The 115,343-nt window shown below is 73.4% G+C and carries 78 protein-coding genes, 4 pseudogenes and 2 CRISPR repeat arrays (1 of these 84 running past the window's edge); of the genes and pseudogenes, 40 read left to right on the top strand and 42 right to left on the bottom strand.

Features of this window, described 5'->3' with window-relative positions; translation table 11 throughout:
• The 3 genes from ACFV8H_RS16245 to ACFV8H_RS16235 all read right to left on the bottom strand — a co-directional run.
• A protein-coding gene (locus ACFV8H_RS16245; protein ID WP_380400198.1) for a hypothetical protein crosses the window boundary here: on the bottom strand, nt 1-401 show its 5' portion. Its footprint begins 112 nt before the window's first position; the window shows 401 of its 513 coding nt (coding positions 1-401); its start codon is at nt 399-401; the stop codon falls past the left edge of the window.
• Nucleotides 402-475: 74 nt separating this feature from the next.
• On the bottom strand, nt 476-1,462 hold the full coding sequence (locus tag ACFV8H_RS16240) for a pentalenene synthase (protein WP_380400196.1): 987 nt from the start codon (nt 1,460-1,462) through the stop codon (nt 476-478).
• 270 nt (nt 1,463-1,732) lie between these two features.
• Nucleotides 1,733-1,990, bottom strand: a complete 258-nt coding sequence (locus tag ACFV8H_RS16235; protein ID WP_380400194.1) for a hypothetical protein — start codon at nt 1,988-1,990, stop codon at nt 1,733-1,735.
• 54 nt (nt 1,991-2,044) lie between these two features.
• Between ACFV8H_RS16235 and ACFV8H_RS16230 the strand changes: the two genes are divergently transcribed.
• A complete protein-coding gene (locus tag ACFV8H_RS16230; protein WP_380400192.1) occupies nt 2,045-2,254 on the top strand; it encodes a hypothetical protein in 210 nt (69 codons plus the stop codon).
• A 133-nt stretch (nt 2,255-2,387) separates the two neighbouring features.
• The gene (locus ACFV8H_RS16225) at nt 2,388-2,906 is read left to right on the top strand and encodes a GNAT family N-acetyltransferase (protein ID WP_380400190.1); all 519 of its coding nucleotides are present in this window, start codon (nt 2,388-2,390) and stop codon (nt 2,904-2,906) included.
• Between the two features lie 80 nt (nt 2,907-2,986).
• Here ACFV8H_RS16225 and ACFV8H_RS16220 read toward each other — a convergent pair whose 3' ends face one another.
• Both ACFV8H_RS16220 and ACFV8H_RS16215 read right to left on the bottom strand, forming a co-directional pair.
• Nucleotides 2,987-3,568, bottom strand: a complete 582-nt coding sequence (locus ACFV8H_RS16220; protein WP_380400188.1) for a hypothetical protein — start codon at nt 3,566-3,568, stop codon at nt 2,987-2,989.
• Nucleotides 3,569-3,616: 48 nt separating this feature from the next.
• Nucleotides 3,617-4,477: a LysR family transcriptional regulator gene (locus ACFV8H_RS16215; RefSeq protein ID WP_380400186.1), complete on the bottom strand. Its 861-nt coding sequence runs from the start codon at nt 4,475-4,477 to the stop codon at nt 3,617-3,619.
• An 81-nt stretch (nt 4,478-4,558) separates the two neighbouring features.
• On the opposite strand from ACFV8H_RS16215, the gene ACFV8H_RS16210 reads away from it, so the two are divergent.
• The 3 genes from ACFV8H_RS16210 (at nt 4,559) to ACFV8H_RS16200 (ending at nt 6,866) form a co-directional block, all read left to right on the top strand.
• Nucleotides 4,559-5,113: a cupin domain-containing protein gene (locus tag ACFV8H_RS16210; protein WP_380400183.1), complete on the top strand. Its 555-nt coding sequence runs from the start codon at nt 4,559-4,561 to the stop codon at nt 5,111-5,113.
• 9 nt (nt 5,114-5,122) lie between these two features.
• Entirely contained in the window at nt 5,123-5,482 is a 360-nt protein-coding gene (locus ACFV8H_RS16205; protein WP_380400181.1) for a DoxX family protein, read from the top strand.
• A 127-nt stretch (nt 5,483-5,609) separates the two neighbouring features.
• Nucleotides 5,610-6,866, top strand: coding sequence for a cytochrome P450 (locus ACFV8H_RS16200; protein ID WP_380400179.1), 1,257 nt, complete (start codon nt 5,610-5,612; stop codon nt 6,864-6,866).
• 74 nt (nt 6,867-6,940) lie between these two features.
• On the opposite strand, the gene ACFV8H_RS16195 is transcribed toward ACFV8H_RS16200, so the two are convergent.
• The gene (locus ACFV8H_RS16195) at nt 6,941-7,468 is read right to left on the bottom strand and encodes a MarR family winged helix-turn-helix transcriptional regulator (RefSeq protein ID WP_380400178.1); all 528 of its coding nucleotides are present in this window, start codon (nt 7,466-7,468) and stop codon (nt 6,941-6,943) included.
• 52 nt (nt 7,469-7,520) lie between these two features.
• On the opposite strand from ACFV8H_RS16195, the gene ACFV8H_RS16190 reads away from it, so the two are divergent.
• The 4 genes from ACFV8H_RS16190 to ACFV8H_RS16175 all read left to right on the top strand — a co-directional run bounded on the left by ACFV8H_RS16190 (nt 7,521) and on the right by ACFV8H_RS16175 (nt 10,841).
• Entirely contained in the window at nt 7,521-8,012 is a 492-nt protein-coding gene (locus ACFV8H_RS16190; protein ID WP_380400176.1) for a hypothetical protein, read from the top strand.
• 76 nt (nt 8,013-8,088) lie between these two features.
• Nucleotides 8,089-8,766, top strand: coding sequence for an HAD family hydrolase (locus ACFV8H_RS16185; RefSeq protein ID WP_380400174.1), 678 nt, complete (start codon nt 8,089-8,091; stop codon nt 8,764-8,766).
• A 168-nt stretch (nt 8,767-8,934) separates the two neighbouring features.
• Nucleotides 8,935-10,146 (top strand): MinD/ParA family protein, encoded by a 1,212-nt coding sequence (locus tag ACFV8H_RS16180; protein ID WP_380400172.1) that lies wholly within the window; start codon nt 8,935-8,937, stop codon nt 10,144-10,146.
• 50 nt (nt 10,147-10,196) lie between these two features.
• Nucleotides 10,197-10,841, top strand: a complete 645-nt coding sequence (locus ACFV8H_RS16175; RefSeq protein WP_380400170.1) for a hypothetical protein — start codon at nt 10,197-10,199, stop codon at nt 10,839-10,841.
• Nucleotides 10,842-10,864: 23 nt separating this feature from the next.
• Here the strand turns inward: ACFV8H_RS16175 and ACFV8H_RS16170 are convergent, their stop codons facing one another.
• The 13 genes from ACFV8H_RS16170 to eccD all read right to left on the bottom strand — a co-directional run bounded on the left by ACFV8H_RS16170 (nt 10,865) and on the right by eccD (nt 39,513).
• Nucleotides 10,865-12,202 (bottom strand): S8 family serine peptidase, encoded by a 1,338-nt coding sequence (locus ACFV8H_RS16170; protein WP_380400169.1) that lies wholly within the window; start codon nt 12,200-12,202, stop codon nt 10,865-10,867.
• Nucleotides 12,199-15,624, bottom strand: a complete 3,426-nt coding sequence (locus ACFV8H_RS16165) for a right-handed parallel beta-helix repeat-containing protein (protein WP_380400167.1) — start codon at nt 15,622-15,624, stop codon at nt 12,199-12,201. Before ACFV8H_RS16165 ends, ACFV8H_RS16170 begins: the two co-directional genes overlap by 4 nt.
• A gap of 88 nt (nt 15,625-15,712) precedes the next feature.
• Nucleotides 15,713-17,080 (bottom strand): hypothetical protein, encoded by a 1,368-nt coding sequence (locus ACFV8H_RS16160; protein ID WP_380400165.1) that lies wholly within the window; start codon nt 17,078-17,080, stop codon nt 15,713-15,715.
• A 113-nt stretch (nt 17,081-17,193) separates the two neighbouring features.
• Nucleotides 17,194-17,649, bottom strand: coding sequence for a hypothetical protein (locus tag ACFV8H_RS16155; RefSeq protein ID WP_380400163.1), 456 nt, complete (start codon nt 17,647-17,649; stop codon nt 17,194-17,196).
• Nucleotides 17,650-17,753: 104 nt separating this feature from the next.
• Nucleotides 17,754-31,961, bottom strand: coding sequence for a hypothetical protein (locus ACFV8H_RS16150; RefSeq protein WP_380400161.1), 14,208 nt, complete (start codon nt 31,959-31,961; stop codon nt 17,754-17,756).
• Between the two features lie 142 nt (nt 31,962-32,103).
• Nucleotides 32,104-32,403, bottom strand: a complete 300-nt coding sequence (locus ACFV8H_RS16145) for a hypothetical protein (protein WP_380400159.1) — start codon at nt 32,401-32,403, stop codon at nt 32,104-32,106.
• Complete coding sequence (locus tag ACFV8H_RS16140) at nt 32,396-32,866, bottom strand: YbaB/EbfC family nucleoid-associated protein (protein WP_380400157.1); 471 nt, start codon at nt 32,864-32,866, stop codon at nt 32,396-32,398. Before ACFV8H_RS16140 ends, ACFV8H_RS16145 begins: the two co-directional genes overlap by 8 nt.
• Nucleotides 32,867-32,979: 113 nt before the next feature.
• On the bottom strand, nt 32,980-35,289 hold the full coding sequence (locus ACFV8H_RS16135; RefSeq protein WP_380400155.1) for a hypothetical protein: 2,310 nt from the start codon (nt 35,287-35,289) through the stop codon (nt 32,980-32,982).
• Between the two features lie 74 nt (nt 35,290-35,363).
• On the bottom strand, nt 35,364-35,795 hold the full coding sequence (locus tag ACFV8H_RS16130; protein WP_380400153.1) for a hypothetical protein: 432 nt from the start codon (nt 35,793-35,795) through the stop codon (nt 35,364-35,366).
• On the bottom strand, nt 35,795-36,082 hold the full coding sequence (locus tag ACFV8H_RS16125; RefSeq protein WP_380400151.1) for a hypothetical protein: 288 nt from the start codon (nt 36,080-36,082) through the stop codon (nt 35,795-35,797). The genes ACFV8H_RS16130 and ACFV8H_RS16125 overlap by 1 nt, the downstream gene beginning before the upstream one ends.
• A gap of 79 nt (nt 36,083-36,161) precedes the next feature.
• Nucleotides 36,162-36,494, bottom strand: coding sequence for a hypothetical protein (locus ACFV8H_RS16120; protein WP_380400149.1), 333 nt, complete (start codon nt 36,492-36,494; stop codon nt 36,162-36,164).
• A 75-nt stretch (nt 36,495-36,569) separates the two neighbouring features.
• Nucleotides 36,570-38,039, bottom strand: coding sequence for a type VII secretion protein EccB (gene eccB / locus ACFV8H_RS16115; RefSeq protein ID WP_380400147.1), 1,470 nt, complete (start codon nt 38,037-38,039; stop codon nt 36,570-36,572).
• Between the two features lie 82 nt (nt 38,040-38,121).
• Nucleotides 38,122-39,513, bottom strand: coding sequence for a type VII secretion integral membrane protein EccD (gene eccD / locus ACFV8H_RS16110; protein WP_380400146.1), 1,392 nt, complete (start codon nt 39,511-39,513; stop codon nt 38,122-38,124).
• 343 nt (nt 39,514-39,856) lie between these two features.
• On the opposite strand from eccD, the gene eccCa reads away from it, so the two are divergent.
• From eccCa to ACFV8H_RS16090, 4 genes are all read left to right on the top strand, one after another.
• Nucleotides 39,857-43,894, top strand: a complete 4,038-nt coding sequence (eccCa, locus tag ACFV8H_RS16105) for a type VII secretion protein EccCa (RefSeq protein WP_380400238.1) — start codon at nt 39,857-39,859, stop codon at nt 43,892-43,894.
• Nucleotides 43,891-47,268 carry a hypothetical protein gene (locus ACFV8H_RS16100; RefSeq protein ID WP_380400144.1) on the top strand — a complete coding sequence of 1,126 codons (3,378 nt, stop codon included), beginning with the start codon at nt 43,891-43,893 and terminating at the stop codon, nt 47,266-47,268. Before eccCa ends, ACFV8H_RS16100 begins: the two co-directional genes overlap by 4 nt.
• Complete coding sequence (locus ACFV8H_RS16095) at nt 47,265-47,660, top strand: hypothetical protein (RefSeq protein ID WP_380400142.1); 396 nt, start codon at nt 47,265-47,267, stop codon at nt 47,658-47,660. The genes ACFV8H_RS16100 and ACFV8H_RS16095 overlap by 4 nt, the downstream gene beginning before the upstream one ends.
• 161 nt (nt 47,661-47,821) lie before the next feature.
• On the top strand, nt 47,822-48,190 hold the full coding sequence (locus ACFV8H_RS16090; protein WP_380400140.1) for a hypothetical protein: 369 nt from the start codon (nt 47,822-47,824) through the stop codon (nt 48,188-48,190).
• Between the two features lie 766 nt (nt 48,191-48,956).
• On the opposite strand, the pseudogene ACFV8H_RS16085 reads toward ACFV8H_RS16090, so the two are convergent.
• A pseudogene (locus tag ACFV8H_RS16085) lies at nt 48,957-49,798 on the bottom strand (IS5 family transposase).
• 2,566 nt (nt 49,799-52,364) lie between these two features.
• Between ACFV8H_RS16085 and ACFV8H_RS16080 the strand changes: the two are divergent.
• The 3 genes from ACFV8H_RS16080 (at nt 52,365) to ACFV8H_RS16070 (ending at nt 56,021) form a co-directional block, all read left to right on the top strand.
• Entirely contained in the window at nt 52,365-53,462 is a 1,098-nt protein-coding gene (locus tag ACFV8H_RS16080; RefSeq protein ID WP_380400137.1) for a sugar ABC transporter substrate-binding protein, read from the top strand.
• Nucleotides 53,463-53,724: 262 nt separating this feature from the next.
• Entirely contained in the window at nt 53,725-54,519 is a 795-nt protein-coding gene (locus ACFV8H_RS16075; protein ID WP_380400135.1) for an ATP-binding cassette domain-containing protein, read from the top strand.
• Entirely contained in the window at nt 54,516-56,021 is a 1,506-nt protein-coding gene (locus tag ACFV8H_RS16070) for a sugar ABC transporter permease (protein ID WP_380400133.1), read from the top strand. The genes ACFV8H_RS16075 and ACFV8H_RS16070 overlap by 4 nt, the downstream gene beginning before the upstream one ends.
• A gap of 575 nt (nt 56,022-56,596) precedes the next feature.
• Here ACFV8H_RS16070 and ACFV8H_RS16065 read toward each other — a convergent pair.
• Nucleotides 56,597-57,997 carry a hypothetical protein gene (locus ACFV8H_RS16065; RefSeq protein ID WP_380400131.1) on the bottom strand — a complete coding sequence of 467 codons (1,401 nt, stop codon included), beginning with the start codon at nt 57,995-57,997 and terminating at the stop codon, nt 56,597-56,599.
• A gap of 138 nt (nt 57,998-58,135) precedes the next feature.
• Between ACFV8H_RS16065 and ACFV8H_RS16060 the strand changes: the two genes are divergently transcribed.
• The 3 genes and pseudogenes from ACFV8H_RS16060 (at nt 58,136) to ACFV8H_RS16050 (ending at nt 62,323) form a co-directional block, all read left to right on the top strand.
• Nucleotides 58,136-58,912 (top strand): hypothetical protein, encoded by a 777-nt coding sequence (locus tag ACFV8H_RS16060; RefSeq protein ID WP_380400129.1) that lies wholly within the window; start codon nt 58,136-58,138, stop codon nt 58,910-58,912.
• 409 nt (nt 58,913-59,321) lie between these two features.
• On the top strand, nt 59,322-59,741 hold the full coding sequence (locus ACFV8H_RS16055) for a hypothetical protein (protein ID WP_380400127.1): 420 nt from the start codon (nt 59,322-59,324) through the stop codon (nt 59,739-59,741).
• A 1,803-nt stretch (nt 59,742-61,544) separates the two neighbouring features.
• Nucleotides 61,545-62,323: pseudogene (locus tag ACFV8H_RS16050) on the top strand (IS5 family transposase).
• A gap of 68 nt (nt 62,324-62,391) precedes the next feature.
• Here the strand turns inward: ACFV8H_RS16050 and ACFV8H_RS16045 are convergent.
• From ACFV8H_RS16045 to cas3, 9 genes are all read right to left on the bottom strand, one after another.
• Entirely contained in the window at nt 62,392-62,805 is a 414-nt protein-coding gene (locus tag ACFV8H_RS16045) for a barstar family protein (RefSeq protein ID WP_380400125.1), read from the bottom strand.
• Nucleotides 62,806-62,964: 159 nt separating this feature from the next.
• Complete coding sequence (gene cas2e, locus ACFV8H_RS16040) at nt 62,965-63,282, bottom strand: type I-E CRISPR-associated endoribonuclease Cas2e (protein WP_380400123.1); 318 nt, start codon at nt 63,280-63,282, stop codon at nt 62,965-62,967.
• A gap of 43 nt (nt 63,283-63,325) precedes the next feature.
• Entirely contained in the window at nt 63,326-64,249 is a 924-nt protein-coding gene (cas1e, locus tag ACFV8H_RS16035; protein WP_380400236.1) for a type I-E CRISPR-associated endonuclease Cas1e, read from the bottom strand.
• Between the two features lie 62 nt (nt 64,250-64,311).
• Nucleotides 64,312-64,968, bottom strand: coding sequence for a type I-E CRISPR-associated protein Cas6/Cse3/CasE (gene cas6e / locus ACFV8H_RS16030; RefSeq protein ID WP_380400122.1), 657 nt, complete (start codon nt 64,966-64,968; stop codon nt 64,312-64,314).
• Nucleotides 64,965-65,795, bottom strand: coding sequence for a type I-E CRISPR-associated protein Cas5/CasD (cas5e, locus tag ACFV8H_RS16025; RefSeq protein ID WP_380400120.1), 831 nt, complete (start codon nt 65,793-65,795; stop codon nt 64,965-64,967). Before cas5e ends, cas6e begins: the two co-directional genes overlap by 4 nt.
• On the bottom strand, nt 65,792-66,964 hold the full coding sequence (gene cas7e, locus ACFV8H_RS16020; protein ID WP_380400118.1) for a type I-E CRISPR-associated protein Cas7/Cse4/CasC: 1,173 nt from the start codon (nt 66,962-66,964) through the stop codon (nt 65,792-65,794). Before cas7e ends, cas5e begins: the two co-directional genes overlap by 4 nt.
• 61 nt (nt 66,965-67,025) lie before the next feature.
• A complete protein-coding gene (casB, locus tag ACFV8H_RS16015; RefSeq protein WP_380400116.1) occupies nt 67,026-67,877 on the bottom strand; it encodes a type I-E CRISPR-associated protein Cse2/CasB in 852 nt (283 codons plus the stop codon).
• Nucleotides 67,874-69,481 (bottom strand): type I-E CRISPR-associated protein Cse1/CasA, encoded by a 1,608-nt coding sequence (casA, locus tag ACFV8H_RS16010; protein WP_380400114.1) that lies wholly within the window; start codon nt 69,479-69,481, stop codon nt 67,874-67,876. Before casA ends, casB begins: the two co-directional genes overlap by 4 nt.
• Nucleotides 69,482-69,694: 213 nt before the next feature.
• Nucleotides 69,695-72,526, bottom strand: a complete 2,832-nt coding sequence (gene cas3, locus ACFV8H_RS16005) for a CRISPR-associated helicase Cas3' (RefSeq protein ID WP_380400112.1) — start codon at nt 72,524-72,526, stop codon at nt 69,695-69,697.
• A gap of 469 nt (nt 72,527-72,995) precedes the next feature.
• A CRISPR array of direct repeats spans nt 72,996-76,010; the repeat unit is 29 nt; unit sequence CTCCTCCCCGCACCCGCGGGGGTCAGCCG.
• A 405-nt stretch (nt 76,011-76,415) separates the two neighbouring features.
• Between cas3 and ACFV8H_RS16000 the strand changes: the two genes are divergently transcribed.
• From ACFV8H_RS16000 to ACFV8H_RS15970, 7 genes are all read left to right on the top strand, one after another.
• On the top strand, nt 76,416-76,685 hold the full coding sequence (locus ACFV8H_RS16000) for a hypothetical protein (RefSeq protein WP_380400111.1): 270 nt from the start codon (nt 76,416-76,418) through the stop codon (nt 76,683-76,685).
• A complete protein-coding gene (locus ACFV8H_RS15995; protein WP_380400109.1) occupies nt 76,666-77,184 on the top strand; it encodes a DUF6879 family protein in 519 nt (172 codons plus the stop codon). The genes ACFV8H_RS16000 and ACFV8H_RS15995 overlap by 20 nt, the downstream gene beginning before the upstream one ends.
• Before the next feature lie 14 nt (nt 77,185-77,198).
• On the top strand, nt 77,199-78,056 hold the full coding sequence (locus ACFV8H_RS15990) for a helix-turn-helix domain-containing protein (RefSeq protein WP_380400107.1): 858 nt from the start codon (nt 77,199-77,201) through the stop codon (nt 78,054-78,056).
• Nucleotides 78,057-78,388: 332 nt separating this feature from the next.
• Complete coding sequence (locus ACFV8H_RS15985) at nt 78,389-78,646, top strand: hypothetical protein (protein ID WP_380400105.1); 258 nt, start codon at nt 78,389-78,391, stop codon at nt 78,644-78,646.
• Nucleotides 78,636-78,767, top strand: a complete 132-nt coding sequence (locus tag ACFV8H_RS15980; protein WP_380400103.1) for a hypothetical protein — start codon at nt 78,636-78,638, stop codon at nt 78,765-78,767. The genes ACFV8H_RS15985 and ACFV8H_RS15980 overlap by 11 nt, the downstream gene beginning before the upstream one ends.
• Before the next feature lie 75 nt (nt 78,768-78,842).
• The gene (locus ACFV8H_RS15975) at nt 78,843-79,403 is read left to right on the top strand and encodes a hypothetical protein (protein ID WP_380400101.1); all 561 of its coding nucleotides are present in this window, start codon (nt 78,843-78,845) and stop codon (nt 79,401-79,403) included.
• Nucleotides 79,404-79,647: 244 nt separating this feature from the next.
• Entirely contained in the window at nt 79,648-80,202 is a 555-nt protein-coding gene (locus tag ACFV8H_RS15970; RefSeq protein ID WP_380400099.1) for a hypothetical protein, read from the top strand.
• Between the two features lie 473 nt (nt 80,203-80,675).
• On the opposite strand, the gene ACFV8H_RS15965 is transcribed toward ACFV8H_RS15970, so the two are convergent.
• Nucleotides 80,676-84,455: a DEAD/DEAH box helicase gene (locus tag ACFV8H_RS15965; RefSeq protein WP_380400097.1), complete on the bottom strand. Its 3,780-nt coding sequence runs from the start codon at nt 84,453-84,455 to the stop codon at nt 80,676-80,678.
• A 709-nt stretch (nt 84,456-85,164) separates the two neighbouring features.
• On the opposite strand from ACFV8H_RS15965, the gene ACFV8H_RS15960 reads away from it, so the two are divergent.
• The 5 genes and pseudogenes from ACFV8H_RS15960 to ACFV8H_RS15940 form a co-directional block, all read left to right on the top strand.
• Nucleotides 85,165-87,246, top strand: a complete 2,082-nt coding sequence (locus tag ACFV8H_RS15960; RefSeq protein ID WP_380400095.1) for a hypothetical protein — start codon at nt 85,165-85,167, stop codon at nt 87,244-87,246.
• A gap of 401 nt (nt 87,247-87,647) precedes the next feature.
• Entirely contained in the window at nt 87,648-89,147 is a 1,500-nt protein-coding gene (locus ACFV8H_RS15955) for an arabinofuranosidase catalytic domain-containing protein (protein WP_380400093.1), read from the top strand.
• A 20-nt stretch (nt 89,148-89,167) separates the two neighbouring features.
• Nucleotides 89,168-91,594: a ricin-type beta-trefoil lectin domain protein gene (locus tag ACFV8H_RS15950; protein ID WP_380400091.1), complete on the top strand. Its 2,427-nt coding sequence runs from the start codon at nt 89,168-89,170 to the stop codon at nt 91,592-91,594.
• A 222-nt stretch (nt 91,595-91,816) separates the two neighbouring features.
• Nucleotides 91,817-93,361, top strand: a complete 1,545-nt coding sequence (locus tag ACFV8H_RS15945) for an NCS1 family nucleobase:cation symporter-1 (RefSeq protein ID WP_380400089.1) — start codon at nt 91,817-91,819, stop codon at nt 93,359-93,361.
• Nucleotides 93,362-93,379: 18 nt separating this feature from the next.
• Nucleotides 93,380-93,785, top strand: a pseudogene (locus ACFV8H_RS15940) (IS200/IS605 family accessory protein TnpB-related protein); the annotation flags it as partial.
• Between the two features lie 485 nt (nt 93,786-94,270).
• Nucleotides 94,271-95,521: a CRISPR direct-repeat array (repeat unit 29 nt; unit sequence CTCCTCCCCACGCTCGTGGGGGTCAGCCG).
• Between the two features lie 81 nt (nt 95,522-95,602).
• Here the strand turns inward: ACFV8H_RS15940 and ACFV8H_RS15935 are convergent.
• Both ACFV8H_RS15935 and ACFV8H_RS15930 read right to left on the bottom strand, forming a co-directional pair.
• Nucleotides 95,603-96,974, bottom strand: a pseudogene (locus tag ACFV8H_RS15935) (transposase); the annotation flags it as partial.
• Entirely contained in the window at nt 96,974-97,759 is a 786-nt protein-coding gene (locus ACFV8H_RS15930; protein ID WP_380400087.1) for a dienelactone hydrolase family protein, read from the bottom strand. The pseudogene ACFV8H_RS15935 and the gene ACFV8H_RS15930, both read right to left, overlap by 1 nt.
• A 386-nt stretch (nt 97,760-98,145) precedes the next feature.
• Between ACFV8H_RS15930 and ACFV8H_RS15925 the strand changes: the two genes are divergently transcribed.
• Complete coding sequence (locus ACFV8H_RS15925; protein WP_380400085.1) at nt 98,146-99,003, top strand: hypothetical protein; 858 nt, start codon at nt 98,146-98,148, stop codon at nt 99,001-99,003.
• Nucleotides 99,004-99,209: 206 nt separating this feature from the next.
• Here the strand turns inward: ACFV8H_RS15925 and ACFV8H_RS15920 are convergent, their stop codons facing one another.
• The 4 genes from ACFV8H_RS15920 to ACFV8H_RS15905 form a co-directional block, all read right to left on the bottom strand.
• Nucleotides 99,210-99,812, bottom strand: a complete 603-nt coding sequence (locus ACFV8H_RS15920; protein ID WP_380400083.1) for a CatB-related O-acetyltransferase — start codon at nt 99,810-99,812, stop codon at nt 99,210-99,212.
• A gap of 445 nt (nt 99,813-100,257) precedes the next feature.
• On the bottom strand, nt 100,258-101,160 hold the full coding sequence (locus ACFV8H_RS15915) for a neutral zinc metallopeptidase (RefSeq protein ID WP_380400081.1): 903 nt from the start codon (nt 101,158-101,160) through the stop codon (nt 100,258-100,260).
• 271 nt (nt 101,161-101,431) lie between these two features.
• On the bottom strand, nt 101,432-102,259 hold the full coding sequence (locus tag ACFV8H_RS15910) for a helix-turn-helix transcriptional regulator (protein WP_380400079.1): 828 nt from the start codon (nt 102,257-102,259) through the stop codon (nt 101,432-101,434).
• On the bottom strand, nt 102,252-102,437 hold the full coding sequence (locus ACFV8H_RS15905; RefSeq protein ID WP_380400077.1) for an alpha/beta hydrolase: 186 nt from the start codon (nt 102,435-102,437) through the stop codon (nt 102,252-102,254). The genes ACFV8H_RS15910 and ACFV8H_RS15905 overlap by 8 nt, the downstream gene beginning before the upstream one ends.
• A 271-nt stretch (nt 102,438-102,708) precedes the next feature.
• On the opposite strand from ACFV8H_RS15905, the gene ACFV8H_RS15900 reads away from it, so the two are divergent.
• On the top strand, nt 102,709-103,410 hold the full coding sequence (locus ACFV8H_RS15900; RefSeq protein WP_380400075.1) for a class I SAM-dependent methyltransferase: 702 nt from the start codon (nt 102,709-102,711) through the stop codon (nt 103,408-103,410).
• Nucleotides 103,411-103,452: 42 nt separating this feature from the next.
• Here the strand turns inward: ACFV8H_RS15900 and ACFV8H_RS15895 are convergent, their stop codons facing one another.
• A complete protein-coding gene (locus tag ACFV8H_RS15895) occupies nt 103,453-104,034 on the bottom strand; it encodes a TetR/AcrR family transcriptional regulator (RefSeq protein ID WP_380400073.1) in 582 nt (193 codons plus the stop codon).
• A 126-nt stretch (nt 104,035-104,160) separates the two neighbouring features.
• Here ACFV8H_RS15895 and ACFV8H_RS15890 point away from each other — a divergent pair, with 126 nt between their 5' ends.
• The 5 genes from ACFV8H_RS15890 (at nt 104,161) to ACFV8H_RS15870 (ending at nt 109,125) form a co-directional block, all read left to right on the top strand.
• The gene (locus ACFV8H_RS15890; RefSeq protein WP_380400234.1) at nt 104,161-105,132 is read left to right on the top strand and encodes an NADP-dependent oxidoreductase; all 972 of its coding nucleotides are present in this window, start codon (nt 104,161-104,163) and stop codon (nt 105,130-105,132) included.
• A gap of 161 nt (nt 105,133-105,293) precedes the next feature.
• Nucleotides 105,294-106,271 carry a GlxA family transcriptional regulator gene (locus ACFV8H_RS15885; RefSeq protein ID WP_380400071.1) on the top strand — a complete coding sequence of 326 codons (978 nt, stop codon included), beginning with the start codon at nt 105,294-105,296 and terminating at the stop codon, nt 106,269-106,271.
• 1 nt (nt 106,272) lies between these two features.
• The gene (locus ACFV8H_RS15880) at nt 106,273-107,004 is read left to right on the top strand and encodes an SDR family NAD(P)-dependent oxidoreductase (protein WP_380400069.1); all 732 of its coding nucleotides are present in this window, start codon (nt 106,273-106,275) and stop codon (nt 107,002-107,004) included.
• Between the two features lie 486 nt (nt 107,005-107,490).
• Nucleotides 107,491-108,120, top strand: coding sequence for a hypothetical protein (locus tag ACFV8H_RS15875; protein WP_380400068.1), 630 nt, complete (start codon nt 107,491-107,493; stop codon nt 108,118-108,120).
• Nucleotides 108,121-108,258: 138 nt separating this feature from the next.
• Nucleotides 108,259-109,125, top strand: a complete 867-nt coding sequence (locus ACFV8H_RS15870; protein WP_380400066.1) for an NAD-dependent epimerase/dehydratase family protein — start codon at nt 108,259-108,261, stop codon at nt 109,123-109,125.
• Nucleotides 109,126-109,153: 28 nt separating this feature from the next.
• Here the strand turns inward: ACFV8H_RS15870 and ACFV8H_RS15865 are convergent, their stop codons facing one another.
• The 4 genes from ACFV8H_RS15865 to ACFV8H_RS15850 form a co-directional block, all read right to left on the bottom strand.
• Entirely contained in the window at nt 109,154-109,945 is a 792-nt protein-coding gene (locus ACFV8H_RS15865) for a maleylpyruvate isomerase family mycothiol-dependent enzyme (protein WP_380400064.1), read from the bottom strand.
• A 97-nt stretch (nt 109,946-110,042) separates the two neighbouring features.
• A complete protein-coding gene (gene fusA, locus ACFV8H_RS15860) occupies nt 110,043-112,160 on the bottom strand; it encodes an elongation factor G (protein ID WP_380400062.1) in 2,118 nt (705 codons plus the stop codon).
• Between the two features lie 351 nt (nt 112,161-112,511).
• Nucleotides 112,512-113,060, bottom strand: coding sequence for a hemerythrin domain-containing protein (locus tag ACFV8H_RS15855; RefSeq protein WP_380400060.1), 549 nt, complete (start codon nt 113,058-113,060; stop codon nt 112,512-112,514).
• 46 nt (nt 113,061-113,106) lie between these two features.
• Complete coding sequence (locus ACFV8H_RS15850; RefSeq protein WP_380400058.1) at nt 113,107-114,069, bottom strand: DMT family transporter; 963 nt, start codon at nt 114,067-114,069, stop codon at nt 113,107-113,109.
• Nucleotides 114,070-114,117: 48 nt separating this feature from the next.
• Here ACFV8H_RS15850 and ACFV8H_RS15845 point away from each other — a divergent pair, with 48 nt between their 5' ends.
• On the top strand, nt 114,118-114,714 hold the full coding sequence (locus tag ACFV8H_RS15845) for a MarR family winged helix-turn-helix transcriptional regulator (RefSeq protein ID WP_380400056.1): 597 nt from the start codon (nt 114,118-114,120) through the stop codon (nt 114,712-114,714).
• A gap of 3 nt (nt 114,715-114,717) precedes the next feature.
• The gene (locus tag ACFV8H_RS15840) at nt 114,718-115,254 is read left to right on the top strand and encodes a DUF6328 family protein (RefSeq protein WP_380400054.1); all 537 of its coding nucleotides are present in this window, start codon (nt 114,718-114,720) and stop codon (nt 115,252-115,254) included.
• Nucleotides 115,255-115,343: the final 89 nt, after the last annotated feature.

The following is a 115,343-nucleotide window of genomic DNA, read 5'->3' as shown; positions in this document are numbered from 1 at the left end:
ACGGCCGGGAGGTAGGAGTCACCCACGGCCCGCACCCGGAACAGCAGTCCGGGGACGGTCCACAGCGTCACACCCATCAGCAGGATGACCGCGACTACGTAGGGCCAGGGGACCATCGCGAACGGGGCCAGCGCCGGCACCAGGACGGCGAATCCGAGGCCGGTGCCGCGGCCCGCGACCAGGAACTCCCGGTCCTCGCCGACCTCCACGGTCACCGTGTTGGAGCGACTGAGGTCCCGGGTGGCGAGCCGCACGGCGCGGGCTCCGGCCTGCACCGGGAAGCGGGCGGTGTCGCCCTGCCTGACCGCGCCGACCCGCACCCCGTCAACCACCACGCCGAAGGTGTGCCTCGTCAGGCCGAACACCGGCGATTCGGCGTGCACGACGACGGTACCGGTCATCAACAGTCCCCCAGGAGCGGTGATCATCAAGCGAAGCGCGCCCATGATAGGGGCCGCCCGCGGCCCACGGCACCTCAGCCCGGACGCCGTACGTCCTCGTAGCAGGGGGCCGTGCGCCCCCAGTCGTGGTAGCCGCGGATCCAGGCGGCGTGGGCGTCGGCGTAGCGGGCCAGTTCGGGTACGCAGCCGCCCAGGTCGCGTTCCAACTGCGCGAGGCCGGAGCGCAGTTGGAGGAAGGTCTCGACGGAGCGGCGGGCCGTGCCGCCGACCTCGCGCAGGGCCTCGGGGCGGGCCCGGCCCTGGTGGCGCATCAGGCTCAGCACGAGGTTGGGGCGCCCGCCCGCCTCGTCCCGCTCCAGGGCGTGGACCTCGTTCATGGCGATGATCGCGTCGCAGGCGGCGATCCGCATGCCCTCCAGGTGGCTGGAGCACCAGGCCGGCAGCGGGACCTCGTAGTGGCCGGCCCGCTCGGCGAGGGCGAGCAGCGGGCGCAGGCCGATCGTGCGGCGGCGGGCGCGCAGGTGGGCGGCGGGGTCGGGCAGGACGCCCAGGACGCGGTCGGCGATCTTGGTGGGCCAGCCGGCCAGGTAGTCGACCCAGTCGTGGGCGGTGCGCCGGCGCCACTCCTCGGACATGCCCTGGCCCATCCGCTGCCAGCAGTCGGCGAAGGCGGCCACGGCGGGGGCGGCCCCCGCGCCGGGGCGGGTCCCGTAGCGCAGGTGGTCCACCAGGTCCTGGCACAGGGCGACGGCGTCCTCGGTGCGGGCGGCGGCGGTGGGCCGTGCGCCCGACCTGTCGTCGAGGCGGTCGTCGAAGTGGTTGTCGAGGAGGTAGAGCCAGCCGAGCAGGTCGAAGCAGAGGTCGAGGTCGGCGCCGGCGGCGTACGGGAAGCCGTACGCGGCGCTGTCGGCCACCCGGGAGGAGGCGTAGCGGCGCAGCGCGTCCTCGTCGCGGAGCAGGCCCGAGTCCCGTACCCAGGCCAGGTGGTGGCGGCGGGCGCGGGGCAGGTCGGGGCTGACCCTGCTTTCGAGGGGCACCGTGAACTCGACGTCCTGGGGCATACGCCTTCCGCACTCCCGACCGGTTCGGGGCCTGACGGCCCGTACGAGAACCGCCGGTGCCCCCGTGGACGGTCCGCGCCCAGAGTGGTGGACCCGGCGGCACCTGCGGAAGAGCGCAAGGGGGGCACCCCCGGCGCACGCCGCGGCGGTCACCACCGGTGCCCCGCCCCGCCGGTGCGCGGCGCAGCCTCCCGCGCGAGGGGCGTGGGAGGCTGCGGGTCCGTTGTCCGCCCCTGCGGGCGGGGCGGGGGGTGGGTCCGGTGGCGGGTGTCAGCTGTCGGCGGGGGTGGCGTGGCCCCAGTGGCTGTCGGCGGGGGCGTCACCCCAGTAGCTGTCGGCGGGGGCGAGGCCCCAGTAGCTGTCGGCCAGGACGTCGGAGCCCCGGGAGGTGTCGGCCGGGGCGGTCGCGCCGGCGGGGGCGACGCCGCCCCACGAGGTGTCGGCAAAGGCCGGGGTGCTGCCGAGGGCGAGCAGGGCGGCAGCGGCGGTACCGACGACGATGCGCTTGAGCACGGGATCCTCCGACATTCGTTCGTTCATTCGTTCACCCGTTTGGTCGGGTCCGACACTAGAACACCGGACGTGCGCTTGTTCGACCATTGTCGGAATTCGTTCCCCTCCGAAGCGTCGCCCTCCCTCCGGGGGTCACTCGGGGAGGTCGCCGTCGCCGCCCTGGACAACGCCTACGACAAGCCGATCCAGTTCGCCGAGACCTTCCTCCTCCAGCCGATCCCCGGCCAGGCCGGCGGCTTCTTCATCCACAACCAGGTCCTGCGCCTCGTCCTCGGCTGACCCGCGTCGGCGGCCCGAACACCGGTTGCCCGCGGGCCCGTCGCCGGGTGAGGCCCCTGCCGAGCGGGCCGGTGCCGGTGGGCGGGCGCGGGCGGGGCGGGCGGTGTCGGACCCTCGCGCTAGCGTGCGGGGCATGACCGACGACACCGCCCCCGACGAGGCCCTCGGCTGCCTCACGCTCGCACCCTGGTCCGAACGCGGCCTGGAGGTGCTGCGACGCCAGAACACGCCCGAACTGACCGAGCACCTGGGCGGGGTGGAGAGCGAGGAGCAGGTCCGGCAGCGGCACGCGCGGTACCTGGCGCTGGGCGAGGGGCAGATGTTCCTGCTGCTGCTCGACGGCCAGGTGGCCGGGTCGGTGGGGTACTGGCCGCACGCCTTCGAGGGCGGGGAGGTGTACGAGACGGGGTACGCGGTGCTGCCGCAGTTCCAGGGCCGGGGGCTGGCGGTGCGGGCGCTGCTGCTGTGCGCGCGGCGGGCCGCCCACGCGGGCGGGCCGCGGTGGCTGCACGCGTTCCCGTCGGTGCGGCACGCCGCCTCCAACGCGGTGTGCCGGCGGGCGGGGTTCGAGCTGGTCGGCGAGGTGGCCTTCGAGTACCCGCCGGGCCACCCCATCCGCTCCAACAACTGGCGCCTGGCACTGGCTGGTTGACGCCGGCCCGGGCAGGGGGCGTTCGGGCCGCGGGCAGGGGCCCGGGCCCGGCGGCCTCCCCGCGCCGCCCGACGGCCCCGCTACGCGAGGGGGCCCGGGGCGGGTGCGGCGGGCAAGGGGGCGGGGCCGTCGGCGAGGGCGGCGTACAGGACCACCGGCAGTTCCTTGTCCTGCTGCCCCAGGCCCAGCCCGAGCCAGCGCCCGCCGCCGGGCAGCGGCCACACGTGCAGCACGACCACCGACTGGCAGAGCAGGTCGACCACCGGTGCGGGGCGGTGGCCGCCGAGGTCCTCCCCCTCCAGACTCGCCCGCAGGTGGGGCCACAGGTCGATCTCGTACGATCCTCCCCAGCGGGCCGTGAACACCCCGGCCAGGGCGCCGAGTCGGGCCTCGGCCAGCTCGTACTCCCGCTCACGGGCCCGGTCGTCGCCGTCCCAGAAGTCGCGGCTGACGCTCAGTTCCTCGACCCACCAGCCCGGGCCGCAGTACCCGGCGCAGTGGTCGCTCTCCTCGGACGGGAAGGGCCGCGGGTCGGCGAGGAGTTCGTCGACGCGGGCGAGGTACGCGGGGGCGGATCCGGCGTCGGCGTCGGCGTCGGCATCGGCGTCGGCATCGGCGTCGGTCTGGGTCACTGTCTCGGTCACGGTCACGGTCTCGGTCACGGCCGCAAGGCTAGGCCCCGGTGCCGACGACCGGCGGCGGGGAGCCGCTCAGCGGCGGTAGGAGGCCGTCGCGGCCTGGACGAAGGAGCGGATCAGCGGGTTGGGGTCGCCCTCGTTCCACACCGCCACCACCCGGCTCGGCGCCATGTCGACCAGCGGCACCACGGCCAGCCCCGGGGGCAGGTCGTGTCCGAGCGGGGTGAGCGGGGTCAGGCCGACCGTGCCGTTCCACAGCACGGTCTGCAGGCATTCCTGGACGGCGCGCACCACCGGGCCCTGGCGCGGGCGGCCGCCGTTCCAGTACGACTGCCAGAGGGGGTCGGTGCCCTGCGGGAACTGGAACCAGCGGCGGCTGTCCAGTTCGGCCAGGCGCAGCCCGTCGCGGCGGGCCAGCGGGTCGTCGGCGCGCAGGACCACGCCGACCGGGTCGGTGCGCAGGGCCCGTGCGGTCAGGGCGGTCCCGTCGAAGGGTGCCCTGGTCAGTGCGACGTCGACCAGGCCGGCGCGCAGTCCGCAGGTGGGGTCGGTGAGGTCGGTGTCGCGGATGCGGATGTCGATGCCGGGGTGGTCGCGGCGGTAGGCGGCGGCGAGTCTGCCCACGGCCGGGTCGGTGCTGTCGCCCAGGATGCCGATGGTGAGGGTCGCGGTGCCGGCGGCCGAGCCCACGCGGGCCCGGGCGCGGTCGGCACGCTCCAGCAGGGCCCGCGCCTCGTCGAGCAGGACGGCGCCGGCCGGGGTGAGGGCGACGCCGGTGGGCGAGCGGGTGAGCAGCAGGGCGCCGAGGTCGGCCTCCAGCTGCTTGATCGCCCGGCTCAGCGGCGGCTGGCTCATGTGCAGTCGGGTGGCGGCCCGGCCGAAGTGGAGTTCCTCGGCGACGGCCACGAAGTAGCGCAGGGTGCGTAGCTCCACGCTGCGACGATACCCGCCGGGTATCGGGGTGGCGGGACGGGTCTTGGACGCGGTGCGTCCGGCGGCAGTGCACTGGTGGACATGACCGAAGAAGTGAAGTCCCGCGCGCCGCAGACCGCTCCCGCCGTGTCGGTGGTGGGCCCCGGTGACGGCGAGACGATCGTCCTGGGCACCACGCGCATGCGCGTCCTGGAGGACGGCAGCCGCACCGGGCACCGCCTCGCGATCGCCGAGTCCGTCCTCGCCCCGCACACCCAGGGGCCGCCGCAGCACCGCCACGGGCTGCACGACGAGGGCTTCTACGTCCTGTCCGGCGCCTTGCGGTTCACCGTCGGGGAGCGGGAGCACGACGTCGTGGCGGGCACGTTCGTCCTGGTCCCGCCCGGTGTGCCGCACACCTTCGCCAACGTGGGCGACGAACCCGCCGTCATGCTCAGCACCTTCACCCCCGACCTGTACGTGCAGTACTTCCGCGACCTCCAGGAGGCGCTCACCGGCGGCCGGGCGCTGACACCGGCGGTCAACGCGGAGGCGATGAGCCGCTACGCGACCGAGCCCGCCACCGAGGCGGCCGCCGGGCCCACCGCCGCACCTGCCACCGCACCTGCCACCGCATCCGCCGCCGACGCCTCCTGAACGGGAACCATGAACGCCGCCTACTGGATCGTCGCGGGACCGCTCGCGCTCTTCTACTCCTACGCGGGCACGCTGAAAGTGGTCCGCGGCCGTGACCGGCTGCGGCCGATGATGGCCTGGGTCGACCGCGTCCCGCTGCCCGCCCTCAGGGCGCTGGGGGCGGTCGAGGTCCTCGGCGCGGCCGGCCTGGTCCTGCCGCCGCTGACCGGTGTCGCCGTCGTGCTGGCGGCGGCCGCGGCCGCCGGGTTCCTCCTCCTCCAGGCCGGCGCGATCCCCGTGCACCTGACGGGCGGGGACCGCCGGATCGCCCTCAACGCCGCCCTCGCCCTCGCCGCGGCCGCGACCCTCTGGCTGGCCACCGGACTGTGACCGGGCGCGGGCGGGGCGGGCGGCGGCGGGACGGGTGGCGGGGGCGGTCTCGACGGCGGCGCCCGGGAGGGCCATCCTCGTGGCGGACACACCGCATGAACCCTCGAACCCGCGTGAAGGAGCCGTCGTGGACGACGAGTTGAACCGGCCGGCCGCTTGCCCGGTGGAGCACCGCCTCGTCCTGGACCCCACCGGCCGGGCCCGTGACGCCGAGAGCGCGGAGCTGTTCGCGCGCGGGCCCGCCACCCCGGTGGACATCCTCGGCGTGCCGGCCTGGGCGGTCGCCGACCCGGCGCTGCTGGAGGAGCTGCTCAAGGACCCGCGGGTGTCCAAGGACCCTCTCCTGCACTGGCCGGACTTCGAGCGCCTGGTGCCCGACTGGCCGCTGGCCCTGTGGGTGAGCGCCCGCAACATGTTCACCGCGCACGGCGCCGACCACCGCCGGCTGCGCCGGCTGACCGGCGCCGCGTTCAGCACCCGCCAGGTCGCCGAACTGGCCGACCGCATCGAGGAGTTGACCGGCGAACTGCTGAACGCCATCGCCCTCACCCCGCCGGGCACCGCGGTGGACCTGCGCGAGCGCCTGGCCCACCCGCTGCCGATCCGGGTCATCGCCCACCTGCTCGGCCTGCCCGACACCCTGCGCGAGCGCTTCCGCCACCACGTCGACCGGGTCTTCGCCACCACCCTCACCCCGCAGGAGGCCGCGGCCAACGCCGCCGCGTTCTACGGCATGCTCGACCAGCTGATCGCCGCCAAACGGGCGCGCCCGGGCGAGGACCTGACCTCGGCCCTGATCGCCGTGCGCGACACCGAGGGCGACGGCGGCGCGCTGAGCGAGGAGGAACTGCGCGACACCCTGCTGCTGATCGTCTCGGCCGGTTACGAGACCACGGTCAACCTCGTCGACAACGCGATCACGCTGCTGCTCACCCACCCCGAACAGCTGGACCTGGTGCGCGCGGGCAAGGCCGGCTGGGAGGACGTGGTCGAGGAGTCGCTGCGCCACGACGCCCCGGTGGCGCACCTGCCGCTGCGCTACGCCGTCGAGGACATCGCCCTGCCCGGCGGGGTGACGATCCGCCGGGGCGAGGCGATCCTGGCCGCCTACGCGGCCGCCGGACGCCACCCCGCGCGCTACGGCGCGGACGGGGCGGTGTTCGACGTGACGCGGCCGGTGAAGGACCACCTGGCCTTCGGGCACGGCCCGCACTTCTGCCTGGGCGCGCCACTGGCCCGGCTGGAGGCCCGCACCGCGCTGCGGGCGCTGTTCGAGCGCTTCCCGCGGCTGGCGCTGCTGCCGGGGGCGGAGCTGGAGCCGGTGGACTCGCTGATCTCCAACGGACACCGGTCACTGCCGGTGCTGCTGACCCAGGACCACTGAGGACCACCACTGAGGACCACCACCGGGGCCGGTGAACCGGGGCCCCCGCTTCACCGGTTCACCGGTTCACCGGTTCACGCCCGGTCGGCGACGGTGCGGGCGAAGTCGGCGACGAAGGCGGTGATCAGGCGGGCGAACGCGGTGCGGTCGCTCTCGCTCCAGCCGGCCATGGCCTGGGCGAAGACCACGCGGCGCAGCCGGTGGGCGGCCTCCACCTGCGCGCGTCCGGCGGGGGTGAGGGCGAGCAGGGTGCGGCGGGCGTCGCGCGGGTCGCTGCCGCGTTCCAGCCAGCCCTGCTCGACAGTGCGCAGCACCAGGCGGCTGGCCCGGGGCTGGTCGACGCCCAGGGCGGCGGCGACGTCGGTGACGGCGCACGGGCCGGGGTGGGCCTCGACGGCGTCCAGGACGCCGAACAGGGTGGGGTCGATCGCGCCGGCGCCCTCGGGCCGGGCGATGCGGCCCAGCGAACGGCGGGTCTGGCTGTGGCGGATGGCGACCATGGCGCGTTCGACGGCGGCGGCGGACGCGTCCTCGGCGGCATTCGCGTCCTCAACGGCGGTGTCCGGCCCGGTTTCCTGGTACTTCCTCTCCCGCTCAGACATGCATGCTAGGTTACAACTTTTGTCAAAGGACATGCATCAGGGGGGACCTGTTATGCCCGAAACCACCACACCCGCCGCCACACCCGCGGACGCGCCCGCCGCCGGCCTGCCCGAGGTGCCCGGGCAGCGCCCGCTCGGGTACTGGCTGCGCCACATCGACGGCGCCATCGAGCAGTCCATGGCGCGCCTGTTCGCCGCCGACGCGCTGAGCCGGCGCGACTGGCAGGTGCTCAACACCCTCTCCCACGGGCCGACGGACACCGCCGCCCTCGACGCGGCGCTGGCCGCCTTCCTCTGCCCCGAGGAGCCGACCGTGCGCCCGTACGTGGAGGGGCTCGCCGCCCGCGGCTGGGTCGCCCTGGACGCGGACGGGCGCGCCGCCCTCACCGGGCAGGGCCGTACCGCGCACCGGCGCGTCGCCGCGCAGGTCGCCGGGTTGCGGGAGCGGCTGGCGGCCTGTCTGACGCCGCAGGAGTTCACCACCCTGACGAGCCTGCTGGTGCGCTGGGCCGGGCACCTGGACGCCCTCGCCGAGGCGCGGTGAGCCCACCGGCCCGCCCCGCACCGGGCGGCGCTCGCCGGTGAACCCCGACGAGCTCCGGTGCCCTAGGGTGACGGCCATGCCCACAGCCATCGAACTGGTGATCTTCGACTGCGACGGCGTCCTGCTGGACAGCGAGCGCCTGGCGGTGCGGATCGACGCGCAGGTGTGCGCGGCGGTCGGCTGGCCGCTGTCCGAGACGGAGATCGTGGAGCGCTTCGTCGGCCGCAGCCACGCCTACATGAGCGCCGAGCTGCAGGCGCACGCGAGCGTGCCGCTGGAGCCCGGCTGGGAGGAGGCCTTCCAGCACCTGTACGACGAGGCGTTCGCCGCCGAACTCGCCCCCGTGGACGGGGTGGTGGAGGCACTGGCGCAGCTGGCGCGGGCCGGGGTGCGGGACTGCGTGGCCTCCTCCTCCGGTCACGGCCGGCTGCGCCGCACCCTGGGGCGGACCGGGCTGCTGGCGCGCTTCGAGGGGCGGGTGTTCAGCGCCGAGGACGTCGCGCACGGCAAGCCCGCCCCCGACCTGTTCCTGCACGCCGCCGCCACCATGGGCGTCGCGCCCGGGGCCTGCCTCGTGGTGGAGGACAGCAAGTACGGGGTCGCCGCCGCCCGCGCGGCCGGGATGCGCTCGCTGGGCTTCCACGGCGGCCTCACCCCCGCCCACTGGCTGACCGGCCCCGGCACCCGCACCTTCGACGACATGCGCGAGCTGCCCGCCCTGGTGGCGGCCGCCGGAGAACTCCCGCTGCCCTGACCGCCCCGCCGCACCCGCCGCCCCCGCCGCCCCCGCCGTGCCCGGCGGTGCCCGGCGGTGCCCGGCGTGCCCGGCGGTGAACGGTCACGGCAGCCCGGACCGTTGTGCCAGGTGGGGGGATCACGTACGGCACCGGCGGGGTGGCGACGTGGCGACAGGAGGCGGAACGTGGCGGCGGACCACATGGTCATCGAGCAGGTGCGGCGGCTGGGGCGGGGCCCGGAACGGGACCTCTCCCCCGACTACGGGCTCCTCCCCCCGGCCCGGCCGGCCGAGCCCGACTGGCGACGGCCGCTGGACTCCCTGGGCACGGTGCTCATCCCCCCGCAGGCCCGGCCCGCACCCACCGCGCCCGCGACGCCCGCCGCACCCGCCGCACCCGCCCTCCTGGCACCGCCTCCCCCGCCGTACGCCCCGCCCCTGCCGGCCCCCGTACCGGTACCGGTGCCGGTGCCGGTGTCGGTGCCCGCGCCCGTCGTCGCCGCGCCGCCGCCCGTCGCCACCCCGCCGGCCCCGGCCCGGCGCCCCCGGCTGCTGGGCGCCGGGCTGGGTGCCGGGCTGGGCCTGGGCCGGGGCGAGCAGCGCGAGCGGGAACGGCTGGCGGCCGTCATCCGCACCCCGCTGCACCGCTCCTTCCGGATCGCGGTCATCGGCCTCAAGGGCGGCGTCGGCAAGACCTCCGCGACGCTCGGGCTCGGCTCCGTCCTCGCCGAGACCCGGTCCGACAAGGTCGTCGCCGTCGACGCCAACCCGGACACCGGCACCCTGAGCCGGCGCATCCGCCGCGAGAGCCCGGCCACCGTCCAGGACCTGCTCGCGGCCGCGCCCTCGATCACCGGCTACATGGACATCCGCCGCTTCACCTCGCTGACCCCCAGCGGGCTGGAGGTCCTGGCCAACGACGCCGACCCCACCGTCGCCGACACCTTCGGCGGCGAGGACTACCGGCGGCTGGTCGACCTGCTCGCCCGCCAGTACCCGATCGTCCTCGCCGACTGCGGCACCGGCCTGCTGCACGGCTCGATGGGCGCCGTGCTCGACCTCGCCGACCAGCTCGTCATCACCGCCACCACCAGCGTCGACGGCGCCAGCGGCGCCGACACCACCCTGGACTGGCTGTGCGCCAACGGCTACGAGGAACTGGCACGGCGCAGCGTCACCCTGATCTCCGGCGTACGCGCCAAGAGCCGGGCGATCAACGCGGACGACCTGGTCACCCACTTCGGACAGCGCTGCCGCGCCGCCCTCGTGCTGCCCTTCGACGAACACCTCGCCCTCGGCGGCACGTTCGACCCCGCCAGGCTCCACCAGCGCACCCGCCGCGCCTACCTCGAACTCGCCGCGCTCGTCGCCGAGGGCATCCGCCCCACCGGCGCCTGATCGCGAACAGCGCCGGGCCCGGGCCACCGGGGCGAACGTATGCTCGGACGATGGAGCCGTTCAGCCACCCCGACAGCCCGTTGGCCGCCGCGTTCCCGGCCGAGTTCGCCGGTGACGCCCGCAGGGTCCTGGAGGTCATGCCGAACGTGCGGCTGCGACCCTCCGAGCCCTTCGCGGTGGTGGTGCGCGGGGAGACGCTCTCGATCCCGAGCCGGATCCACCACGACGAGGTGCCCCAGGACCGGGTCGCCCACCTGTCACCGCGTCAGCGGCAGCTCCTGCACTGCTTGTACTCGAGGCACCACGACGGCCGGGTCCGCCAGCTCCACCTGGCGCGGATCGTCGGCTCCGGCGACGACTGGGTCGTCCCGTTCGTCGTCCAGCTGGCCGGTGAGTACGTCGTGGAGATCCTGACCGACATCCGCGACGCACTCCGCGGCCTCGACGACCCCGGGAGCCGGCTCCGGCGCGCCTACGGGGAGTTCATCGTGGCCAACCCGGCCTACTTCGACCGGACCCAGCGGCGCGTCGTGAGCTACTGGAGCTGCTACTACCGCGGCGCCTACGCGAGCTTCCGGGGCTACCCGGGAAGCACCCTCCTCGATGCGTTGCGCTGCGCCGCCGCGGACAGCGCCGGACGCCCCTGGCCCGGCCTCGCTCCGAAGGGCGCGACCCGGTTGGACGGCTACTGCTGAGGGCGGGCCGGGGTGGTGCCGGGTCAGGCCTGCCAGCGGCCCGGGCGCCAGGCGCGGCGGCGGGCGGCGGTGCACAGCAGGGCCAGGCCCACGGTGAGGGTGACGGCGGTCAGGACGGCGACGGCCACCGCGGCGGCCCGGCCGGGGGCGGGGTCCGGGGGCGGGGGTGCCAGGAGGGTGGCCCGCGGGGCGGGGAGGGCCACGGCGGTGGGGGGCACGGTGGCGGTGAGGGCGGCCAGGGGGTCCACGGTGCCGTAGCCCAGGCGGGGGTCGGGCAGGGCGGTGCCGGGGTGGTAGGCGGTGGCTTCGAGGCGCTCGCGCAGGTGGGCCGGGTCGAGGTCGGGGTGCTGGCCGAGGAGCAGGGCGGCGGTGCCGGCGACGACGGCGGTGGCGAAGCTGGGGCCGCTGCCGGTGAAGTAGCCCTTTCCGGCCGGTCCGGTGCTCATCATGGCCTCGCCCGGGGCGCTCAGGTCGACCCGGGCACCGGCGGCGCCCGTACCCGCCCCCGTACCGGCGGCGGTGCCGGCGGGGGCCATGCCGACGCTCGTCCCCGTCCCCGTCCCCGTCGTCCCGGTCCCCGTCCGCGCGCTCCCGTCCGCGCCCGTCGCCGCCGCGCCGCCGCCCGGGGCCAGGGCGGCGACGGTGAGGACCTGGGGCGGGGCGGAGGGCACGTTGGCGTTGGCGCCGCCCTGGTCGGGGGTGGCGGGGGCGACGACCAGGACGCCCTTGGTGTCGGCGTGGCGCAGCGCGTCGTCGAGGGCGGTGTCGCCGGCGGGCAGGGGCAGTGCGGAGGCGATGATGCGGGCGCCGGCGTCGGCGGCGTCCCGGATGCCCTTGGCGAGCAGGGCGGGGGTGGTGTTGCCGGTGTCGTCGGTGACGGCGACGGCGAGGATGCGGGCTTCGGGGGCGATGCCGGCGAAGCCGGTGCCGTCCTGGTGGCGGGCGGCGATCAGTCCGGCGAGGAAGGTGCCGTGGCCGACGCAGTCGCGGGTGGAGTCGCCGGTGCCGTACTCGCGCGGGCCGGGCAGCAGGCGTTCGCCCAGGACCCCGGAGGCGGGGTCGACGCCGGAGCCGACGACGGCGACGCTCACCCCGGCGCCGCGGCTGAGCGGCCAGGCGGCTTCGGGGCGCAGGAAGGTCTGGGCCCAGGGGGTGCGGTCGGTTCCCTTGTCGGAGGGTTTGAGGCAGTCGCCGGGGCGGGTGGCCTGGCGGCTCTGGCCGATGACGGGCAGCGCGGACGGGTCGCTGCCGGCCGGGCCGGCTGCCGCGGCCGGCGGGGCCCCGGTGCCGAGGCCGCCCAGGGCGCCCAGGGCGGCGAGGGTGCACAGGGCGGCGGCGCGGGCGGCGCGGCGGGTGCTCACGCCGTGCCCGCCTGGAGCAGGGCGGGGACGTCCTGGGGCAGCAGCAGGCTCAGTTCGGACACGTCGCCGATCTCCAGGCGGGCCAGTCGCCCGGCCTGACGGGTCATCATCGCCTCCAGGGTCTGCCGGGCGAAGCGGCCGTTGCCGAAGTTGCGGTCGCGGGGCACGGCCTCGCACAGTGCGGCGAGCGCGGTGAGGGTCTCGGGGGCGCAGAGGTAGCCGGCGTCCTCGGCCTGGCGGGCGACGATGGTGACGAGTTCGTCGGAGCTGTAGTGGTCGAAGGCGATCTGCTGGGGGAAGCGGGAGGCCAGGCCGGGGTTGGAGGCGAGGAAGGAGCGCATCTCGTCCTGGTAGCCGGCCACGATGACCACGACCTCGTCGCGGTGGTCCTCCATCAGCTTCATCAGGGTGTCGACGGCTTCCTGGCCGAAGTCGCCGGAGGCGGCGCCGCCGCGCGGGGTGAGGGTGTAGGCCTCGTCGACGAACAGGACGCCGCCGCGGGCGCGTTCGAAGGCCTCCTTGGTGAGCTGGGCGGTGTGGCCGATGTAGCGGCCGACCAGGTCGGCGCGGGCGGTCTCGACGAGCTGGCCGGTGGGCAGGACGCCGAGTTCGGCGAGCAGGGCGCCGTAGAGGCGGGCGACGGTGGTCTTGCCGGTGCCGGGCGGGCCGGCGAAGACGAGGTGGTGGCTGATCCTGGCGGCGGGCAGGCCGGCCTCCTCGCGGCGGCGGGCCTGGGTGATCAGGTTGACCAGGTTCTCGACCTGTTCCTTGGCGGCGCTCAGGCCCACCATCGCGCGCAGCCGCTCCAGGAGTTCGCCGCGGCCGTCCGTGCCCGGGCCGGGGCCGGTGGCGCGGGCGGCGTCGGCGCCGAGGTCCTCGGGCAGCAGCAGCGGCAGGTCGGCGTCGGTGACCTCGGCCAGGGCCGCGAGCCGGGAGGCCTGGCGGTCGACCATCTCCTCGAAGACCTTGCGGGCCGCGCGGCCGTTGCCGAAGTCCGCGCCCTTGGGCATGCGGGTGAAGTGCGTGGCGAGCGCCTCCACGGTGGCCTCGGCGAGCTCGAAGCCGTGGGCGGCGGCGGCCCGTTCGACGATGGTGACCAGTTCCTGGGCGGAGTAGTTGCGGAACTCCACGGTGCGGCTGAACCGGGAGGCCAGGCCGGGGTTGGAGGAGAGGAACTCGCGCATCTCGTCCGAGTAGCCGGCGACGATCACCACGACGTCGTCGCGGTGGTCCTCCATCAGCTTGACCAGGGTGTCGATCGCCTCGCGGCCGAAGTCCGGTCCGGTGCCGCCGCCTCCGGCGGACAGGGTGTACGCCTCGTCGATGAACAGCACGCCGCCGAGGGCCTCGGTGAACACCTCGGTGGTCTTGATGGCGGTGCCGCCGATGATCGAGGCGACCAGGTCGGCGCGGGCGACCTCGGTGAGGTGGCCGCTGCGCAGGACGCCGAGTTCGGCCAGGATGCTGCCGTAGAGGCGGGCGACGGTGGTCTTCCCGGTGCCGGGCGGCCCGGCGAAGATCAGGTGCCGGCCCATGGGGAGGGCGGGCATGCCGGCGAGTTCGCGGCGCCGGGCCAGCTTGTTGAGGTTGACCAGGGTGGCGACCTGCTCCTTGACGCCTTCCAGGCCCACCAGGGCCTGGAGGGCCGCCTGCGGGCCCTCGGGCGACGGTGACGACGGCGCCTGGGCGGCGGCGCTGGCCGGGCCGTCCTGGTCCGGGTCCCCGGGGGCGGGCGGGGTGGCGGCGGGGCGGGTGCCGGCGGCGGCGCCGGCGCCGGGGTGGGCGGCGGCGCTGCCGTGGCTGTCGGCGTGGGCGTTGTCACGGCTGGTCAGGTCCTGGACGGCCAGGCGGGTGCTCGGCCTGCTCTGGCGCAGTCCGGAGCCGCGGTTGCCGGTGACGGTGCAGCCGGTGACGCGCACCGGCTCCTCGGAGTCCACGCGCAGTCCGTCGTGGGCGTTGTCGGTGAGTTCGCAGCCGGTCAGCGCGGCCCGGGCCCCGGCGGCGAGCAGGACGCCGTGGCGGCGGTTGCCGTGGACGCGGGTGCGGGCGGCGGTGAGTTCGCCGCCGTCCTCGACCAGCAGGCCGTCGCCGCCGCAGTCGGCGATGTCGCAGTCGCGCAGCGAGGCGAGGCCGCCGGGGCCGATCTCGACGCCGTTGACCGCCGCCGAGGCGCCGGCGCCGGCGGCGGTGGCGGTGCCGCGCACGGTGGTGTTGCCGACCTGGGTGTTGCCGCCGTCGGCGACCCGCAGGGCGGCGCGCCCGCCCGTGCCCAGCAGGCAGGACTCCAGGCGGCCGCGGCCCTCGCGCAGCACCTCGACGCCGTGGCCGCCGACCTCGGCGACGTCCACGCGGCGCAGCAGCGGGTTGGCGCCGTCGCGTACCAGGACGCCGGTGCCGGCGGCGCCGCGCACCTCCAGGCGGTCGAACTCGGCGGCGCTCTCGCCGGTGAGTTCGACGGCGTCGCCGGCGCCGTCGGTGACGGTGGTGCGGGTCAGGACCGGGCTGGCGGACTCGTCGACGAGGATGCCGGTGCCCTGGGCGTCGGCGACCGCGCACTCCTCGAAGCGGCCGCGGGAGCGGGTGGTGACGTGGATGCCGTGGCCCTTGGTGCGGGTGGTGCGGCAGCGGCGTACCAGGGGGTCGGTGCCGCCGGCCAGGACCAGTCCGTGGCCGCGGGTGCTGTCCAGGGTGCAGTCCTCCAGCAGGACCTGGGCGGCGGAGCTGAGGTAGACGCCGATGGCGGCGTCGCGCACGGTGGTGCGCAGCACCCGGGTGGTGCTGTGCTCCTCCAGGGCGATGCCGGGTTTGTCGGTGGCGGAGATCTCGCAGTCCTCGATGGAGCCGCGGCCTTCGCCGTTGGCGCACACGCCGTTGCCGCGGGCGTCGCGCAGCACGCAGTTGCGCACGACGGGGTTGGCGTTCTCGCCGATCACCACGGCGGAGCTGCCGAGGTGTTCGATGACGGTGTCCTCGATGACGCTGGTGCCGGTGGAGGTCTCGACGATGCCGGCGCCGGCGGGGTTGACGACGCGGCAGCCGCGCATGGCCAGGGAGCCCTGGCCGCGGGTGAGGACGGCGGTCCAGGAGTTGCCGGCGACCTCGCAGTCCTGGAGGGCGGCCTGGCCGCGCGGGACGTCGACGGTGGGCAGTTCCTCGTCCTGGCCCTGGAGGACCAGGCCGGTGAGCTGGACGGCCTCGGCGACGACCTGGACGACGGCCCCGCGGCGCGGGGACAGGCGCACGCTGCCGCGGGCCTCCTCGGCGGTGATGGTCACCATCTTGGTGATCACGAGGTTCTCGTCGTAGCGGCCCGGGCGGACGCTGATCACCGCTCCGCTGCGGGCCGCCTCCAGGGCGGCGCCGATCGTGCGGTAGCCGCCCTCGCCCGGCTGCGCGCCGACCGTCAGCACATGGCGGGTCATGGGCCGTTCTCCTCCGTCGTTCGTGGCTGTGGTGCCGGTGGTGCGGATGGTGCGGGTGGTGTGCGGTGGTGGGGTGGTGCGGGCCGGGTCAGCCGGTGCAGTCGGCGCGGACGGCGGAGGCGGCGTGGTGGGCGAAGGTCTTGACGCTGTCGCCCACCCAGTCCTGGCCGCGGCTGTGCATCACCACGGCGATGCGGCCGCCGCTGAGCGGGAAGGTGCCCGCCGCGACCCACTGGCCCCGGGAGGAGGCCTGGTTGACGGTGAAGGACTGGTTCTGGACGGTGTAGTAGGTGGGGGCGCCGCCGACGGCCTTGAGGTCGCCGTTGGGCACGTACACCGACAGGCGGCAGCTGCCGGTGGTGAGCGAGCCGGTGTTGAAGGTCCACACCACCGAGTTGCTGTTGTCGTCCTTGTTGGGGGCGCCCGACATCGGCATCGAGGAGAAGCCGCCGGAGCAGCCGTCGCCGGTGTAGCCGCCGGAGTTCTTGCGCCAGCCCTTCTGCCCGTCGTCGTACCAGCCGTTCTGCTGCACGGAGGTGGATCCGCCGCAGCCGGGGCCGGCGACGCCGTGGTAGGTGGGCGCGGGCGGCGGGGCGGGTTGGGTGGGCTTGGCCGGGGGCGGGGCCGGCTGCTGGGGCTGGGCGGGCTGCTGGGGCTGGGTCTGCGGTGCGCCGCCGCCCTGCCCGTTGCCCTGGCCGCTGCCCTGCCCCGCGCCCTGGCCGCTGTTCTGAGCGGTGTTCTGGCCGCCGCCCTGGGGTGCGGCGGGCGCTCCGGCGGCGGTGCGGTTGGTGCCCGGGGTGCCCTGGTCGGCGCCGATGCCGGGCAGCGCGGCCCCGGCGGCCGCCGCGGCGGGCACCACGGCGCCCTCGCCGGGCTGGGCGCCGGCCGGCTGGCCGGGCTGGCCCGGCTCAGCGGGCTGGCCGGGCTGCAGCGGCTGGTCACCGGGCGGGTTGCCGGGCGCGTCGGCGCCGGGGACGTAGCCGTTGCCGCCGCCGTCGGGCTGGGAGAAGCCGGCGGGCGGCGGCCCGTCCGCGCCGGGGGTGCCGGGGCCGTCCCCGCCGAAGCCCGCGATGCCCAGCGGCACTCCGACCAGCACCAGGCCGGCGATCACCGCGGCGGCCACCATCGGCTTGGGGATGCGCCGCCCGGCGCCCTCCTCCTGGGCCGCGGCGGCCGGCGCCGGGGCGGCGCTGACCCCGGGCCGGGCCTGCCCGGCCGCGGCCGCGCCCTGCGCGGGGGCGCCCTGCGCGAGCGCGGGCACCGCACCGGCGGCTCCCACCGCCGTGGCTCCCACCCCCGCGGGAGCGCCGGGAGCGCCGGGAGCGGCGGAAGCGGCCGGTGCCGCGCCCGCCTCCCCGGCCTCGGCGGCCGGCTCCGGCACCTCCCAGGCCACCGCGGGCAGCTGGATGCCACCGCCCGAGGATCCGTTGCCCCGCGCACTACGTTCCCTGCCCACCCACGCTCCCTGGCCCTCAACGACGCCGACCGGGGCCCTCGCGCGCCGCCGTGCGGCCGCGCGGCGAAATACCGCCCCTCCCCCAGACCGACGGACGGCGGGCGGCGCCGGGTTCAGCCGCTCTGCGGGCGCCAGGCCGGTTCGGCCGGGCGCGGCGGGTTCAGCACGAAGTCCACCGCCCTGCGCACGGTCCGCGCCGACGGCCGCGGCAGCGGCAGCGGGAGCGCCCCGGTGCGTTCGCGCAGGTGGGCGAGCAGCCCGGGCTCGGGCGCGAGGTCGTACTCCTCCAGGTAGTAGGCGACGGTGTCGGTCCAGATCCACTCGCCGTCGGTGCGGTAGTTCATCGGGACGGCGCCCCGGCGGGAGGTGTCGAAGATGTCGTCCATCAGCATCGGCGTCACCAGCACCTCCGCCCCGGCGTTCAAGTACCCGGCCAGCGCCGCCCGTTCGGCCGGGTCCCGCACCAGCGTGCGGTCCGGCGCGAACCCCGGCCCGGCCACCGGGTCGACCGCGTCGAACACCGCCGCCAACCGGAACTGCGGCTCCGCCGTCGGCCCCTGCTGCTCCACGTCCCGCTCCCGCTGCCGCTCTCGTGCGGGCGCCCCGGCCGGGCGCCGCCTCCCCCCGGTCAACGGCCCCCGCCCGGGGAGGCGTTCACCGGGCGGGCGGACGGTCAGGCGGTGCTGCCGGCGAGGTCGGGCCTCGGGTCCCGCTCGAACCAGTACCGCAGGGCCTTCTCCACATCAGCGGGGATCTGCTTCTTGTACCAGGCCAGGTTCCTCCCCTTGACGTGCGCGCTCAGCCCGGCGAGGAACTTCTCCACCTCGTCGTTGCGGAAGTTCCTGGCGAACGCCGTGACCGCGCGGGCCGACATCAGCCGGATCTCCCGGTTGAGCAGGTTCTCGGCGTCGGCCTTGGCCGCCGCTACCGCTTCCTCGGCCCGGCGCAGCTGTGCGGCGGCCTCCTCGGCCCTCCTGGCCTCCTCCTCGGCCGCCTTCGCGGCCGCCCGGTCCGTGAGCCGCTGGTTCCAGGCGGCCTCGCCGTCCTTGGAGGGGAAGTACTTGAAGACCATCCTCTTGTCCGTCGGAACGTGCGCGCCGGTGGAGCCGAGGCCGGTCATCGCCCCCCAGCCGTAGTTGATGGTGAGCTCCGGCCCGTCCTTGTTCCACCCGGTCTTTCGGGACGACGTCGTCATCGGCAGCTTCGACGTGGTCGGGACCGCGTAGCCCACGTAGGCGCTGATCCCCGGGAACGCTTCCTGGAAGTCCTTGACCAGGGACTTGCAGCTGTCGCAGGTGCCTCGGGTGGAGAGCACGGTGAGCACGCCCTCGGGCTGGCGGGGCGGTTCGCCGCCCCGGTGCAGGGACGCCGGCTTCTCCGGCGGCTTGCCGTGCGAGGCCTGCCGGGCGTAGGGCACCTGGGTGAAGCCCCAGCTCTTCATCCTCTCGTAGGCCTCGTGCAGCCCCCTCACCTCGGCGTCACCGTGCTGGGTCCACACGTCGTTGTCCTTCGCCCACCGCTGAGCGGCCTGGCGCGAGCGGCTCTCCTTCGGGACGTCACGGTCCCCGCTGGAAACGGCCTCGGGCGTGTGCCAGCTCTTGTCGCCCTTGAGTTCGAGGCCGACGACGGAGTAGGTCACCGTCTCGTCGATCGTGGCGAAGAGCGAGCGCAGGAGGGAGTCGTTCAGCAGCAGCCTCGCCGCCTGCGCGGAGTCGGGCTCCGGGTCGTCGGCCCGCTCCTTGCCCTTCGCCGCCGGCTCCTTCGCCGGCCCCTCCTGCGGCTTCGCCACGACGTCGGAGTCGGGCTCCGGGTCGTCGGCCCGCTGCTTGCCCTTGCCTTCCGCCGCCTCCTGCGGCCTCGCCACGTCCTGTGCGCCGGCCGACGGCTGCCTGCCCGACAGCGCGTTCTCGACCCCCTCGGAGGAGTTGGTGTCGAGGGTCCTGACGACGGGGTCGGGGGCCCTGGCCACGGGGGGAGCGGGGTCGGCCGTCTTCTTGTTGTTCTTCCTCCCGAACTCCAGCGCGCCCTCCATCCTGCGGTTCGGATCGAGGGTGCCCGGCTCGGCGATCTCGAAGCCCTCGGGGCGGTCCCGGTCCTGCTCCGCGTGGACGGCGGCGGGCAGGTGGGCCCCGCGCTCCACGATCACGGGCGGCCCGTCGTCCCCCTCGGGCCGGTGGATCTCCCGGAAGTGCCCGCCGGCGACGAGGGCCGGATGGCCGTCGGCCGTGAAGCCGACGGCGGAGGCGACCACCAGGTGCCCGGGGCCGTCCGTGCCGTCCACGCGCGGGGTGAAGTACACCGGGCCCGTGGCGACCAGCGCGCTGCTGCCCAGGTCGGCCCGGCCGAGCTGGCGCATCACCTCGGTGACGAACTCGACGCCGGGCTCCTTGCCGAGGTTGCAGGAGACGAACTGCAGCCGGTCGGTGCCGTTCCAGACACCGCCCTGGTGCAGCCCGGCCAGGATGCCGGCGACCCGGTCCTCGGTCAGTTCCTTCGGCTCGCCGGTCTCGGGGTCGGTGCCCAGCGGCAGCAGCCTGCCGCTCTCGTCGGTGTGCACCGGCAGGGTGAACACGCCCTCCTGCGCGGGGAAGCGCTCCAGGGCGTGGCGTTCCGCCGCCGACGGCTCGCCGCCGAGCCACCAGCCGTGCCCGGGGCCGCCGAACGCGCTCAGGGGCGTGCCGACTTCGCCCGCGCGCGGCACCGGGTCGGTCCAGTACCAGTCCGTGGGAAGGTTGATCGTGTCGAAGGGGGCCGTGCTCGCCAGCGTGCCCTCTTCCAGGAACGCGCTCACCTCGTGGACGTTGCCGGACGTGAAGTCGTACACCAGCGGTTCGTCGCCGTAGGCGAGGTCGACGCTGTTGCGCACCTCGACCCTCAGGGCCCCGTCCTGCGCCAGCCGCAGGTGCACCGTCACGTTCTGGCCGGTCAGCTTCGGATGGTCGCCCGGGGTGATCGCGACGGTCAGTTCCCGCCCGTCCTCGGAGCGGTGCTCGGTGATGCGGTGCTCGGGCCGCAGGTCCTTCGGGAAGGCGGCGCGCAGCGCGTTCTCGCTGTAGAAAGCGGCGAACAGGTCGAAGACGTGCTCCATCGGGGTGTCGTTGGTCCAGCCCGCGATCGTCTGCGTGACCTGGTCGAGCGTCATCGGTTCGGCGTCCGCCCGGATGACGTGGAAGGGGCCGTCCTCCTCCCGGCCGGTCACCGTCAGCTGGCTCGGGCCGAGCGTCACCTCGTACTGGGTCTTGTTCACCTCCGGCAGGTGGTCGTGCGCTTCGGCGTGCCCCGGTGGGAAGGACAGCGCCAGCATGGGGTGGGACAGCGGCACCCGGATCTCGAACAGCGCGTAGCGGTCGGGGTTCGACATCCAGCCCTGGGCGAACGCCCGGTCGTAGGTGGTGGAGGAGGGCAGGACCTCGGTGAAGCTCTCCTGCTGCCGGGTCTGCGGGTCCATCCGCACCGCGCGGTACAGGAGCACGGTTCCCTCCGCGTTCGGGTCTCCCTCCGGGGGGCGCAGACGCTCCGCGTGGTTGTAGAACGTCCGCAGATTGCCCATCATCTTGTCGAAGGTCGCCGTGCCCTCCCGCTGGATGAGCCTGCCCTCCGGGTTGCGCAGATTGGTGAAGGCCCCGGACTGGATCTGTCCCATGAATGTGCGCAGCGCACTGTCGGGTGGGGCGGCGGTCAGGTGGCCCAGTGACAGCGCCACTGCGGCTGCCGCCTGCGCGGGGGTCGGCTCGGCGTACTTCACCGCCTGGGGGTTGCGGTGCTCCGGTGCTATCGACTCCACCAGCGTGTGGTCGTCGGGGTGGTCGTGGAAGGAGCCGTCCGGTGCCCGGTAGGCCTGGCGGTCCTGGACCTGGACCTGGACGTCGCCGGAGTCGTCGCGCACCGCCCGGAACTCGCGCCAGTGGCCGCCGGCGGCCATGACCGGGTGGCCGTCCGCGGTGAAGCCGACGTCGGAGGCGACCACCAGGTGGCCGGGGCCGTCCGCGCCGCCCGCGCGGGGGGCGAAGTACACCGGCCCGGTCCCGGCCAGCACCTTGGGTCCCAGGCCCAACGTGTCGAGCCACTTCGTCACGTCGACGACGAGGTCGTGGCCCGGGCCGCGGCCCAGGTTGCACGCGACGAACTGCACCGTGTCGGTGCCGTTCCAGACCCCGGAGTGGCGCAGGCCGGCCAGGACGCCCGCCGTCTGGTAGGCGGACAGGGTGTCGCCGTCGGGCCCGATCGGCAGGCCGGTGGCCTCGTCCGTGTGCACGGGCACGACGAACACCCCGGGCTGCTGCGGGAAGCGGCTCAGCGCGTCGCGCTCGGCCTGCGGCAGGTCGGCCGGGCCGATCCGCCAGCCGGCGGCGGCGGCGCCGAAGTCCGACAGCGACTGTCCGACGTCCTGCGGCCTGGGCACGTTGTAGTCGAACCAGTCCCAGGGCAGGTCGAGGTTCTCGAAGGCGGGGTTCTCGGTCAGGGTCTGCGAGCGCAGCTCCGTGCTGACGTCGCCGATGTTCTCGGTGGTGTAGCGCATCGGCTCGCGCGGGTCCGTGTCGTCGCTGGAGCGCCACTGGATCTCCACGGCCCCGTCCTGGTGGCGGATCGTCGCTTCCAGGAACTGTCCGTCCAGTTCCTCCCGGCGGTGTTCGATCCGGACGGTGTGGGTGAGGCCGTCCGGCGAGGACGTCCGCGTGATGCGGTGGAAGGGCCCGAGGTCGCGGGGGTAGGCGGCGCGCAGCGAGTCCTCGCCCAGGAAGCGGGTGAAGCCCTGGAAGGCGTCCGGGATCGACATGCTGCTGGACCAGTCGGCGACCTCGGTGCGGATGTCGTCGACGGTCATGGGCTGGGCGTCGACGTGGATGACGTGGAAGCCGCCGTCGTCGTCGCGGCCGGTCACCGTCAGGCGGCTGGGGCCGAGCGTGACTTCGGACTGTGCCTCGTTGACCGGCTGCGGGTCGCCTTCCGCCCGGGTGTGGCCGGGCGGGAAGGACAGGGCCAGCATCGGGTGGTCCAGCGGGACCTTGATCTCGAACAGGGCGTAGTTGTCCGCTCCGCCGCCGTTGGACATCCACTCCTGGACGAACTCCCGGTCGAAGGACGTGGAGGCGGGCAGCAGCTCGGTGAAGGAATCCCGGCCCCGGGAGTGGGCGTCCAGTCGCACCGCCCGGTACAGGTTCAGGGACTGCCCGGCCTGCCCCGCCTGCTCCCCTTGCGGGCGCAGCGGCTGGGCGTGGTCGAGGAACCGCTGCACGTCGCCGAGCAGGGACTCGTAGCGTTCCCCTTCCCGGACTTTGAGCATGCCTTCGCCGTCGCGCTTGCTGGTGAACCCGCCGCCCTTGATCCAGCCCATGAACTGGTGCAGGCCCGGGCTCTGTTCCGCGGCCAGGAGGTGGCGCTGCGCCACGTCCACGGCGACCGGGTCGACGGGCAGCGGCGGCGCGGCGGCGGGCTGGTGGAGGTCGTCGCCGTCGTGGCCCGGCAGGTGGACGGCGTCCTCCTGCGCGGGTGCCGCTTCGGGTTCGTGCCAGTCGTAGTCGGGGCTGTACCAGTCGAAGGGGAGGGTGAGGGACTCGAAGCTGGGGTTCTCGGTCAGGGTCTGCGAGCGCAGGCTCCCGCTGACGTCGCCGATGTTGTCGGCGGTGTAGCGCATCGGCTCCTGCGGGCCCTCGTCGTCGCTGGTGCGCCACTGGATCTCCACGGACCCGTTCTCGTGACGGATCGTCACTTCGGCGAACTGCCCGTTCAGGTCCGGGTGGGAGTGCTCGATCCGGACGGTCCTGGTGAGGCCGTCGTGCGAGGACGTCTGGGTGATGCGGTGCTGGGGGTTGAAGTCGTAGGGGTAGGCGGCGCGCAGCGAGGCCTCGCTGTAGAAGTCGGTGAAGCCCCGGTAGGCGTCCGCCATCGAGGTGCCGCTGGACCAGTTGGCGACCTCGGTACGGATGTCCTCGACGGTCATGGGCTGGGCGTCGACGCGGATGACGTGGAAGCCGCCCTCGTCGTCGCGGCCGGTCACCGTCAGACGCGACGGGCCGAGCGTGACCTCCGACTGCGCCTCGTTCACCGGCCGCGGATCACCGTCAGCCCGGGTGTGGCCGGGCGGGAAGGACAGCGCCAGCATCGGATGCTCCGACGGCACCCTGATCTCGAACAGGGCGTAGTTGTCCGCTCCGCCGCCGTTGGACATCCACTCCTGGACGAACTCCCGGTCGAAGGACGTGGAGGCGGGCAGCAGTTCGGTGAAGGAATCCCGGCCCCGGGACTGCGGATCCATCCGCACCGCCCGGTACAGGTTCAGGCTCCGCTGCGCCTGCTCCCCCTGCGGGCGCAGCGCCTGCGTGTGGTCGAGGAACCGCTGCACGTCGGCCAGCAGCGACTCGTAGCGCTCCCCCTCCCTCACCCTGAGCATGCCCTCGTCGTCACGCCGGCTCGTGAACGCACCCGCCTTGATCCGCCCCATGAACTCGTACAGGCCCGGGCTCTGTGCCGCGGCGTCCAGATGGCGGCGGGCCAGGTCCACCGCCACCGGATCCACGGGAGGCGCCGGTGCGGCGGAGGAGTCGTGCGGGCCCCCGTCGCCGGTGGTGTCGGTGGTGTCGGTGGTGTCGGTGTCGTGGGGGGCCGGCCGGCTCGGGTCGTCGGGGGTGAGGCCGGTGACCTGCGGGTCGTCGACGGACCAGGGGCCGACCAGGTGCTCGTCCGGGAAGAGTCCGCCCGGTGCCACCTCCTCGCGCAGTTCCCGCTCGGTCAGCGGGGAGAGGAAGCGGTAGCGGTGGTGGGTGTCGAGGTAGGTGAGGTCCGTCCCGGTGAGGTTGGGGTCCGCGTGTTCCTCGGGGGTGAGGCTCTCGGAGAACAGGCGGGAGCCGGCCATGATCTCGTGGAAGGTGTGGTCGCCGGACTCCAGCATCCAGCCGAGCAGCCCCAGCCTCAGCAGTTCGAAGTCGACCGGCTCGCCCCCCGTCCTGGCGAGTTCGGTGCGCCCCGCCGGTGTCCTGGCGAGTTCCTTGACGGCCTGGAGCATCCCGAAGGCCGTGCCGGAGGTGCCGGTGGCGACCAGTCCCCCGGTGTCGTGGGCGTCCCGCTGGAACGCGGAACCGAGCTTGTAGTGGAAGGACTTGGCGCCGGGCTGCCAGCCCAGCCGGCCGTCCTTGTCCACGGCGCTGTACCACTCGCCGCGGCCCAGCGGCGGGTTGACGTCGAGGGGGTTGCGGTCGGTTTCGAGGATGGTCTTGGCCTGGCGCTCGGCGGCCTTGCGCGCGGCCTCGACCTCCCGCTCGCGCTCGTAGGCCGCGAGCTGGCGGTTCCGGAACTGGGCGTAGTCCTCGCGGATCCGGTTGACGAGGGGCCCGTGCGGCTCGTCGGTGCGGAACGACCCGAAGGGCGCCGGTTGTTGTCCCTGCGGCTGTCCCTGTGGCGGTGCCTGCTGCTCGGCGGGCGGCGCCAGCAGCTGCCCGTAGACCTTCTTGATCTCCGCGATCAAGGGGTTGACGACCTCGGCGCCGAGGTCGTGGCGGTCCGCGCGTTCGCGCGTCAGCTGCTCCGGTCGCGGCAGCTGGCGCTGGCGTACGAGCTTGGCGAAGTGGTTGGAGGTGTAGCCGTTGTAGAGCAGGGCCATGCGCTCGCGCAGGTTGCCGCGGTCGACGACCTCCTGCAGCATGTGCCGCTCGGTGCCGACCATGCCGGTGGTGCCCGGGGTGCGGGAGCCGAACTTGGCCTTGTCCTTGTCACCGGTGGTCATCGCCCAGGCCAGGTCCACGGCCTTCTTGACCTCGCGCTGGACGTCCTCGCGCTGGAGCAGGTGGGTGGCCAGGCGCCGCTCGTAGGCCTCGGCCTCCTCCAGGTAGCGGATGCTCCGCAGGTCCTCGGGGGCGGCGGGCGGGGCGGATTCCAGGGCCTCGTTCATCGGGACCGGGTCCGGTGTGCGCCCGGGGCCGGGTCCGTCCTGGGCGCGCGGGTGCTGGGCCGCCTTGTCCTGGTGCGCCTTGATCAGGTAGCCGTCGTACTCGGGGACGAAGTCCTCGGTCCGGTAGTGGTTCCAGAGCGAGTCGCCCTCCTTCACCTTCACGCCGCCCAGCCGCAGACCGCTCGACCTGTCCGAGGGGTTGGGCCCGGCCTGGAGCGCGCCGTCGAAGAAGCGGGGGTGGAACTTGAACTGCGTCCCGTCGGTGAGGAAGTCGTACTTCTCCAGCGTCTTGGGGACCTCCTTGTCCGTCCAGTTCTCGGTGATGTTATCCACCCGCAGGCCCGTCGCCTTGCGGGAGAGGACGAACTCCATGACCACCGGCAGGTTGGACAGGGTGTCGCTGTAGGCGGCCGCGTGCCCGAAGTCGTGACCGGTGTAGAGGCCCGGCCCCAGTTGGGACCAGCCCTCCTTGTTCTTGACCGTCCCGATCCTGCCCTGGAGCAGGTATCCGCGCAGCGTCACGGCATCGGTCACCCGGAAGACCGGCTGCCCGGGTTCCAGGCTGACGACGGCCATGTCCGGCTTGACGCGCCCGGTCAGCTCCGTGACCACCTCGGGGTGGACGGTGCCGCCGGTGTCCACCACCGGATGCCGCGTGTCGGGGCGCAGCTCCGAGTAGTGCGCGGCCAGGCCTTCTCCGGGGTCGCGGTAGACGTGGACCTCGCGGCCGTGGGCGCCCTCGTTGAACGCGGTGCGGCCGTTGCCCTCGTGGATGACGAGGTGGAGGTCGAGGGCGTGGGCGATGATGGCCGGCGCCTGGTCGTAGAAGGAGGTGTTCCACAGGGAGCGGTTGCGCAGCGCCATGTCGTACAGGTCGCTCATCCGCAGGCCGTCGAGGTTGTCGGCGGACAGGACCGTCTCCTCGTCCCCCGGGTTGCGGCGGACCGTCCAGGTCCGGTTCCGCTCGCTGCCCTCCAGCCGGTCCACGGGCCGCTGGCCGGTGCTGTCGGCGTTGCGGCGCAGCTGGGCGCCGGCTTCGCTGCGGAACCACTGCGACGCCAGTTCGCGCAGCCCGTCGGTGGTGAGTTCGCCGTGCTGCCACCCGTCGATCGCGTGGGCGCCGGCCAGGACGGCGTGCAGCAGGCAGTCGCCGTCGCCCGGCACGTCGACGACGTGGTAGAGCCGGCCTTCGTCGAGGACGTTCACCCGTGCGTCGTGCACCGGGGCCGGGGTGGTCGGCGGGGTGCTCGGCGGGGTCGCGTCGGGGCTGCGGGAGGCGTGGGTCGTGGTGGCGGGCGCCGGCGGCGGGCCGGCGGCGGTGCTCTGCTGCTGGTGCTCCGTCACCGTCTGCGGGGCTTCGGCCGTGCTCTCGCGGTGGGTGAGGTACTGGCCGTGGGTCACCTCGCGCAGGACGGGGCCCGAGTGCAGGACGTCCTCGATGCGCTGGAGGTGGCGGGGCAGGACGGTGAAGTCGTCGCGGTGGGCGGAGGTGCCCATGACGCCGTTCTCGCCGGCCCAGCGGTCGCGGCGGCGCAGGGCGAAGGCGTCGCCGGGTTCGGCGGCGGGTTCGACGTACTCGTCGGGCAGGCCGAGGAAGTGCAGCAGTTCGTGCAGCAGCACGCCGGGGGCGCTGTCGGCGTGCCAGTGGAGCTGGTCGCTGCGGCCGGTGCCGGGCAGGACGGTGACGCTCCGGTGCGCGCCGTCCGGGTTGGGGGCGCTCTCCAGGCGCAGGTGGACCTGGTCGCCGCCGGGCAGGTGGTGGCGTTCGTTGAAGCGGTCGGCGACGACGGCGCGGGCGCGTTCCAGCACGCGGGTGGCGGCGGCCTGGGGCAGGGGGCGGCCGTCCGGTCCCGTCAGGTGCAGGTTCAGGCTGAACTCGGTGACCCAGTGGCCGGGTCGGGCTTCGAAGCGCCTCACGTCGTAGGTGATCGTGGTGTCGGCGCCGTGCAGGTCGCCGAGGCTGCGCTGGGAGCGGGGCAGGCCGCCGGGGCGCTGTTCGCGGTTCTCGTACTGCTCGCGCACCCGGGGGCCGGCGATGGCGCCCGGGTTGTCCTGGCCGCGCACGCGGGCGTCGAAGCGGACGGTGTCCATGCGGGCGGACGGTGCGAGGGTGCGGATGTCGGCCCAGGCGGAGGCGGGCAGCAGCGGGCGCGGCTGCGTGGGAGGGACGACGGGGGGTGCGGCGGGCGGCTGGACGGGGGGTGTCGCGGCCGGGGGTGCGGCGGCGGGCGTCCTGGGGTCGGTGTCCGGGGCGGGGGCGGTGTCCGGGGCCGTGTCCGGGCCGGTGTCGGTGGGGCGGGTGAGCGGGCCCGACGGGGCGTCGGGGGCGGGCTTGTCCCCGGGTGCGGGGGTCGGCTCGTGGGCAGGCTCGGTCACCGGCTCGTGGGCGGGCTCGTGGGCGGGCTCGGTCGAGGGCTCGTTCACGGCGGGCTCGGGGCGGCGGCCGAAGACGTTCTCGTGGGTGGCCTCGTGGCCGCGCCAGTGCGCGCCGTCGAGGTCCTCGGGCGCCCAGTGGTCCCGGTAGGCGTCGAAGAAGTCGTCGCCGTACTCGGTCCTGAGCTTGCGGATCTCCGCCTCCGGGACCCGGCGGTCCTCGGCGAGGCGGTCGTAGCCGGCGGCGGCGCGCTCGCGGGCGGGCAGGACGGCGCGTTCGAAGGCGACGTGCTCGGCCAGGCCCCGGGTCAGGCGCTCGCGTTCGCCGCGCCAGTGCGCCAGCTGTTCGGGCAGGTCGGCGCGGTGGTCGGCGCCCGGGTCGCGCAGCAGGGAGCGGAAGGTCTCCTCGAAGGCGGCGCCCACGCGCTCGGTGTAGCCCTCGCGCACCCGGCGGGCGGCGTCGGTGGCGGGCGCTTCGGTGCGCTCGGTGCGGGTGCCGCGCACCGGGCCCAGGGCCATCTCCACGGAGGCGGCGGCGTCGCCGTCATGGCCGGCGGCGTCCCCGTCGTGGCCGGTGGCGCGCTCGGGGCCGCCCAGGTCGTGCGGGACGTGGGTGCGGGCGCTGTCCTCGGCGGCGCGCAGCGCCTCCTCGCGGGCGCCGTGCAGGGCCAGCAGGCGGTTGGCGCCGGCCTGGGAGGTGAGCGCGTCCAGCTGTGCCGTGAGGTGGGCGGGGTCGCGGTCGGCGGCGGTGTGCTCGGCGACCAGGCGGTCGGTGCGGCGGGCGAGGTCGGCGCGGGCGGCGGCCACCGCGCGCGGGGACGGGCCGTCGGCCAGGCCGAGTTCGCGCAGCGCCTCGGGGCCGAACTGGTCGCCGGCGCTGTCCTTCCAGGCCGCGGCCGCGTCGTCCACCGCGTCGACGGAGCGCTTGAGCACGGCCTCGCGCACCGCCTGCACGGTGAACTCGCGGGAGAGAGCGGCCCGGTGGCGTTCCAGGGCCTCCTGGAAGTCCGCTTCGAGCCGGGCCCGGCCCAGGCGGGTCGCCTCGACGGGGGCGAGGTCCTCGCCGCCCTCCTCCTCGATCCGCGGGGAGGGCCCCTCGTCGCCGCCGTGCAGGTCCGCCAGCCGCTCGCGCAGGGCCTCGGCCAGCTGGTCGCGGGCCTGCGGCGACAGCCGGACGTCCCCGCTCAGGCCGGCCGCCTCCAGCAGGGCACGCTCGCCCTCGGAGAGCCCGGCCGCCGACCACTGCTCGTGGGCCTCCTCGACCACCCGGTCGACCTGCTCCAGCGCCCGGGCGCGCGCCTGACGCACGTCCAGGTCCCGGCCGGCCTCGCGCAGGCGGCGCTCCAGGGCCCGGGCGGCCAGGGCGTTGCGCTCGGGGGTGAGGTCGGTGCGGGCGGTGAACAGCTGGGCGACGTCCTGCTCGGCGTCGGCCCGGAACTTCTCCGAGGCCTCGCGGCGGACCTCGGCCAGGGTGTGGTCGCCGGAGTGCTCGGGGCCCAGGCCGCGCTCGGCCAGCAGGCGGTCGAAGCGGCCGACGGCGAAGGTCAGCGCGAGTTCGCGGGCGCCGGCCAGCTCCAGGCGGTCCGCGGCGCCGGCGAGGACCTCCTCCCGCTCGTGCGGACGCGCCTCGATCGACTCCCGCAGGGAGTCCGCGGCCCGGCGCCACACCGGCGAGTCGGGCGTCACCAGGGCGCGCAGCTCGCGGGGCAGGAGGGCGGCGCCCTGCGTCAGCTGCTCCTCGATCGCGCGGCGGTCGGCCTCCTGCCGCTCGGCCCCGGCGAGCCGGGCGTCGTGGTCCTCGGCGAGGGAGCGCTGCCTGTCCCGCCAGGCGGTGCGCCGTTCGTCGCCGGCGGGCGCCTCGGCGTGCTCGGGGGCGTCGACCTGGTGGTAGAGGTGGCCGGAGGCGGTGGAGGAGGGCGCGGTGTCCGGGGTGCGGGGGCCGGGGGTGCGGGGGTCGGGGCCCGGAGGGCCGGGCTTCGGGTCGCGCGGTGGGGCGGCGGGCGGCGGCGGGAGCTGCGGGTCGGGGCCCGGCCCCTGCGACGTCCTCGGGTCGGTGCGGTCGGGGTCCGGCCGGTTCGGGTCGGGGCGGTTCGGGTCGGGGCGGTTCGGGTCCGGCCGGTTCGGGTCCGGCCGGTTCGGGTCCGGCCGGTTGGGGTCGGTGCGGTTCGGGTCGGGGCGGTCGGGGTCGGGGCGGTGGGGGGTGGCCGGCGCGGCGCCGTCGCCGGGGCCGCCGGCGCTGGTGCGGATCGGCGGTGGCGGCGGGGCGGCGGCCGGGCTGCGGTGGGAGGGGCGTTCCTGCGGCTGCGGCTGGGTGCCGTCCCCGGGGCCGCCGTTGCGCGGGGCCGTGCTCTCGTGCAGGGGCGCTTCGGTGTGCTCGTCGACGACGGTGGTGCGGCGCGACGGGTCCGGCCTGGTCTGCGCCTGCGGCTGCGACTGGGGCTGGGGTTTGGCGGCGCCGCCCTGGCCGTTGGCGTCGGCGGAGGCCGTCGCGGTGGTGCTGCGCTCGCCGCCGGCGACCGGCTTGGCGCTGTCGCCGGTGTTCCTGGTGGTGGCGCCACCGGTGGTGGTGGTGGTGTTCTCCGCGCCGCCGTCCGTCCTGCGGGGCACGGGCGGCGGGACGGCGCTGTCGCGCCCGCCCGGGCCGCCCGGCGCGGCCGGCGCCTTGGGCGGGCCGGCGGCCGAGGTGCGCTCGTCGCCGCGGGACTGGGTCTCCACGGGCCGCACCGGGGCCTTGGGGTCCCAGCCGCCGTCGACGGAGGAGTGGAAGCTGGTCCGGCCCTGGGGGTCGGCGAGGACGCCGTCGCCGCTGTCCTCCCGGTGGTGGCTGCCGGAGCCCAGCAGGGTGGAGCCGGACAGCGAGCCCGTGCCCTCGGTCCTGATCGAGGCGCCGTCGGACCTGATCGAGGCGCCCTCGCCCCCGGCGGGCCGCGCGCCGCCGATCTGGTCGATGTGGCCGGGCCGGGGCACCGGGAAGGGCGCCGAGTGGCCGCCCATGTTGCTGATCACCGACAGGAAGGTCATCGGGTGGGTCGGGCCGTAGAACCCGCCGTTCTCGTCGGTGATCCGCGAGCTCTCCAGGCCTCGGACGAAGTCCGCGTAGCGCAGGGTCAGCGGCGAGGCGAGGCCCATGATCATGTGCCGCATGCCGGCCATCATGAAGCCGCCGACGAAGCTCATCCCGCTGGCCGACCACTCGCCGTTGTAGATCGTGTTGTAGATGCCCTCGGTGAGGTACTGGTTGATGCCCGACTCGAACTGGCTGCCCAGCAGCGCCCCGAGGTGGAACATCTTGTTCATCTTGTTGATGCCGCCGGCGAGTTCGGGCATCTTCTCGGCCAGCAGCTTGAGTTCGGGCGTGAGGGCGACCTTGCCGCTGTCCTTGGCGAGGTTCTCCAGAGCCTCCTTGAGCGCCGTCTGGCTGCTCTCCTTGGCCACCGTCTTGAGCGAGTGCTGGACGAACTGCTTGCCGATCTGCTCGCCCATGTCCCGGGCGAGCTGTTTGCCCAGTTCCTCGCCGAGTTCCCTCTCGAAGAGCTCGCCGAGCTGGCGCACGAACTTCTCGCCCATCGCGGCGCCCACCTTGCGCCCGCTCTTGAAGCCCTTGGCCAGGTACTGGGCGTTGTCCTTGAGGAGGTTGGTGATGCCGCGGGCGAAGCGCTCGGCCGCCTCGTCGCCGAGGAGTTTGCCGAAGCCCGCGCCCGCCTCCTTGCCCGCGCCCTTGAGGGAGCCCGCCGCGGCGCCCTCCCCGAGGTCCTTGGCCGCCCCCTTGAGCGCGCCGCCCGCCGCGCCCTGCGCCAGGTCCTTGCCCAGGCCCTTGAGTGCGCCGCCCGCCGCGCCGGCGGCCAGGTCCTTGCCCGCTCCCCCGGTCAGGCCCTTGATGACGTCCTTGAGGGCGCTCTCCACGAACAGCTTGCTCAGCCGCGGGCCCAGCAGCCTGCCCAATCCCATGCCCAGCAGGCTCAGCGGGCCGCCGATGGCGCCGCTGATCGCGCCGAAGATCGCCGCCTGCTTGGTGAGGTCCTTGTCCCACTCGTGGCGGTCGCCGTGCTCGAACTGGATGCCCTGGATGATCGCGTCCAGCATCAGACCGCCGACGACGCCGCCGAAGGTGTGCATGGCGATCAGCTGGAGGAGCTTCTTGAGGAGCGCCAGCAGGCCCTGCCTGGTGAGGAGGATCTTGAGGTTCAGCGCCGCCATGGAGGCGCCGGCGGTGAAGACGGACCAGGCGATGGCGACGGCGATCTCCACGACCAGCTGGACCAGCTGGCCGATCGCCATCCACTTGGTGTACTCGACGGTGTTGGCGACCTTGCCGGCCAGTTCGGCCAGCTGGGTGCAGAGTTCACCGGCCTTGCGCAGGGGGTCGTTGGCCTGGTCCGTGTTGACGAAGCGGCCCCACTCCTTGCGGAAGGCCTGGGCGGCCTCGCCCTCCAGGCGCTTGTCGCAGCTCTGCACCGCGTCGAGGATGTACCCGCTCAGCGTCGGCAGGTCGTCCGCCAGCGCCTGGTAGTCGTCCCGGACGTCGCGCAGCAGTCCCTCGTCGGACTCCGGCCAGGGCATGCCGCTGATGATGTGGAAGAACTGCGCCAGGCCCGGGGAGACGTGGATCGAGGAGTGGGACACGGCGCGGGCCTCCGGGGGCGGGGCTGACGGTACGGGCGGTGCGGGCGGCACGGGAGCGTGCGGGCGGGTACGGGCGGTGCGGGCGGCACGGGAGCGTGCGGGCGGGCGGGCCCGAGGGGCGCGGGGGCCTAGGCGGGGGCGCTCACGCCAGGCCCACGTTGTGCTCGTCGGTGGCGTCGAAGAGGTCGGCGGTGTCCTGGCCGTGCTGGGACATCGCCTTGAGCTTGTTGCGGATCTGGGTCGTCAGCCCGTAGAGGTCCGAGGTCGGCTTGTCGATCTTCTCGTGGTACTGCTTGCCGATGTCGTCGCCGCCGCCGGCCTTGACGTTCTTCTTGTTGATGTCCTCCATCTCCTTGTTGATCTTCTCGACCAGGGCGGCCACGTCGTCGAAGTTGGTGAACGCCTGCTTGAGGCCCTCGTCCTTGCGCAGGGTCCTAGCCATTGAACTCCTCCTGCCTGCGGGACTTGGCGCCGCGCTCGGCCCCGGGGCGCATCGCGGTGAGCGGGGCGAGCAGCGACTCCAGGTCCAGGCCGGCGCCGGCCCCGAAGAAGTCCTCCTCGTCCCCGCGCTCGCCGGTGAAGTTCATCCGCAGCGCCTCGCCGACGCCCTCGAAGCCGCGCATCTCGGCGGTGAGCTGCTCGCCCATGCGGGCCTTGGCCTCGTTGAAGACGTCCTTGAGCACGGCGCCCAACTCGGCCGGGGCCATGGACTGGTAGGCGTTGGTGTGGAAGGTCAGCGCGAGCAGTTCGCCCTGCGGGCCGACCTTGGCGGTGACCATCCGGTCCTTGCTGGTCGCGGCGGCGGTCATCGCCTGCATCCGGCGGGTGGACTCGGCCAGCCTCTCCTGCTGCTGCGCCAACGAGGCCATGGCCTGGTTGAGTTGGTCCTCGAAGGAGTACGACATGTCTTTCCCGTTCCTCGTTCCTCGATGGGCTCGTACGCCGCCCGGCGCCCGGTCCGGGCGCCGGTCCTGCGGCCGGTCCTGCGGCCGGTTCAGCGGCCGGTTCAGCGGCCGGTTCAGCGGCCGATGACTCCGCTGACCGCGCCGGTGTCGGTGCCCCACACCTCTTCGTCCTCCGCCAGCCAGGTGGTGCGCTGACGCTCCTTCTCCCCCTGGCCGGCGCCCATGCCGCCGCCGCCCATCGGTCCCATCGGCATCCCGCCGCCGCTGGTCGACATCGAGCGCCCGCGCATCGCGGCCTCCTCGGCGGACATCGCGGAGGCCTTCTGCAGGGCCGCCTTCTCGGCGGCGGCGGCCTCGGCGGCGGCCGCGGCGGCCGCCTTGCCGCCCGGGGCCAGCCCGCCGCTGTTCTCCAGTGCCCGCGCGCTCACCCCGCCGCCGGAGCTGACCAGCTTGGGCAGCTGGCCGCCGCCGGGCATCCCGGCGCCGGAGCCGGCGCCGATGCCGCCCATACCCCCGCCGCCCAGCACGCCGGTGTAGTGGCCCGCTCCCGCGGCCCCCGGGTCCGGGAGGTGGTCGTCGAAGGAACTGCCCAGGTCCAGCTTCCAGTCGGAGCCGGTGGCCGGCAGCCGGGTGCCGCCGCCCGAACCGATCCCGCCGCCGGCGCCTGCCCCACCGCCGCTGCCGCCGCCCATGATCGCGTCGATCGCGTGCTGGCGGTCGGTGTAGCGCTGGGAGATGTCGGAGATCGGGCGGCCGGTGGAGTCCAGCAGGGTGCCGTCCCCGGCGATGGAGGCGCCCTTGGGCAGCACCACCGGATTGCCGTCGCGGTCCAGGACCTCCTTGTCGTCGGGTCCCACGACCCTGCCGTCCTCGCGGACCCTGGAGCCCTTGGGCACCTTGGCGTTGGTCCCGTAGATGCCGCCGCCGGTGCCCGGCGGCACGTCCGAGCCCGGCGGGACGACCAGGGGCTTGCCGTCCTTGCCCATCACCTTCTGGCCGTTGGCGTCGTAGACCTGGCCGTCCTTGCCGATGTAGCCGCCCGGGGGCAGCAGCACCGGCTTCTTGTCGGCGCCCAGGACCGGCTTGTGGTCCTTGTCGAGGATGGGCGTGCCGGCGCCGTCGCCCAGGCCCGAGCCGCCCCCGCCGGGGCCGATGACGGGGGGCGGCGGCGGCAGGTGGGTCTTGGAGCCGCCGCCCTTGCCGTCGCCGCCGCCCCCGCCGCCCGCGCCGCCGCCCAGGTCGAACTTGCCGTTGCCGCCCTTGCCGTCGCCCCCGCCCCCGCCGCCCGCGCCGCCGCCCAGGTCGATGTTGCCACCGTCCTTACCGCCGTCCTTGCCCCCGTCCTTGCCGCCGTCCTTGCCGTCGCCGAGCCCGGGGGGCGCGCCGGTGGGCAGGTCCAGGGTCGCGTTGCGGTAGCCGAAGCCGAAGTCGGCGTCCAGCCGGTTGAAGGCGTCCTGCAGGACGAGCATCGGGTCGCCGACCTTGCGCAGGGTCACCGCGGCCGTACCGGGGTCCTCCGTCTGGAAGGCGTAGGAGCGGTCGTCGAGGTACTTCTTGACGTTGGCCAGCCAGATGGCCTTCGCCTTGATCTCCAGCTGGTCGTAGAAGCCCTGCTCGCGGGGGTCGCCCAGGGGGGTGGTGATCGAGCTGACGGCGTGCGCGGTGGAGTCGAGCTGCGGCACGACGCCCACCAGGGCGCTCGAGAGGGCCTCGTAGATGGCGTGCGAGGGCCACAGCTTGCCGCTGTCCCACCAGCGCTGGTGGACGCTGTGGAGCTTGTCGACGGTGGCCGGGAGCAGGTCGGCCACCGCCCTGAGGTCGGCCTCGTAGGGGCTGTTCTCCAGCTGGACGCGGACGGTCTCCAGCTCCATCGCGTACTGCTTGAGGAGGACCTTGAACTCCCCGGCCGCGTCGCCCTGCCAGTTGCTGTCCGGCCCGTTGACCAGCTCGGCCCAGTGCTGCACCCGCGGGTGCCAGAGGTTGAGCCACGCCCGCACCTGGGAGATGCCGTCCGCGGCGTAGCGCAGGCTCTCGGGCTTGACGGTGTCGTTGCCGGGGCCGCCCGGGCCCAGCGGCGCGAAGATCCCCTCGTGCTGGTGGATGAACTGGGAGAGCGGCTTGTCCGCGTCGTTGCCCCAGTCCGTGTAGTTGACGCTCACCGTGATCCGGATGTTGTGCGCGTACGTGTCGTGCATGTAGTTCCACGCCCACCAGACGTCGGGGTTGCCCATCCCCGAGACCGCGCCCTTGTCGGTGGTGCCGCTGTAGAACTTGCTGGTGTCCACGACCAGCTTGTCGATGGGGCGCAGCCAGGGTTTGTCCTTGGAGGGCCCGGCGACCTGGTCCCTGGTGACGATCTTGGCGCTGCGCTGGGCATCGGAGGCGAAGAAGCCGAGGACGCTCTCCCAGGTGAGGTCGGCCATGGGGGGTTCGTTTCTCCAGAAGGGGGTGTCGGACGGTCGGTCTGGGCGGGGGCGGGCCGGGGGCGGGGGCGGGGCTAGGTGGTGGTGGTGCTGGGTTTGGTGGGGGTGGCGGCCGAGACCTTGGTGAGGATGGCCATCATGTCGGCGGCCGTCATGGCCTCCTCGTGGGCGGTTTCCATGAGGGTCAGGGCGAGGCGGATCCTGAGCTGGCCCTCGGTCATCTGGGTGCCCATGGTCTTGAGGTCGGTGGAGATTCCCCCGGCCAGGGCCTTGAAGTCGCTCTGGATCTTGGTCGCGATGGACAGCGCGGCCTCGGAGCCGTGTCCCAGCTGCAGGGTGGAGTAGTCGCCGCCGCCCTCGCCGGCGAAGGAGAGCATCGCCCGGTAGCCGGGGTCGGCGGCCAGGTCCTTGAGGAAGGCGCCGAGTTCGGTGTCCGCGAAGTACTTGAGGTCGTCGTGGTTGACGCTGAGGGTGTGGTTGTAGTCGGGGCCGGTGGGCGTGGCCATCAGCCGATGCCTCCGGCGGCGCGCCGGTCGGCGTCGCGCAGCAGGCCGTGCATGGTGCGCAGGGCCTCGACGCCGGCGGCGATCTCGGTGTTCATGTCGGCGTTGTTGGCGGAGAGCACCGCGTTGAAGGCGTCGGCGGCCTGGGCGAGGCTGCCGCTGAGGTGTTCCTGGTTGCTCTTGATGGCCGCCATGCAGTTGGTCATGGCCTCGGCCATGGCCCGGCTGGCCTGCTCCATGTCGTCGGCCGCCTGGTCGATGTTGGCGTGGTTGAGCAGGATGTTGGCCATCGGGGGGTCCTCGCTGTCGGTCGTGGTGGTGAGGGTCGTGGTGGTGACGGTGGCGGTGGGGCGGGCGGGGTGGGGCGGGTCAGGGGTTGAGGCCCTTGAAGACGGTGTCGGAGTGCCCACCACCCCAGCTGCCGCCGACCCCGGCGGCCTCGTCGTGGGCGTTGGAGACCTGGCGGTGGCCGGCGGCGAAGGCCTCCTGGAAGGTGCGGTAGGCGCTCTGGAGGCTGGCGTACTTGCCTTCCCAGGCGTTGAGGTTGTCCGTGTACTTGGAGCTGCACGCGGCCTGGAAGTGCTGCTGGACCTCGCTGTTGATGTCGTGGATGCGGGAGGCGGCGCGCATCATCGCCTCGATCTGCTCCTCCAGGGTGGCGTGGGTGCCCTGGACGGCGTGGTCGTTCACCCTCAGGTTCACGGTGGTTCCTTTCCTTGGCCCGGTCGCGGATCGCCGGGGTCACAACAGGTCAACGGGGGTGTGGAGAGGGTTGGTTCACCGGGCGCAGGGCGGGCCGGGCGCGGTGGCGGCGGGGCCCGCGGCGGTGCCCGCGGGGGTGGGGGTGGTGAGGGCGGCGGGGTCGAGGCTGGGGCCGGTGGGCAGCAGGGCGAGCAGGGCGGCGGGCACGCCCGCGGGGGCGGTGTCGCCGTAGCCGAGCTGTTTGGCGACGGCCGGTGAGGCGAGCGGGTACTTGGCGCCGTTGTCGGTGACCAGGTAGAGGGTGGTGCCGGTGCCGGCGGTGGACAGGGCCCGTACCAGGGCGCCGCCGCCGGGGCGTACGGCGATGGTGTCGGCGCCGGTGCAGGCGGCGGTGAGGCCGGGCTGGGCGGTGGGGGCGGGGCCCTGGACGGCCGTGTCGTCGACGAGGGTGAGGGTGGTGGTGGGGGTGGGGTCGCCGGGGCGCAGTTCGGTGCACAGGTCGCGGCCCTGGGGGGCGTTGAGGAGTTCGGGCACGGTGGCGGGCAGGGCGGCGGCCGGGGTCGGGGCGGGGGCGGGGGGTGCGGTGTGGGCGGCGAGGTCGGCGGCGCCGATGGCGGTGGGGGTGGCGGCGTTGTCCTGGTAGGCGCTGTTCTGGGTGCGGGGGTCGGCCAGGAGCAGGTGCTGGGCCAGTTCGGTCAGGGGGGTGAGGCCGGCGGCGGTGAGGAGGTAGGGGTCGCCGCCGGGGCCGGTGAAGAGCTGTCCGATGCGGGTGGGGTGGTTGGCGAGGTCGGGGCCGGGGGTGCCGCGCCGGTCGAGGTCGGGGGCGGCGAGGTCGGGGCCGGCGGGCAGGGCGTCGAGGAAGGCCTGGGTGACGGGCTGGGGGGTGACGGCGGCCTGGCCCAGGGCCTGGCGGGCGCCGTTGCGGGTGTCCAGGCGCAGTCGGCGCCCGTGCCACAGGAGGTACTGGGTGGTGTCGGGGGCGGCGACCAGGAGGGCCTGGCGGTCGGTGAGGGCGCTGCCGTGGGTGGGGGGGTCGATGGCCAGGGCCAGGCGGGGGCGGCGGGTGCCGGAGGGGTCGGGCTGCCAGGCGGCGCAGGCGAGCCAGGTGGCGGTGGCCAGGCGCTCGGGCCGGGGCAGGCCGTCGGGGGCGCCGGGGATGCCGAGCGGGGTGCCGCGCGGGGTGTCGGCCAGGGAGTGGACGCTGACCTGGTCGACGGTGAGCTGGTCGCCGGCGAGCAGGCGGGCGGTGGCCTCGTTGAGCACGGGGTGCAGGGCGCCGTCGAGGTAGAGGTAGCGGGCGCCGCTCTCCTTGACCAGGACGAGGGTGCCGGGTTTCTTCCAGGCGGTGGCGCCGCCGGGGACGAGGACGCCGTAGACGGCGGCGACCAGGGCGGCGAGGGCGGCGACGAGCAGGCCGGTGACGATGCCGCGGGAGGTGCGCCCGGTGGGGACGTCGGGGGCGTCGGGTTCGCCGCGGAGCATGCCGGTGGCGAGGCGGCCCATCACGAACAGGTGGGCCTGCACCTGGTCGCGCTTCGACTGCATGGTGGCGGTTCTCCTCGGCGGCGGGTGGCGGGTGGCGGGGCTGGGCAGGTGACGGGGTGGCGGGTCGTGGGGTGGCGGGGGGTCAGCCGGCGAGGGCGCGCAGGGCCTGGAAGGTGCCGGCGGTGGCGAGGGCGAGCGGGAGGACGGCCACGGCGGCGAGGGTGTGCAGGAGGTCGGCGGCGCGGCCCCAGTAGGGCAGCAGGCGCCGGCCGGGCAGGGTCCAGGAGGAGGCGGCGAGCAGGGCGGCGGTGGCCACCAGTGCGGCGAGCAGGCCGGTGCGGGCGGCGGGGGCCAGGTCGGTGGCCAGGCGGGCGGTGAGCAGGACGGGGCCCCAGACGGCGGGGACGAGGACGGCCAGGCGCTGGGGGACGGAGCCGATGCCGCGGGCGTGCAGCGCGAGCAGCAGGGACAGCGTGCAGGTCAGGGCGGTGGGGGCCCAGCCGTCCTGGCGGGTGAGGGTGGTCAGGGCCAGGACCAGGACCGGGGCGAGGGCGAGGTGGAAGGCCGTCAGGAAGCCGTCGGCGACGGCGGCGCGGGAGCGGACGGTGGCGGCGGGGACGGCTTCGATGCCTTCCTGGAGTTCCTCGGCGTTGCGGGGCAGGGCGGGCAGGCGCAGTCCGGACAGCCGGAAGCACAGGCCGGGCAGGAAGGCGGCGGTGACGACGGGGGCCAGGGCCAGGGCGGCGGCGGTGGCGGGCGGGGTGAGTCCGGCCAGCAGCAGGGCGCCGGCGGCGACGGCGTGCCCGGCGAACAGGACCAGGCCCAGGAAGAGCGGGGCGGCGCAGCCGACGGCGGCCATGGCCAGGACGGCGGCTCCGGCGCCGGCGCAGCCGCCGGCGAGCAGGCGCGCTCCGGTGGCGGAGGGTCCGGTGGCGCTGGCGAGGAGGGCGCCGGCCAGGGCGAGGTAGGGCACGGCGGTGGCGCCCAGGGCGGTGCCGGCGCCGGCGTCGCCGACGGCGCGGGAGGCGCTGAGGGCGCCCAGGAGCAGGAACAGGGCGGTGACGGCGGCGGCGCCGGCGCGCAGGTGGGGCGGGCCGGGGAGCAGGAGCAGGGCCAGGGCGCCGGTCAGGGCGGTGACGGCCAGGGTGAGGGCGCTGTGGTGGGTGAGGGCGGGGCGCCAGGTGTCGGGGCGTTCGCGCATGCCGGTGGCCAGGCCGTCGGGGAGGTCGTCGTAGTGGACTTCGGGCAGCGGGTCGCGGCGGGGGCGCAGGTGGAGGTCCTCGCCGTCGCGCAGGCCGAGGGCGTCGGCGCCCAGTTCCTCGTCCAGGGGGGCGTGGCCCAGGCGTTGGAGGATCCAGCCGTCGTGTTCGGTGCCCTGTTCGTCGAGGTCGTCGCCGGCGTGGTCGAGGACGGCGGGCAGCAGGTCAGCGAGGGGGACGTCGGCGGGGACGACGAGTTCGAACACCGTGTCGGGTGCGTGGAACCTCAGTCGGCACAGTCCGGTGGCCGTGGTTCCGGTGGTGCTCCCGTTCAAGGTTCTCCTCGTGCTTGCGTGCGGCGCTCGCCGGGTCGTCCGCGTGGCGCTCTCCTTCCCGGGGGACGGGCCGGGGCGGGTGCGGGGTTCAATCCGGGCCGCCCGGGCCCGCGCCGCACGGGCCCGGGTGCGGCGGGCGCGGGTGTGGCGGGCCCGGGTGTGGGGGCCCGGGTGTGGCGGGCGCGGGCGCGGGGGCTGAACCCGGGAGGGGGCGCCGTCCGTGGCCCCTAGGAGGACGGCTCCCGCGCGGCGGGGCACTTCGCGGCCGTCCCCGCCGGTGCGAGGAGCGCTTTCGTTGAGTGTGGTAGTGGTCGAGCGTGCGCCGCGGCGCCCCGGGCCGGCGATGCCCGACGGCGAGATCCAGTTGCAGGAGCCGCCGGTCCTGCCGCAGTCGCAGAGCGGCATGTCGAGTGTGATCACGATGGCGCCGATGGCGCTGAGCTCGCTGTCGATGGTGTTCGTGTTCCTGCGCCCGGGTGAGGGCGGCGGGGTCATGACGTACGTCGCGATGGGCATGATGGGCCTGTCGGCGGTGGGCATGCTGGTGACGTCGCTGCTGCGCGGCTCCAGCGACCGCAAGCGGGAGCTGCGCGCCGAGCGGCGCGACTACCTGCGCTACCTGGCGCAGATGCGCCGTCAGGTGCGCGGGCACATCGTGCGCCAGCAGGAGGCGCTGGCCTGGCGCCACCCGGCGCCGGGGTCGCTGGCCTCGCTGGTGCGCACCTCGCGGCTGTGGGAGCGGCGCGCCGCGCACCCGGACTTCGGGGACGTGCGGGTCGGGGTGGGGCACCAGCGCCTGGCGGTGCGCCTGGCGCCGCTGTCGACCAAGCCGGTGGAGGACCTGGAGCCGCTGTGCGCGCACGCGCTGCGCCGTTTCATCCACGCCTACGGCACGGTCGCGGACCAGCCGATCGCGGTGTACGTGCGCGGCTACGCCCAGGTGCTGGTGCGCGCGGACGAGCGGGAGGCGGCGCGGGCGCTGGCGCGGGCGATGCTGGCGCAGCTGGCGCTGTTCCACGCGCCGCAGGAGCTGCGGATCGCGGTGGTGTGCGAGGCGGGGCAGCGGGCGCGGTGGGAGTGGACGAAGTGGCTGCCGCACGCGCTGCACCCGCAGGACGTCGACGCGCTGGGGCCGGTGCGCCTGGTGGCGGGCTCGGTGGCGGAGCTGGAGCAGGTGCTGGGGGCGGAGTTCGCGGGGCGCGGGCCGTGGGAGCCGGAGGCGCAGCCGGGCCGGGAGGAGCCGTTCACGGTGGTCGTGCTGGACGGTGTGGCGGTGGGTGCGGGCAGCCGGGCGGCGCTGGCGGGGTGGCGCAACGCGGTGCTGCTGGACCTGGGTGAGGCGCTGGAGTGGAAGCCCTCGCGGCACCGGTTGCGGTTGCGGATCGAGGGCGGGCGCCTGGCGATGGTGGGGGCGGACCGCAACCACCGGGACGAGGAGAGCGCTCTGGGGCGGGCGGACGCGTTGTCGCTGCCCGCGGCGCGGCGGCTGGCCGCTTCGCTGGCGCCGTACCGGATCGGGGACGGGAAGGAGGGCGGGGAGCCGCTGGCGGGGGACTTCGACCTGGCGTCGCTGCTGGGCGTCCGCGACCTGCACGGGCACGACGTGGCGGCGGGCTGGGCGCGCGGGGTGGCCGAGCGGCTGCGGGTGCCGCTGGGGATCGCCGCGGACGGCACGCCGGTGGAGCTGGACATCAAGGAGTCGGCGCAGGGCGGCATGGGGCCGCACGGGATGCTGATCGGGGCGACCGGGTCGGGCAAGTCGGAGCTGCTGCGCACGCTGGTGCTGGCGCTGGCGCTGACGCACTCCTCCGAGGTGCTGAACTTCGTGCTGGTGGACTTCAAGGGCGGGGCGACGTTCCTGGGCCTGGAGCGGCTGCCGCACACCTCGGCGGTGATCACCAACCTCGCCGACGAGGCGGCGCTGGTGGACCGGATGCGCGACGCGCTGCACGGGGAGCTGGTGCGCCGTCAGGAGCTGCTGCGCTCGGCGGGCAACTACAGTTCGCTGCTGGACTACGAGCGGGCCCGGGCCGGCGGTGCGGCGCTGGAGCCGCTGGCGACGCTGTTCGTGGTGGTCGACGAGTTCTCCGAACTGCTGGCCGCGCACCGGGACTTCATGGACCTGTTCATCATGATCGGGCGCCTGGGGCGCTCGCTGGGGGTGCACCTGCTGCTGGCCTCGCAGCGCCTGGACGAGGGGCGGATGCACGCCCTGGAGTCGCACCTGTCCTACCGGATCGGTCTGCGGACGTTCTCGGCGATGGAGAGCCGGGGCGTGCTGGGGGTGCCGGACGCCTACCACCTGCCCTCGCAGCCGGGCAACGGGTTCCTGCGCAGCGACATCGCCACGCTGACCCGGTTCAAGGCCGCGTACGTCTCCGGGCCCTACCGGGCGCCGCGCCCGGTGGCGGCGCGCCGCCAGGCCGCGGCGGGGCAGGTCGCGGTCTACGGCACCGGGTACGTGGCGCCGCGTCAGAGCGCCGTCGTGGCGGAGCAGGAGACGGAGCGGCAGTGGCAGGAACGGGAGGCGCAGGCGGCCTCGGGGCGCAGCCTGCTGGAGATCGCGGCGGACAAGCTGGTGGACGCCGGTCCGCCGGCGCACCCGGTGTGGCTGCCCCCGCTGGGCGTGCCGGCGACGCTGGACCAGTTGCTGGCGCCGCTGGCGGCGGTGCCCGGGTGCGGGCTGACCGCGCAGGACGATCCGGGCCGCGGCGCGCTGCGGGTGCCGGTGGGCGTGGTCGACAAGCCGTTCCAGCAGGTGCGCGACCTGCTGGTGGCGGACCTGTCGGGTGCGGGCGGGCACGTGGGGGTGGCGGGCGGGCCGCAGAGCGGCAAGTCGACGCTGCTGCGCACCCTGGTCGCGGCGCTGGCGCTCACCCACACCCCGCGCGAGGTGCAGTTCTACTGCCTGGACTTCGGCGGGGGCACGCTGTCCTCGCTGCGCGCTCTGCCGCACGTGGGCGCGGTGACCGGGCGCCACGACCCGGAGCGGGTGGTGCGCACGGTCGCGGAGGTCAACGCGATCCTGGCGCGGCGCGAGCAGCGCTTCGCCGAGCTGGGCATCGACTCGGTGGCGGCGTTCCGTCGGGCGCTGGCGCAGGGGGCGCTGGACGGGGAGGGCCACGGTGACGTGTTCCTGGTCGTCGACGGCTGGAACACGGTGCGTCAGGAGTTCCCCGACCTGGCGCCGGCCCTGACGCTGATCGCCCAGCGCGGCCTGAACTACGGCATCCACCTGGTCGTGGGCACCACCCGGTGGGGCGAGGTCAGCGGTGCGCTGCGGGACCTGCTGGGCACCCGGTTCGAGCTGCGGCTGGGCGACCCGGTCGACTCCGCGATCGGGATGCGCGTCGCGGCGACCGTGCCCAAGGTCCCCGGGCGCGGGCTCACCGGTGAGGAGCTGCACTTCCTGACCGCGCTGCCGCGCCTGGACGGCCAGGGCAGCACCGAGGACCTGGGCGAGGGCGTCGCCGACCTGGTCGACGCGGTGGCCGAGCACTGGAGCGGCCCGCGCGCGCCCGAGGTGCGGATGCTGCCGCTGCACCTGCCCGCCGCGGCGCTGCCCGCTCCCCAGGGGCGGCTGCGGGTGCCGCTGGGTGTGCAGGACGTGTCGATGGACACGCTGTGGCACGACTTCGAGGAGTCGCCGCACCTGGTCGTCGTCGGTGACAGCGAGTCCGGCAAGACGAACCTGCTGAAACTGGTGGCCGCCGGTATCACCCGCGCCTACGGCACCGACGAGGCGCGGATCATGCTGGTCGACTACCGGCGGGTCCTGCAGGGCGCGGTGCCGCCGGAGTACCGGCTGGGCCACGCCGTCGCGGTGGACGTGCTGCGCCAGATCGTCGACGGCGCGGCGCGGGCGATGGGCAACCGGCTGCCGGGGGCGGACATCGCCCCCGAGCGGCTGCGGTTGCGGGACTGGTGGGAGGGCCCGGAGCTGTTCATCCTGGTCGACGACTACGAGCTGGTCTCCGGTTCTCCCGGCGGCATGCACGCCCATCCGTTCGCGCCGCTGCTGGAGTACCTGGCGCAGGGCTCCGAGCTGGGTCTGCACCTGGTCGTGGCGCGCAGTGCCAACGGGGTGGGGCGGGCCTCCTCCGACCAGTTGCTGCGCAAGCTCGAAGAGGTCAACACCCCGGCGCTGCTGCTGTCCTGCCCGCCCAGCGAGGGCTTCCTGTTCGGCAACACCAAGCCGCGGGCGCTGCCCCCGGGCCGGGCCCTGCACATCACCCGGCGCCGGAGCGTGCAGGTGCAGACCGCGCTCGTCGACGACACGGACGACGGCGGCACGGGCGGCGGCGGCGGTGGCGGCAGGGGCACGGACGGCGGCGGCGGCGCGGGCGGCGGCGGGAACGGGGACGGGGGGTCGGGGCGGTGAGCGCCATCGAGCAGGCCTTCGGGGCACGGCGCTGGCTGACCCGCCGACGCACCGACACCGACACCACCGCGGCCGCGGCCGCGGGCCCGGCCGCGCTGCACGAGGCGGGCCCACACTTCGTCATCGCGCCCGGCAACGCGTCCGGTATCGAGCCCGGCAACGCGTCCGGTGGCGCGTCCGGTGGCGGGGCGGCGGCGCTGCCGGGAGCGCTCACCGACGCGCTGGCCGCGCTGGAGGCCGTACCCGGCACCGTCACGGTGCTGGCCGCGGCCCCCGACGCCCAGCCCGTCCTGCTGGAGCGCCTGGGCGACCTGGCCCGCACCGCCGCCGAGCGCGAGGCCGCCACCCTGGTCCTGGCCGCCTCCGCCCTCGCGGCACCACCCGCCTCCGGACGCAGGCCCGCGCAACGGATCGCCGAACTGGCCGCCACCAGCATCGTGGCCCCGGACGGACTCGTCACCCTGCGCCCCGACGGCACCCTGCTGACCACCGGCGCCACCGACACCGAAGCGTCCTCCTGGTGGCTGTTCACCCCCGACGGACGCACCCGCCGACTCGGGCCCGTGTGGCCACTGCCCCGAACCGGCAGCACGGGCACGGGTACGGGCGCGGCACGCGGGCGCGCGGACACCGGCACCGGCAGCGCCAGCGGCACGACGGCGGCCGTGGCAGCCGTCGTGGCGGCCACCCCGGCGACACCCGCGACGACCACGGCACAGGCGTCCGGCGGGCACGTCCGCGCCCCGCACCCCCTCGCACCGGACCCCACCCCCCTGCCCACCGGCCCGGTTGCACCGGCGGCGGCACCGGCACCCTCCCCCACAGCCCCCGCCGAGACCGCGACCCAGGCTGCGGCGCAACCAGCCGCCGCACCGGACCCAACCCCCCTGCCCACCAGCCCGGTTGCACCGGCGGCGGCACCGGCACCCTCCCCCACAGCACCCACCGAGACCGCGACCCAGACAGCGGCGCAACCAGCCGCCGCACCGAACCCAACCCCCCTTCCCACCAGCCCGGTTGCACCGGCGAAAGGCCCGGCGCCCTCCCCCACAGCCCCCGCCGAGACCGCGACCCAGGCTGCGGCGCAACCGGCCGCCGCACCGAACCCAACCCCCCTTCCCACCAGCCCGGTTGCACCGGCGGCGGGACCGGCACCCTCTCCCACGGCACCGGCCGAACCCGTGGCCGAACCTGTGGCCGGGCCCGCGAAGGGCACGGTCGAGGCGCTGGTGACCGTGCTGCCGCACGGCTTGTGGTTCCACGGCGCACCCGTCCCGGCCGCCGTGCCGGCCGCCCTGCTGCGGGCCGCCGCGGCGCCCGGCATCCCGGTGCTGGTGGTCGGCCGCCCGCAGGCGCCCCTGCCGCCGGCCGCCGATGTCGCCGCGATCGCCACCGCCGCCGTGCCGCCCCTCCCCTCCAATGCCCGTCCCGCCGAGCTGCTGGTCAGCGCGCCGTGGGCCGAGACCTCGCAGCTCGTCGCCCTGGCCGGGGCGCTCGCGGTGGCCCTCGGTCACGACGTGCGGGCCGCCGTCGGCCTGCCGACACCGACCGCGAGCGGCTGGTCCTCCCGCGTCCTGGGCGCCGACGGGGCCCCGGCCTGGGAGCCGTGGCTGACCGAGCTGACCGCCTGCCGCGAGCTGGGGCGTGTGATCGCCTCCGCGTGGCGTCCCCTTCCCGCGGCCTTCGCCGACTGCGGCCCGGCGCTCCATCAGGCCCCGGTCGCGGGCTGGCGCCTGGAGGCCGTCCCGGCCGGGCTGTGGCTGCGGCCCGAGCAGGTGCCCGACGACCGCGGCCCCCGGCTGCTCGCCCCGGACCCGGCCCGGCCGACGCTGATCGCGGGCTCGGCCGACCGGCCGGCGCCCGCCGAGGTCCTCGCCGTCCTGGAGGACCTGGTGTCCGCCCTCACCGAACCGGGCGCCCCCGCCCCGCGACTGCTCCTACCCGCCACCCCCACCCCCACCCCCGCGCCGCAGGCCCCGCAGGCCCCGCAGGCCCCGTTGGAACCCATCGCCCCGGCCACGGCGGCGACCGTCACCACGCAGAGCACCACCGTCCCCGACTCCCCCACCCCGCAAGCCCCGCCGGAACCCATCACCCCGGCCACCGCGGCGACCGTCACCACGCAGAGCACCACCACCTCCGACACCCCCGAGCACGGCAGCGAGCCACTCACCCCACCCGAACCCATCGCCCCGGCCACGGCGGCGACCGTCACCACGCAGAGCACCACCGTCCCCGACGCCTCCGCACCGTCCCCCGGCCCGGCCGCACCGGCAGGCCCGCAGGAGCCGTACACCACCCCGGCCGAAGCGCAGGGCCCCATCGAGCCCCCCGCCCCGCCGCAGAGCACCCCCACCCACGGCTCCCCCGAACACGGCGACGAGCGGCTCAATCCGCCCGGGCCGAGCGCCCCGCAGGAGCCGCACACCTCCCCGGCCCCCGTCGAAAGCACCGGCGAACCACCCACCCCGACCGCCGCCACCACAACGGAGGGCCCCACCCCCGAAACCCCCGACACCCCCGGTTCCGCCGGTTCCGCCGGTTCCGCCGGTTCCGCAGCCGGGCCCCGTCTCCTCGTCCCGCCCGCCGCCGGCGCGGGCGTGGCCGGCCGGGTGTCCACGGCCGCCGAGCGGGCCGCCTTCCGGGCGCTGCTGGGTACGGACTTCCACCGCTACGCCAGCCGCGCCGAGCAGGCCGCGCTGCGGATGCCGGCGCTGCGCGCGCAGGCCCGCGACGACCTGCGGGACGATCTCGCCGCGGTCTACCTCCACCACGCCGACACCGGCATCCCGGTGCACCGCGCCGAGTTGGTCGAGGCCGCCCGCCGCGGCGACCACGCCACCGGGCCGCTGGCCCCGTACCTGGCCTGCCTGGGGTCGGGGCTGCGGCGGCTGCCCAACCACCGGGGCGCGGTGCTGCTGGGCGCCGAGGCGGGTGAGGAGGTGCTGGCGCGGTACGTGCGCGGCGCGCTGCTGGTGGAGCCCGCGCCCGTGGTGGGGACCGCGCAGGCGGAGGTGGTGCCGGGCACCGGCGTGGAGTTCCTGGTGTGGTCCGCCACCGGCCGGCGCACGTCGGTGATCGCCGAGGAGGGCGATCCCGAGGTGGTGTTCGGGCCCGGCACGCGCTTCCTGGTGCTGGACGTCCTGCCCGGCGGCCAGGACCGCCCGGCCCGGGTGCTGCTGCGCGAGGCCGGCCCGGCGGGCGCTGCGGCCGGGACCGGGGCCGGGGACGAGCAGGACCGCGCCCGGCTGCTCTCCTGGCAGGCCCGCCGCGACCAACTGCCGCCCGAACGCCTGCGGGCCCCGGCCCGACCCGAGCGGCTGCGCCTGACCCCGGGCGTGCGGCCCGACGACCCACAAGGAGTTCCCTCATGACACATCAGGAGCAGTACACGCTGTACCGGCAGGAGGCGAAGCTGCTGGCCGCGGTCGGGGAGCACGTCCACCAGCAGGTCGGCCGGGTCACGGTGCGCCTGCCCGCGGAGCTGGCCCGGGCCGCGATGGCGGCCTGGGAACGCGACGACGAGGGCGAGCTCGGCGAGGAGACCTGGGAGGAACGCGAACAGAGGGACCAGGCCGGCGAGTTGGCGCTGATCGGCCTGGCCCTCACGGAGGACGGCCGCCACGAGGGCGAGGAGGTCGTCGTCGACCTGCACGTCGGCTCCGTGGGGGCCGCCTTCCGCGCGTACATCGAGGCGGCGGGGCCGGCGTTCCGGCAGACGGGCCCGGCCTACCCGCCGCCCCCGCAACCGGACCCCGACGCCTGACGCCTGACGCCCGGCCCCCGTAGCACCTCCCGGCGCCCGGGACGCGCCGGCGCGCCCCTGTCGGATGTCAGGGACCGCCGGCGGGCGCGCGTTCCTACGCTGACGAGCACCGGCCCGCCCGGACCACGGGCGGGGCCGCGCCACCAGCGAGGGAGAACCCCATGCGAAGGATCACCCGTGCCCTGACCGCCGTCGCGATCACGGCCGCCGCGCTGACCACGACGGGCATCACCAGCGCCGGCGCCGCCGTCACCGGCGACTGGGCGGGCTGCCCGTCCGGCGCCGTCTGCCTCTACCCGCAGGACCAGAACCCGGCCTCCTCCCCCAGCGCCGTCTACTGGAGCTACGGCGCCCACAACCTCAGCGGCCAGTACGGCAACCACTGGGTCCTCAACAACCAGACCGGCGGCGCCCACGCCCACCTGTGCCGGAACAGCGGCGGCGGCAACTGCGTGTACGACATCCCGGCCCAGAACGGCGTCTACTACGACCTCGGCCCGATCAACTCCATCACCCTCGACCGCCCCTGACACACCACCACCCCGAACCGGGGTGCCCGCCACACCCGGGGGAAACAGCGGGCACCCCACCCCCACCCCCCACCACACGCCCGACACCACGCGAAACCGGCCCCGACACACCCCACCCGCACCAACGCCAGGACCGGCCAAATACACAGGCACGACCAACCCCCGCCACCCGACTCCACGACCCTCAACCACCCCGGGCCGGGGCGCCCGCCACGTCGAAGGCACGGCGGGCACCCCCACCCCCCGGGATCCCGGCACGCCCGGCACGCCCGGCACACCCACCACGGCACAAAACCGGCACGCTCCACCCACACCACACCCGGGCCGGCGAAGTACGCGGGCACGACCAACCCCCGCCACCCGGCCGCCCGCCGGAGGATCCGACCCCGGCGACCGGCGGCGGCCTGTACCCGGCCCAGGCGGAAGCAGCCGCCGCAGACGGGGCGGGCGAGCCGACCCGGCGAGCGCAGCACATCCCCGCCGAAGACCGCGCCCTCACCCGCCGACCCAGGCACAGGACACCGGAGCCGGCGGCATACCCGTCGCTTCAAAGTGAGGCTCACCCGTTCCGGGGTCGATGATCATCTCGGACATGGGGTGCGGCGCGTCCGTCCGGCTGGTGGTCACCGCAGCCGCCAACGGTCAGGTCCGGTTCGACACCCTTGGGACGAAGGACAGGCCGGCCCCCGGCCCGGTCTTCGGGGATCGGTACCGGGCGTGGGCGACCAGCGGGAACGAAGCCGATGCGATGTGAACGCACCGCAGCTCAAGCCCCATTGAGTCGCCGGAGGCAGAGGAGGCCGCAGGCCGGTTCGAACAGGCCCCGGTGGAGACCGGCACGGCGTTCGCAGCGGATGCGCAGGCGCCTGAACCGGTGCAGCCGGGCGAACGCCCGCCCCACCACCCCAGCGGACCCTGCCGAGGCCGGAACCGTGGGCGACACCGCGGCACGCGACCACGGGCTTGGTACCGCACTTCCACAGCAGGCGGCGGTACTCGCCGAAGCCGTAGCCCCGGTCCGCGCACAGCGGCGCGGCCTGCGCCGAGGACGCCCCCGCGGGCCACGAACCGACGGGACCGCATCCAGGAGCGGTACGAGCCGGGTGACATCGCGCCGGCTCCCACCAGCGAGGGTGACGACGAGCGGGATGCCATCCCCGTCGACGATCAGCTGGTGCTCGCAGCCGGGACGGCCCCGACCGACCGGCGACCGACCGACCGGCGACCGGCGACCGGCGACCGGCGACCGGCCAACGTGATCCCCCCTTTCAGCGCCCGCACATGCGACCCCGTCCACGGCGCAGTCGTCCAGGTCCCGCAGGCCGGCACGGCGCAACCCGTCCAGTAGCGTGGCGCGCGGACGCGGCCAGACACCGGCCTCCGTCCAGTCCGAGGCCGGCACCGAGCCGCCACCCCTGAACAACCCACGACCCGCGCGGGGACATCGCGCCAGGCGACACCGGTCCCCAACACCTACAAGACACCGGCGAGCGCGGCCCGGTCAGCAACGCGCAGCCGCCCCGGGCGACGGCAACGCCGCTCAGCCGCAGGCGGCAGCAACGGGGCCACTCGCCCCCACAGGTCGTTCGGCACAAGATCAGCACGCACGCGGACACCCCGCCGACCAAGACCACCGAGCGCAGGACCCGGCCCCACGGCACCCACCGGGCGGGGCCGACGCCGACGCCAACGCCGACGCCGACGCCGACGCCGGTGCGGGCCGGATGGACGGCGCAGGCACCGCCCCGAGCGGGCGGCCTACCCCGACGGCCGGGGGCAGGGGCGACGCCGCCGACGAAGACCTGACCCCACCGCACCCACCGAGCAGGGTCGACGCCGGTGCCGGTGCCGGTGCCGGCGGGGTAGGCGGCGCCGGCACCGGTGCGGGCGAGGTGGGCACGGACAACCAACTCCCGCCGCTCGGCGGCCCGCTGGAGGATCCGGCACCGGCTCGCGGCAGCCTGCACCCGACCCAGGCGGAAGCTGCCGCCGCAGACAGGGCGGGCGAGCCGGCCCGGCGAGCGCAGCACATCCCCGCCGAAGACCGCGCCCTCACCCGCCGACCCCGCGCGGGACGCCGGAGCCGAAGGGTGCGACCCAGGGCCTGTTCGAGGACGCGACCTGCGCCGACGGCGCAGGCACCGCCCCGAGCGGGCGGCCTGCCCCGGCAACCAGGGCAGGGGCGACGCCGCCGACGAAGACCTGACCCCACCGCACCCACCGAGCAGGGTCGACGCCGGTGCCGGTGCGGGCGGGTGGACGGCGCCGGGGGTCGAAGAAGGCGAGGCCGTCGACGGACAGGCGACACACGGCGCCGGGAAGACCGGAACCCAACTCCCCTCCCGGCCAAGGGCGTTCCAGCCGACATGGTCGCCGTGCGGGTGGGCGTGGACGACGATGTCGACGCCCTCGGGTCGGATACCGGCCCCGGCGCACAGGCCGAGGGCGGCCCCCGCGGCGGTGGAACATCAAAGTTCCGCGGCGTTCGCCGTCGCCACCGCCACCGACACCGGTGCCGACCACGACGGTGCACGCCCGGTCACACACCACCCCGGCCCGCAGGGCACCGAGGCGGGAGCTCGACGAGGCCGTAGCGGTCGGCGCCGGCCCGGCGCCGGGCGCCGCCGGTGAGGCCGGGCCCAACCGGCCCGGCCTAAACGAAGGGACCCCGCCACTCCAGGATCCCGACGATCCGCGCGCCCCCCGACGCCGACCCGCCCCATGGCCGCCCCTCCCGCCGCGCCGCCCGTCCGCGGGTCGACGCCACACAGCCCGGGGCGAGCCGCTCACTACCCCACCGGCCCGCCCGGATACACGATCGGCCCGGCGGCCCGGCAGCCCACTGCCCCGATCCGTCACGAACGCGGCCGGCGACGCGATCGCCGCGGCACGGGCGGACCGCCCCTCCCGCGAACGACCGGCAGCGGGGCGCCCGGGGGGTGCGGATCCCGGCACACGAAGGAGCGGGGCCCCACGCGGCGCCGTCCGACTCCTTCCGCCCACCGGCCGCAGGCGGCAAACCACTACCCCCGCCCCTGCCCCTGGACCGGGGCGACGCGACGACGACGCACAGCACCGTACGCGCCCTTCCCGACCGTGAGCTGACGCACGATCAGGCCAGAACGCCGCCCACCCCCGGCGCCCCACCCCCGGCCAGGGAACAGGGCGCAGGCGCCGGGCGGGCGGGAGGATGCGGGCGAAGGCGCGGGCGGTGCCGAGCCACTGGGCGGCACGTACCGGCTCGACCGCGGCCCGGGCCACCCCCGCACGCACGAGCCGCCCGCCGTCGCCCACCCGCCGACCGGCCGCAGGCGGCAAACCACTACCCCCGGACCAGGGCGACGCGCCGCCGCCGACGCACGGCACCATACGCGCCCTTCCCGACCGTGAGCTGACGCACGATCAGGCCACAGCGTCGCCCGAGCCGGACACCGCCCCGGGGCGTCCCACCCCCGGCCAGGGAACAGGGCGCAGGCGCCCGGCGGGCAGGAGGATGCGGGCGAAGGCGCGGGCGGCGCCGAGCCGCCGTACGGCACGTACCGGCCCGACCGCGACCCGGGCCACCCCCGCACACGCGAGCCGCCCGCCGTCGCCCACCCGCCGACCGGCCGCACCGGCGACCGGCCCGAACTACGTGCCGCCGTCGACCTGTTGGGCGCGGAGCCCGCCGCCGATCCCCCCGGGGGCCGACCAGCCGCACCGGCCCCGATCGACCTGCCACCGGTCCACCAGGTGCGGGCCTGGACCACCCGGCCCGGCACCGGGGCCCGGGGCACGGCACCGGCCGACCCGGTGCCGGCCGCAGCACCGGCCGCTCACACGGGCCCCTCCCGCACCACCCCCAACCCGCCGCTCCACCGCCCCGCGGCGCCGGGCACCGACCCGCCGGAGACGGCGGCCCGCCCGGCCGGCCACGGCAGCGCCCACCCACGCCCGCCCGCCCACGCCTTCGCCCGCGCGTTCGACACCACCCCCGACCAACCGGGCCCTTACCGTGCCGCGGCCCGTGCTGGCAAGCGAACACGCCGCCGAGACCGGAAGCGTTCACGAAGATAACGAATAGCAGGCGGCTCCTCGGAGTCTGGTTTTACTTCTTGACGCCATGTACGCGGTCAGGGTTGACTCCCCCCACCCCCGCCGCACCGCCGCGGCGTCCCCAGGGAGAGGCACCCGTATGAACGCCGTCCTGCGTCGCGTACTCGTCCCGACCGTCGGCCTCGCGCTGGCGCTTTCCATGACCGCCGCCTGCGGCAAGGCCGGCGGCGACAAGAAGGACTCCGCCGCCTCCGGCGACACCACCTCCATAGGCCTGCTGCTGCCCGAGAACGCCTCCTCCGTGCGCTACGAGTCCTTCGACCGGCCCTTCATCGAGGCCAGGGTCAAGTCCCTGTGCGCGCAGTGCAAGGTCCTCTACAACAACGCCGAGGGCAGCGCCGCCAAGCAGAAGCAGCAGTTCGACACCCTCCTCACCCAGGGCGTCAAGGTGATCATCCTGGACGCCTACAACGCCAAGTCCACCCAGGGCTGGGTCCAGGAGGCCGCCGCCAAGGGCGTCAAGGTCCTCGCCTACGACCGCCTGGCCACCGGCCCGGTCTCCGCCTACGTCTCCTTCGACAACGAGAAGGTCGGCGAACTCCAGGGCCAGGCCCTGCTGGACGCCCTGGGCCCCAAGGCCCCCGACGCGAACATCGTCATGATCAACGGCGACGAGGCCGACCCCAACGCCGCCCAGTTCAAGACCGGCGCCCACAAGGTCCTCGACGGGAAGATCAAGAAGGTCGTCTACGAGCAGTCCGGGCAGTGGGACCCCACCGTCGCCGGACAGAAGATCGCCGCCGCCGTCACCGAACTCGGCAAGAACGGCTTCCAGGGCGTCTACTCCGCCAACGACGGCATGGCCGGCGCCATCATCACCCAGCTCCACGGCTCCGGCGTCAACGTCCCCGTCGGCGGCCAGGACGCCGGCCTCGACGCCATCCAGCGCGTCGTCAACGGCGACCAGGCCTACACCATCTACAAGGCCTACAAGCCCCTCGCCGACAACGCCGCCGAACTCGCCGTCGACCTCCTCCAGGGCAAGGACGTCAAGTCCGTGGCCACCACCACCCTCGACAGCGACACCGACAAGAACATCCCCGCCAAACTCCTGGACGCCAAGGTCGTCACCAAGGCCAACATCGCCCAGACCGTCATCGCCGACGGCCTCTACAAGGCCTCCGACATCTGCACCGCCGACTACGCCGCCGCCTGCACCACCGCCGGCCTCAAGTAACCACCCCCCGCCCCGAACCGGCCAACCCCCGGCCCCCCGCGGCCCCCGTCCCGGACAACCCGCCCACCGGACAACCCGCGCACCGGGCAACCCGCCCACCGGGCGGGCCCCGCCCCGGCCGGCCCGGACGGCCCGCGCGGCCCGCCGGCCCGGACAGACCCGGCCGACCCCCGGACCCGGGCAACCCTCCCACCGGGGTGCCCTCGTACCGGGCACCCCGCGGCCCGGGCACCCCCCTCCCCCCGTCCCCCGGACACCCAGGATGGTTCATGTGACAGGCGCGCCCGTCCTCCAACTGCGCTCGGTCTCCAAGCGCTTCGGCGCCGTCCAGGCCCTCACCGACGTCGACCTCGACGTCCACCCCGGCGAGGTCCTCGCCCTCGTCGGCGACAACGGCGCCGGCAAGTCCACCCTCGTCAAGACCATCGCCGGCGTCCACCCCGTCGACGAGGGCACCCTCACCTGGCACGGCCGCACCGTACGCCTGACCCGCCCCCAGGACGCCACCGCCCTCGGCATCGCCACCGTCTACCAGGACCTCGCCCTGTGCGACAACCTCGACGTCATCGCCAACCTCTTCCTCGGCCGCGAACAACACCGCCGCGCCCTCCTCGACGAGGTCGCCATGGAACAACGCGCCCGGGAACTGCTCGACACCCTCGCCATCCGCATCCCCGACGTACGCGCCCCCGTCGCCGCCCTCTCCGGCGGCCAACGCCAGGTCGTCGCCATCGCCCGCGCCCTGGTCGGCCGCCCCTCCCTGGTCCTGCTCGACGAACCCACCGCCGCCCTGGGCGTCGAACAGACCGCCCAGGTCCTCGACCTCGTCGAACGCCTACGCGAACGCGGCCTCGCCGTCATCCTCATCAGCCACAACATGGCCGACGTCCGAGCCGTCGCCGACACCGTCGCCGTCCTGCGCCTGGGCCGCAACAACGGCCGCTTCCCCGTCACCGGCACCACCCAGGAACAGATCATCGCCGCCATCACCGGCGCCGACGACAACGCCCACGCCCGCCGCCGCGCCCGGCGCGCCGACGAGGAGGACGCCGCATGACCACCCCCGCCACCAACCCCCGCGCCGACGACCCAAACACCACCAACCCCACCACCAACCCGGGCACCACCAACCCCCACACCAGCCCCGCCACCGACCCCGGCACCACCAACCCCGGCACCACCACCCCAGACGCCACCAGCCCCGCAACCGACCCCGGCGCCACCAGCCCCGGCACCACCACCCCAGACGCCACCAGCCCCGCAACCGACCCCGGCGCCACCAACCCGGACGCCACCAGCCCCGCCACCGGCCCCGCCACCGGCCCGGCCACCGGCCCGGGCGCCGGCGACCCGCGCCTGCACGTCAGCGCCCCCACCTGGGCCGGACGCGCCGACGCCGCCCGCCGGCGCCTGGCCTCCGGCGAACTGGGCGCCCTGCCCGTCATCGCCGGACTCCTCGCCATCGCCATCGTCTTCCAGAGCGTCACCCACCACTTCCTCCAGGCCGACAACCTCACCAACATCACCCGCTTCATCGCCGGCCCCGGCCTCATCGCCGTCGGCGTCGTCTTCGTCCTCGTCCTCGGCGAGATCGACCTCTCCCTCGGCTCCGTCGCCGGCGCCACCTCCGCGATCGCCGCCGTCCTCGCCGTGCGCCAGGGCTGGCCCGAATGGCTGGCCATCACCACCGCCCTCGCCGCCGCCTGCGCCATCGGCCTGCTCCACGGACTGCTCTTCGCCCGCGTCGGCGTCCCCGCCTTCGTCGTCACCCTCGCCGGCATGCTCGCCTGGAGCGGCCTGCAGGAATGGGTCCTCGGCGACGGCGGCACCGTCAACAACCGCCACGACGGCATCATCGCCGGCCTCGACTCCACCTTCCTCGGCGACGGCGACACCGCCTACGCCTGGGCCCTGGCCGTCCTCGCCCCCGCCCTCTACCTCCTCACCCAACTCCACACCACCCGACGACGCACCGCCGCCGGCCTCACCACCCGCCCCCTCACCGACACCGCCCTACGCACCGCGGCACTCGCCGTCCCCACCCTCGCCACCGCCTACACCCTCAACCAGGACCGCGGACTGCCCCTGTCCCTCGTCGTCCTGACCGCCGCCGTCGTCACCACCGACCTCACCCTGCGCCGCACCCGCTACGGACGCCAGATCTTCGCCCTCGGCGGCAACGTCGAAGCCGCCCGCCGCGCCGGCATCAACATCACCCTCGTCCGCACCACCGTCTTCCTCCTCTCCGCCCTCCTCGCCGGCCTCGGCGGCCTCTTCTACGCCTCCCAACAAGGCTCCGCCGACAAACAACTCGGCAGCGGCAACGTCCTCATGATGGCCATCGCCGCCGCCGTCATCGGCGGCACCAGCCTCTTCGGCGGCCGCGGCAACGCCTGGTCCGCCCTCCTCGGCATCCTCGTCATCCAAACCATCACCACCGGACTCGACATGGTCCACGCCCCCCAAGCCATCCAATACATGATCACCGGCGCCGTCCTCCTCACCGCCGTCACCCTCGACTCCCTCACCCGCCACACCCACACCACCACCCACCACTAACCCCAACACCCCACCCCCACCACCCACCACCACCCCCGACAAACCAAAACCCCACCACCCCACACCCCAGAGCAGCCGGACCCCCGCCAACCCACCACCACCCGCCCTCGCCACCCGCCCCGCACAGAAAGCCGACCCCACCGACTCCCCCACCCCCACCAACCGAGCCGGCACTCCCTCCGCACCCACCGGCCCGGGCCCGCGCCGTACACAGGAAGTCGACGGGACCGACTTCCCGTAACCCACAGGCAGGTTGCCCGGGCCGAACCGGCGCGACAGCGGGTCCGACACAGGTTCCGACGCGGGGCAGACGCAGCCCCGCCCAGCCGCCACCACCCACCCCGCAGCCGGAACCTCCCGACCTTCGCCGTACTCGATCCGGTGACGGCCTCCGAGGTGATCGCCGAGCTCATCGGGCTGACCGCACCGTAACGGCACCCCGCCTCGCAAACAGTTGTGGTGTCGTGGCCCTGCCGGGCCCACGGTGTGGTGTGCCGAGGGTCGCGGGTGTGCGGGTGGACGGCAGGACGGGCCGGAACCACTCGCACCGCCGGACGCGGCACGGCCCCGGGGCGTCACCGGTCCACGGCGACGGTGCTGGCCGGGCCTCCGATCCGTGTCCAGTGACCGTCCCGGTCGCCCTGCCAGACGCTGCCGTGGTCGGGGGCGATGCGGTAGAGGAAGTGGTCGCCGACCACGAGGTCGGAGCCGGCCTCGCCGATGGCGGTCCACGAGCCGGGTGTGCCGTCGTAGCGGGAGATCCGGCCGGTGGCCGGATCGGTGGCGAACAGCCCCACGCCGCCGGCGTAGAGGTCGGCGGCGGGACCGCCGATCCTGGTCCAGGATTCTACGGTGCCGTCCCACTGCCAGATGCCCGACCTGTCGGGAGCCAGGCGGTAGACGTGCCGTCCGTCGACGGCGAAGGCGGCGGCGGGACCGCTGAGGTGATGCCAGCTTCCGTCCGCGTCGGTGTAGTGGAAGAGGTCCTCCTTGCCCGCCGGGCCGGTGGCGAAGAGGTCGCCGCCGTGTGCGTAGAGCCGGGCGGCCGGCCCGCCGATCCTGGCCCAGGACGATCCAGGGACCTCGTTCCAGGCCAGCACCATGCTCGAGTCGGGGGCGAGGGAGTAGAGGGCGCCGCGGCCGACCGCGAAGTCCGCGCCGGGGGTGCCGACGTTCGTCCACGAGCCGGGCACGCCGTCGTAGCGGAAGACAGCATGGGTGTCAGGGTCGGTGGCGAACAGCAGGCCCTGGCCGGTGAACAGGCGGTCGGCGCGGCCTCCGACGGTGGTCCACGCGGTGCCGCCGTCCCAGCGCAGGACGGCCCCGTGGTCCGCGGTGACGGCGTAGACGTGCTCCGCCGCAGCACCGCCTGCAGTCCCCTGCGGTGTCGGGGCGGGGGCTTGTGGGGGTGCAGCGGCCGCCTCGGCAGGCCGGTCCGCGTGGCCGACGGAGCCGACGCCGTGTGACAGGAGGACGCCGGTGGCCGCCAGGGCGAGGACGGCGGCTCCGGCCCCCAGTATCAGGCGGGGCCGCCGGAGCCTGCCCGTGTCCGACGGCCGTACCCCGGCACTTCTCGGAGGCTCGGGGCCGTCCGGCCGGGAGGCGGCGGTCGGGCCCTCGCCGGGTGCCGGGGGTCCGTCCGCACCGGTGGTGGCGGCAGGGGCGGCGCCGGGCCCGGCGGCCGCCTGCCCGGGGGGATGCTCGATCCGCTGCCACAGGTCCTCGACCCTGGCCGCCAGCACCAGGCGGGTCCGCTCGTCCGGCACGAGGTCGTCGATGACCCTCAGCAGCACGTGCCTCGGGACGGCCTGTCCGCCGGAGCGGTACTTCGCCCAAGTGCTCTTCCCGCCCAGCTGGTGGTAGCGCTCGCCCAGCGCGCGGACGGTGAGTCCGTTGGTGACCTGGCAGAGGAGCTTCGCGAGTTCGGTGAGGTCCTCCGACTCGCCTCTGGGTGCCCGCTGCTCGCGTCCCGCCATCCCCCCGCGCCCCCGATGCCGGTGGACAACGTCCATTGTCCACTGCCGACCTGCGAACTCGTTGTCCACCGTTGATGGACAATCAGACCAGACCCCAGCGTGGAGCTCCACCGGTTCCGCCGACCACGGAGGCACGCTGTGATCCACGAGAAGAGCACCGCCCGTCACCGCTTCACCGACCGACCCAACCGCCTCGACCGGCTCCGGCTGCGTGCGGCCGCCGTCGCAGCGGTCGCCGTCGCCGCCGCGGTGACAGGCACGCTGCCCGCCGACGCCGCACCGGCCCACAACCCCGCCGTCCGCCACGCGGCAGCGGGAGCGGCGGCGCACGGGGGCCACCGCACGGGCTACTACCCGGGCACCACCACCGCCGACAAGTGGACCGCCCAGGTGGTCGACCCCGTCAAGCTCGGCGAGGGCTGCGACACGGCCACCACGATCCTCGCCACCGTCGCCCAGAACGGGGGGACGACCGTGACCCAGAGCACGGCGTACAGCTGGGCGCGGACCCTGACGACGACGGCCGGCGGGTCGATCACCCTGGACGCCCTCCCCAAGGAGATCAAGGCCTCGCTCAACCTGAACACGAGCAGGACCAAGACGACGACCGAGACCGTGACCTACACGGCGTCCGACGCCTGGCCCGTCCCGGCTGGCACGCACGGTGTGCTGGCCTCCCATCCCCACGTGCAACGCTGGGCGTACCGGCTGCGCGGCGGGGTGAACCACCGGATCATCGGCGACGACCAGGTCTCCGTCCCCGACGGGATCTGCTACACCACCGAGGTCCGCTGCGACGCGTCCGTCGCCTGCATCGGCCGCGGCCTGGGCAGCGTCTTCGGCACCTCCGCTACCGCCAACCGCGGCACCCGCCACGACCGCATGCTGCACCGGCGGGTTGGCGGCCGCAGCTGACCGGGGACGGCCGACAGCCCCTCAGAAGGCTGTGAGGCCGGTCGAGGCCGGTCCGCGACGCGCATCCTGTCCCCGGAGACCTGAGCGGGCTCGGCATCCGCGATGCGAACCTCACGGGTGAGGGGAGGACGGACCGCGGGCGGGAGCGACAAGGGGTAACACCGACGGTGCTGCCCGGGTCCGTCGGCATCCCGGCGCCCCGGACGATGGTGAGGGGCGAGATCCGCCCGCACCCGGCAGGCGTGCGTACTTGGTGGCCTGGCCCCTCGCGATTGGAGCGCGAGGGGCCAGGCCACCAATGGTGCGGTACGACCGGGTCACCGGGCCCACCCGTCGTCCACGGCGGGTCACAAGCCCTGTCGGGCACGCTGGTCGGCCGGTGATCGGCCGGGTCCGATCAGTACGCGCTGTGGCGATCCTCGCGGGCGCGGGCGGCGCCACCGTGGCCGTCGCCCGCGACTTCGCCGGCTACCCCGGCCTCGCCCTCGACCGATTGGAAGGAGGGCGCCTCGCCACCGCCGCCACGGCGGTGTTCCCCTTCCTGTGCGTCTCCTTCGACCTGGCCCACAACCGGCCTGGAGTCTGGGCCTGGCCACTGCACGGCACTGGGTCGGTAACCGCGGCGACGCAGGCCCTGGCCCTGCTCGCGGCGGGCGCCCTCTCACTGGTCGTACCGCCGCCGCGTCGGTACGCCGACGCCGAGTTGATCCACAGCATAATCGCGGCCTCCGACGTGTCAGTCGAGCTGTACCAGCTACATGGCTTCTCCCTCCGCCCTCCGTACCTGACGGTGGGGCCCGCGGTGGCATCGTTCAACCCCTGGCGGTGACCGTGTCGGTGGACGGCGGCGAGTGCACGTCCGGCTATCTGGTCGTGGGTGCCCGCAGCATCGATGGTGACGGCAAGGTCTTGACTGCGGTAGTGCTGGAGGAGGGACTTCGTCCTCGCCTCGTAGGTCGTGAGCCAGCTCCGGATGCGCGCCTCGTTGCCGTCCTTGCAATGGCACAACTCCCTTCCGCAGACGTCGCAGACAGGCAGGTCGGCGTTCTCCGCTTCATGGCGGTGGACCGGATCTTCGAGGCAGAAGCAGCCAGCCACACGATGGCGGATGCGGCGTTCCAACAGCCCTGCAGGCCGTCGCCGAAATGCCGGGCACGACGACGAGCAGCCTCGCCGATCGCATGGGCATCGCCGTCGCATCAGTGTCCGAACACGCCACCGCCCTCCGCGCGGCCGGACTCATCGCAAGCCACCGCCCACGTGCCTCCACCCTGCATTCCCGACGTCGCTGGGCACCAGCTTCATCGATGGTGCCGGCACCAGCATCCGATCGCCGAGCGAGCGCCAGCACTCCAAGCGGCAGTCGGCGCGGGGCAGGAGAACCTCCTGAGGTACGACGCCAAGTCGCCGGTCTCACACGAGGTACGCCGCTAAGACCGCCCCGGCACGTCGCCTACCGGGCAGCCACGACGACCCACTGGCGCGAGACGGCTCCGCCTACCTCGCCAGTATCCGGCCTGGGGACGACTGACCCCCGCTAGCGCGGGGAGGGGCGCAGAGACTCTCCAACGTACCGACCAGAGGCGGCTGACCCCCGAGAGACGGGGATATGGCGAACCTATGCTGAAATCAATCTACCATGGAAGCAGAACTCAGAGAGTTTCGATAAAAGAATTAGCAATTGATATTACATTAGCCATACTCCAGTCACGCTTCCCGTCGCCCCACGCTCTCCCGCAAGCCTCTAGTCGTGACGTTCCGAGAGGCTCTGGAGCAGAAAACAGTCAGATTCTCGGCGCGCCGAATGGTGGGCAGGCAGTGGATTTTGGTAATCTCCCACCGGGCAGGAGGCACTGCACTCCGCACCCTGAAGTATATATTCCTATTAGCGCATACCAGAGTGACCTGGCAGAGCCGGGGTGGAAGTTGACACCCCGACACTACAACCCACACCCACCTGATTCGTCACCAGCGTCCACACAGGCTCGCACGCCCACCAGATCATGGACGCCCAACCCCAAACAACGCCAGTGCGGCAGCGAACCGAACACCCCATCACGACCACCAGCTGACACCTGGCCAAGCGATGTCCGACCCAAGAGAGAGGAGTCACAATGCCAGAAGAGGGAAAGTGCCTGGTAATTGATGTACGCACCGACGATGCCCGCCTAACACTGCGCTGGCAGAAACGCCCTGCCGCACTTACGATCCTCTTGCTATTCAATTTGATCTCAGCAGGTATCGGCTACGTCCTAGCGCATCGATATTAGCTCTTCAAACTGAACCATGCGCCGTCAGGACCAAGCCTTCCGACCCAGTCTCGACACCAACACAGGACCACCAGAGCAGCGCATAGGCAACCACTACAAGCCAGGAACAAGTTCTGAACACGATCCACCCAGTAATCCACCACATCGGAGCCATCACGAGGTCAGGATCGGCAGAGACCACCGCTACCCATTCCGTCGTGCTGATTGTCCTGGCCCTCTTCGTCCCACTAGTTCTGGCTTACCCCCGCTGGCACAGAGAGAAGGCTTCCCGACCTGCGGCGGTTCTAAGCCTTACTGATCGTTTCACAATGAGTTGAGCCACGGATCTTGCGCTCGGCAATCTTGGTCGGCACTCTGTCCGAGTGCGCGATCTTGTTCTGGACGACCTGTGGGAGCGCGTGGCTCCACTGTTGCCACCTGCTCCCGAGCGGCGCCACCGCAACCCAGGGCGACTGCGAGTTCCCGACCGGGCGGCTCTCATGGGGATTTTGTACGTGCTGCGGACCAATGTCGCATTGCGCGATGTCCCGGCCCAGACCGTGGGCTGCTCTGGTGTGACGGCCTGGCGCCGGCTTCGGGACTGGACCCAGGCCGGCGTCTGGCCCCGCCTGTACGCTGCCCTTCTCACCGAGTTGCGTCGCGCCAACCTTCTGGATCCGGACGACTGCGCCGCGGACGGGTCACACGTCCGGGCCCTCAGAGGGGGGATCGCGTCGGTCCGTCGCCGGTTGACCGCGGTCGTCCCGGCTCCAAGCACCATCTAATCGTCGACCGCCACGGAACCTCACTCGCCGTCACGCTCACTGGCGGCAACTGACACGCCGTCACCCAGCTCCTGCCGCTGCTGGACGCAGCCCCGCCGATCCGGGGGCAACTGGGACGTCCCCGCCGCAAGCCACGGCGCCTGTAGGCCGACCGGGGCTACGACTTCGACACGTATCGCCGTCTGCTACGGAAGCGTGGTTCCAAGCCGATGATCGCCCGACGCGGCGTCGCCCATGGCTGCGGACTGGGCAAGGTCCGTGGGGTGGTCGAGCGCGGGTTCGCCTGGCTGCTCCAGTTCAAGCGACTCCGCATCCGGTACGAGCGACGCGCCGACCTCCACCAGGGACTACTTGAACTCGCTTGCTCGATCCTCTGACTGCGGCCTCTTCGAAGGGCTGTTCCAACCCGGCAGTAGGCTCCAGACGTCGCTGCTGGTGCCCGCGTCTACAGCAGTAGCGAGTTGAATGACTTGCCCGGCTGATCCATCGAGTGCCCCCAATGTCGACCTGCAGTGTTGAGGATCCTGAGGAGTATCTCGCGGTCCTCGGAACACTCCTGCAGCATGAGTGCTGACCGCTCGATGACGAGTAGATAGTGGTCAGCGGGCGCCCACCTCATGTCGCGAAGGCAGTCCGAGAGGGCGTTCCAGTTCCAGCCGAAGTAGACCGGAAACCGGAGACGGACACTTATCTGTTCGAAGAGCCTTTGTTCGTCGCCCATCTCGGCACCGTCCAGCAAAGCCACATAGCTGGTCCCCGAAGGCGGCAAGAGGAACGCAGGGTGCTGTACGCCCTCCATCCAGTGGTGCACCCAGGGCGCCTCGCCAGTCCAGTAGTGGTTCATTTCCGTCCAGTTCAAGGTATCCAGCCTGCACCTGACACGATATCTGGGCCGCATCAACCGCGATCAACCGCATTACCGAAGCAGTGGGCCTGGACAGGCGACGGCGGCGACGTCCAAGCGCCTCGCTTCCCGCGCCCCCGCAGCTTGCCATCCGCCCCGGTCATTCTGAAACGATCAGTTAGCCGATTCTTGGCCATCTGTGGATTGCAGGCCCGTCATCGCGACCAACGTCAGCCCGTCGAAGTCGATCGGCTTCCGTCGCTGCTCGCCCGCTGTGCGGAGCTCGAAGCCCTGCTCGTTGGCCGCCGGGTGGACCAGGACGGCCACTCCGGCGCCGATGCAGCCGCTGACGGCTTGCCAGAGTTCCTCCCGTACTTTGGCGGAGATGGTGCCGACGTACAGGTGGGGTGTGACCTCGATGAGCCAGCGGGTGAGGGCGCCGCGGACGTGGTCGGGGACGGCGGTGGCGGACAGGACGGTCATGGTTGCCATGGTCGCTCCCCCGCTGGGCGGACGTACACGGGTTCGAGGGTTCTCACAGCGGCTCCTCCCCGGCGTAGTTGACGCCGCCCGGGATGGGGCCGGTGATCGGGTCCCACAGGTCGACGAGTTGCTCCTCCGGGTCCGGGAGGGTGATGTCTTCGTCCGGTGCGAGCAGGCGCTGGACGTCGGTGACGATGCGCGGGAGCAGGCGGAACAGGCGCAGTCCGTCGCGGAAGCCGCGGCGGGCGTCGGCTTCGGGCTGTGGGGAGGCGTGGAGGGAGAAGGCCAGCGGGATGGTGAGTTCGGCCTTGTAGAGGTCGGCGATGTCGTAGACGAAGGCCTGCTGGTTGCCACTGTGGACGAAGCCGAGGGCGGGTGAGCACCCGAGGGCGAGGACGGCCGCGTGGACGATGCCGTACAGACAGGTGTTGGCGGAGGAGAGGGCGAGGTTGACCGGGTCCTGGGTGTCCCAGGAGTCCGGGTCGTAGTTGCGGCGGAAGCGCCCGATGCCGTGCTGCTGGGCGAGGAGGCGGTAGTGGGCCTTGACCCGTTGGCCTTCGAGGCCGCGGAGTTTGGCGAGGTTGCTGCCGGACGGGACGGTGCCGCGGCCGAAGCGCTGCTCGTACATGGCGGTGGCGACCGCGAGGCGGGTGGCGTCCTCGGCCCAGGCGCGGGCCTGGCGTTCGAGCCAGGTGGTGCTGAGGGATTCGGGCAGGGTGGCGGCGTAGCAGCGGACGCCGCCGGATCCGGCGATGACGACGGTGGTGCCGTGGCGGGCGAAGGTGGCGAGGGCCCGGGCGGTGATGGAGGTGCCGGGGCCGAGGAGGACGCAGCTGAGGGCAGCGGTGGGCAGGTAGACGGTTTCGGTGCCGCGGTGGGGGCTGGTGACTTCGGCGCAGACGCCGGTGTCGTCCTGGACGATGCGGACGATATCGAGGTAGAGGAAGGAGAGGGAGTCGGCGACGCGCGGCAGCATGGCGACGGTGGGGGCGGCGAGTCTGCGGCGGGCGTTGCCGTCGTCGGGGCGGCGGCGCGTGGTCACTGGGCCTCCCGGTGCGGGGCGATGCTGAGCAGGCCGCAGCCGTAGGCCTTGCCTTTGCCGATGCCGTCGGTGAGGCGGGTGCGCAGGCGGTCGGCGTCGGTGATGACGGCGGTGCCCTCGAAGAGGACGCGGTCGTGCTGGATGGGGCGTTGGTCGCTGCGGCGGCGCCCTCGGGCGGCGTCGAGGGGGGTCGAGCGGAGGGTGGCGAGGGTCAGGCCGGTGGCTTCGGACTGGCGGGTCCACCAGTCCTCGGCGGCCGCGCCCTGGAGGGGGACCACTGCCTTGAGCTGGTAGAGCTCCCGGGTGGCCCGGCTGGGGCGGCGGATGGGGTTGGCGGCGATGCGGTAGCGGACCTGGAGGCCGTCCCGAAGGGCTTCGAGGAGCGGGGAGAGGGTCTTGGTCGCGGCCTGTCCGTAGCCGGCGGGCAGGCGGTCGAGGTCGGGCGGTTGGGCGCTCTGGAGCAGGATCTGCTGGCCGGCCGTCGTGCTCTCGGTGCGGAAGAGGACGCCGAGCCGGCGGCGGGCCTCGGTGTCGGCGACGCTGTCGGGGAAGAGCGACATCATGCGGTGGTGCAGGTCGATGGCATGGTCGCTGTCGCGGCGGGCGTCCCGGCTTCGCTGGTCGGGGATGATGCGGGTCAGCCACAGGGTCATGCGAGGGCGCTTTCCGGGCGGGTGGCGTGCTGGTCGAGGTAGCTGCCGAGGGCGGTGAGGTAGACGGCGCCGAGGCCTCGGCAGCGCTCGGCGGGCAGGGTGAGGGTGCGCTGGTAGCGGGGGCGGGCGCGGTAGGAGCGCTCGCGGGCGTGGAAGGTGACCGGGTCGTCGGTGACTTCCCCGGCGGGGGTGCTGCCGTCGTCGCCTCCGGGCTGGGGGTGCGTGCCGAGGCGGTCCAGCGGCTGGTCGCCGTGGAAGACGACGTCGACGGTCCTGGTCCCGGTCGGTGTGCGCCGGGCGATCGGCAGGTGGACGAGGTGGTGCAGCGGGTCGTCGACCAGGCCGAGCAGCAGGGGGCCCTCGGGCGGGCAGGAGCGGCGGCCGAGGTACGGGGGCCAGTGCGGGTTGCGCAGCGCGTGCGCCCAGGTCTCCAGAAGGTCGGCGTCCGCGGTGATCGCGGCGGTGAAGACCGCGTCGGCGAGGTAGTAGCGGTGGGAGAGCAGCGTGGCGGTCGCGCCGGAGCGCTTCTTGCCCTCGGCGGTGGTGACGGTCCGCGGGGCGGGCAGCCCGCCGCCGACGGTGTGCAGGTCGCGCAGGACGGTGCCCGGGCGGTCGGCACGGACGGTCAGCGAGAGGGTGGCGAGGTCGCCGATGTCCTCGCCGCGCTTCCTGCCGAGGGCCGCGGCGAGCAGACCGATGACGCCGGAGCGGGTGGGGAAGGGCGCGGTGTCGCGTTCGTTGAACTGGCTGCGCTCGCCCCAGGACTGCACCGGCGCGGCGAGACGCAGGAGCAGTCCTAGGGTGCCGGGCAGGGTCGCCGGGGTCATGCGCCGACCTCGGCGGGGACGGCGCTGAAGGCGGCGTCGATCGCGGCGTCGATGAGCTGGGGGAAGGAGTCGACGCGGGTGCCGAGGCCTTCCAGGTCCTTGTCCTCCAGGCTGGCCCAGGCGGCGGTGACGGTGCCTCGGCCGCCGAGGAGCTTGTCGGCGGCGGTGGCGTAGCGGGCGAGGGCGGTGCGGGAGGCCGGGCCGTAGCCGCCGCTGTCGTGGGAGGCGACGGGCTGTTCGAACGCGGCGGCGTAGGAGAGGGGGCGGTCGCTGCGGACGGCGACGTGGACCAGGTCGGGGATGGTGTGGGGAGCGGTGGCGGTCTTCTTGGCGCGCGGGAGGGAGAGGACGAAGGCCTCGGCGAAGCCGGCGGCGAGTTCGCGGGCCGCTTCGCGGTCACCGCCGAGGTTGCGCTCCAGGTCGGCGAGGTCGACGGTGGCGTAGCGGTAGAAGACGCCCGCGCTGAACTCGGCGTGGCCCATGTGGGCGCTGCCGGTGGTGTCGCCCCAGGCGGAGGTGACGTCGTCGACGGCGGAGAAGTAGTCCAGTTCGACGTCGGTGCCGTGGGTGGTCAGGGCGTGGGCGACCTGGACGGCGCCGTCCACGCCGGCGTCGTCGACCTCGGCGAGCATGCGGCCGAAGAGGTTGATGACGCCGTTGCGGCTGCGCAGGACGGCGTCGATCGCGTCCTTGGGCAGGACGCTCTTGTCGCTGGCCTTCTTGATGTCCTTGGCGTTCTCGAGGTCGGCCCGGTGCTCCTCGGCGAGGGCGGCGAGTTCGGCGACGGCGGTCTCGGGCACGTACACCATGGCGTTGGTGGTGATGACGGGCGAGTCCTTGGCGGTCTCGAACTTGATGCTGCTGCCGGCGGCGACGTGCTGGCCGGCCCGCTGGGCGAGCTGGGCGGGCCAGCCGTGCTCCTCCTCCAGGAGGCGGGTGACGCGGGCGCCGATGCGGCGGGTGCGCAGGGCCTGCTCGCCGAAGCTGTTCTGGAAGTACTCGCGGACGGCGCGCTTCCAGGACTGGCTGCTGACACGGGTGCGTTCGGTGTCGCCGTAGCGGACGGTCTTGACGGAGTTGTTGTCGTCGCGGTTGAGGTTGGCGAACGGGACGCTCTGGATGACGTGGATGTCGAGGAAGCGGGCGGTGGTGCGGTCGGGTGCGGGCATGCTCTGCTCCTTGAAAGGGTTCGAGGGGTGCTGTGTCGGTGCTGCGGGATCGGTGGCCCGGTCAGGCCTTGGGCTCGGAGCCGTCCGCGCTGTCGGCGCCGGGGGCGTCGCCCTGGCCGTCGTCGACCGGGTTCTCGTCGTGCTCCCGGGCCCGGCGCTCACCGTCCTTCTGCAGGGTGCGGTGGTAGTCCTGGAGCCAGATCCGCTTGATGGTGCCGGAGCGGCGGCGCCACTGGCAGAGGTCGACGAGGAGTTGGGCCCAGTCGATCTCGACGTCGCTGCCGCGGAGTTGCCGGGCGACGCCGGGTAGGTGGCGGTGCAGGCCGTCGACGCTCTGCCGGGTCAGCAGGTTGAGGCGGGTCTCGGCGGAGGCCTCGCGCAGGCCGGCTCCTTTGCCTCCTTTGAGAACGCCGTCGGCGAAGGCGTGGCCGAGGCTGCGCGGGGGGATCCGCTTGGCGGTCGCGGGCTCGCTGTCCTCGGTGGCGCCGGTGTACTCGGGCGGGGCGGGCGGGGTGCCGCGGTCGTCCGGCGCCGTCCCGTCGGTCGGCTGCTCCCCCTTCGGCGGCTCGTCCTTCCTCGGTGCCTGCTTCGCGGCGGCGTACTGGTCGCGGCGCTGGGCGGCGATCAGCGAGGCGACGGTGTAGAAGGCACGCTGGACGTCGCGGCTGCGCGTCTGCTCGTCGGTGAGCCAGGAGGCCACGTAGCGGTGCATGAACGGCACGGTGTCCAGGTCCTTGCCCACGCCGCGGCGCAGGGCCGCCCGGACTCCCGGGTCGTCGTGGCTGCGCTGGTCGATCCTGGAGGTGAAGGCCCGTGCCCGCCCCAGGGACGGTGTCAGAGCCTGCTCCTTCGGCCCGCGGGACCGGTCGTCGGCCGGTTTGGCGGGACCCGGGATGGCGGCGGTGGTGCTCACGTGTCCTCCGTGCTGGTGGGGCGGCCTCCGGGGCCGCCGGTCTTGGCGGGGCGCTTCGGCGGTCCGCCGTACAGCTCGATGCGGGCGGCGGTGCAGGCCTTGGCACCGCGGTTGGTGCCCAGGGCGCCGTAGGTGACGGTGTCGTAGGCCTGTTCCGCGAGGACACGGAAGGCTGCGGCGGCACCGTCGAAGTCGCGTTCGCCGAGGCGCTTCCAGAACTCGGCCTCGGCGGCGGGCCAGTAGCGGGCGGCGGCGTCGACGGCCCAGGTGCAGTCCCGGATCTTGGGTGCCTCGGTGAAGCCGGCCCAGGCCTTCTTGACGGCACGGTCGAGGCGGTTGCCGTAGCGCTCCCCCAGCACGCGGAGGCGGCCGATCTCGACGGCGATCGTCGCCCCTTCCTTCTGCTCCGCGAGGTCGAGGACGGGTGGCGTCAGGGCGTCGACGAACTGGACGTCCTTGGCCTGTCCGTCCTGTTCGAATCCGAGCGCGTGGACCCTCAGCTCCTCCGAGACGTCCGGGGCCCAGTCGAAGACGGTGGGGCGCTGGGGCTTCGCGCTTCCGGCCGCGTTCTTGAGCAGCAGGGCGTCCAGGTCGCGCCACAGCGCCCGGTGGGAGTCGGCGGGGCGGGCGTAGGGGTTGCCTTCCTTGCTGGTCTGCCAGATCAGGTACTGGTCGCCTTCCCGGGGGATCTTGTGGAGGTAGGCCCAGGTGATGAAGGCGTCCTCGACGAAGGCGCCGGTGGTGTCGGGCACCAACAGCAGCGCGTGCTGGGACCGCGCCGTGAGCTCCGAGCACGGGCCCCTCAGCGGGGGCGGGGCGGCGACCGGGTCGGGGAGTTCCTCCCTTTCCCATGGGCAGAGGTCGCTCTCCCGGCGGACCTCGAGACGGGGCTTCGGCAGCCCGGCCAGGAGGGTCTCGAGGAGGGTCCGGCCCTCCGGGTGGTAGGAGAGCGTGCTGCGCAGCGGGCCGGCCTTGCTGCCGGCTTCCTTGACGGTGCCGACGGTGCGGCTGGAGCAGCGTCCGGAGGGCCCGTAGTAGTGCCAGATGAGCAGGTGCAGGACGGCCTGGTCGGGGGTCGGCAGGTCCGGGGCGGTGCTGTTGACGTGCTTGAACCAGGAGTGGTTGTTGCCCGAGGGACGGGTGGTGATCAGCTTGTTGACGCCGGCGGTGTTGCCGGGGTCGCACTGCTCCGTCAGCCGCGGGTCCTGGAGGAAGGGCCTGACGGGGTCGAACAGGTCGAAGCGGCCGTGGTGGAGCTTCACGTAGGCCGTGATCTGTTCCGGGTCGAAACGCCCTGCTTCCACCAGGTCTTCCCGGCGGTCCGACCAGGTGTCGGGGCCGGGCTTGTCGAGGAAGGCCTGGTCGAGCCCGGTCATGCGGGCGATCATCGCGTAGAGCACGCGGTAGAGCGCGGCGAGGCCCGGCGGGGTGGCGACGGTGATCTGCTCGATCTCGTGTGCGCGCAGCAGGAGTTCGCGCAGACCGACCGCGTCAGGGTAGGCCGTGTTGGTGTCCGAGAGGTCGTCCTCCCTCGTGCGCTGGATCCAGCGCACGGGGATCCACGCCTCGTCGAAGAGGTTGTAGGCGGGTGGTGCGGATGACATGCGGCCTCCGGCGAGGCGGGTACGGGTGATCACAGGGTGGGTAGGCTCTGCGCGTCCCCGCAGAGAGCGGGGGTGAGCCGTGCGGTGCTTAGGAAGCGGTCGCATCGGCGTTCCTGTCCCCGCGCAAGCGGGGGTCCACCGCTCCTGGGCCCGGCGGCTGCCCTGCCCAGGAGCGGTATGGCCAACGTAGTGCCAAGTGCGGTGCTTAAGAGGCTAGTTCTCGGAAATTCCCACGTTCGAGTACTCGATCCGCCGCTCCCCCAGCCGGCACGTCCAGTGCTCGCCGTCTCGGCGCATGCGCAGCGACGCGAGGTCGACCAGCAGAGGCCGGTCGCCCCAGGCCGCGGGCACGGCGTTGTCCTCGGTGCGTCCCATGAGCCAGCGGCCCGGCAGCGGCACGGTGTGCCGCATGATCAGCGCGATGTCGTCGCGTTTCGGGGCCGTCGTGGGCAGCGGCAGGTCGCGGTCGGGAGCGAGGCTCCACCTCCCGGGCTCACGTTCGAAGACGCACACGGCCCGCCCGCTGTCCGCCCCCAGACGTGTGGTCAGCATCTCCTCACTGATCCCGAAGCCGCGGTCGCTGAGCGGACGCAGGTCGTCGGTCACGTCGCACGGGGAGCTGATGCCGGTCAGGCCCGCGAGCTGCTCCTCGGCGGCCGCCGAGGCGATGCGCTCGGCGTCCATCCGGTCGAGTTCCTGGGCGGCGGCCTTGTCCAGGCCTGCTCCGAAGTCGTCCGCGTAGACCTCGTCCACGAGCCGCTGGACGTCCTCCGGAATCCTGATCACGCCGTCGGACTGCCTTTCGAGCAGCAGGCTGGTGCGGCGCAGCAGCGAGGCGTCGTAGACGGTGCCCCAGGTACGGGGTGTGGCCACGCGGCCCTTGTCGTCGAGCGGCTCCAACACGACCATGCGCGGCTCGTCGGACTTCCCCGTCCACACCGGACGGTTGGGGCGCTCGTGGCGCTTGCCTCGGCCCGCACGCTGGAGGAGCTGCGCGAGCGGGGCGAGGTCCGAGACGATCAGGTCGAAGTCGAGGTCCAGGGACTGCTCGACGATCTGGGTGGCCACCAGGACCGAACCCTCGCGCGGCACGGCGGCCGCAGTCTCGTTCGCGGGCTTTCCGTAGGCGGCCTCGCACTCCGCGGTGATGCGCCGGCGTTCGTGGGCGGGGAAGCGGGAGTGGAGCAGCCGCAGGCCGCCGTCCCGGGCAGCGAGTTCGGGCAGGGCCGACCGCAGGTCGCGGTAGGTGCGCTGGGCCTCGTCCACGGTGGTGCAGCAGACGAGGACGCAGCCGCCCTCAGCGGTGACCGGGGCCAGGATCTCGCGGAGCGCCGCACGGCGGCCCGGCCGGCCGGGCTCCATCGCGGCGGCGCCCTCGTCCCGGACGTCCCAGCGCACCCGGCGGGTCTCCAGCCGCAGGGTACGGGCCCGGCTGCTGCCGACCGTGCGCGACTCGGACACCGTCCCGCTGCCGGCGTCCACGAACAGCCAGCCCGGGTAGCGGGGCTCCACGGCGCTGGGCTCGTGGAACCCGGCGCCGCGCCGGTAGGCGTCCACGAGCGACGAGGCCGCCGTGCCGGTCAGGGTCGCCGACAGCAGCACGACCGGGGCACCGAACGCGCCGAGCCACTCCAGCAGCCGCACCAGCAGGCTGTGCATCCACGGGCCGTAGGCGTGGGCCTCGTCCACTACCAGGACCTTGTCCGCGAGGCCGAACAGTCGCAGGAAGCCGTAGCGCACCGGCAGCACCCCGGTGAGCGCCTGGTCGATCGTGCCGTTGGCGAGCGGAGCAAGCAGGCCCCGCCGCCCGGTGCGCAGCCACTGGCCGGCCTCGGTGTCCGCCAGCACGGCCGCCCCGTCCGTCGCGCCCTGGCCGGCGGCGTAGTCAGGGCTCAGCCAGGCCATGCTGTGCAGCAGGGTGAGCGCCCGATCACCCTCGATGTTCGCCTCCGCGAACTTACGCACCCTGGCGAACATGGCGTCCGCCGTGGCCATCGTCGGCAGCGCGAAGTAGACCCCGGCAGCGCCGGAGGCGCGCGCCATCACCGAGGCCGCGTGCAGGGCGGTCTCGGTCTTGCCGTCCCCTGTCGGAGCGGTGACCAGCAGCAGCCCCGGCCCCTTCACCACAGCGGGCAGGCGCTCGACGACGTCGGCCTGCAACGCGTTCGGAGGAAACGGGAACTGCTGGGCGAACGACTTGTCCGGGAAGACCGCACGCCCGAGCCCGGCCTCGCGAACCCAGCCCGGTGCGGCGTTCGCAGCCACCCGAAGGTGCTCCGTGAGCTCCGCATCGCCGGCCTTCCACCCCTCGCCGGGCATCCGGGGCTCGATGACGTCGACCTGGCTGGCCAGCCAGTCCGCCAGCACGACCAGCCCCACGACCACCACCGCCAACTCCCCGGGCAGCACCGACTCCAGCGCCGCATCGGCGCCGACCGTCCGCCTGACCGCGTGCGCGTGGGCCAGGCGCTGCGCCCGCCAGCCTTCGGCGGTTCCGAGGCCGGGCTGGTAGCCGGACGGGTCCTTGAGCTCCTTGGCCAGCAACGCCTCGGCGAAGCAGCCGTGGTGACCGCCCAGAAGCTGGGCGATCTGGTGGGCCGGCGACCGCTTCACCCGCGTGCGGAGCGGGTAGCCGCACTCCTCGAAGAACTCGACCAGGCCCCAGTGCGTCGCCGTCTCATGCCTCAGATAGCCGCTGCGCTTCGCCGCCGGGTTGTCCTCCGCGTAGGCCGGGTCGCACATCAACTTCGCCAACTCACCGGCGACGTGCTGCTGGAAGTGCAGCGAGATCTTCCCGATGTCGTGCAGCCCGGCCCACAGCATCACCATCTCCCGGGCCTTCCCCGCCGTGACACCCACGGCCCCGGCGAGCCGGCTCCGCAGGCGCTCGCTCAGGACCACATCCCACAGGACCCCAGCGACGGCGGCAGTGTCCAGGAGGTGGCAGATCACGGGGTACGGACCGGGCAGGCCCGCGCTCTTACCCCACAGACGGCGATCCGGACTCACGGGTCCGAACACGCCAACGGGGTTGCTGTCAGTCATGACTGAATACCTATCAGCAACCACCGACAACCCTCACGGCTCGCCGTCAGGGCCCACGGCAGGTTAAGACCTGGCGGCGAGCCCCACAACGCATCTCTCAAGGCCACAAGCCTCGCAGCTGTTCGCCGGCAACCTATATAACGATTTCGAAGCCCTCTATCGCAATCAACTAGCCAGTAGGTTGGGCCCTTTGGCCTCCTGGAGATCCGGCTGGACATGGCGGGCTCGTGCGGCTGCGCAGCGCTCGGGGCACAGATGCCCCGAGCGGCAAGAACGCAGGAAGCAGACACCCCTACGTCGGCCCACACCCGGCCGACTCCCGACCCGACTGGCGCGCTGATCGCCCGTGACATCATGTGAGAGCTCCTTGACACCTCGACAGTCCGGCAACGCCCAGCCCGCCCCAAATCGACGCCGCCAGAACGGTCAAGAAACGGCAAAGGCCCCGCATCGCCGCAGGTCGCAAAGCCTCCTCCCCGCACCCGCGGGGGTCAGCCGGCCCTGCTCGGAGTAGGTGAGCGGTCGGACGACTCCTCCCCGCACCCGCGGGGGTCAGCCGCGCGTCGCCATGAACAACGGCCTCTCCCGGGTCTCCTCCCCGCACCCGCGGGGGTCAGCCGCACGGTTGACCAGCGGCTTAGCGTCCGTGCTGCTCCTCCCCGCACCCGCGGGGGTCAGCCGCCGTGCCGGTCGTGCATGCACGCCGAGTCGGCCTCCTCCCCGCACCCGCGGGGGTCAGCCGCGGTGGGTGTCGAGGATGGTGCTGCTGGGCGGCTCCTCCCCGCACCCGCGGGGGTCAGCCGGCGGCCGCGCACGACGCGTACCTGTCGGTCGGCTCCTCCCCGCACCCGCGGGGGTCAGCCGGTCCGCGGGACCAGCAGCCGCAGGCGCAGGGGCTCCTCCCCGCACCCGCGGGGGTCAGCCGGAGGCCGACGGTGCGCGGCAGCGCGCGGAGGCCTCCTCCCCGCACCCGCGGGGGTCAGCCGGATGCCGCCGTCGAGATCGCCCGCCGTCAGCCCTCCTCCCCGCACCCGCGGGGGTCAGCCGTCGCCGAGCCGGCGCGGGCGGACGGTGCCGGTCTCCTCCCCGCACCCGCGGGGGTCAGCCGCCGCGCCCCGTTGCACCGGGGCGCGGCCCCCACTCCTCCCCGCACCCGCGGGGGTCAGCCGGCGCGGGAGGTTCGGACCCTGAGACGGGAGACCTCCTCCCCGCACCCGCGGGGGTCAGCCGGTCGGGGTCGGTCCACGCGGTGTCGAGGGGTTCTCCTCCCCGCACCCGCGGGGGTCAGCCGCGGTTGTCGACGGTGCCCCAGTAAGGGTGGAACTCCTCCCCGCACCCGCGGGGGTCAGCCGCCCGGCCAGTTGCCGTGGGCGCGGATGCGGTCCTCCTCCCCGCACCCGCGGGGGTCAGCCGGTGACGGCCGACCAGGTCGGGTGGGTGCGGATCTCCTCCCCGCACCCGCGGGGGTCAGCCGGACCAGGTCGCCCGCGCACCGCCCCGAGTGCCCTCCTCCCCGCACCCGCGGGGGTCAGCCGGCCGGCGGCTGCTACGCCAGGCGGGGAGTCTCCTCCTCCCCGCACCCGCGGGGGTCAGCCGAACAGGCCGATGGCCCGGCCGATGCCGCCGACCTCCTCCCCGCACCCGCGGGGGTCAGCCGCAGGCCACCGAGCGACTGCAGGAGCTCCGGCGCTCCTCCCCGCACCCGCGGGGGTCAGCCGGTCGATCGGCGCCATGTTTGCGCTTATCGCCCCTCCTCCCCGCACCCGCGGGGGTCAGCCGGCCCGCTACCCGAACAACCGGGTGGGGCTCTACTCCTCCCCGCACCCGCGGGGGTCAGCCGCAGCCGGCCGTCCGGATCGCGGCACTCAAGGTCTCCTCCCCCCACCCGCGGGGGTCAGCCGGCTCTCGCCCTGCTCCCGGACAACGTGCACGCCTCCTCCCCGCACCCGCGGGGGTCAGCCGTTCAGCTTCTCCAGGATCAGCGCCGCGACCGGCTCCTCCCCGCACCCGCGGGGGTCAGCCGTCGCGCTGCTCGACCGGCTCGGCCCGTACCGCCTCCTCCCCGCACCCGCGGGGGTCAGCCGGCCACGAGCATGCCGTCGGTCACGCAGTCCAACTCCTCCCCGCACCCGCGGGGGTCAGCCGGATCAACGACTCAGAGTCAACAGTCACCCACCCTCCTCCCCGCACCCGCGGGGGTCAGCCGTCATCGAGCGCCTCCTCGTCGCCTGGGTCGTCCTCCTCCCCGCACCCGCGGGGGTCAGCCGTCCCTCCAGGACTTGGCCAAGCAGTTCCAGGCCTCCTCCCCGCACCCGCGGGGGTCAGCCGCACGGCAACGAGATGAGGCTGCCGTCGGCTCGCTCCTCCCCGCACCCGCGGGGGTCAGCCGCGGGCCATCGCGGCCAGCGAGATGCAGTTCGACTCCTCCCCGCACCCGCGGGGGTCAGCCGTTCGCGCCGACGCTGAACGTCACGGTGGGCAGCTCCTCCCCGCACCCGCGGGGGTCAGCCGGAGGAGCACGTCCGCCAGCTCATCCAGTCGATCTCCTCCCCGCACCCGCGGGGGTCAGCCGAGACCGGCTACGAGGGCACGATCCTCGAGGTCCTCCTCCCCGCACCCGCGGGGGTCAGCCGTCGGTGTGGGACCTCACCAACCTGTCGACCCCCTCCTCCCCGCACCCGCGGGGGTCAGCCGTTGGCGGCCGGCTGAGGTAGGGACGAGCGGGTCTCCTCCCCGCACCCGCGGGGGTCAGCCGCGCCTCGGCACCGGAGAGCCGGTGTTCGACGCCTCCTCCCCACACCCGCGGGGGTCAGCCGGCCTGTCACGGCCCCTCCCTTCGGGCTAGTAGCTCCTCCCCGCACCCGCGGGGGTCAGCCGCCCGTCCTCACGAGCACGGCGCCTCCGGCTGCCTCCTCCCCGCACCCGCGGGGGTCAGCCGTTGCGGTTGTTGGTGACGGCGCCGTACGCCTCCTCCTCCCCGCACCCGCGGGGGTCAGCCGTTGCGGTTGTTGGTGACGGCGCCGTACGCCTCCTCCTCCCCGCACCCGCGGGGGTCAGCCGAACTTCATGGTCAGCTCGCCTTCGGCGTGACGCTCCTCCCCGCACCCGCGGGGGTCAGCCGCAGTAGTCGCAGGACTGCGGTTGCGTTTCGACCTCCTCCCCGCACCCGCGGGGGTCAGCCGCCGAAGCCCACGGAGGGCTTGGCGCTGGTGCTCTCCTCCCCGCACCCGCGGGGGTCAGCCGGCGACTGCCTCGACGTGATCCTCGCCGCCGAGCTCCTCCCCGCACCCGCGGGGGTCAGCCGGACGACGACATGACCACCCCCACTCGCTGCCCCTCCTCCCCGCACCCGCGGGGGTCAGCCGTCGCGTCACCGGGGCAGGGGTTGTGCCTCCTCCTCCCCGCACAAGCAGGGGTCAGCCGATGTATCCGTGTCTGGTGAGCAGGGCGATTTGCTCCACCCCGTTCAAGCGGGGCCAGCCGCCCTCGGCAGCGGCGACCATGCCGTCGAGGGTCTCTTCCCCACGCCCGTGGGAGTCAGCCAGTCATCGGGGGTCCAATAGGTCGAGGGTGGGCCTCCTTCCCCACGCACGTGGGGGTCACCGTCCCAGGCCGAGGTCCGCGACGCCGCCGGTCGCTCCTCCCCGCACCCGCGGGGGTCAGCCCCAACTGGCCCTGGTCGATCCCTTCGGCGTCGACGAGGGCCGTTCGTCGATTTCGTATCAGTGTTGAATCCCAACACCGAGACCTTGGTCTGCGCCGGCCACAGGAACATGGTCCCACCGCAGGATCAATCTGACTGCTCATCAGAACGTGATACGCCTGACGGGAGCACGGCCGGCCAGCATCCTTGGAACCACGTGGAACCTGATCGACGCTGGAGGCTGACATGGCCCTAGAGTTCCTGGGGATCTACCCGAACACTCCGGACGACGGCTCGCCGACCATCTGGCGGGAGACGGAGTCCGGTGACCTGCTCATCCAGTCGTACAAGGCCAGCGAGGACGACATCAAGGCCGCGCAGGAGACCGGTTCGGTCCCCGGTCACACCACGGACATCCCGGACCACGAGACCATGATCCGGCTGCCCGCCAACATGATCCAGTTCATCCTTCGACTCAAGGACGAGGACAGCAGCGGTGGCAACAGCGGTTCGTGAGGAGTTGGCGAAGGCCCAGCGCTCTGCGGTGCACCTGGAGATGCGGGACGGCTACATGCTGGACGACCCTGAATTCATCGCCTGGCAGCAGGGCAAACGGCTTGACCCGGCCGACCGTGAATCGTGGTGGCGGTCATGGCTGGACGTGGTGGCCGAGGCGACGGGCCGAGGAGTGTCGATGCGCCGTCTGCGGGTGGTCTCGGAGCCGGTGACCGACTACATCCGGTACGAGTACGACGTGACGTTTCCCAACGTCGCTGCGGGCGAGGAGATCCGGTGGCTGCCCCGCTCCCTCACAGGTGACCTCCTGCTCCCCGGTCTGGACGGGTGGGTCATGGACGGCCGGGTGGTGATTCTGCATCATTTCACGGGCGAGGGGCAGTGGGCTCCCGCCAAGATGGAGGTCCGCGAGGACGCCGAGCTGGCTGCCCGGTACCTGGCGGCCTATGAAGCCGCTTGGGAGCGGGCTATCCCTCACGCGGAGTTCCACCCCGCCTGATCGGTACTGAGCACATGGCCGATTCGGCGTCTTCGAGTGTCCAACGTGCCCGCCAAGGACTTGCGGATCAGCTCCGCGAGATTCAGCGGGACGCTGGGCTCAACGGGCGAGACTTGGCCGCCGCTTGCGGCTGGTACCCGTCCAAGGTCAGCCGCCTACTGAACGCCCACACCCCGCCGTCCGAAGAGGACATTCGAGCCTGGTGTCGTGCCTGTCGGGTGCCCGAGAGGACGGCTGACCTGATCGCCAATCTCCGTGCTGTGGCGGGCATGTTCGTGGAGTGGCGGCGCATCGAGCGGGCGGGGTTGAAGCAGGCCCAAGAGGCCCGCCGCCCGCTGTACGAGCGCACGCACCGGTTCCGGTCGTACTCGTCGTGGCTGATCCCTGGGCTGATCCAGACGCCCGGGTACACAGAAGCGGCTCTCCGGGCTATCCAGCAGCGCCGGGGCCTGGTGGACGACGTTGCCGCCGCCGTGGCCTCCCGCATGGAGCGTCAGCGGGTGGTCTACGAAGGGGACCGCCGGTTCGCGTTCCTGGTGGAAGAGTCGGTTCTGCACTCCGGTATCGGTGGCACGTCCGTGATGCGCGACCAACTCCACCACCTGTCAGGCGTCGGGTCACTTCCCAATGTCAGCTTGGGGATTGTGCCAATGCGGCCAGACCGGGTGAGGTGGCCGGCCGAGGGCTTCTGGATCTTCGATTCCGCGCAGGTGAACGTGGAACTTGTCTCCGGCTACCTGACGATCTCGCAGCCCTCTGAGGTGGCGATGTACGCCGAGACCTTCGCCGAGCTGTCCGAGCTGGCCGGGCTGGCCGTGTACGGCCCCGCGGCGCGGGAGCTGATCGAGTCGGCGGCTGGGCTGCTTGGGTGACCTGCGCCGACTGGCGTGGAATCCGGTAGAACTTCGTAGCAACCCGTTCCGGCCTCTCCCTACCGTCCTGTTGACGGGATTTCGCGTGGGATTGCACGGGAGGTACGGGCATGGGCACTCGAACGGAACAGGTCCGCGAGCAGGCAGCACCGCCGACGTGCCCGGAGTGCGCCGCCCTGGAGGCCCGTGCGGCCAAGGCGAATCGGTTAGAGACCACGGTGGCTGGTACCGCGACGAGTCGGCCTTGGCCGACGTCCGGGTCCTGCGGCGGCTGCACGTCGGCTCGTGCCCGCTGGGGGTGCGCGATGCCGCGTGAGCCTCTGACGGAGTTCATGACCGGCCAGTCCGGGGCCGAAGGCCCGCTGACCGTGATGGAGTCGAACCCGCCGGGGATCACGGCGAGTGCGTGCCTGGAGTGCCGGATGTTCGACGGGTGGGCGTCGCAGTACGCCCGCGAGGGTGACCGCGACCGCGTGGCCTGGGTAGGCCGGCAGCGTGACCGCCACCACGACCCCTTGTGCGGGGAGTGCGCCGACCCGACGCGGTCGAACGGTTTCGTGGACCCGGAGGACGGCGAGATTGCCCAGTGACAACCGCGCGGCCCTTCCCCCGGTGCCGCCGCCGACCGAGGCGGAGCCGGACGACGACCCGCCCGCCGAAGACCCCGCGCTGGAGCCCGCCGAGGAGAAGCCCGCCCAGCCGTCGAAGTAGCGGTTCCTGGCACACTGGCAGGCCCCTCGTGCTCGTTGGCGAGGGGCCTGCCCCCACTTGCAAGGGAGAGCACCGATGGCTGACCGTCTGGTCATCTCGTACGAGTCGCGCCATTTCGCGGACGTTGACTGGTCGAGGAACGCGGACCGCTGGCGGGCCAACTTCTACGAGAACGGAGCCAAGGTCTTCGGCACCGCCGACATCACCCGAGTCATCCCGGGCATCACACCGAATCCGCGGGAGACGTTGGGGCAGGACCCTGGCCTACTCGACCGCATCCCGCGCGTGATCTTCACCGAGGACGGGGGGCTCGTGCCGGTGCTCGCCGAGCTGCACCCCTCGCTGCTACTCCTACTGGAATCGGTCCACGTCTCGGACGAGTGGCGGGGCAAGGGTGTGGGGATGCGGTTGGCCGTCGAGGCTCTGCGCCGTCTGGCCGTCCCGGGAGCGCTGGCCGTCTGCTACCCGGCTCCGATCCACGACCACGGGCCGGACGAACCATGCAGCTATGACTCCGACGACCCGGAGGTCCGGCGGCCGGACGAGGAGGCGATCGAGAAGCTTCGCCGAGCATGGGAGCGGCACGGCTTCTCCCTGCTCGCCGATGGCGTGTACGCCCGCCGGGTGGAGCCCTGAGCGGGTGTCCTACCCTGTCGTGGATAAACGAATCTGGCCCCCACAGGGGTCAGCCGGGTGACCCGTGAACCGGTGAGGTGAACAGGGTCTCCTCCCCGCACGAGCGGGGGTCAGCCAGCGGTGCGGCGCACCACGGCCAGCATCATCGCCTCCTCCCCGCACGAGCGGGTTCGTGAGCGGCTACGGCCAGTGGGTTCGGGGGATAGGCTCTCGTCCTGGATCAAGGTAGTCAGGAGAGGAACCCATGGGCCAGAAAGTCATCCGCTTCTCGGACCTGACCGGCAAGCACGTCGACGACGACGCCCAGCTGGTGCGCATCGTCGTTCAGGACCACCCTGACCTGGAAGACGGCCCCGTCGAGATCGAGGCGCTGGCCGAGGAGCTGTCCGGCGTTCAGGACCTGGCACTCGACCTGGTGACGTTCGAGCTGCACTACCCGGACTCAGACGAACCGCAGACCGTCGTCATGGAGGCCGAGGCGTTCAACCGTCTGGTGTCGGACGGCTCCATGGCCGAGGTGCTGCGCAGCGCCAAGCGGGTGCCCCGGAGCATTCCGAGCCAGGCTCAGCAGCCCGCGGCCAAGGACCGCATCAACTACGCCAGCCTGGAGCACGCCGGCAAGCCTCACAAGGGCCGCACCACCGACGCCGAGAAGCAGCTCGTCCGGCAGCACTTGGACCGGATCAACGAGCAGCTGACCGCACAGGGCATCCGAACCATCGACCTGACCAACCCGGACCACGTGGCCCGGTACGGTCTGGAGGCAGTCGCCCAGGAGCGCGGCGCCATCCTGGGGTAGGCGCGTGCAACAGGCCGTGGGGCTCGATGGCGGCGGATCGGCTCGCCCGGTCGTACGCGCCCTGGTGACCCAGAATCGACAGCAGGTCGCCCTCGGCGAAGCGGGGCCCACCGTCACAGCGGTGCCCAGCGCCCAGTCTCCGTCTGCGGCACCGCGCAGTCTGGCCAGGGCGATGGCATCGGCCATCTTCACCGATCGCCGCGAGATCCTCTCCGCGCTCGGAAGCGGGCAACCGCGTGCGGAGAACCAGCCCCGGAGCCAGTCCAGCTGCTCCCCGCAGGCGCGGGGGTCAACCGTGCATGCTCCCGGTGCTCAACCGGCCTGTCCTGTCCTCCCCGCACAGTCGGGGGTCGGCGAACCGTCACCGGTTTCTTCCGCGGGCTCCGGCTTCCCCCGCTGGAGCGGAGTCCGGCTGGCCGTGGCGTCGGCGCTGACGCGGTGCCACGGTCAGGCCTGGCGGGCGCCGGTCGGCACTACGCCGACGCCGCCGGTGGTTCGGGGCGGTCGCGGGGCCAGGTGTCGCGGTCCTCGAGGTGGCGGTAGACGGGCAGTTCGGCGGCGAGGACGTCGAAGTGGGGCAGGTCGGACCACAGGGCGCGGTCGCCGATGACGTAGAGGCGGCGTTTGGCGCGGCTGGCGGCGACGTTGAGGAGGTGGGGGGTGCGGGCGGCCCAGGCGCGGGCGCCGGGGCGGCCGGCGCCGAGCAGGAGGATGACGGCGTCGGCTTCCTTGCCCTGCGCCTTGTGGACGGTGGCGCAGCGTTCGTCGAGGAGTTCGGTGGTCCAGCCGGGGTGGGTACGGCAGGTTTCGCGGGCTTCTCGGACGAGGGCGCGGAAGGGGGCGATGATGCGCAGGCGTTCGGGGGTGACGTGGTGCCGGTGGAGGCTGTGGAGGACGAAGTCGAGGGCGCGGCGGTCGCGTTCGCCCCAGGGGTCGGAGCTGTTGCGGGTGGGGTCGGGGGTGTCGAGCCAGCGGCTGGGCAGGAGGCCGTCCTGGTCGGTGTTGGGGAACGGCTTGGGGTGGGTGCCGTGGACCATGAGGCCGTCGTAGGCGATCTGGTTGCTGACGGTGAACATGGGGTCTTCGCAGCGGCGGTGGACGCGTAGGGGTGAGCCGACCCAGACGGTCTCGTCGTCGTTGCCGGTGGGGTCGGGCAGGTAGGTGCCGTAGCGGTTGACACGGTCGGCGACGGCTTGGGCGGAGGTGGTGGAGGGGAGCCATTCCTCGTCGACGCCGTGGGCGAGCAGGAGGCGGCGTTGGAGGGCTGAGGGCATGGTGACGACGGGTTCGAGCTGGAGGGGGTCGCCGACGAGGACGGCGCGGCGGGCGCGCCAGAGGGCTCCGACGGCGGCCTGCGGGGTGGCCTGGCCGGCTTCGTCGACGAGGATCCAGCCGATGCTGCCTTGGCCGAGGCGGGCGAACATGCTGCCGATGGAGGAGAAGGTGGTGGAGACGACGGGGACGAGGAGGTAGAGGGTCTGCCAGGCCTGGGCGACCTGTTTGTCGGGGATGGGGCCGTTGGTGCCGGCCATGAGGTCCATGAGGGTCTGCAGATTGCCGCTGATGCGCAGGGCGTTGTTGGCGGCGAAGGCGCGGTGCAGGTCGAGCGCGCGCAGGAAGAGGTCGCTGCGGGCGGTGCACCAGGCTTCGTCGGACCAGGGAGCTCCGAGTTCCTGCTGCTGGTCGTCGAGGTGGGACCAGTCGAGGGGCAGGCTGGGGAGGGCGGTGGCGGCCTGGCGGAGGTCACGGTGGGCGGAGTCGAGGTCGGCGGTGGCGGCGGCCAGGTCGCGTCGGGCGGCGGTGGCGTCACGCCGGGCGTGCTGGACGGCCTGGTAGGCGGCTGACTCGGCGGTGCGGGCGGCGTCCTCACGGGTGAGGGCTCTGTCGAGGGCGGCGGTGGCCTGGGCGAGCACGGTGGCGGAGTCGGCGTGCTGGTGCTCGGCGAGTTCCTCGGCGTGGACGCAGCGGGCGATGTGGCCGTCGGCGTCCTGCAGGGCGGTGCGTTGCTGGACGAGCAGGTCGAGGATCTCGGCCTGGGTGCGTTCGTGCTGCTGCTCGGCGGCCTGGCGTTCGGCTGTGCTCTGGAGCAGTCGGCGCAGGCCCGCGCGCAGGCCGGGTTCGGCGGCGGGAGGTGCTTCGTGGCGGGCGGTCAGGGCGTCGATGTACTGGCGGTGGTGGTGGGCCCGTTCGCGGGCGGCCGCCAGGTCGGCGCGGACGACCGCGAGGGCTTCGCGGGCCTGGGGGACGCGTCGGGTGGCGGCTTGGTGGGCGGCTTCGGCGGCTACGGCGGTGGATCCGGCGGTGAGGACGGCTGTGGTGGCGTCGGTGTGCCGGGCCTCGGCGGCCGTGGCTCGCTGGTCGGCGTGGGCGACGGCGGTACGGAGGGCGTCGAGGCGGGCGCGGCCGCGGCCCGATTCGGTCTCGGCCAGGGCGGTGGCGAGGTGGGCGCGTTCGATGCGCAGGCGTTCCACTTCGGCCTGGGCGGCCTTGAAGGCGGTGACGGCCTCGTGCCAGGAGGGGACGGGCTTAACAGGGCCGGTCGGGGCGGGGACAGGGGCAGGGGCGGGGTGGTTGCCCCCTCGCGGTGGCGTGCGGGCGGGTTTCGGGGCGCGCGGCGGGATCCAGTCGCCGAGGATCGTCTTCATTCCGCGCAGCGGGGGGAGTCCGGCGGCGGTGCGTGCGTCGGTCTCCTTCTCGGTCAGGTTGCCCCACCAGAAGCGTTGGGCGAACTTCGTCCGGTTGGCCTTGTTGCCGAGCACGGCGGCGACCAGGCCCCAGGCGGGGGCGCCGTCGAGCAGCGCGGAGGCCAGGTCGGAGAAGTGGTCGGGGCCTCCGTGCCAGTGCTCGTCGAGGGCCGCGGCGCCCGGCAGTTCGGCGGTGACGTTCTCGACGGCACCGTTGTTGGAGGAGGTGACGACGATCTCGTAACCCGTGAGCTTGGGATCGAGGGCGGCGACGTAGCGCTTGTGGCCCTGGCGGTTCCGGCCCTGCCAGGCGCGTCCCGCGAAGGCGTCCCCGGGCCGCCTGTAGGAGGCCATCACCGCGGCCCGTTCGACCACGAGGGCGGCGACGAGGTCGCGCAGCATGGTGGTCTTGCCGGTGCCGGGCGGGCCGTTGACGGAGAACAGGCCGCCGTCGGTGCCCTCGCGGTCGGCGAGCATGCGGTTGACGGCGAACTGCTGGCTGAGCGCGAGCGGGTGGCCCGCGTTGGCGGGCCACCGGCCGGCGGGCACGAGGGCGGGGGCGACGCCGTCGAGGACGGTGCGGCGGTCCTGGCGCAGGTCGGTGCGGGCGTGGACGGCGACGGCGGTACGCGGGGTGAGGTAGGCGTCCAGGGCGGGGCCGAGGCCGGCACCGTCCTCCGCCTCGAGGGAGGCGCGGACCCGGGCGAGGTCGGGCGGCAGGAGACTGTTGAGGAAGGGTTGGTTGGCGGCGGGCTTGACGCCGGGGTCGCGGGGAAGTCGGACGAGGTAACTGCGCACGCGGATCATGCGCGGATCAAGGTGGTGCTGGACGCCGCAGAGGTGGGCGATCTGAGCGGTCAGGGCGACGAGGTCGGCGAACGCGACCGGGCGGACGTCGGGGCCGTCCGCGGGCGGGGCCGCGTCGGCTGTGACCGCTGAGCCGGCAGGCTCGGTCGGCCTGGCGGGCTCGGCAGGCGCGTGGCTGTCAGTGGGCGCGTGACCTTGGGCGGCGCCGTCCTGCGCCGGGCGGCGGGTCGCCACCCAGTCCGCGACCCGCTTCACCAACGGTTCCGTTGCCCCCTGCACGGCGGCGCCCGCGACCTGGCCGAACAGGGCGCCGACCGCCGCCACCGCGGCCCCGCCCAGGACCTCGGCGAGCAGCTGCTGCCAGGCGCGGGCCGGGCTGCCCTCCGAAGCCGGTGCCGGCCCCACGGGCCGGAACACCTGCAGGCCGTACGGACCCGGTGCGGGACGCTCCCCGGTGGTGTACGCGATCGGCGCGGCGGCCAGCTGACCCACCGCGACCTCGAACGCCTCACCCAAGTCCTCGAAGCCGTCCAACCACCCCGGTGCCGAAGGCCCCGGATCGAACAGGCGCCCCGTCGCCCAAGCACACGCCGACACCACCGACGTCCCCTCGACCGGGCGGCCGTACTCGTCCAGGACCAGCGCGAACATCGCGCTCTTGCCCGGCAGCACCAACTCCTCCTGCGGCACCCCGGGATCCGGGTCGGTGCCCTCGGGCAGCACCGCGATCATCGCCTGGCGCAGCAGCTCGAGGTCGAACACCCCGCCATACACCTCGTGTCGCCACACCATCCCGTGCAACGCCCGATGAGCGGCCGTCTCCGGATGCTCCACAGCCCACGGCAACAGCGGCCGGGCCTGACCCGCAGTCGGCGAGAGATCGACGACCACCGTGTCGGAAGCGCGAAGCCTGCCCGTACGACGCTTGCGAGGAACCTCCGGAATCGTCGGCGGGCTGAACAGCTCGATGGCCCGCCAACACTCCAACAGGTCCGTCACCTGCCGGTCCCGCCCCTGTCCGCCCCGCATGCCACGCCCCCGTGTCGAACCTGCGGCCCGCAGCCGCTTCGTGTGCCGCCCAGCTGGCCGCAGAATCTACCGGACGGCGACCAGTGGAGCCGAGACACCAAGGTGAAAGGTACGGCCAACCGCACATACCCACTGGGACGGACCCCGGACAAATCAGCAACATCCCGATGGGGCACCACCGGCAGATGGCACGATCACTAGGTGCGGGTGCGCTGTGGGTCAGCCGCTGGCGAGCCATTGCGCCGCCTGGGCGGGGTGGCTTGTTCAGAAGGTGAACGGCCTTGTTCAGAAGGTGAACGGCGCGCTGGCTCTTGACGGGGGATCAGGGCGCCGTGAGACTCCGGTTCTGACATGCTCACTCCCCATCGATGGTCGGGTGAGGGGCTTCCGCGGGATTGAACCGGTGTTCATTTCGCGAACGCGGACGAGAGGAATCCACCGTATGCATCGCACAGTCCTTTCGCGGGTCGGGGCGCTGTTGGCCGCGCTCGCCCTGGCGTTCGCCGGGGTGTTCGGCCTCGCGTCCGCGGCCGCCGCCTCCGCCGCCTCGGACGACTACTCCCAGAGCGCCACGGCGCTCGGTGCCTCGCAGGTGCGGATCGTGTTCACGCCGGTGGCGCCGGCCCGGTACGTGGACGTCCACTACCTGGTCGGCGGCGCGAACCAGCAGAACTTCCGGATGGCGCAGGAGGGCGGCAGCTGGACCCGTACGGTCAGCTCGCTCGCCGCCGACGCCGTGGTCGAGTACTGGTTCACGTACGAGAAGGACGGTCCGCAGTACGACACCCCGCACTTCAGCTACACCCAGGGCGGCGGCACCGGCGGCGGTTCCACGGACGGGTGCCCGGACCGGTCGGATACGCCGGACCTGGGCCCGAACGTGCACGTGTTTGACCCCGGGATGTCGAGTGCCGCCATCCAGGCCGAGCTGGACGCGCAGTTCGCGCGGATGAAGGACACCAACAGCGCGCAGTTCTCCGAGGACCGGGTGGCCGACCTGTTCAAGCCCGGCGTGTACACCGTGGAGGACAACGTCGGGTTCTACACCTCGGTCGCGGGCCTGGGGCTCAACCCGGGCGACGTGACCATCAACGGCCATGTCACGGTGGACGCGTTCAACGCCTCGGACGCGGGCAACGCGACGCAGAACTTCTGGCGCTCGGCGGAGAACCTGGCCATCAACCCAGCCGGCGGCAACCGCTGGGCGGTGGCGCAGGCGGCGCCGCTGCGGCGCATCGACGTCCGCGGCGACCTGCAGCTCTACCCGGCCGGCTACGGCTGGGCGAGCGGCGGCTACCTCGCCGACAGCAAGGTGGCGGGCCAGGCCGCGTCCTCCTCGCAGCAGCAGTGGTACACCCGGGACAGCAGCCTGGGCGGCTGGAACGGCGGGGTGTGGAACATGGTCTTCTCCGGCACCGCCGGCGCGCCCGCCAACACCTTCCCCAACCCCCCGGAGACCACGCTGGGCACCACGCCCGTCTCGCGTGACGTGCCCTACCTCTACGTCGACGGCGCCGGCCGGTACCGGGTGTTCCTGCCCGCTCTGCGCACCGACGCCTCGGGCCCCAGCTGGGCGGGCGGCGCCACGGCGGGCAGCTCGCTGTCGATGGACCGGTTCTACGTCGTCAAGGCCGGCGACACCGCCTCGACCATCAATGCGGCGCTGGCGCAGGGGTGCAACCTGTTCGTCACCCCGGGCGTCTACCACCTCGACCGCACGCTCGACGTCACCCGGGCCGGAACCGTCGTCCTGGGCATCGGCTTCCCGACGTTCGTACCGGACCACGGGGTCGACGCGATGCGGGTCGCCGACGTCGACGGCGTCCGCCTCAAGGGCCTGCTGTTCGACGCCGGCACCGTCAACTCGGCCGCGCTGCTGACGGTCGGAGCCCCGGGGACGGGCGTGCGCCACGCGGGCGACCCGACCACCGTCCAGGACGTCTTCTTCCGCATCGGCGGCGAGATCGCGGGCAAGGCGACCACGAGCCTGGTCGTCAACAGCAACGACGCGATCATCGACGACATCTGGGCCTGGCGCGCCGACCACGGCAACGCGGGCACGGTCGGCTGGGGCGTCAACACGGCCGACAACGGACTGGTCGTCAACGGCGACAACGTCGTGGCCACGGGCCTGTTCGTCGAGCACTACCAGAAGTACAACGTCACCTGGAACGGCCAGAACGGCCGGACGATCTTCTTCCAGAACGAGATGCCGTACGACGTGCCGAACCAGGCCGCCTGGATGAGCCCGACCGGGACCAAGGGCTACGCCGCGTACAAGGTGGGTGACCTCGTCACCTCGCACGAGGCGTGGGGGCTGGGCAGCTACTGCTACTTCAACACCAACCCGGCGGTGAGCAGCTACCACGCGTTCGAGGTGCCCAGCGCCCCGGGCGTGCGGCTGCACGACGTGCTCACCGTCTCGCTCGGCGGCAAGGGCACGATCAGCCGCGTCGTCAACGACACGGGGGCCGCCACTCCCACGGGCAGCACCGTGCCCAGCAACGTGGTCGCCTTCCCCTGACCCCGACCCTTCCCCGGCCCTGACCCTGCCCCGGCCCTGACCCTGCCTCAACCCGTTGGCCGCTCCACCGCCCCAGCGCGGTGGAGCGGCCGACGCGCGTTCCGGATACTTATGTGCTGCACATGCCTTGTCGCCCGGAGGAGCCATGTGTCAGTCTCATTTCGGCTCACCGCGACTGCCCCGCGGCGGGCCGCACCATCAGCGCTGCTCCACCGCCTTTGTGAGCGCTCACAATGGGCGAGCCGCCTCACTGGCGCCGCAGTGGAATGTGTCGTACTCATCGCGGGTCGCCGTTCCACCCCTCGCGCTCTCGCACCCCTCTCGCTCTCGCACCCCCGTGTCCTCGCACCCCCGTGTCCTCGCGTCCATGTGTCCTCGTGTCCCACCCACAGGAGGCTCCGATGCACCACCGCATGACCCCCCGCTTCACCCTCTTACACCGCCCCGGCACCGTGCTACTGCTGATCCTCGCGGTGGCGATGGCCCTGCTCGGCGGCCCGGGCACCGCGAGCGCCCCCGCCGCGGAGGCGGCGGCGCTGCCCTGCGACCTCTACGCGGCCGGTGGCGCGCCCTGCATCGCGGCCCACGCCACCACCCGGGCGCTGTTCGCGGCGTACAACGGCCCGCTGTACCAAGTCCAGCGCGGCTCCGACCACGCGTACCGCGACGTGGGCCCGTTCGCCCCCGGCGGCTACGCCGACGCGTCGGCCCAGACGTCCTTCTGCGCCGGGACCTCGTGCATCATCACCAAGATCTACGACCAGACCAGCCGCCACAACGACCTGGCCATCTCGTGGGGCGGCTACTGGAAGGGCCCCGGCCCCAACGGCGAGGACGTCGGCGCCGACGCCTCCGCGCTGCCCGTCATGGCGGGCGGGCACCAGGTGTTCGGCGTCAAGGTCACCCAGGGCGTGGGCTACCGGATCGACCACGCCAACGGGGCGCCCACCGGCTCCCAGCCCGAGGGCATCTACATGGTGACCTCCTCCGAGTTCACCGACCAGTGGTGCTGCTTCGACTACGGCAGCGGCGAGAACACCCACACCGACACCGGCGACGCCACCATGAACGCCATCTACTGGGGCAACGCCTGCTGGTTCAAGAACTGCACCGGCACCGGCCCGTGGGTCGAGGCCGACCTGGAGAACGGGATGTTCCACACCAACACCGGCTCCAACAAGGACCCGAACAACCAGGGCGTGCACTACCCCTTCGTGACCGCGCTGGAGAAGAACAACGGGACCAGCAACTTCACCCTGAAGTACGGCAACGCCGCGAGCGGCGGCCTCACGACCACGTACTCCGGCGCCCTGCCGAACGGCTACTCCCCGATGAAGACCGACAGCTCCCTGCTGCTCGGGACCGGCGGCGACAACAGCGTCTCCGGACAGGGCGAGTTCTTCGAAGGCGCGATCACCACCGGCTTCCCGACCGACGCCACCGAGAACGCGGTGCAGGCCAGCGTCAACACCGCCGGCTACGGCGGCACCGGCGGCGGCACGGGCGCCCCGCTGCGCAGCACCAGCGCCAACCGCTGCCTGGAGGTGCCGAACGGCACCCAGACCAACGGCACCCAGGCCAACGGCACCCAGACCCAGCTGTGGGACTGCCACAGCGGCGCTAACCAGCAGTGGACCCAGACCGCCGCCAAGGAGCTGCGCGTCCTCGGCGGCAAGTGCCTGGACGCGGAGGCCAAGGGCACCGCGAACGGCACCAAGGCGATCACCTGGGACTGCAACGGCCAGACCAACCAGCAGTGGAACGTCAACGCCGACGGCACCGTCACCAGCGTGCAGTCCGGGCTGTGCCTGGACGTCAGCGCCTACGGCACGGCCAACGGCACCCTGATCCAGCTGTGGCAGTGCACCGGCGCCACCAACCAGAAATGGGACCGCAGTTGACGCGAGGAGAGAGCGCTCAGGTGAACCGACCCACCACCCCACGCGGACGCCACCGCGCGTCCAGCCGCACCGCGGGAGTCCTCGTCGCGGGCCTGACGGCCGTAGCCGCCGCCGTCACGCCCGCCGCGCTCTCGCACGCGGCCACGGCGACCACCCTGTACGTCTCGCCGACCGGCAGCGGGAGCACCTGCTCCGCCGCCGCCCCCTGCTCCCTGGCCCAGGCGAAGTCCGCCGTGCAGGCCGCCAACTCCGCCATGACCGGCGACATCGTGGTGCAACTGGCCGGCGGGACCTACCGGTTGAGCGCACCGCTGACCTTCGGCGCCGCGGACTCCGGCAGCAACGGCCACCAGGTGGTCTGGCAGGCCGCGCTGGGCGCGAGCCCGGTGCTGTCGGGCGGACAGCAGGTGACCGGCTGGACCCTCAAGGACTCCGCGAACAACATCTACGCCGCGCCGGTAGCGGCCGGCAGCGACTCGCGGCAGCTCTTCGTCGACGGGGCGCTCGCGCCCCGGGCCGCGATCCCGATCTCGCGCAGCGACGTGAACATCACCGCCACCGGGATGACCATCGTCAACCCGGCGCTGAACTACCTGGCCACGCTGCCGCAGCAGAACCGGATCGAGGTGGAGAGCCAGAACTCCTTCACCGACCGCATCGCCCCGGTGCAGTCCATCAGCGGCGCCACCGTCACCATGCAGCAGCCCGCCTGGAACAACAACAACTGGGGCTACGACACCCTCGCCAAGCCCTTCGCCGGCGGGGCGCTGCAGCTGGAGAACTCGTACGCGTTCCTCAAGTCCGCCGGGCAGTGGTACCTGGACCCGCAGGCGGGCCAGCTGTACTACAAGGCGCCCGCGGGCTGGCAGGCCGGCGCCCACGACATCGAACTGCCTCGCCTGACCTCCCTGCTGCAGATCGGCGGCAGCAGCTACAGCAAGCCCGCGCACGACATCGCCTTCCAGGGCATCGCCTTCCAGCACACCACCTGGCTGCAGCCCGGCACCAACCTCGGCTACGCCGACCAGCAGAGCGGGGCGATCCTGGCGGGCACCTTCAACCAGCCCGCGGACTTCATGACCTCCTGCCAGTCGGGCTGCAAGCTGTTCGAGGCCGCCCGCAACAACTGGAGCCAGGTGCCGGCGGCCGTGCAGGTCTCGGCGGCCTCCGCGATCACCTTCTCCGGGAACTCCTTCACCCACCTGGGCCAGGTCGCCCTCGGCATCGGCAACGACGCCAACGCCCACGCCTCCGGCGTCGGCCTGGGTGCCTCGGACATCACTGTCTCGGGCAACACGTTCACCGACGACTCCGGGGCGGGCATCGTGGTCGGCGGTGTGCGGCCGGACGCCCACCACCCGTCCGACCCGGCGATGACGGTCCAGAACATCACCATCCAGTCCAACCTGGTCACCGACGTCGCCAAGGACTACAAGGACATGGCCGGGATCCTCTCGACCTACGTCACCCACGCCGTCATCACCCACAACGAGGTCGCGAACCTCGCCTACGACGGCATCGACGCCGGCTGGGGCTGGGGGGCCAACGACGCCGGCGGCAGCCAGGACTACCGCGACCGCGGCCTCTACGACTACCAGCCGGTCTACAGCACGGCGACGACCCTGAAGAACACCGTCATCAGCTACAACAAGGTGCACGGCACCAAGAAGGTGTTCCACGACGGCGGCAGCATCTACACGCTGTCCGCGAACCCCGGCACGAGCATCGACCACAACTACGTCTACGACAACAAGAACACCGTCGGGCTCTACCTGGACGAGGGCTCGCGCAGCGAGACCCTCAGCAGCAACGTCATCCAGGACTCCGGCGTGTGGGCCTTCACCAACGCCGGCGCCACCAACAACACCAACGACAGCACCTTCTCCGGCAACTGGTACAACGGCGGCGCCACCCAGGTCGCCACCGGGGCCCCGCACAACAACGTCCTCACCGGCAACGTCCAGGTCAGCGGCACCAACTGGCCCGCCGGGGCGCAGCAGGTGATCGCGGCGGCGGGCGTGACGTCCGCCGGCGGCGGTACCGGCGGCGGTACCGGCGGGGCGCTGCACGCCGTGGGGGCGGGCAAGTGCCTGGACGTGGCGGGCGCGTCGACCTCCCCCGGGGCCCAGGCCCAGATCTGGGGCTGCACAGGGGCGGCCAACCAGCTCTTCACCCGGACGTCGGCCGGGGAGTTGGCGGTCTACAGCGGGACGGCGCGGCTGTGCCTGGACGCCTACGACAAGGGGACGGCCAACGGCACCAAGGTCGTGGTCTGGACGTGCAACGGGCAGTCGAACCAGCAGTGGGCGTTCAACGCGGACGGGAGTGTGACCGGGGTCCAGTCCGGGCTGTGCCTGGACGTGGCGGGCGCTGCCACCGGTGACGGCACGGCCGTCCAGCTGTGGGCGTGCAACCGGCAGTCCAACCAGCAGTGGTCGCCGTCCTGAGGGGTTGACCGACGGGTGCCCCGGTGCCGGCGGGCACCGGGGCACCTTGTTCCGCCATGCGGAACGGTGCTTCCGGAGTTGATGTGCCGCTTACGTCGGCGGTATCAGGGGGAAACGCGCGGCCCGTTCCCTGTATGCCATCTGGCACCTGGTCCGGCACCCGGGACTGCCACCTCGACGGAGCGAGCGTGCCGCCGCGGGGCGCGGCGGCAAGGAGACAGCATGGCAGCGGAAGCGGGCGCAGCCCCCACCTCGGCCCCGGCAGCGGCCCCGGGCACGATCCCGGGCTCGGTCCTGGCGCGGTACTCGCCGCGCCTGTACAACGAGGACCTGGCCCCCACCATCGAGCGCAGGTGGGGGGCATTCAGCATCTTCAACGTGTGGACCTCGGACGTCCACAGCCTCTACGGCTACTTCCTGGCCGCCAGCCTGTTCCTGGCCGCCGGTGACGCCTTCAGGTTCGTCATCGGGATCGGCGTCGGCTCGCTGGTGATCTACTGGCTGATGACGCTGATCGGCAGGGCGGGGGTGCGCACCGGGGTGCCGTACCCGGTGCTCGCGCGGGCCTCCTTCGGCACGTTCGGCGCGAACGTGCCGGCGCTGGTGCGGGCCGTGGTCGCGACGTTCTGGTACGGGGCGCAGACCAGCGCGGCGGCCGGCGCGATCGTCGCGTTCCTCACCCGGTACGGCGGCCCGCGGCACTTCCACGCGAGCACCCACCTACTGGGGCACAGCGGCCTGGAGGTGGTGTGCTTCCTGGGGGTGTGGGCAGCGCAGCTGCTGGTCATCAGCAAGGGGATGGAGACGGTGCGGCGCTTCCAGGACTTCGCCGGGCCGCTCGTCTGGGTGATGATGCTGGTGCTGGCCGTCGCCCTGTCGGTCAAGGCAGGCGCGCTGTCCTTCTCGGTCGACATGCCCGCCGCCGACCTCGCCGCGCTCGCCAAGAGCGCGACCGGGCTGGACGTGGTGCCGGGCTCGTTCGCCGCGATCGCGGCGATCGCGGCGACGTGGATCACCTACTTCGCGGCCCTCGTCCTCAACTTCGGCGACTTCGCGCGCTTCGTGCCCGACGAGAAGACGCTGCGCAAGGGGAACCTGTGGGGGCTGCCGGTCAACCTGGTCCTGTTCTCCTTCGTGGCCGCCCTGACCACCGCGGCCGCCGGCAAGGTCTACGGCCAGGTGATCCTCGAACCCGCCAAGATCTCCGCCCGGTTCGACAGCGTCTTCCTCGTCCTGCTGGCCGCGCTGACCTTCGCGGTCGCGACCCTGGGCATCAACGTGGTCGCGAACTTCGTCAGCCCGGCGTTCGACTTCGCCAACGTCGCCCCGAAGTACGTCGACTTCCGGCGCTGGGGCCTGATCGCCGCCGGGATCTCGCTGCTGCTCTACCCCCTGCACCCCTGGGACAGCGCGCCGAGCTTCGTCAACGCCATCGGCGCGACCATGGGCCCGATCTTCGGGGTGGTCATCGTGGACTACTACCTGATCCGCCGGGCCCGCGTCGACGTCCCGGCGCTCTACCGGGAGGACGGCGAGTTCCGCTTCCAGGGCGGCTGGAACGTGCGGGCCTTCGCGGCCGCCGCCGTCGGCGCGGTCTTCTCCAGCCTGCTGCCGGTGTACGGGCCGGCGGGCTACGGCGCGGCGCTCGGGCCGTACACCTGGTTCATCGGGGTCGGCGTGGCCGGGGTGCTGTACTTCGCGGTGAGCGGGGGCCGGAGCCGGATCCTGCCGGAAGTCCCCACCGAGGCGGCATGCGAGACGGCCTGACCCGGGGCGGCCTGAACGGGCGAATCGGGCAAGCGCTTTGGGAACGAGACGATCCGGGTCACCCCGCAGGGCGAGGTGTCGATCAAGCTGCCTGCCCCGCTCGCCGGGCACGCCAACGCCGCCAACGGCCGGTACGTCCTGGCCGCGAGGGTGGCGTTCCCGCACCGGGGCGAGGAATGGCGGGACCGGATCGAGGGCACCCGGGCGGTCGCGTACCGCATCCACCTGGATGTGGGGCGGAGCCGCTGGTACCTGGACGCCTCGTGGACTCGCCCGGTGGTGCGGACGATGCCGCTGGAGGCGGCCCGCGCGGCCGGGACGGTCGGCGTGGACACCAACGCCGACCACTTCGCCGCCTGGCACCTCGACCACGGTCGGCGCCCCCCACCGGTTCCCCTACGACCTGACCGGCACCGCAAGCCACTCCTCCCCGCACGAGCAGGGGTCAGCCGCTCGCCGAGGCTCTTTACGAGGTGGAAAGCACCTCCTCCCCGCACCCGCGGGGGTCAGCCACCGTGACTCAAGCGACTCCAAACGCTCGACGCCTCCTCCCGGCACAAGCGGGGGGCACCCGGCGTCCCTGGACGCTCTCCGGACAGCGTCCCACTCCTCCCATGCCCATGGGGGTCACCCGGCCGGTGGCGCGGCCCACCCGGACGCTGCCAGCTCCTCCCCACGCCCGCGGAGGTCAGCCTCCTTTGCGACGTTCGGCACGTCGTGGGTGAGCTCCTCCCTGCAAGGGCGGGCCTCGGGAAGACCAGCCACACCCCGGCGAGGAACCACCGACAGGTGACACGATGAACACAGACCTTTGACACCTCAACAGACCACCAGCAGCCATCCCTCTCGCCAACCATCCAAACTGGTCAAGAAACGGCAAAGGCGCTGCTGCGCCGCAGGTCGGAAAGCCTCCTCCCCACGCTCGTGGGGGTCAGCCGCCTGCTTCTGTGGAGTGGGTCCCCGAGCGGGTCTCCTCCCCACGCTCGTGGGGGTCAGCCGGCGCACGAGTTCGCCGGGTGGGTGACCGGCGGCTCCTCCCCACGCTCGTGGGGGTCAGCCGCTGATCCCGCACTTCTGGCACCGGGTGTACCCCTCCTCCCCACGCTCGTGGGGGTCAGCCGCTTCACCGACGCTTGGCACGCGGCCAACTGCACTCCTCCCCACGCTCGTGGGGGTCAGCCGTTGAGCGGCACCGTGCCCGGCCAGCGCCGCGACTCCTCCCCACGCTCGTGGGGGTCAGCCGCCAGCGCGGCGCGGACCTTCTGCGGTTGGTACCTCCTCCCCACGCTCGTGGGGGTCAGCCGTTCCTCGCGTTCACCGTCGCCAACGCCGTCGCCTCCTCCCCACGCTCGTGGGGGTCAGCCGCAGACCCGCAAGACCACCACCACGAGGAAGACCTCCTCCCCACGCTCGTGGGGGTCAGCCGCCACTGGGTCGCGTACTCACCGAAGTTCACCTCTCCTCCCCACGCTCGTGGGGGTCAGCCGGGGATCCCGACGGTCGGAGCGACGTACGTGCCCTCCTCCCCACGCTCGTGGGGGTCAGCCGCTCCAACCGGCCGGCCCTGCCTCCGGGTTCCGCTCCTCCCCACGCTCGTGGGGGTCAGCCGCCTGCTTCTGTGGAGTGGGTCCCCGAGCGGGTCTCCTCCCCACGCTCGTGGGGGTCAGCCGTCCCTCGTCCAGATCGTCCAGGCGTGCCTGCTCTCCTCCCCACGCTCGTGGGGGTCAGCCGTCCTGGGAGAGGAGTTCGGCGGCGACGGCCGCCTCCTCCCCACGCTCGTGGGGGTCAGCCGCGCCCGGCCGGGGGAACAACCGGCGCGTGCCCCTCCTCCCCACGCTCGTGGGGGTCAGCCGCAGAGTTCCGCACGAAGCGGCTCAATCAGTGGCTCCTCCCCACGCTCGTGGGGGTCAGCCGATCGCCGCCGCTGTCCAGGCCGCCGTCGGTCCCTCCTCCCTACGCTCGTGGGGGTCAGCCGACGCTGTACGGCTCGGGTGAGGTCTCCTGCGGCTCCTCCCCACGCCCCTGGGGGTCAGCCATGAGACCGTACGGAGCCACCAAATCAAAGGAGCTCCTCCCCCACCCACGTGGGGGTCACCCGCCCTGCTTGGTCAAGCAAAAAATTCAGCTTCTCCTCCTCCCCACGCCCGTGGGGGTCAGCCACCGAGCGGTCGGCTGGCCCGCTCTTGAGCTTGTGATTTGTCCGGCGCGGCCCAGTTTGGTGCCGACCTTGTGGTGGGCCGGTCTGCGGTGGGGCTCGCCGGTGGCCCGGAGCGGGCCCACGTCGTAGCGGGTCGCGGGGCGGCGGTTCTTCGAGCCGGGTGGGCGTCCGGGGCCGGGCCGGGAGGGTTTCGGCACTTCGGCCGGCGTTGAGGTTCGGGCGTGCAAGTGTCGGAACCCGCGGCGGACCCGGGCGGGGGTGAGCTTGTTCGGTTCGGCCGGCTTCTCCCATGGGTGTCGTAGGTCGATGGCGAGCGGTCGGGCGAGGCGGAGTTGGGTGTGGGTAACGACGATCGGCCAGGTCCGGCGGTCCGCCGCTTCGACGTCTCGCAGCATCGGGGCGGTCCAGCCGAGCGTCTGCTTGATCATCCTGAGGAAGTGCTCGATGTCGAACCGTCGCAGGAAGGTCTGCCAGGCCAGGGCTGTGTCCGTCGGAGTGGCTGCGGGGCGTGAGCACCACAGCCACAGCGGCTTGGGGTCACCGCCGCTGGGCAGGTGGTCGACCTGGAGGCGGATCACGGTGCCCTCGATGGCCGGGAGCCGGCCGGGGTGGTCCTGCCAGGCGGCGTGCTGCTGCAGTTCGGGGTGGAGCGGTCCTGGCGTCCTTGAGGATGAACTCGCCGCCGTGCTCGGGCGGCCGCCCGCCGGCCGGATTGGCGAGGGCGGACTCCGCACGGGTCGGCGCCGGGCGCCGCATCACCCGGTCCGAACGGAGGCGTCCCAGGATCTCCACGGGCAGGTCGCGCAGCAGGTAAGCCAGGCACATCACGTAGTAACCGGCGTCTGCCACGATCCACACCGACGGGTCGCCCGGGCTCCACTGACCGGCGGCGACCAAGCGCTCGATCAGGTCCCGCAGCTGTGCGGCGGTGACCGCGGCGAGGTCGTCGCCCGGCCGTAGCCGGACGGCGTCCAGCAGGGCGACCCACGAGGTCCGGCCCGATTCCAGGGCGACGACCCACGAGCAGGGCCGGCCCGGGATCATCAGGTGCTTGCTCTCGCCCCGACCGCAGGTGTGGCAGAACGAGCGGGCATCGCTGGTGGCGGCGTCGGGCCCAAGCCAGGGCGAGACGTCCACCGCCAGGACCAGGCGGCCGTCGGCGGCCCGCGGCAGTAGCAGTAGCAGTGGCAGGCCAACCGATGCGGTCCGCAGCCGCTCGACGTCCAGGCATCCCTTGTTCAGCGCGCCGTACAGGGCTCCGTGGCCGCGCCGGTGTTCGGGTGCGAGTGCCAGGCCGACCAGGGTCTTCACCGGCCCGTCGGTGCACAGCACCGCGTCGGTGAGCTCGAACAGCGCGTCACGCCGTCCGGTCAGGCAGTCGTAGAAGACCCCTCGGAAGCGTGACAGTTGCGCGAACGGCTCGCACTGCACGCCCTGTTCCACCGGAGTCACCATCACGGCGTTCGCGTCAAGTCCTGTATCTCTTGGCCGAGTTCAGGATCACATGAAGGCCGTACCGCCGTCACGGGCAGGCACTCGGCGAGCAGGTTGACGACGTCGCGCCAGGCTCGCTGTGCGTGCTCTGGGTGGTAGCCGACGCCGGGGACCGTGGGGTGGTCGACCGGGGGGTGGTGGAAGGCGTGCAAGGCGCCGCCGTAGACCGTGAGGCGCCAGTCGACGCCTGCGGCCTGCATCTCGGCGGTGAACGCGTTCCATTGCGCGGGCGGCATGATCGGGTCCTGCGACCCGACCCCGGCCCACACCGGGCAGCGAATGCGCGCCGCCTCGCCCGGCCGGCCCGTGGTCAGTGCGTTGACTGTCCCGATCGCGCGCAGGTTGGCGCCGGCGCGCCCGAGTTCCAGCCCGACGGCGCCCCCGGTGCCGTAGCCGACGGCGGCGATCCGGTCGGGGTCGGTCCGCGGTTCGATGCGCAGCACGTCGAGCGCGGCATGGCCGATGCCCCGCATCCGGTCCGGATCGGCGAGCAGCGGTATGCACCGGGCCAGCATCTCCTCGGGGGCGCCCAGATAGCGCCCGCCGTGAAGGTCGAAGGCCAGCGTTGTGTATCCCAGCTCGGCGAGAGCGTCGGCCCGGCGGCGCTCGACGTCGCTGAGCCCCATGCCCTCCGGTCCGAGCAGCACCGCGGGCCGGCGGTCGACACCCGCCGGGAGAGCAAGGTGGCCGATCATCGTCAAACCGTCCGCCGGGTACTCGACCGTGCGCGTCGTAATCGTCCCCATGGGACTGGACTGTAGTGATCGTCGAGCCCGGTCCGGCCGCTGTTCTGCCGCCGGCAGAACAGCACGCGCCTCCCTCTGGAACACGGGGCCGGACTCAGGGCTTCACGATCATTGCGCTGCCCCTGCGGCGCGTATCGCGATCACACCCCCGGCAGCCGTGCCACCGTCCCAGGAGCACCGGACGAGTGATCACCGGGCCCGCCTGTTCGAAGCCGGACGTTCAACGTCAAGTTGAGTACCTGTGTCCGAACCTCCGCCACAGTTGGGCGGCCTGCGGCCCCGTTTCTCGGGCTGTGCCGAGAGGAACCCGTCTCGCGGAACCGCGTGAAGAAGGCGTGCCGTACTCCCCGCGTATCCGTGAGGAACTGTCGAGTGGAGAACCTGCCATGGGGATACGGCTGTTGGTCCTCGGGGCACTGGCAGGACTGATACCGGTTCGCGACCAGGTTTCCATTTCCACCGGACCAATCGACTGGCCGCCGGCCGCCGTCACCGGCCTTCCCATCCTGCTCGTGCTGCTCGCGATGGCTTGCTGGAGGGCGCGTGCGGCGCTGTTCGCAGCAGCCGGTCTCGCAGCGGGGTCTGTTGCCGGCCTGTTCGTGGCGACAGACGGGAGGCTCTTCGTCCAGATCGGGATCTCCCTCGCCGTGATGCCTCCAGCGTTCAGGAGGAAGGACAGGGATCGGCACGCAGGGACGGTCGACCGGGCCGTGGAGCGTGAACGCGCGAAGCATCCGGCGAACCGCATCAGCGTGGACCGCATCGAGCAGCAGAGGATGCTGGACCAGTTCCGGCAGGCGGACTTCCCAAGCGACTACATCACTCACGTCGGCGTCGCCCTGTCCTCCAAGGCCCCGGCTCGCCGGCCGGACGGGCCGGATTTCAGCGGCACCGCGATGAACGCTTGCGTCGGGGTGATGGCTTCCATGAAGGCCGGCGTGGAACTCGTGGGGGAACAGGACTTCGTGCAGGCACTCACGGTGGTCATGGCGGGCTTCCGGCTTCTCGCCGGAGTGGCTGGGGCGTCCGGTCCGCTCCCGTACACGGACATCTTCCTCATGCGTACGAAGGAAGCTGTCAGCCTGCTGGAGGCCCGCGGGCCAGCCGAACCAGCCGAACCGGCCGAACCGGCCGAACCGGCCGAGCGTTTCAGAACTGCTCGGGATCTGGTCGTCCCGTATCACACTCAGGCCGGCCACACGCTCATCGAGCCCCTGCCTGGAATGGCTCGCCTTTCATACTGACCTTCAACGACCAGCGGTCAGTGGTGCGGCAGCCGCGCAGGTCCACGAAGCGGCGGCCACGACGGTGAGCACCCCCCTCGGCCGCGCCGGCCGCGTTCAGTGCGTGAGCGGGAACCACCGAGGGGACCTGTGAGTGGCTCGATCGGGTGGCCCGCGGGCGCGGCAGGCGTGCGACGCGCGGTCGACACCGACTCGTCCACCGTGTCTCAGGCAGGAGCCCGGTCGTGGTCGTATCGGCGGGCCGACAGTTCGAGAGCGGTGATGTCGGACGCGCAGAGCACGGCGCGCAGGGCCGTGAACTTGTCCTCGGTCCAGGTGTAGACGCCCAGAGCCAGGAGGCGGTCAACGGTGTCCGGGTCGAAACGGGTACCGACGGGGACGGCGCGACTGCCCGCGACGACCGTGTACGGCGCGACGTCGCGCGTGACGACGGCCTGTGCGGCGACGACGGCGCCTTCACCGATGGTGACGCCAGGCATGATCATGGCGCGCATGCCGATCCAGGCACCGTCCCCGATCACGGTGTCCCCCTTGTGCCGGTAGGCGTCGACGGCGTTGCCGGGGAAGGGGTAGAGACTGAACCAGTCGGTACGGTGGGTCTGGTTGCCGCCCATCAGGATCACGGCCTCGGCGGCGATGCAGACGTAGTCGCCGATGTGAAGCTGGTCGACGGGCCGGGGCGGCTCCCACGAAGCCACGCTCACCGCGTCACCGTAGAGGTAGCGCACCACCGACTGCTCGAAGCCCTCGCTCCAGGCGTCACTGTAGTAACTGTGCGTGCCCCGCACATGGATGTTCGGATTGGTCACCGCCTCGTGCAGGTACTGCGGACGCGACCAGTGCCGGCCCCCGGAAGATGTACCCACGCCCGCCCCGCCTCCAAGGAAGTCCACTGCCCGCCCGACCGGACCCCGACCACACCGCCGGGACCGGGACACCTCCACAGCATGACGGCCAACCGGCCCAACCCCTCCCATTACCCCGACCACGGCATGTCCCAGATCACCCCGTCCCGCGATGCGCCCGGCCACGGCCACGGAGCGTTCACACCCAGGTAGCCGCGGACCTCTCCCGGCCCGAACCGGTCGATGAACTCCCGGTAGTCCGCGGGAAGCCCAGGGTGATGCGGAAACAGCGCACGCCCACGCCATGGACAGCCCACGCCCGCAAAGCACTCATCAAACAAAGGACGACGGTCGAACAGGCGATGGTCAAGCAGGGGAAAGCGGACCGTGGTCAAGCGGGGGTGGTGGGTCAGATCCTGCCGGAGAAGGTGTCGCACTGGGTCATGTCACCACCGCGGTAGCCGGTCGTGAACCACGCCTTGCGCTGCGCGGAGGAACCATGCGTCCACGCCTCCGGATTGATCCTCCCCGTCGCCTGCTTCTGGATCCGGTCATCACCCACCGCCGCCGCCGCGTCCAGACCCTGCGCGATGTCCTGATCCGTCAGCACCGAGACCAACGGACGCCCCGTCGAAGCCTGCGGCACCGTCGTCGCATGGTGCGCCCACACCCCCGCGTAGCAGTCCGCCTGCAACTCCAGCCGCACCGAAGCGCTGTCCGCACCCTGCCGATCGTTGCCGACCTTCTGCATCGTGCCCAGCAGGTTCTGCAGATGGTGCCCGTACTCGTGCGCCACCACGTACGACTCCGCGAACGGACCGCCCTTCGCACCGAAACGCGTCGACAACTCGTCGAAGAACCCCAGATCGAAATACGCCATCCGATCCCCCGGACAGTAGAACGGACCCACCGCCGACGTCGCCGGACCGCACGCCGTGGAGACCCGGTTGGTGAACAGCACCGTCTGGGCGGGCTTGTACGCCACCCTCGTACGCGCCGGCAACTCCGCACCCCAGAACTCCTGAAGACTGTTGGTCACCGCCGTGATCCGACAGTCCTGACGCTTGTTCGCATCCACACCCTTCTTGCACGACTCACGCACCTCACTGTCCGTCCGCACCCCAGCAGCAGAGGACCCGCTGCCACCGCCGTCGGACAGGCCCAGCAGCTGCGGGTCGACCCCCAGGACGACCGCGAACAGCACCGCGATCAGACCCACCACCCCACCACCGATGGCGACCTTCCCACCCGGAACACCCCGCCGGTCATCCACCTGCGAAGTGTCGAGATCACCCTCGTCATCGAACTGCATCGCCCTGCCTGCCCGCTTCTGTCGAACCACCGATACACCGCCACGCCGAGATGTCGACCTGTCGCCGTGTCGCCTCGGTGACACACCGTCCCCGACCCACCCAGCCTACGGGGCACCGCACCCCACACACGGCAACTGCAACAGCACGCGAGCCAAGCCACACCCGCCCGCAGCGCACCAACCGGCCCCACCGACCGACCGACGGCACAACACGGCACGGCACGGCAGACGACCAGGCGGGCAGTCGCACGGCACGACGGACGCCCGGGCGTTACACCCCGGCGCCGACCACCCGAAGCAGTTCCAGCCGCGACGCGCTCTCACTGCCCACGGCGGCCGTGTGCACCAACAGCAACTGATCCTCACCCCCCGCCGCCAACACCTCGCACTCCAGCACCAACTCCCCCACCACCGGATGACACACCCGCTTGACCCCACTCCGCCGCAACGCCACCTCATGACGCTCCCAGTAGCCCGCGAACTCCTCCCCCGTCGCCAGGAGTTCGGCAAGCAACCCGGCCACCCGCCGATCACCCGGACGGGCCGCGTGCGCCGCGCGCAGGCCCGCGGCGTGGGCGCGGGCCAGGGCCTCGTGGTCCTCCGGCGGGAAGAGCGCCCGGCTCGCCGGGTCGGTGAACCAGCGCAGCAGCAGGTTGCGCCGACCAGAACCACCGGCGTCCCCGAACACCGCCGCCGCCATCGCGTTCTGCGCCAGCACATCCCCCACATCCGAGACCACCTGCGCGGGCACATCGTGCAGACGATCCAGGATCAGCAGCAGTCCGGGGCGCACATGCGCCAACACCCCATGCCGACGCGGCGGCACATGACCCGCCAGATGGAACAAGTGGTCGCGCTCGTCCTCCCCCAGACGCAACGCCCGCCCCAACGCCACCAACAACTGCGGCGACGGCTGCGGACCACGCCCCTGCTCAAGACGCGCGTAATAATCCACCGACAACCCCGCCAACAACGCCACCTCCTCCCGACGCAACCCGGGCGTACGACGCCGGGAACCGGACGGCAAACCGACGTCAGCAGGGGCCAGCCGGGCACGAGAACGACTGAGGAAATCAGCAAGAGCAACACGATCAACCATGAACCCCAGCATGACCCACACCCGACACAACACACAGGCGCGCACCGGGAATCGCGGCGGCAACGGCGCGCGCGGACGCCGCCCGCACCAGCGGATCACACCCACCCTGCAACACCAAGGTCGGTGCAGTGGACGGGATCCGACACCCCGCACCCCGTGTACGGCAGGCCCAATCCATTGATCCGGCCCCTGACGCCAGATCGCCGACACGATCACCATGACGAAGCAGAACAGGATGAACGCCACCGGCACGACGCAGGTCAGTGTGAGCCGGAGGCCCTCCCAGAACTGCGCCCGTCGACCCTCCCGGGTGTCGGTCCGCCACAGCGGGGGAATGTCGATCCGACCCTCGACGATGTCGGGCGCCGCCCGGCGCACATCCTCGGCCCGGTAGGTGGACCAGCCCGGCGCGGAGTCGTACATCCTCGACAGGCCCTAGGGTCGTCCCCATGCCCGAATCCTCGTCAGCCTCGCAATCCCTGTCGTCCCCATCGTCCCTGTCGTCCCTGTCGTACCTGAGCACGACCGCCGACGCCTACGACGCCCTGGCCGAGCGCTACGCCGACCACGTCAAGGACGGCCTGGCCCGCCTGCCGCTGGACCGCTCCTTCGTCGCCGCCTTCGCCGACCTGGTCCGCGAGAACGTCGCCAACGCCTCCGGCTCCGCCCCGATGGTGGCAGACCTGGGCTGCGGGCCGGGCTACCTGACGGCGGCGCTGCGGGAGTGGGGCCTGGACGCGTTCGGCGTCGATCTCTCCCCCGCCCTCGTCGCCATCGCCCGCCGCACCTACCCCCACCTGCGCTTCGAGGTCGGTTCGATGGACGCGCTGCGGGCGGGTGACGGGGAACTGGACGGCGTGGTGTCCTGGTACTCGCTGATCCACACCCCGCCGCGGCAACTACCCTCCTACCTGGCGGAGTTCCGCCGCGTGCTGGCCCCGGGCGGGTACGCGCTGCTGGGCTTCTTCGAGTCCGAGGACGACCCGGTGACGGCCTTCGACCACAAGGTCACCACTGCCTACCGCTGGCCCGTCGACCACCTCGCCGCTCTCGCCCACGACGCCGGCCTCGCCGAGAACGCCCGCCTGCTGCGCGCCCCCGGCGAAGGCGAACGCTTCCGCCACGGCCGCCTCCTGCTGCGCGCCGTCTAGGACCGACCCGGCAGGCGGTAGGCAGTAGGCGGTGGCACGCCCTCAGCGCGGCCTGAGGCCGTCCATGAGCAGGTCGAGCAGGCGTCGGGCCTGGGCAGGTTCTCCGGACCTGGCGGCGACGGCGAGCATGCCGAGGATTCCGGCGGAGACGTCGTCGGCGCGGGCATCGGCGCGGATGTCCCCAGCGGTGGCGCCGGCGTCGAGGATCGTGGTGATGGCCGACAGGAGCTCCTGTCGGGTGTGGGCGAGGGAGATGTCGCCGGCATCGATCATGGCGAGCAGGGTGTCGGTCATGCCGTGCTTGGTGGCCTGCCAGTCCGCGAACAGGTCCATCCACCGGCGCAGCGCCTGCGCGGGCGGGTGACTGGCGAGCAACTCGCTTGCCCCGGCCGTCAGTCGGACGACCTGGTCCTGATAGACGGCGTCGACGAGCGCTTCCCGGGTCGGGAAGTGGCGGAAGAGGGTGGCGACGCCGACGCCTGCCTGTCGAGCGATGGCGCGCATCGACGGCTCGGTGTCGGAGGTGGCGAAGGCGCGGGTGGCGGCCGCGAGCACGGTCTCGCGGTTGCGCGCGGCGTCGGCGCGCAGCTGCTGGTGGGCTGCCGGGGGCGGTTCGGTGGCCATGTCTAAGCGGATCACGTTCCATTTGAGTCGGTCCTGGGGGTAGTCTAGGCCCGGGATAAACGGAACGCGTTCCGATTGGCTTCTGGAGGAGACCTCATGGCCCAACCCGCTTCCGCGCCGGGCACCATGCGCACGGTGCGCTTCCACGAGAACGGCGAGCCCGGCGACGTCCTGCGCCTGGAGACCGCCCCTGTGCCCGAACCGGGACCCGGCCGCATCCGTGTCGCCGTGCACGCGTGCGGACTGGCCCCGGCCGACTGGGCGCTGTGCCGCGGGCTCTTCCCCGGGAGCCTGCCGCGCGGCATCGGCTGCGACGTCTCGGGCACCGTCGAGGCCGTCGGTGCCGACGTCACGGACGTGGCCGTCGGCGACCGCGTGTTCGGCACCGCCGACTTCGCCGGTCAGCCGAGCGCCGGAGCGGCGGACCGCGCCGTGCTGGACCACTGGTTCCTCGTGCCCGAGGGCCTCGACCTCACCCGGGCCGCCGCGCTCCCGATGGCACTGAGCACCGCGTCCTGGCACCTCGCGCGGCTCGGCCTGGCCGCGGACCGCACGATCCTGGTCAACGGCGCCGGAACCACCATCGGCTACGCGGCCGTGCAGATCGCCCTCGTCCGCGGGGCGCGGGTGATCGCGACCGCCGGGGAGACCTACACCGAGCAGTTGCGCGACCTCGGAGCCACGGTGACCGGCTACGGCGAAGGCCTGGCCGAGCGGGTCAAGGCCCTCGGCCTCGGCCAGGTCGACCTCGCCTTCGACACCGCACCGCCGGGCGGTGCCCTGCCCGAACTCGTCGAGATCGTCGGCGGCGATCCCCAGCATGTGCTGACTTGCTCCGACCTCGCCGCAGCGCCGGAGATCGGGGTGCGCGACACCTTCCACGAAGACCCCGCGAAGCGGACCGACGACGAGCTCTTCGGCGTCTTCCCCGAGTTCGCCCAACTGGCCGCCGAAGGCAGGTTCACCGTGCCGATTGCCGCAACCTTCCCCCTCGCCGACTGGCGCAAGGCCCTTGAGATCAGCCTGACCGGGCGCGCCCGCGGGAAGCTCCTGCTCCTGCCCGCCGCCGACGCCGCCGTCGACGCCGACGCCGATTAGGTAACCGGAGAGACCACCCTGGCTCGGGGCCTTCAACGACGCATCAGCCGATACGGCCTCGCACACGGCGGGACGCGCATGGCGGGGCACGCGGGGCGTGGCGCGATCCGTGGGGTGCTCGTCGTTGACGCCATCGACGCCGCTCGGACAGCCTGGCAGGCATGCGTCAGGTGGTGTTCGTGGTGTTCGAGGGATTCCAGTCGGTCGACCTGGTCGGCCCCCATGCGGTGTTCCATTACGCGCAGGAGGCGGTCGGCGGCTACGACTGCCCGGTGGTGGCCCCCCGCGCCGGCGCGGTCCGCTCCTCCAGCGGGCTGACGATGCACGCCACCCACGGGATCGCGGACCTCACCCCCGAAGGACTGGACACCCTGGTCGTGATCGGCGGCCCCGGCGTCAACGACGCGCGCGACGACCCCGCCCTGGTCGCCTGGATCACCGCGGCCGCGGCCGGCGCCCGCCGGGTCGCCTCGGTGTGCAGCGGCGCGCTGCTCCTGGCCGCCACCGGCTTCCTCGCCGGACGGCGGGTCACCACCCATTGGGCCCGCGAGCGCCAACTCGCCCAGGAGCACCCCGAACTGACCGTGGACTGCGACCCGATCTTCATCCGGGACGGCCCCGTGTGGACCTCCGCCGGCGTCAGCGCCGGCATGGACCTCGCACTCGCCCTCGTGGAGGACGACCACGGGCCGGAGCTCGCCCTGGCGGCAGCCCGCGAGATGGTGCTGTACCTGCGCCGGCCCGGCAACCAGTCACAGTTCAGCGTCCCCCTGTGGTCGGCGCAGCCGACCAGCGGGCCCGTACGGACAGCCGTACGGGCCATCCAGGACGACCCCGGCGGGCGGCACGGCCTCGCAGAGCTGGCCGCCCGGGCCGGTCTCAGCCCCCGGCACCTGCAGCGGCGCTTCGCCGCGGAAGTCGGCACGGGACCGGCCGCCTACGTCGAACGCGTACGGATGGAAGCGGCCCGACGGGCCCTCACCGAGACCGACGAACCGGTCGCCGCACTCGCCCGCCGCCTGGGCTTCGGCACCGCCGAGACCATGCGCCGCACCTTCCACCGCCACCTCGGCATCGCCCCCGACCACTACCGCGAACGCTTCGGCCGCTCGAACACCCACACACCCTTGGGGGACTGACATGAAGACACAGCTCGTCACCGTGGTCACCGGCGGAAGCCGCGGCATCGGCGCGGCGATCTGCCGGCGCCTCGCAGGCGAGGGCCACGACATCGTCCTCGGCTACCACACGGACGGCGCCGCCGCCGAGGCGGTCGCGGCGCAGGTCCGTGACCGCGGCCGCACCTGCCTGACCGTACGGGCCGACACCGCCGAGGAGGCGGACGTCGAGCACCTCTTCGACCGGGCCGCACAGCTCGGCCCCCTCACCGCCCTGGTCAACAACGCCGGGACCAGCGGCCCCAACGGACCATTGGCCGAAGCCGACCCGGCCGGGATCCGCCGCGCCCTGGACATCAACATCCTCGGATACCTGCTGTGCGCCTGCCGCGCCGTCCAGGACATGGCACGTACGGGCGGCGGAGCGATCGTCAACATCTCCTCCGCCGCGGCCACCCTCGGCAGCCCCGGACAGTACGTCCACTACGCCGCCGCCAAAGCCGCCGTCGACAGCATGACCGTCGGACTGTCGAAAGAAGTCGCCGGACAGGGCATCCGCGTCAACACCGTCGCCCCCGGCACCATCTGGACCGACTTCCACCAGGACCCCCAACGCCCCGCCAAAGCCGCCGCCAACATCCCCCTCGGCCGCGCGGGCCAGCCGGAGGAAATCGCCGCGGCCGTCTCCTGGCTGCTGTCGCAGGACGCCTCGTACACGACCGGAGCGATCCTCCGAGTAGCCGGCGGACTCTAACCTGAACCCGACACCCAGGGGGCCCGAAGAGCCCTTCGCGGTCGTCTTCCACGCTCAAGGCGTCAGCGTCCACGTCCACAGCGGTCATTGGGCCGTGGTCGCGGATCAGTCGGGCGCCGAGCTGGAGTGCGGCCACCAGCGCCCCCTCGCGGAATTCCGCGCCTGGACCCAGTCGGCCGAAGCCGCCGCCGAACGAACCGCCGGATCACCCACGCTCCGCGACATGACCCGTCAGCACGCCGATCACATGCGCCAGGCACTCGCCCGAGCCGAGACCGCCGCGCGAGGGGACCGACAAAGCCTCACTCCGGGCACACGCCCAGCCGACGGTTGAACGGCGTGTGAAGGCTCACAGGAAACATCCGGGGCGGGTCCGCAGGCGCCGCCGACCGGACGAGGGGGCCTCGCGCGGCGGCGGGGCGGCGGAGCCGGCGCCGGGGTGCGGCCGGACACTGGTGGGCCCGGACGCCAGGCAGGAGAAACCCCATGGACGAGCGCAGCCTCCCCCACCTCCCGGGCCGCCCGGACCCCGGCGGGAGCCGGCCGGGCGGCGGGCAGGCCGGGGTGCTGGGCACGGCGCTGGCCGGGGTGCTGGCGGCCGCACTCGCCTCGGGGTCGTGGCAGTGGTTCTCCACCTACCTCGGCCTGACCCTGCTCGCCGTGGTCTTCGCCTTCGCCGACCCGCCGCTGCGCACAACCCGTGCGCCCGGTAAGCCCGGTGCGCCCGGGGCGGGGTTCGGTCGCCTGCGGTCGCTGGCGGCCTACTCGCTGGTCGTCGGCCTGTGCGCGGCCCTCGTCCTGGCCCCGGCGATGCAGCGCTGGGCCTGGCTGCTGCCGATGCCGGGCACCCGCGCCGAGTGCGCGCGCCTGGGCGACTACGCGGCGCTGAACGCGCGGGCCGCCCTCGGCGCGCTCGCCGACCAGGGCACCGGCGCGCTGGCCTCCGCGCAACGCACCCAGGGCCGGGTCGCCGTGAACGACTGCCTGGCCTCGACGACGACGCTGTGGCTGCCGGTGTACGCGTCGGCGGCGGCGGTCCTGACCGCCCTCGCCGTCCACCTCGCGGGCCGCACCCGCACTCCGCGCACACCAGAGCGGGGTGCGGAACAACGGTGACAGGGTCCGGACGACGCCCGTGCGGGCGCCCAACCAGGGATCGGGAATCCCTGGATCAGTGGGTCTCTGTCGGCGGCCGGGCGGGGCGGGCAAGCTGGTGCACGTCGGAGAGCAGAACTCCTGTGAGGGGAAGCAAGCATGACGAAGATCCTGGTGACGGGGGCGACCGGTTCGGTGGGGCAGCGTCTGGTGCCGCGCCTGGCGCGGTGGGCCGGGGCCGAGGGTGGCTCGGTGCGGGTGCTGGTGCGGGACGCAGCCAAGGCGCAGGCGCTGGGGCTGGGGCTGGACGGGGTGGAGACGGTGGTCGGGGACGTGTGCGAACCCGCCGACCGGGCAAGGGCGTTGGCGGACGTCGACGTGGTGCTGAACGTGGCGGCGGCGCTGCGCGGGGTGCCGGACGAGCAGGCGTGGGCGGTCAACCGGGACGCGGCGATCGCGCTGGGCCGGGAGGCCGCGAAGGCCGGGGTGGCGAGGTTCGTGCACACCAGCACCAACCTGGTGTACGGGCGGGGGCTGGGCCGCCCGGCCGTGGAGGAGGACCGGCTGGCGCCCGACCCGGCGTGGGGGGTGTACGCGCAGTCCAAGGCGCAGGCCGAGGCGGGACTGCGCGAGCTGGCGGACGAACTGCCGCTGGTGGTGGCCCGGTTGGCGTTCGTGTACGGGGAGGGCGATCCGCACCTGGCGCAGTCGCTGCACTGGGCCGCGTCCTGGCCGGCCCACCAGCGGCTGGCGGTGGTGCACCACGCGGACGTGGCGCAGGCGCTGTGGCGGGCGGTGGTGACCCCGGGGATCGAGGGCCGCACCTACAACGTGTCGGACGACGCGCCGTTGACCGCCTGGGACCTGCATGTCCTCAACGGCCGTACCCACCCCGGCACTTCGGCGTCGGAGGCGGAGTTCGACCCGTGGGAGGGGCAGGTGTTGACCGCGGCCGCCCGCCGGGACCTGGGCTGGCGTCCGCTGTTCCCGTCGGCGTGGGCGGCGGCGCAGGCCGGGACACTGTAGCCACCGCCCACCCCGGGCCGACCAGCGGTTACGCGCTCGGGTCCCAGTCGATGAGCTGCTGGAAGATCCGCCGGTCGCCGTCGATGTTCATGGCGTCCAGCGAGAAGCGGCCGTAGCAGAAGAGGACCAGCTCGGAGGCGCTGCCACGGGCGGAGACATCCGCAGGTGTGGCGGCGGCCCCGGTCGGAAGATCGGTCAGGATCTCGACCTGGACGCCGTCGGCGCCCAGGTGCAGGCGCCAGGAGCGGCCCTCGGTGGCGTGGTAGTCGATGACCGCCGGGGTGTGCGGCCAGGCGACGGGGGTGGCGACGCAGGTGAACTGGAACTCCTCGACGCCGTCGAGCGCGACCTCCTCGGGAAGCATCTCGGCTGCGCCGTTGGCGAGTTGGGCGTCGTAGGTGTGCACCGCGCTCTCCTGGACCCGGTGGCGGGCGACGCCGCCGGCGCTCTGCGGGGTCTGCGAGCCGGGCCACCACGTCCAGCAGTCGGCCTCGGCACCGACGGCGCGCAGGGTGTCCAGCAGCTGCTGGGTGGAGTCGGCCAGCCAGGCCGTCAGGGCGTCGCGCTCGCGGGGTGCGACGATGGCGGCGCGTGCGGCGACGGCCTCGGCGGGGGGTCCGTCGGCGGGGCCGGCGGCGACGATCGCGGCCCAGAAGCGGTCTCCGCTGCCCAGGTGCCGGGCCAGGTCGTGGAGCGTCCACTCGGGGCAGCTGGGGACCTTGGCGTCGAGGTCGGGGGCGGCGGCGATCGCGGCGCGGAAGGCGGCGGAGCGGTCGTCGATCAGACGCAGCAGGTCAGGGAAGTCCGGGTTCGTATGCACCCGGGAGTTCTACCACCGTGCGGCGACGGCGGACCAGCGGTTTTCCCGGGAGGCCGGGGCCCGGCCCTCCCCCGGGTGGGGAGGGCCGGGCCGCGCCTCAGCGGGCCGCCCGGCCGGCCGCAGGGGCTGCGGGGGCCGCGAGCGCCGAAGCCGCCGCGGGCGCCGGGGCGTAGCCGGCCGGCCGGGTGGTGAAGGTGCCGCGCCCCTGGGTACGGCCGCGCAGGCGGCCCGCGTAGCCGAAGAGTTCGGCCAGCGGTACGAGGGCGTCGACCTGGGCGGTGCCACCCGGGCCGGGCCGGGTGCCCTGAACAGTGGCGCGGCGGGCGGCGAGGTCGCCCAGGACGGTGCCGAGCGCATCCTCGGGCACGGTGACGCTCACCTGCGCGAGGGGTTCGAGCAGGTGGAGCCGGGATGCGCGCAGCGCCTCGCGCAGGCCCTGACGGGCGGCGGTACGGAAGGCGAGTTCGGAGGAGTCCTTGGGGTGGGTGAGGCCGTCGGTGAGCGTGACCGCGACGCCGGTGACCGGGTGGCCGCCGAGCGGGCCCTCGGCGAGGGCGTCGCGGCAGCCGGCCTCCACGGCCTGGACGTACTCGCGCGGGACGCGCCCGCCGGTGACGGTGGAGGTGAAGGTGAAGGCCTCGTCGGCGGGGGCCAGGTCGAGGACGATGTGGGCGAACTGGCCGGACCCGCCGTCCTGTTTGGCGTGCCGGTGGGTGAAGCCGGTGACGCCTTCGACCAGCGCCTCGCGCAGCGCGACGCGGGGGCGGCCGACGACGGCCTCCACGCCGGCGTCGCGGCGTACCTTCTCCACGGCGACCTCCAGGTGCAGTTCGCCCAGGCCGGACAGGGTGCGCTGGCCGGTTTCGGGGTCGGTGGCCAGGCGCAGCGAGGGGTCCTCGTCGGTGAGGCGGGCCAGGGCGGCGGTGAGCTTGTCCGTGTCGGCGCTGCGGCGGGCCTCGACGGCGACGGTGACGACGGGTTCGGCGCTCACGGGTGCCTCCAGGAGGATCGGGTGGTCGGGGTCGCACAGGGTGGCGCCGACGCGGGTGTGCTTGGGGCCGATGACGGCGACGATGTCGCCGGCCAGGGCGTGGTCGGTCTCGGTGTGGCGGTCGGCCTGGACGCGCAGGATGCGGGCGATGCGCTCGGTGCGGCCGGTGGCGGCGTCGAGCAGGGTGGCGCCCTTGTGCAGGGTGCCGGCGTACAGGCGCAGGTAGGTGAGGCGGCCGGTGGGCGCGGTGGTGACCTTGAACGCGAGGGCGGTGACGGGCTGCCCCGGGTCGGGGAGGCGCTGTTGGGAGCCGTCGGCGGCGGTCACGGGCGGGGTGTCCAGGGGTGAGGGAAGGTAGGCGAGGGCGGCGTCCAGGAGGGGTTCGACACCGCGGTTGCGGTAGGCGGAGCCGGCCAGGACGACCACGGCCTCGCCGGTGCGGGTGAGGGCGCGCAGGGCGGTGGTGAGGGTGTCGGTGCCGAGGGTGGCGTGGGTGCAGAACTCCTCCAGGGCCCGGGGGTCGAGTTCGGCCACGGCTTCCTCCAGGGCGTGTCGGCGGGCGGCGGTCTCGGCCGCGAGGTGGTCGGGGACGGGGCCGTCCGTCAGGGTGCCGTCCTCGTCCCAGGTGAGGGCGCGCAGGCGGACGAGGTCGACGAGGCCGGTGAAGGCCTCCTCGGTGCCGATGGGCAGGTGGACGACGAGCGGGTGGGGGTGCAGGCGTTCGCGGATGGAGGCGACGGCGGCGTCGAGGTCGGCTCCGGCACGGTCGAGCTTGTTGACGAAGGCGATCCGGGGCACGCCGTGGCGTTCGGCCTGGCGCCACACGGATTCGCTCTGCGGCTCGACGCCCGCGACGGCGTCGAAGACGGCGACGGCGCCGTCCAGGACGCGCAGGCTGCGTTCGACCTCGTCGGCGAAGTCGACGTGGCCGGGGGTGTCGATGAGGTTGATCCGGTGCCCGGCCCAGGCGCAGCTGACGGCGGCGGCGAAGATGGTGATGCCGCGGTCGCGTTCCTGGGGGTCGAAGTCGGTGACGGTGGTGCCGTTGTGGACCTCGCCGCGCTTGTGGGTGCTACCGGTGAGGTAGAGGATCCGTTCGGTGAGGGTGGTCTTGCCGGCGTCGACATGGGCGAGGATGCCGAGGTTGCGGACGGCGGCGATCGCGGCGGTGCCGATGGTGGTGGTGCTGGTAGTGGTGCTGGTGGTGGTGGTGTCGGTGCGCATGGCCCGGTGCCTTTCGAGGCGGTGCTACGGGTGGAAGCGCGATTGGCACAGTGCTGCCGCTGAGTTCTGACGCTCCATCAGATCACTGACGAGGATGGCCCCTTGATGAGTTTCTACGGGCGTGCTCAGACGGTGACGGCACTGTTCCGGTGCCGGCCGCGCAGCGGGCACCGGAAGGGCGAGGACACCAGGATCACCTCGTACCGCGAGGCGGGAGAGGGGACGGCGGCGCTGTGCTTCGGCATGGCCGTCCCGCCCCCTCTCCGATTGCTGTCGTCACGGTCGGCCGCGCACTCGAGGCGCGGCTGCGGGGCGAGTCTAGGGAGGGCGGGCTCGCGTCGGCGAGGGGTTTTACGGTGCGCGGAAGCGCAGGACCGGCCCCGACCAGTCCTCGCGGCCATCGACTCCGGCGTCCAGAGCGGCGCCGATGGCGCGTTCCTCGTAGGCGAAGTGCGACTCCATGATGGCGGCGAGGCCGTCGAGTTCGCGTCCGACGGCCTCCAGGTCCGTGGCCCGTACGGCCTGTTCGGCGAGGTCACGGACCCGGGCGAGGATGTGGGTGATGAGGTCGTGGTCCTCGGCGAGTTTGGCGACGGTGGGGGCGAGGTCGGGCCGCTCGCGCACCAGGGCGGTGAACAGGCCCTGGCCCTCGCCCTGGTGATGGTTGGTCAGGGCAGCGCAGAAGGCGAGGCAGTGGGCGCCCAGGGAGCCGTCGGAGGGGAAATCGTCAGACACGGAGCCCTCTGGCGGGGTCCGACGAGCCAGCCCCGCGCGGAGGTTGGCCAGACGGCGGCGCAACTCGTTGTGCGCCTGGGAGAGTTGGAGACTGAGCGCGGCCGTTCGGCCGGGCGTGTGCGGGGAGGCCACGAGCGGGCGGTCCCTTCGGTTGCGCACCTCCATACCTGGCGCAGTCCGCCACCGGCACGCGATGCTGCCCGTCATCCGATCACGTACCGCGCCGTCGCGGCAAGCCCTCCCCCTGCCCCGCCGCCCCGGCCGAGGTCGTGGGAGTGGTCGGTGCGGCGCCCGGGGCCGCGTCCGGGGCCGCGTCCGGGGCGGCCGCGCGGGTACGGGGGCGCCCGAGCAGGATCCCGGCGGCCACCAGCGCCAGGCCCGCCCCCTGCCGCAGCCCCAATGCGTCACCGTCCAGGGCGGTACCCAGCAGCACCCCGGCCAGCGGGTTGAGCAGTCCGAGCAGGCCGACGGTGCCGGCCGGCAGGTGCCGCAGGCCCGCGAACCAGCAGGCGAAGGCCAGCGCGGTGGCCACCAGGGTGACGTAGCCGAAGGCCAGCAGGGTACGGCCCGAGAGCGCCGGCGGGGCCCCCTCGGCGAGGACGGCCGGAGGGAGCAGCAGCAGGCCGCCGGCCGTCAGCTGCCAGGCGGTGGCGGCCAGCGGGTCGGCGCCCTCGCGCCAGCGGGCGGCCAGGACGTAGCCGACGCAGGAGACCAGCATCGCGCCCGCCGAGGCCGCCAGCCCCCTCCCGTCGGGCATCCCGTCGCCGCCGAGGACGGTGAGCGCCACCCCACCCAGGCCGATCACCGCCCCGGCCAGGTGGGCGCGGTGCGGGTGCTGGCCGGCCAGTACTCGGGCGGTGAGCAGCATGGCCAGCGGGGAGGCGGCCATGACGGTGGCGGCGGTGCTGGTGGGCAGCAACTGGGAGGCGAGGTAGAGCAGGACGAAGAAGACGGCGGTGTTGAGCAGGCCGAGCACGGCGCTGCGCCACCACCAGGGGCCGCGGGGGCGGCGGCGGGCGAGGGCGAGCAGCAGCAGTCCGGCGGGCAGAGCGCGCAGGGCGGCGCCCCACAGGGGCCGGTCGGCGGGCAGGTAGGCATGGGTGACCCAGTAGTTGGTGCCCCAGGCGAGGGGGGCGAGGGCGGTCAGCAGGACCCACCGGGTATTGGCTTCCATGGAAGACACTATAGCTTCCCTGGAAGCTACTGGGGGTAGGATGGGCCCATGGACCCCACGGAGCACGCCGATCACGCCGACCACGTCGCCCTCATCCAGGCCCAGTGGCACCGCGAACGCCCCGACCTCGACGTCTCCCCGCTGGCCGTGATCGGGCGCCTGCACCGCCTCGCCGACCGCCTCACCGCCGAACTCACCCTCGTCTTCCAGCGCTACGGGCTGAGCGAGGGCGAGTTCGACGTGCTCGCCGCGCTGCGCCGCACCGGCACCCCCTACGAGCGCGCCCCCGGGGAGCTCGCCGCCCACACCATGGTCACCACCGGCGCGATGACCAAGCGGATCGACCGCCTGGAACGCGCCGGCCTGGTCACCCGCCGCCCCGCCGAGGACGACCGGCGCGGGCGCGTGGTCGCCCTCACCGACGCCGGGGTGCGCCTGATCGACGAGGCGTTCACCGCCCACCTGCGCAACGAGCACCGCCTGCTCGCCCACCTCGCCCCCGAGGAGGCCGCCGCCCTCCAGGCCCTGCTCACCGCCTGGCACCGGCGCCTGGACGCCCCCGGAACGCCGGGGCCCGGCACGACCACTCCGACTGCTCCCGGCCGGCTCCGACTCCGGCTCCGGCTCCGGCCGCGCACAATGTGACGCATGAGCACCCCTCCCCCGCCCGGCCCCGACCCCGACCCCGGCCGCCCCGACGAGTCCTCACCCCCGCCGCCGGGCTGGGAGAACCCGGCCGTACGGGCCGACCGACGCCTGGTCGAACTGCTCCAGGAACTACGGGTGCTGCAGACCGGCGTCCAGATCGTCTTCGCGTTCCTGCTCGGCGTCGCCTTCACCCCGCGCTTCTCCGAACTCTCGGACGCCCAGCAGGACATCTACGTCACCACCCTGCTGCTGACCGTCGTAGCCGCCGCCGTCCTGGCCACCCCCGTCGCCCTGCACCGCGGCCTCTACCGCCACCCCGGCAAGGCCCGCATCGTCGACGTCTCCGCCCGCATCGCCCAGTACGGCCTGCTGCTGCTCGCCAGCGCCCTGACCGGCGCCGTGCTACTGGTCCTGGACGTCGTCCTCGGCCCGGCGCCGGCCGTCGCCATCACCGCCGTCATCGCGCTGATCTTCGCCACCCTCTGGTTCGCCCTGCCGTGGGCGGTGCGCCGCGCCGCCACCCGCGAGCAGCCCTGACGGGCCCTGTCGCCGACGGGCCCTGCCGCCCCCGCCCGGGCCTCCGGGCCCGTTGGCCGCCGCCCGCGTGCCCGTAGCGAGTACGGGCA

It is taken from the genome of Kitasatospora sp. NPDC059827 (assembly GCF_042731675.1).
GTDB lineage: Bacteria > Actinomycetota > Actinomycetes > Streptomycetales > Streptomycetaceae > Kitasatospora.
Note: the sequence above shows the minus strand (reverse complement) of the source record. Positions and strands in the feature narration are given on the sequence as shown.

What these genes read in the sequence shown, in the direction of transcription:
- ACFV8H_RS16240 (WP_380400196.1), bottom strand. Translation starts at nt 1,462, where the DNA reads ATGCCCCAGGACGTCGAGTTCACGGTGCCCCTCGAAAGCAGGGTCAGC.
- ACFV8H_RS16235 (WP_380400194.1), bottom strand. Translation starts at nt 1,990, where the DNA reads ATGTCGGAGGATCCCGTGCTCAAGCGCATCGTCGTCGGTACCGCCGCT.
- ACFV8H_RS16225 (WP_380400190.1), top strand. Translation starts at nt 2,388, where the DNA reads ATGACCGACGACACCGCCCCCGACGAGGCCCTCGGCTGCCTCACGCTC.
- ACFV8H_RS16210 (WP_380400183.1), top strand. Translation starts at nt 4,559, where the DNA reads ATGACCGAAGAAGTGAAGTCCCGCGCGCCGCAGACCGCTCCCGCCGTG.
- ACFV8H_RS16205 (WP_380400181.1), top strand. Translation starts at nt 5,123, where the DNA reads ATGAACGCCGCCTACTGGATCGTCGCGGGACCGCTCGCGCTCTTCTAC.
- ACFV8H_RS16195 (WP_380400178.1), bottom strand. Translation starts at nt 7,468, where the DNA reads ATGTCTGAGCGGGAGAGGAAGTACCAGGAAACCGGGCCGGACACCGCC.
- ACFV8H_RS16190 (WP_380400176.1), top strand. Translation starts at nt 7,521, where the DNA reads ATGCCCGAAACCACCACACCCGCCGCCACACCCGCGGACGCGCCCGCC.
- ACFV8H_RS16185 (WP_380400174.1), top strand. Translation starts at nt 8,089, where the DNA reads ATGCCCACAGCCATCGAACTGGTGATCTTCGACTGCGACGGCGTCCTG.
- ACFV8H_RS16175 (WP_380400170.1), top strand. Translation starts at nt 10,197, where the DNA reads ATGGAGCCGTTCAGCCACCCCGACAGCCCGTTGGCCGCCGCGTTCCCG.
- ACFV8H_RS16165 (WP_380400167.1), bottom strand. Translation starts at nt 15,624, where the DNA reads ATGACCCGCCATGTGCTGACGGTCGGCGCGCAGCCGGGCGAGGGCGGC.
- ACFV8H_RS16145 (WP_380400159.1), bottom strand. Translation starts at nt 32,403, where the DNA reads ATGGCTAGGACCCTGCGCAAGGACGAGGGCCTCAAGCAGGCGTTCACC.
- ACFV8H_RS16140 (WP_380400157.1), bottom strand. Translation starts at nt 32,866, where the DNA reads ATGTCGTACTCCTTCGAGGACCAACTCAACCAGGCCATGGCCTCGTTG.
- ACFV8H_RS16135 (WP_380400155.1), bottom strand. Translation starts at nt 35,289, where the DNA reads ATGGCCGACCTCACCTGGGAGAGCGTCCTCGGCTTCTTCGCCTCCGAT.
- ACFV8H_RS16130 (WP_380400153.1), bottom strand. Translation starts at nt 35,795, where the DNA reads ATGGCCACGCCCACCGGCCCCGACTACAACCACACCCTCAGCGTCAAC.
- ACFV8H_RS16125 (WP_380400151.1), bottom strand. Translation starts at nt 36,082, where the DNA reads ATGGCCAACATCCTGCTCAACCACGCCAACATCGACCAGGCGGCCGAC.
- eccB (WP_380400147.1), bottom strand. Translation starts at nt 38,039, where the DNA reads ATGCAGTCGAAGCGCGACCAGGTGCAGGCCCACCTGTTCGTGATGGGC.
- eccCa (WP_380400238.1), top strand. Translation starts at nt 39,857, where the DNA reads ATGCCCGACGGCGAGATCCAGTTGCAGGAGCCGCCGGTCCTGCCGCAG.
- ACFV8H_RS16095 (WP_380400142.1), top strand. Translation starts at nt 47,265, where the DNA reads ATGACACATCAGGAGCAGTACACGCTGTACCGGCAGGAGGCGAAGCTG.
- ACFV8H_RS16090 (WP_380400140.1), top strand. Translation starts at nt 47,822, where the DNA reads ATGCGAAGGATCACCCGTGCCCTGACCGCCGTCGCGATCACGGCCGCC.
- ACFV8H_RS16080 (WP_380400137.1), top strand. Translation starts at nt 52,365, where the DNA reads ATGAACGCCGTCCTGCGTCGCGTACTCGTCCCGACCGTCGGCCTCGCG.
- ACFV8H_RS16075 (WP_380400135.1), top strand. Translation starts at nt 53,725, where the DNA reads ATGGTTCATGTGACAGGCGCGCCCGTCCTCCAACTGCGCTCGGTCTCC.
- ACFV8H_RS16070 (WP_380400133.1), top strand. Translation starts at nt 54,516, where the DNA reads ATGACCACCCCCGCCACCAACCCCCGCGCCGACGACCCAAACACCACC.
- ACFV8H_RS16065 (WP_380400131.1), bottom strand. Translation starts at nt 57,997, where the DNA reads ATGGCGGGACGCGAGCAGCGGGCACCCAGAGGCGAGTCGGAGGACCTC.
- cas2e (WP_380400123.1), bottom strand. Translation starts at nt 63,282, where the DNA reads ATGGCAACCATGACCGTCCTGTCCGCCACCGCCGTCCCCGACCACGTC.
- cas1e (WP_380400236.1), bottom strand. Translation starts at nt 64,249, where the DNA reads ATGCTGCCGCGCGTCGCCGACTCCCTCTCCTTCCTCTACCTCGATATC.
- cas6e (WP_380400122.1), bottom strand. Translation starts at nt 64,968, where the DNA reads ATGACCCTGTGGCTGACCCGCATCATCCCCGACCAGCGAAGCCGGGAC.
- cas5e (WP_380400120.1), bottom strand. Translation starts at nt 65,795, where the DNA reads ATGACCCCGGCGACCCTGCCCGGCACCCTAGGACTGCTCCTGCGTCTC.
- cas7e (WP_380400118.1), bottom strand. Translation starts at nt 66,964, where the DNA reads ATGCCCGCACCCGACCGCACCACCGCCCGCTTCCTCGACATCCACGTC.
- casA (WP_380400114.1), bottom strand. Translation starts at nt 69,481, where the DNA reads ATGTCATCCGCACCACCCGCCTACAACCTCTTCGACGAGGCGTGGATC.
- cas3 (WP_380400112.1), bottom strand. Translation starts at nt 72,526, where the DNA reads ATGACTGACAGCAACCCCGTTGGCGTGTTCGGACCCGTGAGTCCGGAT.
- ACFV8H_RS16000 (WP_380400111.1), top strand. Translation starts at nt 76,416, where the DNA reads ATGGCCCTAGAGTTCCTGGGGATCTACCCGAACACTCCGGACGACGGC.
- ACFV8H_RS15990 (WP_380400107.1), top strand. Translation starts at nt 77,199, where the DNA reads ATGGCCGATTCGGCGTCTTCGAGTGTCCAACGTGCCCGCCAAGGACTT.
- ACFV8H_RS15985 (WP_380400105.1), top strand. Translation starts at nt 78,389, where the DNA reads ATGACCGGCCAGTCCGGGGCCGAAGGCCCGCTGACCGTGATGGAGTCG.
- ACFV8H_RS15975 (WP_380400101.1), top strand. Translation starts at nt 78,843, where the DNA reads ATGGCTGACCGTCTGGTCATCTCGTACGAGTCGCGCCATTTCGCGGAC.
- ACFV8H_RS15970 (WP_380400099.1), top strand. Translation starts at nt 79,648, where the DNA reads ATGGGCCAGAAAGTCATCCGCTTCTCGGACCTGACCGGCAAGCACGTC.
- ACFV8H_RS15960 (WP_380400095.1), top strand. Translation starts at nt 85,165, where the DNA reads ATGCATCGCACAGTCCTTTCGCGGGTCGGGGCGCTGTTGGCCGCGCTC.
- ACFV8H_RS15955 (WP_380400093.1), top strand. Translation starts at nt 87,648, where the DNA reads ATGCACCACCGCATGACCCCCCGCTTCACCCTCTTACACCGCCCCGGC.
- ACFV8H_RS15945 (WP_380400089.1), top strand. Translation starts at nt 91,817, where the DNA reads ATGGCAGCGGAAGCGGGCGCAGCCCCCACCTCGGCCCCGGCAGCGGCC.
- ACFV8H_RS15930 (WP_380400087.1), bottom strand. Translation starts at nt 97,759, where the DNA reads ATGGGGACGATTACGACGCGCACGGTCGAGTACCCGGCGGACGGTTTG.
- ACFV8H_RS15925 (WP_380400085.1), top strand. Translation starts at nt 98,146, where the DNA reads ATGGGGATACGGCTGTTGGTCCTCGGGGCACTGGCAGGACTGATACCG.
- ACFV8H_RS15915 (WP_380400081.1), bottom strand. Translation starts at nt 101,160, where the DNA reads ATGCAGTTCGATGACGAGGGTGATCTCGACACTTCGCAGGTGGATGAC.
- ACFV8H_RS15910 (WP_380400079.1), bottom strand. Translation starts at nt 102,259, where the DNA reads ATGGTTGATCGTGTTGCTCTTGCTGATTTCCTCAGTCGTTCTCGTGCC.
- ACFV8H_RS15905 (WP_380400077.1), bottom strand. Translation starts at nt 102,437, where the DNA reads ATGGATTGGGCCTGCCGTACACGGGGTGCGGGGTGTCGGATCCCGTCC.
- ACFV8H_RS15900 (WP_380400075.1), top strand. Translation starts at nt 102,709, where the DNA reads ATGCCCGAATCCTCGTCAGCCTCGCAATCCCTGTCGTCCCCATCGTCC.
- ACFV8H_RS15895 (WP_380400073.1), bottom strand. Translation starts at nt 104,034, where the DNA reads ATGGCCACCGAACCGCCCCCGGCAGCCCACCAGCAGCTGCGCGCCGAC.
- ACFV8H_RS15890 (WP_380400234.1), top strand. Translation starts at nt 104,161, where the DNA reads ATGCGCACGGTGCGCTTCCACGAGAACGGCGAGCCCGGCGACGTCCTG.
- ACFV8H_RS15885 (WP_380400071.1), top strand. Translation starts at nt 105,294, where the DNA reads ATGCGTCAGGTGGTGTTCGTGGTGTTCGAGGGATTCCAGTCGGTCGAC.
- ACFV8H_RS15880 (WP_380400069.1), top strand. Translation starts at nt 106,273, where the DNA reads ATGAAGACACAGCTCGTCACCGTGGTCACCGGCGGAAGCCGCGGCATC.
- ACFV8H_RS15875 (WP_380400068.1), top strand. Translation starts at nt 107,491, where the DNA reads ATGGACGAGCGCAGCCTCCCCCACCTCCCGGGCCGCCCGGACCCCGGC.
- ACFV8H_RS15870 (WP_380400066.1), top strand. Translation starts at nt 108,259, where the DNA reads ATGACGAAGATCCTGGTGACGGGGGCGACCGGTTCGGTGGGGCAGCGT.
- fusA (WP_380400062.1), bottom strand. Translation starts at nt 112,160, where the DNA reads ATGCGCACCGACACCACCACCACCAGCACCACTACCAGCACCACCACC.
- ACFV8H_RS15855 (WP_380400060.1), bottom strand. Translation starts at nt 113,060, where the DNA reads ATGGAGGTGCGCAACCGAAGGGACCGCCCGCTCGTGGCCTCCCCGCAC.
- ACFV8H_RS15850 (WP_380400058.1), bottom strand. Translation starts at nt 114,069, where the DNA reads ATGGAAGCCAATACCCGGTGGGTCCTGCTGACCGCCCTCGCCCCCCTC.
- ACFV8H_RS15845 (WP_380400056.1), top strand. Translation starts at nt 114,118, where the DNA reads ATGGACCCCACGGAGCACGCCGATCACGCCGACCACGTCGCCCTCATC.
- ACFV8H_RS15840 (WP_380400054.1), top strand. Translation starts at nt 114,718, where the DNA reads ATGAGCACCCCTCCCCCGCCCGGCCCCGACCCCGACCCCGGCCGCCCC.